This is a genomic window from Devosia sp. A369 (genome assembly GCF_054489345.1).
Genome location: NZ_JBTMWV010000001.1, coordinates 224,577 through 333,964, shown reverse-complemented (window position 1 = coordinate 333,964; position 109,388 = coordinate 224,577). Strand labels below are relative to the sequence as shown.

At 61.9% G+C, this 109,388-nt stretch carries 121 protein-coding genes, 3 tRNA genes and 1 pseudogene (2 of these 125 cut by a window edge); 91 read left to right on the top strand and 34 right to left on the bottom strand.

All coding sequences use genetic code 11. The features are described 5' to 3' along the window. From thrS to ACX3OZ_RS01670, 5 genes are all read left to right on the top strand, one after another. Nucleotides 1-547: the 3' portion of a threonine--tRNA ligase gene (thrS, locus tag ACX3OZ_RS01690; RefSeq protein ID WP_459103685.1), read on the top strand. 1,433 nt of this gene lie to the left of the window's left edge; the window shows 547 of its 1,980 coding nt (coding positions 1,434-1,980); its start codon lies off the left edge, out of view; its stop codon occupies nt 545-547. Nucleotides 548-550: 3 nt separating this feature from the next. Continuing rightward, nucleotides 551-781 carry a hypothetical protein gene (locus ACX3OZ_RS01685; RefSeq protein WP_459095137.1) on the top strand — a complete coding sequence of 77 codons (231 nt, stop codon included), beginning with the start codon at nt 551-553 and terminating at the stop codon, nt 779-781. 12 nt (nt 782-793) lie between these two features. Continuing rightward, on the top strand, nt 794-1,225 hold the full coding sequence (gene arfB, locus ACX3OZ_RS01680) for an alternative ribosome rescue aminoacyl-tRNA hydrolase ArfB (RefSeq protein ID WP_459095138.1): 432 nt from the start codon (nt 794-796) through the stop codon (nt 1,223-1,225). A 127-nt stretch (nt 1,226-1,352) separates the two neighbouring features. Continuing rightward, entirely contained in the window at nt 1,353-2,699 is a 1,347-nt protein-coding gene (locus tag ACX3OZ_RS01675) for a UDP-glucose dehydrogenase family protein (RefSeq protein WP_459095139.1), read from the top strand. 8 nt (nt 2,700-2,707) lie between these two features. Then, a complete protein-coding gene (locus ACX3OZ_RS01670; RefSeq protein WP_459095140.1) occupies nt 2,708-3,712 on the top strand; it encodes an NAD-dependent epimerase/dehydratase family protein in 1,005 nt (334 codons plus the stop codon). Nucleotides 3,713-3,753: 41 nt separating this feature from the next. Here the strand turns inward: ACX3OZ_RS01670 and ACX3OZ_RS01665 are convergent, their stop codons facing one another. Continuing rightward, nucleotides 3,754-5,559 (bottom strand): hypothetical protein, encoded by a 1,806-nt coding sequence (locus tag ACX3OZ_RS01665; RefSeq protein ID WP_459095141.1) that lies wholly within the window; start codon nt 5,557-5,559, stop codon nt 3,754-3,756. 85 nt (nt 5,560-5,644) lie between these two features. After that, complete coding sequence (locus tag ACX3OZ_RS01660) at nt 5,645-6,622, bottom strand: hypothetical protein (RefSeq protein WP_459095142.1); 978 nt, start codon at nt 6,620-6,622, stop codon at nt 5,645-5,647. A gap of 173 nt (nt 6,623-6,795) precedes the next feature. Here ACX3OZ_RS01660 and ACX3OZ_RS01655 point away from each other — a divergent pair, with 173 nt between their 5' ends. The 4 genes from ACX3OZ_RS01655 to ACX3OZ_RS01640 all read left to right on the top strand — a co-directional run bounded on the left by ACX3OZ_RS01655 (nt 6,796) and on the right by ACX3OZ_RS01640 (nt 9,818). Beyond that, nucleotides 6,796-7,374, top strand: a complete 579-nt coding sequence (locus tag ACX3OZ_RS01655; protein ID WP_459095143.1) for a nitroreductase family protein — start codon at nt 6,796-6,798, stop codon at nt 7,372-7,374. 118 nt (nt 7,375-7,492) lie between these two features. Then, nucleotides 7,493-8,260 (top strand): transglycosylase SLT domain-containing protein, encoded by a 768-nt coding sequence (locus ACX3OZ_RS01650; RefSeq protein ID WP_459103684.1) that lies wholly within the window; start codon nt 7,493-7,495, stop codon nt 8,258-8,260. 124 nt (nt 8,261-8,384) lie between these two features. After that, a complete protein-coding gene (locus ACX3OZ_RS01645) occupies nt 8,385-8,540 on the top strand; it encodes a hypothetical protein (RefSeq protein ID WP_459095145.1) in 156 nt (51 codons plus the stop codon). 75 nt (nt 8,541-8,615) lie between these two features. Next, nucleotides 8,616-9,818: a DUF2336 domain-containing protein gene (locus ACX3OZ_RS01640; protein WP_459095146.1), complete on the top strand. Its 1,203-nt coding sequence runs from the start codon at nt 8,616-8,618 to the stop codon at nt 9,816-9,818. On the opposite strand, the gene ACX3OZ_RS01635 is transcribed toward ACX3OZ_RS01640, so the two are convergent. After that, the gene (locus ACX3OZ_RS01635) at nt 9,815-10,366 is read right to left on the bottom strand and encodes an NAD kinase (RefSeq protein WP_459095147.1); all 552 of its coding nucleotides are present in this window, start codon (nt 10,364-10,366) and stop codon (nt 9,815-9,817) included. The two genes, ACX3OZ_RS01640 and ACX3OZ_RS01635, sit on opposite strands and share 4 nt — an antisense overlap. A 353-nt stretch (nt 10,367-10,719) precedes the next feature. Between ACX3OZ_RS01635 and ACX3OZ_RS01630 the strand changes: the two genes are divergently transcribed. The 3 genes from ACX3OZ_RS01630 (at nt 10,720) to cysN (ending at nt 14,619) form a co-directional block, all read left to right on the top strand. Continuing rightward, entirely contained in the window at nt 10,720-11,595 is an 876-nt protein-coding gene (locus ACX3OZ_RS01630; RefSeq protein ID WP_459095148.1) for a WecB/TagA/CpsF family glycosyltransferase, read from the top strand. 211 nt (nt 11,596-11,806) lie between these two features. After that, nucleotides 11,807-12,730, top strand: coding sequence for a sulfate adenylyltransferase subunit CysD (gene cysD, locus ACX3OZ_RS01625; RefSeq protein WP_459095149.1), 924 nt, complete (start codon nt 11,807-11,809; stop codon nt 12,728-12,730). A gap of 2 nt (nt 12,731-12,732) precedes the next feature. Continuing rightward, nucleotides 12,733-14,619, top strand: coding sequence for a sulfate adenylyltransferase subunit CysN (gene cysN, locus ACX3OZ_RS01620; protein ID WP_459095150.1), 1,887 nt, complete (start codon nt 12,733-12,735; stop codon nt 14,617-14,619). Between the two features lie 143 nt (nt 14,620-14,762). On the opposite strand, the gene ACX3OZ_RS01615 is transcribed toward cysN, so the two are convergent. Then, the gene (locus ACX3OZ_RS01615; RefSeq protein ID WP_459095151.1) at nt 14,763-15,980 is read right to left on the bottom strand and encodes an ROK family transcriptional regulator; all 1,218 of its coding nucleotides are present in this window, start codon (nt 15,978-15,980) and stop codon (nt 14,763-14,765) included. 226 nt (nt 15,981-16,206) lie between these two features. On the opposite strand from ACX3OZ_RS01615, the gene xylF reads away from it, so the two are divergent. The 9 genes from xylF (at nt 16,207) to ACX3OZ_RS01570 (ending at nt 23,874) form a co-directional block, all read left to right on the top strand. Continuing rightward, nucleotides 16,207-17,250 carry a D-xylose ABC transporter substrate-binding protein gene (gene xylF, locus ACX3OZ_RS01610; protein WP_459095152.1) on the top strand — a complete coding sequence of 348 codons (1,044 nt, stop codon included), beginning with the start codon at nt 16,207-16,209 and terminating at the stop codon, nt 17,248-17,250. A 108-nt stretch (nt 17,251-17,358) separates the two neighbouring features. Beyond that, nucleotides 17,359-18,678: a sugar ABC transporter permease gene (locus ACX3OZ_RS01605; RefSeq protein WP_459095153.1), complete on the top strand. Its 1,320-nt coding sequence runs from the start codon at nt 17,359-17,361 to the stop codon at nt 18,676-18,678. A 12-nt stretch (nt 18,679-18,690) separates the two neighbouring features. Beyond that, on the top strand, nt 18,691-19,473 hold the full coding sequence (locus ACX3OZ_RS01600; RefSeq protein ID WP_459095154.1) for an ATP-binding cassette domain-containing protein: 783 nt from the start codon (nt 18,691-18,693) through the stop codon (nt 19,471-19,473). Between the two features lie 63 nt (nt 19,474-19,536). Further along, nucleotides 19,537-20,184, top strand: a complete 648-nt coding sequence (locus ACX3OZ_RS01595) for a DUF1345 domain-containing protein (protein ID WP_459095155.1) — start codon at nt 19,537-19,539, stop codon at nt 20,182-20,184. 71 nt (nt 20,185-20,255) lie between these two features. Next, the gene (locus ACX3OZ_RS01590) at nt 20,256-21,383 is read left to right on the top strand and encodes an S-(hydroxymethyl)glutathione dehydrogenase/class III alcohol dehydrogenase (RefSeq protein WP_459103683.1); all 1,128 of its coding nucleotides are present in this window, start codon (nt 20,256-20,258) and stop codon (nt 21,381-21,383) included. Nucleotides 21,384-21,449: 66 nt separating this feature from the next. Then, entirely contained in the window at nt 21,450-21,929 is a 480-nt protein-coding gene (gene parS, locus ACX3OZ_RS01585) for a type II RES/Xre toxin-antitoxin system antitoxin (RefSeq protein ID WP_459095157.1), read from the top strand. Beyond that, nucleotides 21,926-22,435, top strand: coding sequence for an RES family NAD+ phosphorylase (locus tag ACX3OZ_RS01580; protein ID WP_459095158.1), 510 nt, complete (start codon nt 21,926-21,928; stop codon nt 22,433-22,435). The genes parS and ACX3OZ_RS01580 overlap by 4 nt, the downstream gene beginning before the upstream one ends. A gap of 11 nt (nt 22,436-22,446) precedes the next feature. After that, nucleotides 22,447-22,911 carry a YaiI/YqxD family protein gene (locus ACX3OZ_RS01575; protein WP_459095159.1) on the top strand — a complete coding sequence of 155 codons (465 nt, stop codon included), beginning with the start codon at nt 22,447-22,449 and terminating at the stop codon, nt 22,909-22,911. A gap of 78 nt (nt 22,912-22,989) precedes the next feature. Next, a complete protein-coding gene (locus ACX3OZ_RS01570) occupies nt 22,990-23,874 on the top strand; it encodes a polysaccharide deacetylase family protein (protein WP_459103682.1) in 885 nt (294 codons plus the stop codon). Nucleotides 23,875-23,879: 5 nt separating this feature from the next. On the opposite strand, the gene ACX3OZ_RS01565 is transcribed toward ACX3OZ_RS01570, so the two are convergent. The 3 genes from ACX3OZ_RS01565 to ACX3OZ_RS01555 all read right to left on the bottom strand — a co-directional run bounded on the left by ACX3OZ_RS01565 (nt 23,880) and on the right by ACX3OZ_RS01555 (nt 25,298). Further along, nucleotides 23,880-24,272 (bottom strand): hypothetical protein, encoded by a 393-nt coding sequence (locus tag ACX3OZ_RS01565; RefSeq protein WP_459103681.1) that lies wholly within the window; start codon nt 24,270-24,272, stop codon nt 23,880-23,882. Further along, entirely contained in the window at nt 24,272-25,024 is a 753-nt protein-coding gene (gene rlmB, locus ACX3OZ_RS01560) for a 23S rRNA (guanosine(2251)-2'-O)-methyltransferase RlmB (RefSeq protein ID WP_459095162.1), read from the bottom strand. Before rlmB ends, ACX3OZ_RS01565 begins: the two co-directional genes overlap by 1 nt. A gap of 189 nt (nt 25,025-25,213) precedes the next feature. Beyond that, nucleotides 25,214-25,298, bottom strand: a tRNA-Tyr gene (locus ACX3OZ_RS01555). A gap of 285 nt (nt 25,299-25,583) precedes the next feature. On the opposite strand from ACX3OZ_RS01555, the gene ACX3OZ_RS01550 reads away from it, so the two are divergent. The 6 genes from ACX3OZ_RS01550 to arsH all read left to right on the top strand — a co-directional run bounded on the left by ACX3OZ_RS01550 (nt 25,584) and on the right by arsH (nt 30,174). Then, nucleotides 25,584-25,657, top strand: a tRNA-Gly gene (locus tag ACX3OZ_RS01550). A 299-nt stretch (nt 25,658-25,956) separates the two neighbouring features. After that, nucleotides 25,957-27,366, top strand: a complete 1,410-nt coding sequence (locus ACX3OZ_RS01545; protein ID WP_459103680.1) for a pyridoxal phosphate-dependent decarboxylase family protein — start codon at nt 25,957-25,959, stop codon at nt 27,364-27,366. A gap of 103 nt (nt 27,367-27,469) precedes the next feature. Next, on the top strand, nt 27,470-27,826 hold the full coding sequence (locus ACX3OZ_RS01540) for an ArsR/SmtB family transcription factor (protein WP_459095471.1): 357 nt from the start codon (nt 27,470-27,472) through the stop codon (nt 27,824-27,826). Between the two features lie 167 nt (nt 27,827-27,993). Further along, nucleotides 27,994-29,055: an ACR3 family arsenite efflux transporter gene (gene arsB / locus ACX3OZ_RS01535; RefSeq protein WP_459103679.1), complete on the top strand. Its 1,062-nt coding sequence runs from the start codon at nt 27,994-27,996 to the stop codon at nt 29,053-29,055. Further along, entirely contained in the window at nt 29,052-29,474 is a 423-nt protein-coding gene (gene arsC / locus ACX3OZ_RS01530; protein WP_459095178.1) for an arsenate reductase (glutaredoxin), read from the top strand. The genes arsB and arsC overlap by 4 nt, the downstream gene beginning before the upstream one ends. Continuing rightward, nucleotides 29,431-30,174 carry an arsenical resistance protein ArsH gene (gene arsH / locus ACX3OZ_RS01525; protein WP_459103830.1) on the top strand — a complete coding sequence of 248 codons (744 nt, stop codon included), beginning with the start codon at nt 29,431-29,433 and terminating at the stop codon, nt 30,172-30,174. The genes arsC and arsH overlap by 44 nt, the downstream gene beginning before the upstream one ends. A gap of 30 nt (nt 30,175-30,204) precedes the next feature. On the opposite strand, the gene ACX3OZ_RS01520 is transcribed toward arsH, so the two are convergent. From ACX3OZ_RS01520 to ACX3OZ_RS01505, 4 genes are read right to left on the bottom strand one after another with little or no spacing between them, the layout of a single operon-like run. Next, complete coding sequence (locus ACX3OZ_RS01520; protein ID WP_459095179.1) at nt 30,205-30,423, bottom strand: hypothetical protein; 219 nt, start codon at nt 30,421-30,423, stop codon at nt 30,205-30,207. Between the two features lie 50 nt (nt 30,424-30,473). Beyond that, complete coding sequence (locus ACX3OZ_RS01515; protein ID WP_459103678.1) at nt 30,474-31,454, bottom strand: aldo/keto reductase; 981 nt, start codon at nt 31,452-31,454, stop codon at nt 30,474-30,476. Nucleotides 31,455-31,465: 11 nt separating this feature from the next. Beyond that, the gene (locus ACX3OZ_RS01510) at nt 31,466-32,350 is read right to left on the bottom strand and encodes an aldo/keto reductase (protein WP_459095181.1); all 885 of its coding nucleotides are present in this window, start codon (nt 32,348-32,350) and stop codon (nt 31,466-31,468) included. A gap of 40 nt (nt 32,351-32,390) precedes the next feature. Beyond that, nucleotides 32,391-32,786 carry a (R)-mandelonitrile lyase gene (locus ACX3OZ_RS01505; RefSeq protein WP_459095182.1) on the bottom strand — a complete coding sequence of 132 codons (396 nt, stop codon included), beginning with the start codon at nt 32,784-32,786 and terminating at the stop codon, nt 32,391-32,393. A 232-nt stretch (nt 32,787-33,018) separates the two neighbouring features. Between ACX3OZ_RS01505 and ACX3OZ_RS01500 the strand changes: the two are divergent. The 3 genes and pseudogenes from ACX3OZ_RS01500 (at nt 33,019) to ACX3OZ_RS01490 (ending at nt 36,477) form a co-directional block, all read left to right on the top strand. Next, a pseudogene (locus ACX3OZ_RS01500) lies at nt 33,019-33,912 on the top strand (LysR family transcriptional regulator). A 249-nt stretch (nt 33,913-34,161) separates the two neighbouring features. Next, nucleotides 34,162-35,466 carry a replication-associated recombination protein A gene (locus ACX3OZ_RS01495; protein WP_459103677.1) on the top strand — a complete coding sequence of 435 codons (1,305 nt, stop codon included), beginning with the start codon at nt 34,162-34,164 and terminating at the stop codon, nt 35,464-35,466. 144 nt (nt 35,467-35,610) lie between these two features. After that, on the top strand, nt 35,611-36,477 hold the full coding sequence (locus ACX3OZ_RS01490) for a DMT family transporter (RefSeq protein ID WP_459095185.1): 867 nt from the start codon (nt 35,611-35,613) through the stop codon (nt 36,475-36,477). A gap of 20 nt (nt 36,478-36,497) precedes the next feature. Here ACX3OZ_RS01490 and ACX3OZ_RS01485 read toward each other — a convergent pair whose 3' ends face one another. Continuing rightward, nucleotides 36,498-37,484 (bottom strand): AraC family transcriptional regulator, encoded by a 987-nt coding sequence (locus ACX3OZ_RS01485; protein ID WP_459095186.1) that lies wholly within the window; start codon nt 37,482-37,484, stop codon nt 36,498-36,500. A 216-nt stretch (nt 37,485-37,700) separates the two neighbouring features. On the opposite strand from ACX3OZ_RS01485, the gene ACX3OZ_RS01480 reads away from it, so the two are divergent. Continuing rightward, nucleotides 37,701-39,071, top strand: coding sequence for an FAD-binding oxidoreductase (locus tag ACX3OZ_RS01480; RefSeq protein WP_459103676.1), 1,371 nt, complete (start codon nt 37,701-37,703; stop codon nt 39,069-39,071). Between the two features lie 55 nt (nt 39,072-39,126). Here ACX3OZ_RS01480 and ACX3OZ_RS01475 read toward each other — a convergent pair whose 3' ends face one another. From ACX3OZ_RS01475 to ACX3OZ_RS01460, 4 genes are read right to left on the bottom strand one after another with little or no spacing between them, the layout of a single operon-like run. Next, the gene (locus ACX3OZ_RS01475; RefSeq protein ID WP_459095188.1) at nt 39,127-39,861 is read right to left on the bottom strand and encodes a GntR family transcriptional regulator; all 735 of its coding nucleotides are present in this window, start codon (nt 39,859-39,861) and stop codon (nt 39,127-39,129) included. Between the two features lie 10 nt (nt 39,862-39,871). Next, nucleotides 39,872-40,735, bottom strand: coding sequence for an ABC transporter permease (locus ACX3OZ_RS01470; RefSeq protein ID WP_459095189.1), 864 nt, complete (start codon nt 40,733-40,735; stop codon nt 39,872-39,874). After that, complete coding sequence (locus tag ACX3OZ_RS01465) at nt 40,732-41,541, bottom strand: ABC transporter ATP-binding protein (protein ID WP_459095190.1); 810 nt, start codon at nt 41,539-41,541, stop codon at nt 40,732-40,734. The genes ACX3OZ_RS01470 and ACX3OZ_RS01465 overlap by 4 nt, the downstream gene beginning before the upstream one ends. Beyond that, on the bottom strand, nt 41,538-42,572 hold the full coding sequence (locus ACX3OZ_RS01460; RefSeq protein WP_459103675.1) for an ABC transporter substrate-binding protein: 1,035 nt from the start codon (nt 42,570-42,572) through the stop codon (nt 41,538-41,540). The genes ACX3OZ_RS01465 and ACX3OZ_RS01460 overlap by 4 nt, the downstream gene beginning before the upstream one ends. 360 nt (nt 42,573-42,932) lie before the next feature. Here ACX3OZ_RS01460 and ACX3OZ_RS01455 point away from each other — a divergent pair, with 360 nt between their 5' ends. Beyond that, complete coding sequence (locus ACX3OZ_RS01455) at nt 42,933-43,628, top strand: fumarylacetoacetate hydrolase family protein (protein WP_459095192.1); 696 nt, start codon at nt 42,933-42,935, stop codon at nt 43,626-43,628. Between the two features lie 56 nt (nt 43,629-43,684). Beyond that, the gene (locus tag ACX3OZ_RS01450; RefSeq protein ID WP_459095193.1) at nt 43,685-44,371 is read left to right on the top strand and encodes a 4-carboxy-4-hydroxy-2-oxoadipate aldolase/oxaloacetate decarboxylase; all 687 of its coding nucleotides are present in this window, start codon (nt 43,685-43,687) and stop codon (nt 44,369-44,371) included. A 13-nt stretch (nt 44,372-44,384) separates the two neighbouring features. Here the strand turns inward: ACX3OZ_RS01450 and ACX3OZ_RS01445 are convergent, their stop codons facing one another. Together ACX3OZ_RS01445 and ACX3OZ_RS01440 are read right to left on the bottom strand one after the other, a co-directional pair. Next, nucleotides 44,385-46,025: an ABC transporter permease gene (locus tag ACX3OZ_RS01445; protein WP_459095194.1), complete on the bottom strand. Its 1,641-nt coding sequence runs from the start codon at nt 46,023-46,025 to the stop codon at nt 44,385-44,387. A gap of 5 nt (nt 46,026-46,030) precedes the next feature. Further along, a complete protein-coding gene (locus ACX3OZ_RS01440) occupies nt 46,031-47,092 on the bottom strand; it encodes an ABC transporter ATP-binding protein (protein ID WP_459095195.1) in 1,062 nt (353 codons plus the stop codon). 130 nt (nt 47,093-47,222) lie between these two features. Between ACX3OZ_RS01440 and ACX3OZ_RS01435 the strand changes: the two genes are divergently transcribed. From ACX3OZ_RS01435 to ACX3OZ_RS01425, 3 genes are read left to right on the top strand one after another with little or no spacing between them, the layout of a single operon-like run. Next, the gene (locus ACX3OZ_RS01435) at nt 47,223-48,212 is read left to right on the top strand and encodes an extracellular solute-binding protein (RefSeq protein ID WP_459103674.1); all 990 of its coding nucleotides are present in this window, start codon (nt 47,223-47,225) and stop codon (nt 48,210-48,212) included. 45 nt (nt 48,213-48,257) lie between these two features. Continuing rightward, on the top strand, nt 48,258-49,274 hold the full coding sequence (locus tag ACX3OZ_RS01430) for a hypothetical protein (RefSeq protein WP_459095197.1): 1,017 nt from the start codon (nt 48,258-48,260) through the stop codon (nt 49,272-49,274). After that, entirely contained in the window at nt 49,271-50,086 is an 816-nt protein-coding gene (locus ACX3OZ_RS01425) for a DeoR/GlpR family DNA-binding transcription regulator (RefSeq protein WP_459095198.1), read from the top strand. Before ACX3OZ_RS01430 ends, ACX3OZ_RS01425 begins: the two co-directional genes overlap by 4 nt. Here ACX3OZ_RS01425 and ACX3OZ_RS01420 read toward each other — a convergent pair. Continuing rightward, entirely contained in the window at nt 50,070-51,065 is a 996-nt protein-coding gene (locus ACX3OZ_RS01420; RefSeq protein WP_459095199.1) for an LLM class flavin-dependent oxidoreductase, read from the bottom strand. The genes ACX3OZ_RS01425 and ACX3OZ_RS01420 overlap by 17 nt on opposite strands. 117 nt (nt 51,066-51,182) lie before the next feature. Here ACX3OZ_RS01420 and ACX3OZ_RS01415 point away from each other — a divergent pair, with 117 nt between their 5' ends. Beyond that, on the top strand, nt 51,183-51,764 hold the full coding sequence (locus tag ACX3OZ_RS01415) for a TetR/AcrR family transcriptional regulator (protein ID WP_459095200.1): 582 nt from the start codon (nt 51,183-51,185) through the stop codon (nt 51,762-51,764). Nucleotides 51,765-51,803: 39 nt separating this feature from the next. On the opposite strand, the gene ACX3OZ_RS01410 is transcribed toward ACX3OZ_RS01415, so the two are convergent. From ACX3OZ_RS01410 to ACX3OZ_RS01380, 7 genes are all read right to left on the bottom strand, one after another. Beyond that, nucleotides 51,804-53,456, bottom strand: coding sequence for an ABC transporter permease (locus tag ACX3OZ_RS01410; RefSeq protein WP_459095201.1), 1,653 nt, complete (start codon nt 53,454-53,456; stop codon nt 51,804-51,806). Beyond that, entirely contained in the window at nt 53,453-54,538 is a 1,086-nt protein-coding gene (locus ACX3OZ_RS01405) for an ABC transporter ATP-binding protein (protein ID WP_459095202.1), read from the bottom strand. The genes ACX3OZ_RS01410 and ACX3OZ_RS01405 overlap by 4 nt, the downstream gene beginning before the upstream one ends. A gap of 31 nt (nt 54,539-54,569) precedes the next feature. Then, complete coding sequence (locus ACX3OZ_RS01400) at nt 54,570-55,604, bottom strand: extracellular solute-binding protein (RefSeq protein ID WP_459095203.1); 1,035 nt, start codon at nt 55,602-55,604, stop codon at nt 54,570-54,572. A 187-nt stretch (nt 55,605-55,791) separates the two neighbouring features. Further along, a complete protein-coding gene (locus ACX3OZ_RS01395; RefSeq protein ID WP_459095204.1) occupies nt 55,792-56,715 on the bottom strand; it encodes an NAD-dependent epimerase/dehydratase family protein in 924 nt (307 codons plus the stop codon). A gap of 35 nt (nt 56,716-56,750) precedes the next feature. Further along, a complete protein-coding gene (locus tag ACX3OZ_RS01390; RefSeq protein WP_459095205.1) occupies nt 56,751-57,746 on the bottom strand; it encodes a glycosyl transferase family 90 in 996 nt (331 codons plus the stop codon). 107 nt (nt 57,747-57,853) lie between these two features. Beyond that, on the bottom strand, nt 57,854-58,621 hold the full coding sequence (locus ACX3OZ_RS01385) for an SDR family NAD(P)-dependent oxidoreductase (protein ID WP_459095206.1): 768 nt from the start codon (nt 58,619-58,621) through the stop codon (nt 57,854-57,856). 31 nt (nt 58,622-58,652) lie between these two features. After that, nucleotides 58,653-59,336: a GntR family transcriptional regulator gene (locus ACX3OZ_RS01380; protein WP_459095207.1), complete on the bottom strand. Its 684-nt coding sequence runs from the start codon at nt 59,334-59,336 to the stop codon at nt 58,653-58,655. Between the two features lie 126 nt (nt 59,337-59,462). Here ACX3OZ_RS01380 and ACX3OZ_RS01375 point away from each other — a divergent pair, with 126 nt between their 5' ends. The 4 genes from ACX3OZ_RS01375 to ACX3OZ_RS01360 all read left to right on the top strand — a co-directional run bounded on the left by ACX3OZ_RS01375 (nt 59,463) and on the right by ACX3OZ_RS01360 (nt 63,941). Beyond that, complete coding sequence (locus tag ACX3OZ_RS01375) at nt 59,463-60,998, top strand: aldehyde dehydrogenase family protein (protein WP_459095208.1); 1,536 nt, start codon at nt 59,463-59,465, stop codon at nt 60,996-60,998. Between the two features lie 180 nt (nt 60,999-61,178). After that, complete coding sequence (locus ACX3OZ_RS01370) at nt 61,179-62,138, top strand: sugar ABC transporter substrate-binding protein (RefSeq protein ID WP_459095209.1); 960 nt, start codon at nt 61,179-61,181, stop codon at nt 62,136-62,138. A gap of 133 nt (nt 62,139-62,271) precedes the next feature. Then, on the top strand, nt 62,272-63,216 hold the full coding sequence (locus ACX3OZ_RS01365; RefSeq protein ID WP_459103829.1) for an ABC transporter permease: 945 nt from the start codon (nt 62,272-62,274) through the stop codon (nt 63,214-63,216). Next, a complete protein-coding gene (locus ACX3OZ_RS01360) occupies nt 63,213-63,941 on the top strand; it encodes an ATP-binding cassette domain-containing protein (RefSeq protein ID WP_459095210.1) in 729 nt (242 codons plus the stop codon). The genes ACX3OZ_RS01365 and ACX3OZ_RS01360 overlap by 4 nt, the downstream gene beginning before the upstream one ends. A 9-nt stretch (nt 63,942-63,950) precedes the next feature. Here the strand turns inward: ACX3OZ_RS01360 and ACX3OZ_RS01355 are convergent, their stop codons facing one another. Then, nucleotides 63,951-64,841, bottom strand: a complete 891-nt coding sequence (locus ACX3OZ_RS01355) for a LysR family transcriptional regulator (RefSeq protein ID WP_459095211.1) — start codon at nt 64,839-64,841, stop codon at nt 63,951-63,953. Between the two features lie 99 nt (nt 64,842-64,940). Between ACX3OZ_RS01355 and ACX3OZ_RS01350 the strand changes: the two genes are divergently transcribed. From ACX3OZ_RS01350 to ACX3OZ_RS01340, 3 genes are all read left to right on the top strand, one after another. Continuing rightward, nucleotides 64,941-65,921, top strand: coding sequence for an NAD(P)-dependent alcohol dehydrogenase (locus tag ACX3OZ_RS01350; RefSeq protein ID WP_459095212.1), 981 nt, complete (start codon nt 64,941-64,943; stop codon nt 65,919-65,921). Nucleotides 65,922-66,011: 90 nt separating this feature from the next. Then, on the top strand, nt 66,012-66,857 hold the full coding sequence (locus ACX3OZ_RS01345; protein ID WP_459095213.1) for a division plane positioning ATPase MipZ: 846 nt from the start codon (nt 66,012-66,014) through the stop codon (nt 66,855-66,857). Nucleotides 66,858-66,932: 75 nt separating this feature from the next. Then, nucleotides 66,933-67,856, top strand: coding sequence for an MYG1 family protein (locus ACX3OZ_RS01340; protein WP_459095214.1), 924 nt, complete (start codon nt 66,933-66,935; stop codon nt 67,854-67,856). 1 nt (nt 67,857) lies between these two features. Here ACX3OZ_RS01340 and ACX3OZ_RS01335 read toward each other — a convergent pair whose 3' ends face one another. Then, nucleotides 67,858-68,505 carry a glutathione S-transferase family protein gene (locus ACX3OZ_RS01335; protein WP_459103673.1) on the bottom strand — a complete coding sequence of 216 codons (648 nt, stop codon included), beginning with the start codon at nt 68,503-68,505 and terminating at the stop codon, nt 67,858-67,860. A 152-nt stretch (nt 68,506-68,657) separates the two neighbouring features. Between ACX3OZ_RS01335 and ACX3OZ_RS01330 the strand changes: the two genes are divergently transcribed. From ACX3OZ_RS01330 to ACX3OZ_RS01320, 3 genes are all read left to right on the top strand, one after another. Next, nucleotides 68,658-69,041: an MAPEG family protein gene (locus tag ACX3OZ_RS01330; RefSeq protein ID WP_459095474.1), complete on the top strand. Its 384-nt coding sequence runs from the start codon at nt 68,658-68,660 to the stop codon at nt 69,039-69,041. A gap of 53 nt (nt 69,042-69,094) precedes the next feature. After that, a tRNA-Trp gene (locus ACX3OZ_RS01325) sits at nt 69,095-69,170 on the top strand. A gap of 143 nt (nt 69,171-69,313) precedes the next feature. Next, complete coding sequence (locus tag ACX3OZ_RS01320) at nt 69,314-69,997, top strand: GGDEF domain-containing protein (protein WP_459095216.1); 684 nt, start codon at nt 69,314-69,316, stop codon at nt 69,995-69,997. Here the strand turns inward: ACX3OZ_RS01320 and ACX3OZ_RS01315 are convergent. Further along, nucleotides 69,994-71,151, bottom strand: coding sequence for a GGDEF domain-containing protein (locus ACX3OZ_RS01315; RefSeq protein ID WP_459095217.1), 1,158 nt, complete (start codon nt 71,149-71,151; stop codon nt 69,994-69,996). The two genes, ACX3OZ_RS01320 and ACX3OZ_RS01315, sit on opposite strands and share 4 nt — an antisense overlap. Before the next feature lie 232 nt (nt 71,152-71,383). On the opposite strand from ACX3OZ_RS01315, the gene ACX3OZ_RS01310 reads away from it, so the two are divergent. Beyond that, the gene (locus tag ACX3OZ_RS01310) at nt 71,384-72,025 is read left to right on the top strand and encodes a hypothetical protein (RefSeq protein ID WP_459095218.1); all 642 of its coding nucleotides are present in this window, start codon (nt 71,384-71,386) and stop codon (nt 72,023-72,025) included. A gap of 62 nt (nt 72,026-72,087) precedes the next feature. On the opposite strand, the gene ACX3OZ_RS01305 is transcribed toward ACX3OZ_RS01310, so the two are convergent. Beyond that, nucleotides 72,088-73,023, bottom strand: coding sequence for a DUF2971 domain-containing protein (locus tag ACX3OZ_RS01305; RefSeq protein WP_459095219.1), 936 nt, complete (start codon nt 73,021-73,023; stop codon nt 72,088-72,090). 115 nt (nt 73,024-73,138) lie between these two features. Between ACX3OZ_RS01305 and ACX3OZ_RS01300 the strand changes: the two genes are divergently transcribed. Continuing rightward, nucleotides 73,139-73,834: an NUDIX domain-containing protein gene (locus tag ACX3OZ_RS01300; protein ID WP_459095220.1), complete on the top strand. Its 696-nt coding sequence runs from the start codon at nt 73,139-73,141 to the stop codon at nt 73,832-73,834. Nucleotides 73,835-73,971: 137 nt separating this feature from the next. Then, entirely contained in the window at nt 73,972-74,445 is a 474-nt protein-coding gene (locus ACX3OZ_RS01295) for a YciE/YciF ferroxidase family protein (RefSeq protein WP_459095221.1), read from the top strand. A 79-nt stretch (nt 74,446-74,524) separates the two neighbouring features. On the opposite strand, the gene ACX3OZ_RS01290 is transcribed toward ACX3OZ_RS01295, so the two are convergent. Beyond that, entirely contained in the window at nt 74,525-74,908 is a 384-nt protein-coding gene (locus ACX3OZ_RS01290) for a rhodanese-like domain-containing protein (protein ID WP_459103672.1), read from the bottom strand. A gap of 67 nt (nt 74,909-74,975) precedes the next feature. Next, nucleotides 74,976-75,257 (bottom strand): hypothetical protein, encoded by a 282-nt coding sequence (locus tag ACX3OZ_RS01285; RefSeq protein ID WP_459095223.1) that lies wholly within the window; start codon nt 75,255-75,257, stop codon nt 74,976-74,978. 257 nt (nt 75,258-75,514) lie between these two features. Here ACX3OZ_RS01285 and secE point away from each other — a divergent pair, with 257 nt between their 5' ends. The 40 genes from secE to ACX3OZ_RS01085 all read left to right on the top strand — a co-directional run bounded on the left by secE (nt 75,515) and on the right by ACX3OZ_RS01085 (nt 107,145). Further along, nucleotides 75,515-75,709 carry a preprotein translocase subunit SecE gene (gene secE / locus ACX3OZ_RS01280; protein ID WP_459095224.1) on the top strand — a complete coding sequence of 65 codons (195 nt, stop codon included), beginning with the start codon at nt 75,515-75,517 and terminating at the stop codon, nt 75,707-75,709. 41 nt (nt 75,710-75,750) lie between these two features. Next, on the top strand, nt 75,751-76,281 hold the full coding sequence (gene nusG / locus ACX3OZ_RS01275; protein ID WP_459095225.1) for a transcription termination/antitermination protein NusG: 531 nt from the start codon (nt 75,751-75,753) through the stop codon (nt 76,279-76,281). Nucleotides 76,282-76,457: 176 nt separating this feature from the next. Then, the gene (gene rplK, locus ACX3OZ_RS01270) at nt 76,458-76,886 is read left to right on the top strand and encodes a 50S ribosomal protein L11 (protein WP_459095226.1); all 429 of its coding nucleotides are present in this window, start codon (nt 76,458-76,460) and stop codon (nt 76,884-76,886) included. Nucleotides 76,887-76,890: 4 nt separating this feature from the next. After that, on the top strand, nt 76,891-77,583 hold the full coding sequence (gene rplA / locus ACX3OZ_RS01265; RefSeq protein ID WP_459095227.1) for a 50S ribosomal protein L1: 693 nt from the start codon (nt 76,891-76,893) through the stop codon (nt 77,581-77,583). A gap of 314 nt (nt 77,584-77,897) precedes the next feature. After that, nucleotides 77,898-78,419 carry a 50S ribosomal protein L10 gene (gene rplJ / locus ACX3OZ_RS01260; protein ID WP_459095228.1) on the top strand — a complete coding sequence of 174 codons (522 nt, stop codon included), beginning with the start codon at nt 77,898-77,900 and terminating at the stop codon, nt 78,417-78,419. Nucleotides 78,420-78,485: 66 nt separating this feature from the next. Further along, nucleotides 78,486-78,854: a 50S ribosomal protein L7/L12 gene (rplL, locus tag ACX3OZ_RS01255; protein WP_459095229.1), complete on the top strand. Its 369-nt coding sequence runs from the start codon at nt 78,486-78,488 to the stop codon at nt 78,852-78,854. Between the two features lie 347 nt (nt 78,855-79,201). Continuing rightward, the gene (gene rpoB / locus ACX3OZ_RS01250) at nt 79,202-83,341 is read left to right on the top strand and encodes a DNA-directed RNA polymerase subunit beta (RefSeq protein ID WP_459095230.1); all 4,140 of its coding nucleotides are present in this window, start codon (nt 79,202-79,204) and stop codon (nt 83,339-83,341) included. Nucleotides 83,342-83,419: 78 nt separating this feature from the next. Next, complete coding sequence (rpoC, locus tag ACX3OZ_RS01245; RefSeq protein WP_459095231.1) at nt 83,420-87,604, top strand: DNA-directed RNA polymerase subunit beta'; 4,185 nt, start codon at nt 83,420-83,422, stop codon at nt 87,602-87,604. 545 nt (nt 87,605-88,149) lie between these two features. Further along, nucleotides 88,150-88,521, top strand: a complete 372-nt coding sequence (gene rpsL / locus ACX3OZ_RS01240; RefSeq protein ID WP_286018378.1) for a 30S ribosomal protein S12 — start codon at nt 88,150-88,152, stop codon at nt 88,519-88,521. 12 nt (nt 88,522-88,533) lie between these two features. Then, nucleotides 88,534-89,004, top strand: coding sequence for a 30S ribosomal protein S7 (gene rpsG, locus ACX3OZ_RS01235; protein WP_459095232.1), 471 nt, complete (start codon nt 88,534-88,536; stop codon nt 89,002-89,004). Between the two features lie 11 nt (nt 89,005-89,015). Continuing rightward, nucleotides 89,016-91,106: an elongation factor G gene (gene fusA / locus ACX3OZ_RS01230; protein WP_459095233.1), complete on the top strand. Its 2,091-nt coding sequence runs from the start codon at nt 89,016-89,018 to the stop codon at nt 91,104-91,106. Nucleotides 91,107-91,162: 56 nt separating this feature from the next. After that, nucleotides 91,163-92,353: an elongation factor Tu gene (gene tuf, locus ACX3OZ_RS01225; RefSeq protein ID WP_459095234.1), complete on the top strand. Its 1,191-nt coding sequence runs from the start codon at nt 91,163-91,165 to the stop codon at nt 92,351-92,353. A 64-nt stretch (nt 92,354-92,417) separates the two neighbouring features. Next, nucleotides 92,418-92,726: a 30S ribosomal protein S10 gene (gene rpsJ / locus ACX3OZ_RS01220; protein ID WP_046136738.1), complete on the top strand. Its 309-nt coding sequence runs from the start codon at nt 92,418-92,420 to the stop codon at nt 92,724-92,726. An 85-nt stretch (nt 92,727-92,811) separates the two neighbouring features. Further along, entirely contained in the window at nt 92,812-93,513 is a 702-nt protein-coding gene (gene rplC / locus ACX3OZ_RS01215; RefSeq protein WP_459103671.1) for a 50S ribosomal protein L3, read from the top strand. Continuing rightward, nucleotides 93,514-94,134, top strand: a complete 621-nt coding sequence (gene rplD / locus ACX3OZ_RS01210) for a 50S ribosomal protein L4 (protein ID WP_459095236.1) — start codon at nt 93,514-93,516, stop codon at nt 94,132-94,134. Further along, entirely contained in the window at nt 94,131-94,424 is a 294-nt protein-coding gene (locus tag ACX3OZ_RS01205; protein WP_459095237.1) for a 50S ribosomal protein L23, read from the top strand. Before rplD ends, ACX3OZ_RS01205 begins: the two co-directional genes overlap by 4 nt. 17 nt (nt 94,425-94,441) lie before the next feature. Beyond that, nucleotides 94,442-95,281 carry a 50S ribosomal protein L2 gene (gene rplB / locus ACX3OZ_RS01200; RefSeq protein ID WP_459095238.1) on the top strand — a complete coding sequence of 280 codons (840 nt, stop codon included), beginning with the start codon at nt 94,442-94,444 and terminating at the stop codon, nt 95,279-95,281. A gap of 3 nt (nt 95,282-95,284) precedes the next feature. Then, nucleotides 95,285-95,563: a 30S ribosomal protein S19 gene (rpsS, locus tag ACX3OZ_RS01195; RefSeq protein ID WP_459095239.1), complete on the top strand. Its 279-nt coding sequence runs from the start codon at nt 95,285-95,287 to the stop codon at nt 95,561-95,563. Nucleotide 95,564: 1 nt separating this feature from the next. Further along, nucleotides 95,565-95,945 carry a 50S ribosomal protein L22 gene (gene rplV / locus ACX3OZ_RS01190; protein WP_459095240.1) on the top strand — a complete coding sequence of 127 codons (381 nt, stop codon included), beginning with the start codon at nt 95,565-95,567 and terminating at the stop codon, nt 95,943-95,945. Next, a complete protein-coding gene (rpsC, locus tag ACX3OZ_RS01185; RefSeq protein WP_459095241.1) occupies nt 95,945-96,676 on the top strand; it encodes a 30S ribosomal protein S3 in 732 nt (243 codons plus the stop codon). Before rplV ends, rpsC begins: the two co-directional genes overlap by 1 nt. Nucleotides 96,677-96,690: 14 nt before the next feature. Beyond that, a complete protein-coding gene (gene rplP, locus ACX3OZ_RS01180) occupies nt 96,691-97,104 on the top strand; it encodes a 50S ribosomal protein L16 (protein WP_459095242.1) in 414 nt (137 codons plus the stop codon). Between the two features lie 11 nt (nt 97,105-97,115). Further along, on the top strand, nt 97,116-97,310 hold the full coding sequence (rpmC, locus tag ACX3OZ_RS01175; RefSeq protein ID WP_108459098.1) for a 50S ribosomal protein L29: 195 nt from the start codon (nt 97,116-97,118) through the stop codon (nt 97,308-97,310). Nucleotides 97,311-97,322: 12 nt separating this feature from the next. Next, nucleotides 97,323-97,571: a 30S ribosomal protein S17 gene (rpsQ, locus tag ACX3OZ_RS01170; RefSeq protein WP_459095243.1), complete on the top strand. Its 249-nt coding sequence runs from the start codon at nt 97,323-97,325 to the stop codon at nt 97,569-97,571. Nucleotides 97,572-97,638: 67 nt separating this feature from the next. Then, complete coding sequence (rplN, locus tag ACX3OZ_RS01165; RefSeq protein WP_056251235.1) at nt 97,639-98,007, top strand: 50S ribosomal protein L14; 369 nt, start codon at nt 97,639-97,641, stop codon at nt 98,005-98,007. Further along, complete coding sequence (gene rplX, locus ACX3OZ_RS01160) at nt 98,007-98,318, top strand: 50S ribosomal protein L24 (protein WP_459095244.1); 312 nt, start codon at nt 98,007-98,009, stop codon at nt 98,316-98,318. Before rplN ends, rplX begins: the two co-directional genes overlap by 1 nt. After that, the gene (gene rplE, locus ACX3OZ_RS01155; protein ID WP_459095245.1) at nt 98,311-98,868 is read left to right on the top strand and encodes a 50S ribosomal protein L5; all 558 of its coding nucleotides are present in this window, start codon (nt 98,311-98,313) and stop codon (nt 98,866-98,868) included. The genes rplX and rplE overlap by 8 nt, the downstream gene beginning before the upstream one ends. 30 nt (nt 98,869-98,898) lie before the next feature. After that, the gene (gene rpsN / locus ACX3OZ_RS01150) at nt 98,899-99,204 is read left to right on the top strand and encodes a 30S ribosomal protein S14 (protein WP_459095246.1); all 306 of its coding nucleotides are present in this window, start codon (nt 98,899-98,901) and stop codon (nt 99,202-99,204) included. Nucleotides 99,205-99,216: 12 nt separating this feature from the next. Continuing rightward, nucleotides 99,217-99,615: a 30S ribosomal protein S8 gene (gene rpsH, locus ACX3OZ_RS01145; RefSeq protein ID WP_201653384.1), complete on the top strand. Its 399-nt coding sequence runs from the start codon at nt 99,217-99,219 to the stop codon at nt 99,613-99,615. Nucleotides 99,616-99,666: 51 nt separating this feature from the next. Continuing rightward, a complete protein-coding gene (gene rplF / locus ACX3OZ_RS01140) occupies nt 99,667-100,200 on the top strand; it encodes a 50S ribosomal protein L6 (protein ID WP_459095247.1) in 534 nt (177 codons plus the stop codon). Nucleotides 100,201-100,212: 12 nt separating this feature from the next. Then, nucleotides 100,213-100,575, top strand: coding sequence for a 50S ribosomal protein L18 (gene rplR / locus ACX3OZ_RS01135; RefSeq protein ID WP_459095248.1), 363 nt, complete (start codon nt 100,213-100,215; stop codon nt 100,573-100,575). A gap of 23 nt (nt 100,576-100,598) precedes the next feature. Further along, nucleotides 100,599-101,132, top strand: coding sequence for a 30S ribosomal protein S5 (rpsE, locus tag ACX3OZ_RS01130; protein WP_459095249.1), 534 nt, complete (start codon nt 100,599-100,601; stop codon nt 101,130-101,132). Nucleotides 101,133-101,153: 21 nt separating this feature from the next. Next, nucleotides 101,154-101,342 carry a 50S ribosomal protein L30 gene (gene rpmD, locus ACX3OZ_RS01125; protein ID WP_459095250.1) on the top strand — a complete coding sequence of 63 codons (189 nt, stop codon included), beginning with the start codon at nt 101,154-101,156 and terminating at the stop codon, nt 101,340-101,342. Nucleotides 101,343-101,359: 17 nt separating this feature from the next. Further along, nucleotides 101,360-101,860 carry a 50S ribosomal protein L15 gene (gene rplO, locus ACX3OZ_RS01120; protein WP_459095251.1) on the top strand — a complete coding sequence of 167 codons (501 nt, stop codon included), beginning with the start codon at nt 101,360-101,362 and terminating at the stop codon, nt 101,858-101,860. Nucleotides 101,861-101,990: 130 nt separating this feature from the next. Further along, nucleotides 101,991-103,331: a preprotein translocase subunit SecY gene (secY, locus tag ACX3OZ_RS01115; RefSeq protein WP_459095252.1), complete on the top strand. Its 1,341-nt coding sequence runs from the start codon at nt 101,991-101,993 to the stop codon at nt 103,329-103,331. Next, nucleotides 103,328-103,897: an adenylate kinase gene (locus ACX3OZ_RS01110; protein WP_459095253.1), complete on the top strand. Its 570-nt coding sequence runs from the start codon at nt 103,328-103,330 to the stop codon at nt 103,895-103,897. The genes secY and ACX3OZ_RS01110 overlap by 4 nt, the downstream gene beginning before the upstream one ends. Nucleotides 103,898-104,073: 176 nt before the next feature. Continuing rightward, a complete protein-coding gene (gene rpsM / locus ACX3OZ_RS01105) occupies nt 104,074-104,442 on the top strand; it encodes a 30S ribosomal protein S13 (protein WP_459095254.1) in 369 nt (122 codons plus the stop codon). Nucleotides 104,443-104,522: 80 nt separating this feature from the next. Next, a complete protein-coding gene (gene rpsK / locus ACX3OZ_RS01100) occupies nt 104,523-104,915 on the top strand; it encodes a 30S ribosomal protein S11 (protein WP_108459110.1) in 393 nt (130 codons plus the stop codon). 98 nt (nt 104,916-105,013) lie between these two features. Next, nucleotides 105,014-106,039, top strand: a complete 1,026-nt coding sequence (locus ACX3OZ_RS01095; RefSeq protein ID WP_459095475.1) for a DNA-directed RNA polymerase subunit alpha — start codon at nt 105,014-105,016, stop codon at nt 106,037-106,039. A gap of 32 nt (nt 106,040-106,071) precedes the next feature. After that, a complete protein-coding gene (gene rplQ, locus ACX3OZ_RS01090) occupies nt 106,072-106,497 on the top strand; it encodes a 50S ribosomal protein L17 (RefSeq protein WP_459095255.1) in 426 nt (141 codons plus the stop codon). 123 nt (nt 106,498-106,620) lie between these two features. Further along, a complete protein-coding gene (locus tag ACX3OZ_RS01085) occupies nt 106,621-107,145 on the top strand; it encodes a hypothetical protein (protein ID WP_459103670.1) in 525 nt (174 codons plus the stop codon). On the opposite strand, the gene ACX3OZ_RS01080 is transcribed toward ACX3OZ_RS01085, so the two are convergent. Both ACX3OZ_RS01080 and ACX3OZ_RS01075 read right to left on the bottom strand, forming a co-directional pair. Then, complete coding sequence (locus ACX3OZ_RS01080) at nt 107,142-107,681, bottom strand: P-loop NTPase family protein (protein WP_459095257.1); 540 nt, start codon at nt 107,679-107,681, stop codon at nt 107,142-107,144. The two genes, ACX3OZ_RS01085 and ACX3OZ_RS01080, sit on opposite strands and share 4 nt — an antisense overlap. An 85-nt stretch (nt 107,682-107,766) precedes the next feature. Beyond that, the gene (locus tag ACX3OZ_RS01075; protein ID WP_459095258.1) at nt 107,767-108,948 is read right to left on the bottom strand and encodes a type III PLP-dependent enzyme domain-containing protein; all 1,182 of its coding nucleotides are present in this window, start codon (nt 108,946-108,948) and stop codon (nt 107,767-107,769) included. Nucleotides 108,949-109,199: 251 nt separating this feature from the next. Here ACX3OZ_RS01075 and ACX3OZ_RS01070 point away from each other — a divergent pair, with 251 nt between their 5' ends. Further along, nucleotides 109,200-109,388, top strand: the beginning of a protein-coding gene (locus tag ACX3OZ_RS01070; protein WP_459103669.1) for a Do family serine endopeptidase. It continues 1,278 nt past the right edge of the window; the window shows 189 of its 1,467 coding nt (coding positions 1-189); it begins with the start codon at nt 109,200-109,202; the stop codon falls past the right edge of the window.

Sequence of the window (109,388 nt, the reverse complement as noted above, 5' to 3'; positions counted from 1 at the left end):
CTATGCACCCAAGCTGGAATTCCACCTCAAGGACGCCATTGGCCGTTCCTGGCAGGTGGGAACGCTGCAGCTCGACTACGTGCTGCCCGAGCGGCTGGATGCGACCTATGTCGCGGAAGACGGCTCGCGCCAGTATGCGGTGATGCTGCACCGGGCGATCCTGGGGTCGCTGGAACGCTTCATCGGCATGATGATTGAGAACTATGCCGGCAAGATGCCGATGTGGCTGGCCCCGACCCAGGTCGTGGTCGCGACCATCGTCTCCGAGGCGGATGACTATGCCGGCAAGCTGGTCGCCCAGCTCAAGGCGGCCGGTATCCGCGCCGAACTCGACATGCGCAACGAGAAGATCAACTACAAGGTGCGCGAGCATTCGGTCGGCAAGACGCCGCTGATGTTCGTCGTCGGCAAGCGCGAGGCCGAGGAGGGCACCGTGTCGGTGCGCCGTCTTGGCACCGAGGGGCAGAAGGTCGAGCCGTTCATGGATGCCCTGGTGGCGCTCATGGCCGAAGCGACCCCGCCCGACCTCAAGGCCAAGGTGGCCTGAGCCGTGCCGCAACGTCCTTCCAATCGCGAAATCAAAGCCCTCACCCATCTGGGTGAGGACAATGCCATGGGCCCCGGCGACTTCAAGGATATCGGCGAAAAGGTGTTCGCCGGTATGCTCAAGAAGGGCTGGGTCGTGCCCGCCGAAGGTCTGCCGGGCAAATACCGGGCAACCATCAAGGGCCTGACCATCCACGAAGGTGAGATTATCTTCGCCGGACGTCTCAGAAGCTAGCAGGAGCGGGGCATGGCTGACCCAATCGTCATTACCCCGCGCATTTCCATTGACGTGTCCGAGCTGGAGGAAACGTTCGTGCGCTCGGCCGGGCCGGGCGGGCAGAATGTCAACAAGGTGTCGAGCGCGGTGCAACTGCGCTTCGACCTGGTCAATTCCCCCAATATTCCCGAGGCGATGAAGCGGCGCGTCGCCGCGCTGGCCGGCAAGCGGCTGAGCAAGGCCGGCGTGCTGGTGATCACCGCCAATTCGCACCGCGACCAGCCAATGAACCGGGCCGATGCGCAGGCGCGGCTGGTGGCGCTGTTGCAGGAGGGGGCGGTGGTGCCCAAATTCCGCGTCGCCACCCGCCCGACGCTGGCCTCCAAACGCCGGCGGCTGGTGGCCAAATCGGTGCGGTCGGACGTCAAGAAAATGCGCGGTACGCCATCTGACAGCGAGTGACGGCAGCGGGACTGCTGCTCGACGGGCAATTCATCATGCCGATAGATCTGCGGTCGACGAGCAAAGTCGGGAGCGACTTCTGCGCTGAGCGTTGTTATCCTGTCGACTGTATTGGGAGGTCGTCGCCATGAAGATTGCCATCATTGGGTCAGGCTATGTTGGACTGGTGACAGGCGTCTGTCTCGCCGATTTTGGCCATGACGTGGTGTGCGTCGACAAGGATCAAAGCAAGATCGATGCCCTGGGGCGTGGCGAAATCCCGATTTATGAGCCCGGCCTTGGAGAATTGGTGAAGGCCAATATCGATGCGGGGCGGTTGTCGTTCACGACCGAGATGCAGCGGGCCGTGCCCGGGGCGGAAGTGGTGTTCATCGCCGTCGGCACCCCCTCGCGACGCGGCGATGGCCATGCCGATTTGAGCTATGTTTACGCGGTGGCGCGGGAGCTTGCCGTGACGGTCGAGGGCTTTACCGTGGTGGCGACCAAATCCACGGTGCCGGTGGGCACCGGCGACGAGGTGGCGCGCATCATTGCCACGACCAATCCCGCTGCCGATGTTGCGGTGGTTTCCAATCCGGAATTTTTGCGCGAGGGCGCGGCCATCGAGGACTTCAAGCGTCCCGACCGCATCGTGATCGGGCTGGAGGACGAACGGGCGCGCGCCGTGATGGCGGAGGTCTATCGCCCGCTCTATCTCAATCAGGCGCCGCTGCTGTTCACCGACCGGCGGACGGCGGAACTGACCAAATATGCGGCCAATGCGTTTCTGGCGATGAAGATCACCTTCATCAACGAAATTGCCGATTTGTGCGAGGCCACCGGCGCCGACGTGCAGCAGGTGGCGCGCGGCATGGGGCTGGATAACCGGATCGGCGCCAAGTTCCTGCATGCCGGGCCGGGCTATGGGGGCTCGTGCTTTCCCAAGGACACCTCGGCGCTGGTCAAGATCGGCCAGGATTTCGACAGCCCGTTGCGGCTGGTGGAAACCACGGTGGCGATCAATTCGCAGCGCAAGCGCGCCATGTCGCGCAAGATCATCGCGGCCTGTGGCGGCGATGTGCGGGGCAAGACCATCGGGGTGCTCGGCCTGACGTTTAAGCCCAATACCGATGACATGCGCGAGGCGCCGTCGATCGATATCATCACCGGGCTGGCTGATCGGGGGGCGCGCATTGTGGCCTATGATCCACAAGGTATGCAGGCAGCGCGGCAAATCCTGGAGCATGTCGAATTCGGCGAGAGTGCCTATGACGTTGCGGTCGGTGCCGCTGCGCTGGTGCTGATCACCGAGTGGAACGAGTTCCGCTCGCTCGATCTGGCGCGGCTGAAGGAGTTGATGAAGTCGCCCGTGCTCATTGATCTGCGCAATATCTATCGGCATGACGAAGTCGCCAAACACGGCTTCGCCTATACCAGCATCGGCCGGCCCAATGGCGGGGCGGGCCAAGGCGTCATCGCTGACGCCGCCGAGTGAGGCGCAGCATGAACATATTCGTGACCGGCACGGCCGGCTTTATCGGCTTTCATCTGGCGCGGCATTTGCTGGCGGCGGGGCATTCTGTGACCGGTTATGACGGGGTCACGAATTACTACGATCCGGCGCTGAAGCGGGCGCGGCTGGCGTTGCTGGCCGAGGCGCCGGGCTTTACCGCCGTCGAGGCGATGCTGGAGGATGCGGCGCGGCTAAAGCAGGCGGTGGCGGCCAGCGAGGCCGAGATCGTGGTGCATCTGGCGGCACAGCCGGGGGTGCGCTACAGCCTCGAGCATCCGCAGAGCTATATCCAGTCCAATGTGGTGGGCACGGCCAATCTGCTGGAGGCGCTGCGCGCGCATCAGCCCAGGCATCTGATCTTTGCCTCGACCAGTTCGGTCTATGGGGGCAATACCAAGCTGCCGTTTGCCGAAACTGACCGGGCCGACGCGCCGATGTCGCTCTATGCGGCGACCAAGAAATCGGGCGAGGCGATGGTGCATTCCTATGCCCATCTGTTCGGTATTCCAGCCACTTGCGTGCGCTTCTTCACAGTGTATGGGCCATGGGGACGCCCCGATATGGCGGCGATCAAGTTTGCCTCGGCGATCATGGCGGGGCGGCCGATCGATGTTTATGGCTTTGGCCAGATGCGGCGGGATTTCACCTATGTCGATGATCTGGTCGCGGCCATCGGCAAGCTGATGGAGCTGCCGCCCGAACTGGGCAAGCCGGTGGCGCATGACAGTCTGTCGGCGGTGGCGCCGTTTCGCAGCGTCAATATTGCCGGTGGGCGGCCGACCGAACTGATCGATTTCATCGGGGCGATGGAGCGGGCGGCGGGGCGCAAGGCGCAGCTCAATATGCTGCCGATGCAGCCGGGCGATGTGGTGGCGACACAGTCCGATACGCGGCTGCTGCGGGCGCTGATCGGCGAGATGCCGGAAACCTCGGTCGAGACGGGCGTGGCGCGCTTTTTCGACTGGTTCCAAAGCCATTATGGCGCTGATCGCTAGCCGGGAAGAATAAGGGCCGCTGTGAAGCGGCCCTTGCAAGATTATTTGGCAGTGGCGTCGATGGTGACCTTGCCGATCAGCGCGGTTGGATCGTCTTCGGCGGCAATGAAGTCCATCAGACCCAGCCCCGGCGCCTGTTTGGCAGTCATTTCGATGCTGAGATATTTGGCGGTGCCGCTGACGAAGCTATTGAGCGCGGCGCCCACCTTCTGGGCTTCGGCAGCGCCGGCCAGCAGGCTGATCACCGTGCCCTGAGCCAGACCGGCGAAGACCGGGCGCATGGCGGCGGGGTCGCTCCCCTGTTCGGCGGCGACGCTGGCCATGATGATGTCGGAGAGACCGGTATCGGTGATGTCGAGCTTGAGATGGCTGATGGCCAGGCCCATGGCAGCGGCCAGCGCCGCATCCTCGTCCAGATCGAACAGCGCCGCGGTCGCGTTGGTGAGCGTGCCGGCCAGGTTGATCGTGGCCAGGTCAACGCCGCTGACGGAGAACTCATTGAGGGCGATGGTGTCGTCGGCGGCGTTCCAGGCGGTATCGATCTTGAAGCCGGCGTCGACGCTGGTGACGCCCAGCGCGATCAGCTGCTGGATCTGCTCATCGTCGGTATCGGTCGGCAGTTCGGCGATGATGTTGCTGGCGCTCAGCACCATGGCGGTGGGAACGCCATTGAAATAGTCGCTCAAGGACAGGTCGAAAGCGCCGATGCTGGCCTTGATCCGGGCGCCGATGTCCTCGCTATCGGGAACGTCGACGAGGACGTCGCTGAAGGAGAAGCCGCCAAAGGCGGGGACGAGGGCGCGGGCATTGGCGGTGAACCAGGCTTCATCAAGCGCGGCGGGCGCCGCTTCGATGGTGGCGATCGGGCCAGTGAGGTCCATTTCCTTGATGGTCATATTGCCGACCTGCACGGTGCCGTCGTCTTCGACGGTGATGTCCAGGCCATCCATGCTGATTGCCGGATAGATGCCGGGGCTCATGCCGCCCATGGTCATGCCGGCGATGGCAAATTTCATTGGCTGCCCGGCGTCGTCGGTGCCCGCGCAGTCGATGCCGCCAAACTTGGCCGGCGAGGATTCAAAGGCGGTGAAAATATCGACATACATGCGCAGGGCGGTGCCGATCGTTTCGGGCGAGGGGTCGTCGTCCTGGGCTTCCAGCGTTTCGGCCAGCGCCATGATTTCGGCAAGCGAGTAGTTCAGGGGCCGGGCCTTGAACTCGCCAACGGACATCGGACCGATGCTGCACTTGATCTCGGGGGCTTCGAAGCTGCCGCCGGCGAAATTGAAGTCGGTGTAAATGGTTTCGATTTCAGTGGAGCCATCGGCTTCCACCAGACCGTAAAGGCTGAGTACGCCGGCGATGTTGAAGCTGGATGCGGTAAGCGGGCCGAAGCTGGCGGTGGCGTCTTCCATGCCCGCCACACTCATGCCGGCCAGGCTGACCGAGGCGGCCATGCCATCGGTGATGTCGGACAGCACCAGATCGGAAAAGGTGACGCTGGCCTCATTGGCTTGGCCATCGATGGTGGTGGTGGATTGGAGGGTGATTTCGGGAATGGTGATGCTGGTTGCCGTCAGCCCGGCCAGGGCGTCGGCGTTGTCGACCAGATTACCGCTGAAAATGGCGCGCAAAGTCGCCTCATCGACATTGGAGCCGACGGCGTCGATGCTGGGAATATCGACGGCAATCTCGGCTGGGGCCGGAGCGGTGGTGGCTTCTACGGCCGGAGGCGATTTGGTCTTGGTCTTTTGCGCCAGTGCCGTTCCGGCTGGCAGGACGACGCTGGACAGGCACGCAAAGGCCAGAAGGCCCAGGCGTCGCCGGGACGTGGTGCTGAACGACATTGTTGGTTCTCTCCCGCTGGTATGAAGCGGGCAATCTGAGGCATCCCCGGCCTTGCTTCAATAGGCAAGGAGCGATCTGTGATCGTCAGTAAACCGTTGTCAGCACTTCGATCTCGCGGGGCGAGCCGGGCTGGACCTGGAACTCACGGTTGAATACCTGGGTGCCCTGCTTGGCGAGCACCAGATATTCGCCCTCGGACAGCACGGTCGAGGGGAAGGCACCGAGTTCGGAGAAGACCGTGGCGCCATCGGTGGTCTTGACGGTCCATTCGACGTCGGCAATGGCCTCGCCGCCGGCTTCGGAGACCAGCTTGAAGGCGATCTGGCTGGCGTGGTGATACAGCGTGGCATCGGTCAACTGGCCGGCCTCGACCCGCAGATCGGCGCGGACCACGGCATTCACCGTGCCGAAATAGGAGACGATGTGGTAGGTGCCGGCATTGAGCGTGACAATGTCGTTGGGGGCCAGGCCCTCGGCGATCAGGGTGCGGTCGCCGCCTTCGCCGCTGGTGAAGATGTCGAATTTCGACAGGCCAGCAGGAATGGCAATGTCGCCGGTGACCGCCGAATTGAGGCGGAGTGCGCCAGCGTCGAGCACGAAGGTTTTTTCGTTGGCGCCGGGCGCCACCGCGAGCGGCTCGCTGGTCTGGGCCCGGCCATAGGCGACGTGAACCACATAGTCGCCGGGCGGCAGCTCAAGCGTTGGGGCGCCGAGATCGGATTTAGCGACCAGCGCCAGCTCGCCGCTAGCATCGGGCTTGGTGTCGAAAACGCGCCAGACCAGGCCATCAGGGATTGGTGCACCCTCGGGGGTGATCCGGGCGCTGAGGGTTACCGGCTGGGGCACGGAGGTCAGCGCAGCGATGGCATCGGTCGCGGGGGTGGCGACGCCCGGCTCGGCAGCGGATGTGGCGGGCAGGCTGTCGCGGTCGGGCCGGGGCCGCGGCATCGGCGGCATCTCGGTGGCGGCGTCCTGCGCGCTGACGGGCAGGGCTAGCAGCGGGAGGGCAGGCAGAGCGGCGGCCAGCACGAGCAGGATGGCTAGTATCGGTCGCAAACGCATCTGGTCTCCCCGGTCGCTGAATCGGTCATGTCGTCATAGGCCGCGATTGGGGAAAAGCTGTGTCACAGACCCGGCGCGATGAAAACACCGAATGGCCAGGATCACTGTTTTTGTTGCAGGTTCTGGCCTTGAGCGGCGGATATGGCTATTGCTGACGCCGAATGGAGCCCGCCATGCCTGCCAATACTGCTTTGCGTGACTATCTGCTGACCCGTCGCTCGGTGGGGATGGCCTTTCTCAAGGAGCCGGGGCCGAACCCGGATGAGCTTGAGCAAATCCTCACTATCGGGATGCGGGTGCCGGATCACGGCAAGATCGCGCCGTGGCGGCTGATCGTCATCGAGGGCGAGGCGCGTCGGCAGGCTGGAGACAAGCTGGCCGAGATCGCGCAGCGCAATAATCCGGCCATGGATGAGGCCGGGCTTGAGGTGGAGCGGCAGCGCTTCCTGCCGGCACCGCTGACGATTGGGGTGATCTCGTCACCCAAGGCGCATCCCAAGGTTCCCGAATTCGAGCAGTTGCTGTCGGCCGGCAATGTGGCGCTCAATCTGATCCACGGCGCGCATGCGCTGGGCTTTGGCGCGTCATGGATCACCCGCTGGTATGCGTTCGATGTGGCGGCTGCCGCCATGCTGGGCGCGCGGGACGGGGAGCGCTTTGTGGGCTTCGTGCAGATCGGCACGCCGACCACCAAGATCGAGGATCGCGAGCGCCCGGCGCTGACCGATATCGCGACGCGCTGGCAGGCGTGAGCCAGCCGGCAACGCCTTGGGCGAATTGGTTAACAAGCTGTTAATGATTGGCGTGGTCATAATAGGCCATTAACGATTCTTCGGGACCAGTCGTCGGATGGGCGTGCAGCCAATATCGGTGCCACAGAGCCTGGCTTATGTGCTGACCGCGGCGGGTGACCGGAACGGCGTGGATTTCGACTATCTGCTGCAGACCGCGATGCGCGAAAGCAGCCTCAATCCGCAGGCCAAGGCACAGACCTCATCGGCGGTAGGGCTGTTTCAGTTTCTTGAAGGCACTTGGCTGCAGGTGATGAAGGAAGAGGGCCCCCGGCTGGGCTATGGCGAGATTGCCAGCAGCATTCGCCGGACGGCCGATGGCGATTATGTGGTCAGCGATCCGGCGGCCAAGGCCGAAATCCTCAAACTGCGCGAAGATCCGAAAATCGCCGCCGATCTGGCGGCTGCCTTTACCAAATCCAATGGCGATTATCTGAGCGGGCGGTTTGGCCGGCGGCCGAGCGCGGGCGAACTCTATATTGCCCATTTCCTCGGGGCGCAGGGGGCCGAGCGGATGTTCACGGCCGGGCTGCAGGACCCCGACCAGATCGCCGCCAATCTGTTTCCCAAGCAGGCTGCCGCCAATCGGGCGATCTTTTATGCCGATGGCCAGCCGCGCACGATCCGCGAGGTCTATCGCGTGCTGGTGGCCAAGCATGAGGGCGGCGGCGTCAATGCGCCTTTCGCGGCCCAGCAAATGGCCAGCCAGCCGGCACCACCGCCGCTGCCGTCGCGGTTTTCACCGGACAACATGTCGTTTACCGGCCTGTTCAAGAATGAAATCGAAGACCTGCCGGCAACTGCAACCGAGGGTGGGGCGTTTTTCACCCAGCTTTACGCCCGCTAGGGCCGGTTTGTTGCCGCGCCATGCAAATGCCATGGACAGGCGGCAGGATGCGTTAACAAAGACCACGTCTAATCTTGGGGCGTGACTTGAGCCGAGGGCTCGTTGCTCACGCCGGGAGGCCGATATGCGCCGGACAACGATCAGTAATCAGTCCTTGTGGGGCCGGGGTTTGCCGCGTGGCTGGATCGTGCTCGCCATGGCGCTGGCCAGCTGGATCGTGCTTGCCGCCCTGCTGGCGGGGCTGAACCAGTTGTTCCTGCTGGTGCAGTCGGCGCTGTAATTTCCGTGTCGTTATGGTGAACCGTTCCTTAAAACTTCGCTTCTAGAGTGAAGTCCGCCGAGTGCGGAGAGTGGAATGGTTGCCTATCAGGACTTCGTATCGCTATCCCAATCGCCCGATAGCGAAGAACGCGGCAGCGCGGCGCATCTTTCGGCGCTGGCCTATCTCAGCCATGTCGGCCCGGCCGATGAGCAGGCGGCGCTCTATGCGGCCCTGATCGGCTTTCTCGATGATCCCTCGGTCAAGGTGCGCGCGGCGCTGGCTTATGGCCTGCTGCATGCGAGCGAAGCGCCGCGGCCACTGATGCTGGCGCTGCTGCATGACAGTGCCATCATTGCGCGCGCCGTGATCCAATATTCGCCAGTGCTGATTGATGCCGACCTGGTCGGCATGATCAAGACGCTGGATCTGTCGATGTTGCTGGCGGTCAGCCAGCGCGTGAATTTAAGCCCCCGGCTCGCCGCTGCCATTGTGGCGCGCGGGCAGGGGCAGGTGACGCTGCGGCTGCTGCGCCGGCACGAGATTGCGCTGGGCGCGGCATTGCTGGGTGAGCTGGCGACGACGCTGGCCGGGCAGGCGGAGATGCGTGGGGCGCTGCTGGCGCGGCCCGATCTGCCGGCCGGGGCGCGGCTGCTGCTGGTGCAGCAGGTGACCGAGGCGCTGCGCGGCGCGCGCATCGTCAAGGGGGCGCTGGCGGCGGAACGGCTGGAGCGGGTGTTGCGCGACAGTGGCGACACGGCGCTATCGGCCATCGGCGAGCGCGAAGCGGGGCGGGCTGGTGCTGGCTATGCGGCGGAACTGATCGTCACGGACCGGGTCAACACCCGCGTGCTGCTGCATGCAGTGGTGACGGGGCATGTGATGTTTTTTGCCGATTGCCTGGCCGAGTTGGCGCAGGCGCCGCGCGCCAAAGTGTTTGCCCTACTGGAAAATGGCAGCCGGGCGGCACTCAATGCGCTGCTGGCCCGGTGCGGGCTGGGCGAGGGCGTGCGCAATCTGCTGTGCCGGCTGGTGCTGCATGCGCGGGCCAGCGATCTGGCCGACGACGCGGCGGCACGCCATTATGTGGTGACGGCGCTGACCGAGGAATTGATCGCCGAGCATGGCGGGGTGATCCCGGCGGAGCTGGAAGAGGCGTTTGCCTATCTCAGCGAGCAGAATATCGTGCTGGCCCGCAAGGCGGCGCGCGGGGTGATGGCCGCCTTTGCCGCAGACGCCGCCATGCCGATGGCACTGCCGGCTGGCGACGTGCCGCGGCTGGCGCTGCCGGCGGCCTAAAAGCGAAACTGCTCGCTCAATACGCGTTCTTCGAGGCTGGTGCCCGGATCGAACAGCAGGGTGACGCCATGGGTGCGGTCTTCCTGAATGGTGACTTCAAGCACGTTCTGGAATTCGACATTGTCGGCCACGGCATTGACCGGGCGTTTGACGGACTCGCGGGTGATCAGCCGCACCACGGCCCGGTTGGACAGGATGGCGCCGCGCCAGCGCCGCGGGCGGAAGGGCGAAATCGGGGTCAGCGCCAGCAGCGGCGCTTCAATGGGCAGAATGGGGCCATGCGCCGATAGATTATAGGCGGTGGAACCGGCCGGGGTGGCCAGCAGTACGCCATCGCAGACCAACTCTTCGAGCCGGGTTTCGCCATCGATGATGATCTGGATCTTGGCGGCCTGATAGCTGGAGCGGAACAGCGAAACTTCATTGAGCGCCAGCGCCGTCTGGGTATGGCCGGTGGTATCGAGCACCTGCATCGACAGCGGAAAGATCTGGGTGCGCTGCACCGAGGCGAGACGTCCCACCAGGTCATCTTCGGAGAAGCTGTTCATCAGGTGCTCTACCAACTGAGCTATACCGGCAACAACGCGCCCTGTAGCATTGTGGGTCTCGCTCGACAAGCGCGCCGGTCGCTGCTTTGCACATATTGCGGTGGATGGTGGCGCAGCCATGCCGGCGTCGGTCGGGTGATGAACTTGCGGGATAACGGCCAGCAGCCGCACACCAGTTCGCGGTGATCCGCAACACCCCCGAGTATCTACCTAAGTATTTGATACTAAAGGTAACCTAAACATCCGAGTTGGTTTCAGTTTGGCGGAGATTTCCGTTAGCCCGGTGGGTAGATCGCCAAATCGGAGTTGGTCGTGAATGAGGTAAGCACCGCAATTGCCGGGAGGTCGTTGCCATGAGACGGCGGCGGCAGGATGGTTCGGTTCGGCGGCGCAGCGGTTCGGATATTTCCGTCCTGCCGCGGCGCGTCTATCCGCGCATCGATACGGTCAGCGTCGGTGGGCTGCCGGTGGCGCGGCTCGATCGCGCGGCAACGGCCGCCATGCTGGTGTCGCTGGCGACCAATTATCGGCGGCGTGACCGGCCGTGGATTGCCACCAGTGTCAACGGGCAGGTGCTGTCCGAGGCCGCGCGTCGGACCGGGTTGCGCGAAGCGATGCTGTTTGCCGATATCATCAGTTGCGATGGCCAGCCGCTGGTGTTGGCGAGTGCGAGCGTGGCCGGCGCCGCGCTGCCCGAACGCGTGGCGACGACGGACCTGTTCCACGACATTGCCGATCTGGCGCAGCACCAGCCGGCCAGCATGTATTTTCTGGGGGCATCGGTAGCCGAGAATGCCAAGGCGGTGGCCAATATCCGGGTGGCCTATCCGCATCTGCGCATCGTGGGGGCGGCACATGGCTATCGCGATCATGGTGGCTGGATCCGACAGGTGCGCGAAATCAACCGATTGGGTCCCGACATCGTCTGGCTGGCGCTGGGGGTGCCGCGCGAACAGGAGTTCTACATGCGGTTTGCCCACGCCATGCCGCGTGTCGGCCTGATCAAGACCAGCGGAGGGCTGTTCAACTTCCTCTCGGCATCGGCCAACCGGGCGCCGCAATGGATGCAGGACAAGGGGCTGGAGTGGGTTTATCGCCTGGGCCAGGACCCGAAACGGCTGATGTTGCGCTACCTGACGACCGGTCCTCATGCGGCCCTGCTGATGCTGACGCGGCGGAATAAACAGACCGCCAGCCGGCAATTGGGATGCGACCTCGACGACCGCTGACCACCCCCCGAAACTTTTTTTCTGTCGCGCGGGCCGTCGACCGCATTTTTTCGTCGCCGTCGGCCAATCGTTGGGCGAGCCGTGTTTGCCGGGGCGGCGAATGGCAGACGATTATGCCCAAGGCCCTTGTTCTGCGGGCTTTTGGGCTTGCTGCAAGGGGTGCTCCAGCCGTACCAAACAGGCTCGAAATGCGGCCGCCAGCGCGACGCAAATGGAGGATGAACCAGTGTCCAGCGGTTCCCTGACGCATCTGCAAAGCCTTGAGGCGGAGAGCATCGAAATCCTGCGCGAGGTGGCGGCGAGCTTCGAGCGGCCGGTGATGATGTATTCCATCGGCAAGGATTCAAGCGTGTTGCTGCATCTGGCGCGCAAGGCGTTTTTCCCGAGCAAAATCCCGTTTCCGCTGCTGCATGTGAACACGACCTGGAAGTTTCGCGAGATGATCGCCTTCCGCGACCGGATGGCCGGGGAATATGGTTTCGATCTGATCAGCCACACCAATCCGGACGGATTGCGGGACAATATCAATCCATTCGAGCATGGCTCGTCGCGCTACACCGACATCATGAAGACCGCCGCACTGCGCCAGGCGCTGGATGCCGGCCGTTACGATGCGGCGATTGGCGGGGCGCGGCGCGATGAGGAAAAGTCGCGGGCCAAGGAACGCATTTTCTCCCATCGCAATGGCAGTCATGCCTGGGACCCGAAGAACCAGCGGCCGGAGCTGTGGCGCTTGTTCAATACGCGGCTGCATCCCGGCGAGAGCATGCGGGTGTTTCCGCTGTCCAATTGGACCGAGCTGGATATCTGGACCTACATCTATGCCGAAGGCATTCCGATCGTGCCGCTGTATTTCGCCAAACGCCGCCCCGTGGTGGAGCGCTCCGGCACGCTGATTATGGTCGATGATGCGCGCTTGCCGCTGGGGCAAGGTGAGGTGCCGCGCGACGAGCTGGTGCGGTTCCGTACGCTGGGTTGCTACCCGCTGACTGGGGCGATGCGCTCGACGGCTACGACACTGCCGGAAATCATCATGGAAATGCAGGCCAGCCGCACCTCGGAGCGGGAAGGGCGGCTGATCGACAGCGACTCGGCCGGGTCGATGGAGAAGAAAAAGCAGGAAGGGTATTTCTGACCATGAGCCTGGCTCTCGCGACACCCGACACCGATATCGCCCTTTGGCTCAACCAGCAGACCGACAAATCGCTGCTCCGTTTTCTCACTTGCGGCAGCGTTGACGACGGCAAATCGACCCTGATCGGGCGGCTGCTTTATGACAGCCAGATGGTGCTCGACGATCAGCTGGCCAGCCTCAAGCAGGAGAGCCGCAACCGGGTGACTGGTGACGAAGGCATCGATTTTTCGCTGCTGGTCGACGGCCTGACTGCCGAGCGCGAGCAGGGCATCACCATCGATGTCGCCTATCGGTTTTTTTCCACCGACAAGCGCAAATTCATCGTCGCCGATACGCCGGGCCATGAGCAATATACCCGCAACATGGCCACCGGCGCTTCCAATGCCGATCTGGCGCTGGTGCTGATCGATGCGCGCAAGGGCGTGCTGACCCAGACGCGGCGGCACAGCTTCATCCTGTCGCTGATCGGGGTGAAGCATGTGGTGCTGGTGGTCAACAAGATCGACCTGGTGGATTACGACCAGGCGGTGTTCGACCGGATCGTTGCAGAATACCGCGCCTTTGCCCAGCCGCTGGGGTTTGCCACAGTGGCGGAAGTGCCGGTTTCGGCGCTGCGGGGCGACAATATTCTGACGCGCAGCGACAAGACGCCGTGGTTTGGCGGCACGCCGCTGGTGCCCTATCTCGAAACCGTCGCGGTGGCCGAGGATCACAGCGCTGAAAAGCTGCGGTTCCCGGTACAATGGGTCAACCGGCCGAACCTTGATTTCCGTGGCTTTTCCGGGACGTTAGCGTCTGGTTCTATCGCGGTGGGTGAGGAGGTGCTGATTGCCTCCTCTCGCAAGCCGGCGGTGGTCAAGCGCATCGTCACCATGGATGGAGAGCTGTCGCGCGCGGAGGCGGGGCAGGCAGTAACGCTGGTGCTGGACCGCGAGGTGGATATTTCGCGCGGGGATATGCTGAGCCATCCCGGTGAGACCCCAGAATTTTCCAATCAGTTCCAGGCGCGGCTGGTGTGGATGAATGAGGAGCCAGCCTATCCGGGCCGCTCCTATCTGCTGAAGCTGGGCACGCAGCTGGTGCCGGCGACGATCACCAATCTCCGGTTTCGCACCAATGTGAATACGCTGGAGCAGGCGGCGGCGACCAAGATCGATCTCAATGAAGTGGCGACGGTCACTATTGCCACCGACAAGCCAATTGCCTTCGACTCCTATGCGAGTAACGCATTGACGGGGGGCTTTATCCTGGTGGACCGGCTGTCCAATGCGACGCTGGGGGCCGGGACGATCGAGTTCGGGCTGCGCCGGGCGCAGAACCTGACTTATCAGTCATTCGATGTGAGCCGCGAGGTCCGCTCGCAGCTGAAGGGGCAGACGTCCCGCATTGTCTGGTTCACTGGGTTGTCCGGCTCGGGCAAGTCGTCCATCGCCAATTTGCTGGAAAAGCGCCTCACTGCCGAGGGTCGCCACGCCTATATTCTGGATGGCGACAATGTGCGGCACGGGCTCAACAAGGATCTGGGTTTTACCGAAGCGGCGCGGGTGGAGAATATCCGCCGCGTGGCCGAAGTGGCTCGGCTGATGGCGGATTCCGGGCTGATCGTGCTGGTGTCGTTCATTTCGCCGTTCGAGACCGAGCGGCGACTGGCGCGTGAAATTGCCGGCGATATCGACTTTGCCGAAATCTATGTCGATACGCCAATCGCCGTCTGCGAAGCCCGCGACCCCAAGGGGCTCTACAAGCGGGCGCGGGCTGGCGAGATCAAGAATTTTACCGGCATCGACTCCCCGTTTGAGCCGCCGACGACGCCGGAACTGGTGCTGCATGGGGCCGAGGCGGAGCCGCTGGCGCTGTCCGAGCAGTTGCATGCGTGGCTGGGGCTGTAGGATACGCTGGGTCGGCAGAGTTGACACTGTTACCGCTGGGGACGATTAGTTGGGCCGTCGTCGGCGTTTAATTTCGCTTGGATGTGCCTGGGTCCGGATGCCATTGAAGTCCCCGAGACGACCGGGATTGGTCGCCCTGAACGTCAAGCCAGACTGGCAAAATCTTCCTGATCGATCTCATGCAGCGTCTTCATCAGCAGGCCCATGAAAACTGGCTCTTTGTCGTCATGGAGAGCGATGACCTGGGGCAGGCCGTTGACGCGACAGACCAACGCGCTAGCCAGGGCGGAGGTAATTTCGGCCTGCATCAGGGCGAAGGCGCGGGCGCCGGGACCGACGATCAGGATGTGGGACGGATCAAACACCGCCATCATGCGGCTGAGCCCAAAACCCACGGCGCGCCCGGCGAGATTGAAGGCATAGGTGGCGTTGCGATCGCCGGCTTCGGCGCGGGCGATGAGGCCATCATATTCGTGTTGCGGCACGGCCGGGGCAGGGTGCGCTGACTCGGGAACGGAATAGGCGGTGCGCAGCACGCCATAGTCCGAGGCATAGGCTTCGATGCAGCCGCGCATGCCGCAGCGGCACAGCGCGCCGCTGGGCTGGTGGTTCATGTGACCAAATTCGGTGGCGCCCTCGTCGCCGCGGCCCAGAATCTGGCCACGAAAACTCATGCCCATGGCGACGGTCGAGCCGACGAATACCGTGGCTACGCTGGCGTCATGCAGGGACGGGTCGAGCCAGCGTGCGCCCTCGGCCAAAAGTCGCCCGCGCTTATGGAGCGTCACCGGCAGCTTGAGATCCTCGGCCAGCTCATGGGCAAATGGCTGATTGGCCAGATGGGCGATGGGCGACCATTTCAGACTCAACCCATCACGATCGAGAATGCCCTGCACAGAAACCGCGACGCGCCGCAGCGTTGCCGCTTCGACAGGATTGCGCGCCTGCAGCTGCCGGAGACGCTCGGCGAAGAAGGCCGTGGGGTCGGTCTCGATAAAACTGGTGGGCGTCACCGGGGTTTCGATGCGGTCGACCAGAACGCCGCCATAATCGACCAGCGATAGCCGGGCCCGGTTGACGTCGACCTCGAACAGCGCGGCAGCGCCGACGTGGCGATTGAACCCCACCAGCGTTGCCGGCCGGCCGCGTCGGCGGGTGTCAGGCGACGTGGTCGGCTCCAGGTCGATGATGACGCGCTGCTCGATGAGATCTTGGGTAATGGCGGTGATGCTGGCGTGGCTGAGCCCGGTCCCCGACGCTAGCGCCGTACGGGACAGCGGACCCTGCACGCGCAGCGTACCGAGCACCAGGCCCCGGTTCTGCCGCCGAACACTGTCGCTATCGCTGACCTTCCGCGCCAAGCAGCCTACTCCTCACCCAAACGCAGCACATCATTCCCCTGGCGCTTAGCGCAAACCTATTTATTTCGAGTTGCGAAATTGAAGTTGACTCGGTTGAGACGATTATGCCACTTCTTTTTTCGAGCAGTGAAATTAATGCTCAGGGCGCCGGTGGAGCGGGCCCGGCTGGGGTTATACCACCGGCACAGCTGTGGGCAGGAGGACTGGCCCACTCGGGAGGACAGACATGAACAAGTTTCTAGCGGTCTTGCTTTGCACGACCGTCATCTCCGGCACGGCCGGCGTTACCTATGCGCAGGACGGCGTAACCGTCGGCGTCTCGTGGAATAATTTTCAGGAAGAGCGCTGGAAGACCGACGAGGCGGCGATCAAGGCCGTTCTTGATGCTGCTGGCGCGACCTATATTTCGGCTGACGCCCAGTCATCGGCCGCCAAGCAGTTGACCGATATCGAAAGCCTGATTTCGCAGGGCGCCGATGCCATTATCGTGCTGGCGCAGGATAGCGATGCGGTCGGTCCGGCTGTGGCCGCCGCCGTCGCCGAAGGCATTCCGGTGGTCGGCTACGACCGGCTGATCGAGAACCCGGACGCCTTCTACCTCACCTTCGACAACAAGGAAGTCGGTCGCCTGCAGGCCGCCGGCGTCTATGCCGTGCAGCCAACCGGCAACTACGTCTTCATCAAGGGTAACTCGGCCGATCCCAATGCCGATTTCCTGTTTGAAGGCCAGATGGAAGTGCTCAAAGCGGCCATCGACAAGGGCGACATCAAGAATGTCGGCGAAGCCTATACCGACAACTGGAACCCTGAAGTCGCCCAGGCGAATATGGAACAGTTCCTGACCGCCAATAACAACGAGGTCGACGCCGTCGTCGCCTCCAATGACGGTACCGCTGGTGGCGCCATCGCGGCGCTGGCTGCTCAGGGACTGGCTGGCTCGGTGCCGGTTTCGGGTCAGGACGGCGACCACGCCGCCCTTAACCGCATCGCACTCGGTACGCAGACCGTTTCGGTCTGGAAGGACTCGCGCGAACTGGGCAAGAAGGCCGCTGAAGTGGCGCTGGAACTGGCCGGCGGCACGGCTCTCGATGCCGTCACCGGCGTGGTGCCCTTCTCGGGTGGCCCGAAGGGCGTCGCCATGAACGCCTTCTTTATCGCCCCCATCGCCATCACCAAGGACAACCTGAACGTCGTCATCGACGCCGGCTGGGTTGCCAAGGATGTGGTGTGCCAGGGCGTGGCGGCCGGTACGGTTGCTGCGTGTAACTAAGGCGCAGACGTAATAGTCTGAAACAGTGCCGCGGCGTTCGCGCTGCGGCACTGTTGTGACGGGACTGCGCTGCCACAAGGCCGCGCTGCCCAGCGGGGGAGAAATAACTTGGCAGCACAGCAAGCCAATCCGGCCAATAGCCATCCGAGCAGGTTCGTGCAGAATCCGCTGCAGCGCTTCCTGATCGCCACCGAGATCGACACCCGTCTGCTGGGCATGGTCGGCGCGCTGGTGATCATCTGGGTCGGTTTCAACATCTTTTCGGGCGGCTTGTTCCTGACGCCGCGCAATCTGTGGAATCTGTCGGTGCAGACCGCCTCGGTCGCGGTGATGGTTACCGGCATGGTGCTGGTCATCGTCACCCGCAACATCGATCTGTCGGTAGGGTCGATATTGGGTGTGCTGGGCATGGTGATGGGCGTAATGCAGACCCAGATCCTGCCCGTACAGTTCGGACTGGGGCTAGGCCATCCTCTCATCTGGGTGCTTTCGCTCGCCGCCGGGCTGGTGGTTGGCGTGGCCATCGGGGCGCTGCAGGGCGTCATCATCGCCTATCTGCGGGTGCCGGCTTTCATCGTCACGCTGGGCGGCTATCTCGTCTGGCGCGGCGCGGCCTGGTGGGTCACCACCGGGCGTACCGTGGCGCCGATGGACCCGACGTTCCAATTGATGGGGGGCGGTCCGGCTGGCGCAGTCGGGGCATTGTGGAGCTGGGTGGTCGCGGTCGTCGCCTGTGCCGCCATTCTGCTCGGGCTGTATTTTGGCCGGCGGCAGCGCCTGCGCTTCAATTTTCCGCTACGCCCGCTCTGGGCCGAGGCCGCACTGGCCATCATCGGCTGTGGTGCCACCATCGCCGCGGTCTGGGTCGCCAATTCCTATCCCTGGCCGCGCCGCATTGCGGAAAACTACGCCGCCGCCAACAATCTGGTGGTGCCGGAAGGCGGGCTGTTCATCGCCCATGGCATTGCCATTCCCGTGCTGATCGCGCTGGGCGTCGGCGTGGTGATGGCCTTCATCTCTACCCGCACTCGGTTCGGCCGCTACATCTTCGCCATGGGCGGCAATCCAGAGGCCGCCGAACTGGCGGGCATCAATACCCGCTGGGTCACCGTCAAAATCTTCATGCTGATGGGAGCGCTCTGCGCCATCGCCGCCGCCATTGCCTCGGCTCGCCTCAATGCGGCGACCAACGCGCTGGGCACGCTGGATGAGCTCTATGTCATCGCGGCGGCAGTGATTGGCGGCACGTCGCTGGCCGGTGGCGTCGGCAGCATTGCCGGTGCACTGCTCGGGGCGCTGGTCATGCAATCGCTGCAATCGGGCATGGTCCTCATGGGCATGGATAGCCCGCTGCAGTCCATCGTCGTCGGTGTGGTCCTTGTCTTTGCGGTATGGCTCGACACGCTCTACCGCCGCAACAAAATCTAGAGAGTCCTTGTCATGCTGGACACCAGAACGCCTCTCGTCGAAATGAATGATATTTCGATTTCCTTCGGCGGCATTCGCGCCGTCGACCGCGCCTCGATCGATCTTTATCCCGGTGAAGTGGTGGGACTGCTCGGCCACAATGGGGCGGGCAAGTCGACGCTGATCAAGATCCTGTCGGGCGCCTATAAGCGGGACGCCGGCTCGATCCGTATCAATGGCGAGGACGCCACGATCAACAATCCGCGTGACGCCAAGGCCTATGGCATCGAGACGATCTACCAGCAGCTAGCCGTGGCCGATAATGTCGACGCCGCCGCCAATCTGTTTCTGGGGCGCGAGATCACAACCGCGCTGGGTACACTCGACGACGCGGCCATGGAATCGAAGGCCCGCGAGGTGATGGGGCGGCTCAACCCGAATTTCCGCCGCTTCAAGGAGCCGGTAAAGGCCCTGTCCGGCGGCCAGCGCCAATCGGTCGCCATTGCCCGGGCCATTCTGTTTGACGCCCGCATCCTGATCATGGACGAGCCCACCGCAGCGCTGGGACCACAGGAAACCGCGCAGGTGGGCGATCTGATCAAGCAGCTCAAATCCGATGGCATCGGCATCTTCCTCATCAGTCACGATATCCATGATGTGTTCGATCTCGCCGACCGCGTGGTGGTGATGAAAAACGGCCAAGTGGTGGGCAGCGCCCGGACTGAGGATGTGACCAAGGACGAAGTGCTGGGCATGATCATCCTCGGCAAGGTGCCTCCGGGCGCCACCGCCGGACCGGGCGCCATCGAGGTCTGATACACGGCGCTTGCGGTAGCGCAGTGAGCCGCTATCCTCCCGCCAGACCGGGAGGATAGCAGCGTGTTCCACAAATCGACGCGGTACCGATCGTTCTACTTGGCGGTAGCCGCCGGGTTGGCCGCCGCGATGGCCACCCTCTTGATCAGCCCGGCGCAGGCGGTGCTCTGGGGCTCCAACATTTTTTTCGCGCTCTATCTCGCCTTGAGTCTGACAATGTTTCCGCGTGCCAGTGCGGAGTTCCTGCAAAAGCACGCCGACCAGGAAGATGCGCCGCCCTGGATCATCTTTGTCGTCACCGTGGCGGTCATTGCCGCTTCGGTGGTGTCTCTGTTTCAATTGGTGGCCTCGGACTCGGCAGGGGCGTTGGAGCTGACCGCGACGGCGGTTTCGGTGCCGCTGGGCTGGCTGACGGTGCATTGCATGGCGGCGCACCATTACGCCTTTGAATATTACGCAGATCCAACTGCCAGTGAAAAACCCAAAGGCAAGCGGCAGGTTGCCGGTGGGTTGGAATTTCCGCTGAAGCAGCAGCCGGACGGTATGGGTTTCCTCTATTTTGCCTACGTAATCGGGATGACGGCGCAGGTCGCGGACGTCAATGTCAGCTCGCGCGAAATGCAGCGGCTGGTGCTGATGCACGGCATTTTTTCGTTCTTTTTCAATACCGTAATCGTCGCCGCCACGGTCAATGTGGTGGTGTCGCTGTAGGTTTGGTCACATTGCCCGTTGGCGGTCGGTATGCGAGGGTCCGCCAAATTTGATGAATCGGAGACCTGCAGATGAAGACCCGCGCCGCTGTAGCCTTTCAGGCTGGTAAGCCCCTCGAAATCGTCGAGGTCGATCTCGAAGCCCCCAAGGCCGGCGAAGTGCTGATCGAGATCAAGGCGACCGGCATCTGCCACACCGATGATTTCACCCTGTCGGGCGCCGACCCCGAAGGCATCTTTCCAGCCATTCTGGGTCATGAAGGCGCGGGCGTGGTGGTCGATGTGGGGCCGGGCGTTACCAGCCTCAAGAAGGGCGATCACGTTATTCCGCTCTACACGCCGGAATGCCGCGAGTGCTATTCCTGCCTCTCCGGCAAGACCAATCTCTGCACCGCCATCCGCAGTACGCAGGGGCAGGGGCTGATGCCCGATGGCACCTCGCGCTTCTCCTATCAGGGCAAACCGATTTTCCACTATATGGGCTGCTCGACCTTCGCCAACCACACGGTGCTGCCCGAAATCGCGGTGGCCAAAATCGATCCCGCCGCGGCCTTCGACAAGATCTGCTATGTCGGCTGCGGCGTCACCACCGGCATTGGCGCGGTGATCAACACGGCCAAGGTCGAGATCGGCTCCACCGCCGTGGTGTTCGGCCTGGGCGGCATTGGCCTCAACGTCATTCAGGGCCTGCGCCTTGCCGGCGCCGACATGATCATCGGCGTCGACATCAACAATGACAAGAAGGAGTGGGGCGAGCGCTTCGGCATGACCCATTTCGTCAACCCCAAGGAAATCGGGGAAGATGTGGTGCCCTATCTGGTCAATCTGACCAAGCGTCGGGGCGATCTGATCGGCGGCGCCGACTACACCTTCGATTGCACCGGTAACACCACGGTTATGCGTCAGGCGCTCGAATGCAGCCATCGCGGCTGGGGCAAATCGGTGGTGATCGGCGTGGCCGGAGCCGGGCAGGAGATCTCCACCCGCCCGTTCCAGCTGGTCACCGGTCGCACCTGGATGGGCACGGCCTTCGGAGGCGCCAAGGGCCGGACCGACGTGCCGAAGATCGTCGACTGGTATCTCGACGGCAAGATCGAGATCGATCCGATGATCACTCACACGCTGCGCCTGGAAGATATCAACAAGGGCTTTGAGATGATGCGGTCCGGCGAAAGCATCCGCAGCGTCGTCGTCTACTAACGTCCATCTCTTGCATTTCCTTCCGTCACGTGTCATGTATTTTGCGACACGTGACGGAGGTTTGCCATGCAGGGATTTGCCGAAGCCGTTCAAATGCCCTTTACGACTGAACAGACCCGCGTTTCTGCCCTGCTGGGCGGCAAGCGGGTGCTGAAGCAGGTCGTTCAGGATGGTCTTGATGCCCATCGGCTGATTGGGGCAGGTCTTCCGGGCGAGGCGCTGTCGCATCTTGAAGGCCAGTTGACTGTGCTGGACGTCGGCGCCTTCGAAAAGGCCATCGGCATGAGCCTGCGCACCCTGCAGCGTCGACGGGCTGATCCCGGCCAGCCGCTCAGTGTCGAGCAGAGTGGGCGGGTGTGGAAATTCGCCGAAATTCTGGCCAAGGCCAGCGAGGTCATGGGCAGCCAGCGCGATGCCGAGGAATGGCTCAATGAGCCGGCGATCGGCTTGAACGGCTATCGCCCCCTCGACCTGCTGACCACCTCGGCTGGTGCCGAACTGGTGGAAAACTTTCTCGGGCAGATCGAATATGGGGTCTATGTGTGACGGCACCGCTACCGGGCGCCCTGGGCGGAACCGAATTGGTCGCCTGGCGTCTTGATACCAGGCCGTTCGCCGCGACCTGGGATAGCGGGGAGGGCGCCTATCGCTTTGGCGGGCGCTGGAGCAGTGTGGGCACCCGGGCCGTCTATTGTGCGCTCGATGCGTCCACCACCATTCTCGAAGTGGCGGTGCATCGTGGCTTCAAGCGCATGGACACGGTTCCACACAGCCTGACCTCGTTTCGCATTGTCGATCCCGCCGATATCCATGTAGTGGAGGCCGCAATGCTGCCCAATCCCAACTGGCTGCGCTCCGGCCTGCCCAGCGCCGGCCAGCAGGAATTTGGCGATGCGCTGCTGCAGGCGCATAAGTTTGTGCTGGTGCCCAGTGTCGTCTCGCCCAACAGCTGGAACCTGCTGTTCATCGCCGCCCGGGCCACGGGTCGTTATGCGCTGCGCTCGCAGGAAGGCTTTGCCCTTGATACAAGGCTGCACCCACCGCAAGCATGATCGAGAAATCCTTGGCTGACCCCATTATCTTTGTTGATGCCGATGCCTGTCCGGTGAAGGACGAGGCGATGCGCGTGGCCGAGCGGCTGGGGCTGGTGGTGACGCTGGTCAGCAATGGCGGTGTGCGACCATCGCGCGACCCGATGATCCGGGTCGTGGTGGTGCCCTCGGGGGCTGATGCTGCCGATGACTGGATTGTCGAGCAGGCCCAGGCCAATGACATCGTGCTGACCGCCGATATCCCCCTGGCCAGCCGAGCCATCGACAAGGGCTGCCACGTGCTGGGCTTCACCGGCAAGCCGTTTACCCCGGCCTCTATCGGCATGGCGCTGGCGATGCGCGACCTCAACCAGCATCTGCGCGAGACCGGCGAAATCAAGGGCTACAATCCCGGTTTTCGCCCGGCGGATCGCTCCGCCTTTCTTAGCGCGCTGGATACCTTGGGACGAAAGGCGAAATCCCTTGCCGGTAAGTAGTTCTTAAGCATTCGCGAGGGGATTATTAACCATAATCGCCAAAAGTGAGCTCGGTTTTGATGGTGCCGAGTTCAGTCCGTGTCGCTTTCGCGTTTTGTTATTTCTCTTGTGATTGCCGGCGCCGTTCTCGGGGGCTGCGCCAAGCCGCCCAGTCAGCATGCTGACCTGCCGCAGCCCGCTGCAAGCCGGGCGACGCTGGTCACCAACAGCATCTTGCCGGCATCCCAGCCGATCACCCACCAGCCAATGCCTGAACGCATTTTTGCCACTGGCAGGCTCGGGGGTCGGACGCTGGCGGTGGCGTCGACGGCCGACATCATCCTGCGGCCGGGCGAAGTGGTGCTGACCTTCGACGATGGCCCGCGCCCGGGCAAGACCACCTCAATTCTGGCCACGTTGAATGATTTTGGCGCCAAGGCAACCTTTCTGATGCTTGGCTCGGCAGCGCAGGCCCATCCCGGCCTGGCCCAGAAAGTGGCTGCCAGTGGGCATAGCGTGGGCAGCCATACCTATAATCACGTTGATCTGAATGGCCTGAGCCGGCAAGCGGCACTGGACGAGATTGCCAAGGGCGAGCGGGCGGTGCAACGGGCACTGGCTGGCGGCGGGCAAACGGTCGCGCCGTTCTTTCGCTTTCCCTATCTGTCACAGACGGGCTTTCTCCGCACCAATTTGATGCAGGGCAGCATGGTGGTCCTCGACGTCGATATCGACAGCAAGGACTATTACAAAGACACGCCCGCCGTGGTGGCGGCGCGGACGCTGCAGCGGCTGGAGGCACGCGGCAGTGGCATCATCCTGTTCCACGATATCCACCAGCGCACCGTCGAGATGCTGCCGCTGTTTCTGGCCCAACTGCAGGAGCGCGGCTATTCGGTGGTTCGCCTCGTGCCCAAGGACACTGGCGTATTCGGTCGTGATGTGATCACCGCCGACGGGCCGATGCTGCGCGGCGCCCTCTAGGGGGCCTAGTCTTCGTCGTCTTCCTCGACATCGGTCAGATAGACCGACATTTCGATGTCGATGCCGTGGCTGGCGACCGCCGCGGCGACGTGGGCGGGCAGGCGGGCCGACATGGCTTCGCCATGCTCGGGATAGTCGAAGGCCAGGTCGAGCACGGCCTTGCCGATGCGGCGATCTTCCAGCATGGTGGCAATCGCCGGGCCGGAGCGTTCCGCCAGTTCCAGCAGTGCCCGCGCCGGATTGGTCACCGGCACATCCACCTGCGCATAAAAGCTCTGATCGGCGTCTTCCGGCTCATAGCGGCTGGTGAGTTGCTTGAGCGCACGGTCGAGTTCGTTTTGCGGCAGCGTCACGCCTGACAGGCGTAGCGCCATGGCAAAGGGGGCAAGCTGGCTCATCAGACCCGTCCGGCAGTGGCCGCAAACAGCGCGATGGCGGCGGCATTGGAGACGTTCAGCGACTTGATCGGCCCCGGCATGTCGAGCTTGACCATTTCGTCGCAGAGTTCGCGGGTGCGCTGGCGCAGGCCCTTGCCCTCGGCGCCCATGACGATAGCCAGCGGCTGATCGGCGTTGCGCGGCGTGAGCTGATGTTCTGATTCAGAATCAAAGCCCAGCACTAACATGCCGCGCTGCTTGAGCTTTTCCAGCGCGTCGCCCAGATTGCGAACCTCGATCATCGGCACCAGATCCAGTGCGCCCGAGGCCGCCTTGGCCATCACGCCGGTCTCGCGCGGCGAATGACGCGCCGTGGTGATGACGGCATCGGCGCCAAAGGCGCAGGCGGTGCGAAGGATGGCGCCAACATTATGCGGATCGGTGATCTGGTCGAGCACCACCACCAGCTTGAGCGGGTCGACCTCGTCGAGCCGGAAACGGCTCACGGGATCGACTTCCAGCGCGGCGCCCTGGTGCACGGCATCCTCGCCCAGCAGGCGGTCGAGTTCCTTGGGCGTGGTTTCCTTGACGGGCACCTTGCCGATTTCGCCGGTGTCCTTGAGTCGCATCAGCGCGTTGGGCGTCGCCAGCAACACCTTCTTGATGCGATTCTTGTTGTCCAGCGCGGCGCGCACCGTGTGCAGGCCATAGAGATACACTGGCCCGGTATCGGGATCATATTTTGGCTTGGGCGGAAATTTATTGAAGCTCATGGGGGAGGCGTATCGCCTTTGCGAGCAGGCAGCAAGCGGCTGCGCACACATGCCAGCGCTGCATCGCTAAAGTTGGCTTGCGTCGACGCAGTCGTGCGGATCGCACGAACACCAGAATGGCTAACCTCGAAATGAGTTAGCCAAAAATGTTAGAAAAATGATTGAGAATCCGTGCTCCCGAAGGAGCGATGGTGGAGGGGACTGGATTCGAACCAGTGTACGCTAAGCGGTCAGATTTACAGTCTGATGGATTTAACCACTCTCCCACCCCTCCACGATGTCGCTTGGGTAGGAAACGAAGCGCCGGAGCGCGTCGTCCGGGCGGTTTATGGTGGTCCGATGACAGTGTGTCAACACCCCTTTGGCAAACCCCCAGCAAAAAAGCCGCTGGCCTCGCGCTATGTGGATAAAACTGGGTCCGGATAGCCCATTACGAGCGCGGTATCGGCTTTGCGGTGCCGCAGCGCCGCGCCAATTTAATGTGCAGCGCGCGGCCGGGGAGGGGGTTGCCATAGGCGCCGCTGCCGGGCTATTGCCTTGCGGGTCGGTCACCGACCTTGCGGGTATAGCTCAGTGGTAGAGCAGCAGCCTTCCAAGCTGAATATGCGGGTTCGATTCCCGCTACCCGCTCCAAAATCCGACTTCTTAAATTACCTGCAAGCCTGAAAACGCCGCGTTTTCCGCCGCTCCGACATTTTCGGCCGTGTTGCACCCTTGGGTCCAGGATGGTCATCCTGCAGGGCCTTCGTAAAGGCTCAAGCCATACCAATCGCGCTGGCTTCTGTTGAGACCATCTACGCACCGCCCAGAAAAACCTCTCCCCCGAATAATTTTCGGGGCGCTACATCGCGAGCCTGGGCGACATGCTCAACGAGGCCATGCGCAAGGGTAAACGCTGAGACGTGAGAGCTCGATCCAAAGAGGAGAACGAAATGACCATTATTGCAACGCTCTTTGCATCCGCAGCCAGCCACGCCGCGCGGTTTCGCGATGGCGCAAGCACGCGTTTGCAACGGCCAGAGCAGGACTTTGCGGCATCCGCAAGGACCTTCGCCGAGCCGTTGCCCCTTTCCGGCACCGCGATGAATAGCGTGCTTGAAACGCTGGCCGAGCAGGCCGAGCCTGGCCTGCACCTCACTACCGGGCCGAGGTTTTTCGGTTGGGTGATCGGGGGCTCCCATCCGGTGGGCGTCGCGGCCGATTTCCTCACCAGCGCCTGGGGCCAGAATGCCGGCAACCACACCGCGTCCCCCGCCGCAGCGGCGGTTGAGACGGTGGCGGCGCAATGGCTGCTGGAATTGTTGGCCTTGCCCGCCGAGTGCTCGGTCGGGTTTGTGACCGGTGCCACCGTCGCCAATTTCACTTGTCTCGCCGCTGCACGCGGCGCGGTATTGAGCAAGGCCGGTTGGGACGCCGATGCCAACGGGCTGTTCGGTGCGCCGCCGATTACGGTGCTGATCGGAGCCGAAGCCCATGCGACGGTGTTTTCTGCGCTGCAGTTTTTGGGCCTTGGCCATGATCGGGTGGTGCGGGTCGCGACCGACGATCAGGGGCGAATGCTGCCGAACGCCTTTGCCAGCGCCATCGCGGCGGTCGAGGGGCCAGTGATCGTGATCCTTCAGGCCGGGCAGATCAATACCGGTGCGTTCGATCCGTTCGAGGCCATCGTGCCGCTCGCCCACCGGCACGGTGCCTGGGTGCATGTCGATGGCGCGTTCGGGCTCTGGGCACAGGCGACGCCGCATCGCCGGCACTTGAGCGCCGGCGTCGAGCTGGCCGATAGCTGGGCGACCGATGGGCACAAATGGCTTCAAACCCCGTTCGACAGCGGCTTTGCGATCGTTCGGGACGAGTTGGCACATCGCCGCGCCATGACGATTTCGGCAAGCTATCTGCCGCTGGTAGAAGCTGGCGAGCGCGACCCCTCGCACTACGTGCCCGAGCTGTCGCGCCGGGCGCGTGGTTTTCCGACCTGGGCGATAATCAAGCATCTTGGGCGCGACGGCATTGCCGCCATGGTCGAGCAATGCTGCCAATCAGCCCGGCTGATCGCCGATGCGATCTCGGATGAGGATGGCATTGCCGTCGTCAACGACGTGACGCTCAACCAGCTCATCGTGCAGTTCGGTAGCGACTTGGCGCCCGAATCCGGCGACGCGCTGACCCGAGCGACGATCGCGGCACTGCAACAAGACGGCACGATTTTTGTGGGCGGCGCGGTCTGGCGCGACCGGCAGGTAATGCGCCTCTCGGTCAGCAACTACCAAACGACCGCCCAAGAAGCGCAAATGGCGGCGGCCGCGATCCTCCGGGTCTATCGGAGTACGAGGACCGGGGCATAAGGGCGGTCTGCCGCCGCTCAATCCCAGTTATTGCAGGAATGGGCGGTAAAGGCGCGGGTCAGCTGAGTTGACGATTAGCCTGAATATCGATAAAACTCGATATATGGAATCAAAGCAAGCACTCGACGTATTCGCCGCTCTGTCCCAGGCCACTCGCCTCGACACGTTCCGTCTTCTGATGGAACACGAACCTGCAGGCCTGCCGGCTGGCGAAATCGCGCGGCGCCTGGAGGTGCCACAGAACACGATGTCCACGCATCTCGCCATCCTGACCCGTGCCGGGCTCATCGAGTCTGAGCGCTACAGCAGATCCATTGTTTACCGGGCTGTCGTTGATCGGGTGCGGGAGATCGCGAGCTTTTTGGTCCAAGACTGCTGCGGCGGTCGCCCGGAATTGTGCGAGCCTTTGATAGCCGAATTCACCCCGTGCTGTGCTCCGAAGGGACCGAGCCATGTCTGACGGTGTCGGCGAGCCGGTCCTCAACCACGTGGGCCAGGGCAGCTTCGAGCCTCTCGGTTTGGTGCACACAGACCGGGCCTCGGCGCCTTCTTCGATCCTTGGCACCCACCAAGCATCATCCATCTGCGCCACGGCGACCATGCTGTTGCGGGCCATCTAGGTTTCCCATGTCCATTTTCGAACGGTATCTGACCCTGTGGGTCGCGATCTGCATCGTTGTCGGTATTGCTGCTGGCCAAGTCTTTCCAGCATTCTTCCAGGGGCTCGGCTCCTTCGAGTACGCCCAGGTCAACATCCCCATGGCGGTGCTCATCTGGTTGATGGTCATTCCCATGCTGGTGCGGATCGATTTCATGAGCCTGGGCCAGGTCGGCGCCTATTGGCGGGGCATCGGCGTCACCGTCTTCATCAACTGGGCCATTAAGCCCTTCTCGATGGCGCTGCTGGGTTGGCTCTTCATTGGCTGGCTGTTCCGACCGCTGCTGCCGGAAGTGCAGATCGACAGCTATATCGCCGGTCTCATCATCCTGGCCGCGGCGCCATGCACCGCGATGGTGTTTGTCTGGTCGAACCTGGTGAAGGGGGAACCCCATTTCACCTTGAGCCAGGTGGCGCTCAACGATGCCATCATGGTCATCGCCTTCGCTCCCATCGTCGGTCTGTTGCTGGGCTTGTCGGCCATCACCGTGCCCTGGGATACGCTGCTGCTGTCGGTTGGACTCTACATTGTCGTTCCGGTGATCGTTGCACAGCTTTACCGGCGCTGGCTGCTCGCCAGTGGCGGCATCGATGCTATGAACCAGGTGCTGTCGATCCTGCAACCGATCTCGATCGCGTCCCTGCTGCTGACATTGGTGATGCTGTTCGGCCTCCAGGGTGAGCAGATCGTTGCCCAGCCCACGATCATCCTGCTTCTGGCCGTGCCGATCCTGATCCAGGTCTATTTCAACTCGGGACTGGCCTATGTCCTCAACCGCGTTTCCGGCGAACAGCATTGCGTTGCTGGACCGTCCGCATTGATCGGCGCTTCGAATTTCTTCGAACTCGCGGTCGCCGCCGCCATCGCCCTGTTCGGTTTCAATTCCGGCGCCGCCCTGGCCACGGTCGTGGGCGTGCTGGTCGAAGTGCCGGTGATGCTGTCGGTGGTCTGGATCGTGAACCGCAGCAAGGGCTGGTACGAAAACGGCGCCGCAGTGCGCTGCAACACCAAAGCAAGGACAGCGGAATGACCGTCACCATTTACCACAATCCCGACTGCGGCACCTCGCGGAACACCTTAGCGATGATCCGACAGTCAGGTGTTGAGCCCATCGTGATCGAATACCTCAAGTCGCCACCGTCACGGGCCAGGATCACCGAACTGGTCACCGCCGCAGGCATGTCGCTGCGTGAGGCGATCCGGCAGAAGGATACGCCATATGCCGAACTCGGTCTGGCCGACGTTTCCCTGTCGGACGAAGCGCTGCAAGACGCCATTGAGGCGCACCCCATCCTGCTCAACCGCCCATTTGTCGAAACGCCGATCGGCACCCGTCTGTGCAGACCTTCCGAGGCGGTGCTGGATATCCTTGAAAATCCTGACATCGGGCCGTTCACCAAAGAGGATGGCGAGGTCATCATCGACGCCGAGAGGAAGCGCATTGTCTGATCTCCCCAATGTCATTGGCGATGCCTTCCAGGTGCCTGATTTCGGCCAGCTGACCACCCCGGTCCTGCAACACAAGCCCCGCATCCTGATGCTTTACGGGTCGCTGCGCGAACGCTCCTACAGTCGTCTGCTGACCATCGAGGCGCAGCGCCTGCTGGAGGCGTTCGGTGCCGAGGTGCGCATATTCCACGCTAACGGATTGCCGCTGCCAGGGGATGCCCCCGATGATCACCCGAAGGTACAGGAGCTGCGGGCGGCCATGTTGTGGTCAGAGGGCCAAGTATGGACGAGCCCAGAGCGTCATGGTGCCATGAGTTCAGTGCTAAAGGCGCAGATAGACTGGATACCGCTGCCAGGCGGCGCCATCCGCCCGACCCAGGGGCGCACGCTCGCGGTCATGCAGGTCTCGGGCGGGTCGCAGTCGTTCAACGCGGTGAATCAGATGCGTATCCTGGGGCGCTGGATGCGGATGGTCACGATCCCGAACCAATCGTCGGTTGCAAAGGCGTTCCAGGAATTCGAGACGGACGGTCGCATGAAACCGTCATCGTATTACGATAGGGTCGTGGACGTCATGGAAGAGCTGGTGAAGTTCACACTGATCAATCGCGGCGTATCTGGCTATCTGACCTCCCGCTACAGCGAGCGCAAAGAAGCGGTCAGCAAACTTGAGGAGCGGGTCGGCCTCAAGTCGATCTAGGATACGAGCTGGACGGCTGCACTCAGGACGCTAGTTTTTGCCGTCGGACGCCGCGGCGTGACGTCGGGTGGCGCGCATGTGTTCGACGATGTGGCGGTCGGAACCGCTGATATGCCGGCTGACGGCCTCGGCAGCACCCGGAGCGTCGCCGGCTTTGCTGTGGGCCTGTCGCTTCATGTCTCCCGCGAGATTGGCATAGACCACATCCTGCCTCTGCATGGTGCCCTTGAGGGAGGCTGCATCGAGCACGTAGCCCTCGATAATCCGCACCTTTGGCGACGACGGATTGAGCCCTGCACTTATCGATCAATCCTGGCCTGGTTCTGCGGCGAGTAGCGATCGCCTTGGACCGTAATGCCGGAGACGGCTTCCTCGATGGCGGCAAGGTCTGCTACTGACAACTCGACGTCTACCGCGCCGATGTTTTCCTCGAGGCGGTGCAGCTTGGTTGTGCCGGGAATGGGTGCGATCCAAGGCTTCTGAGCCAGCACCCAGCCAAGCGCGAGTTGGGCTGGCGTGATCTGTTTTTCCCCGGCGATACGGGTAATCGTGTCCACCATGACTTGATTGGCTGCTCGGTTCTCCGCCGTGAAACGCGGCACAGTGTTGCGGAAGTCGTTTTTGGCAAAACGGGTGTTCGCATCGATCGTGCCGGTAAGAAAGCCCTTCCCGAGCGGGCTGAACGGAACGAAGCCAATGCCAAGCTCTTCCAGTGCTGGAAGAATCTGTTCTTCGGGTTCGCGCCAGAGCATCGAATATTCGCTCTGCAGCGCCGTGACCGGCTGGACCGCATGGGCGCGTCGAATGTTGGCGACACCAGCTTCCGACATGCCGAAAAACTTGACCTTGCCTTCGGCGATCAATGCCTTGACCGTTCCGGCGACATCCTCGATCGGCACGTTCTTGTCGACGCGGTGCTGATAGAGCAGATCGATCCGGTCCGTCCGCAAGCGTTTGAGCGACCCCTCGACCGCCGCCCGGATGCGTTCGGGCCGGCTGTCCGGTGCGCCGCCTCCATCGGTGTCAAAACCAAATTTGGTGGCGATGACCACGTGATCGCGGAACGGCTCCAGCGCTTCGCCGACCAGTTCTTCGTTCTTATAGGGACCATAAACCTCCGCCGTGTCGAAGAAGGTGACGCCGCGTTCGTAGGCCCCACGGATTAGCTTGATGCCGTCTTGAGTGGTTGTCTCCGGGCCATAACCGAAGCTCAGGCCCATGCAGCCAAGGCCGATGGCCGAAACTTCCAATCCGCTGGTGCCCAGTTGTCTTTTTTTCATGTCGTATCTCCTCATGCTTCCGGGATCGGTCGGCTGAAATTGTCGAGCGTGATGAAGTCGGGTTCCGGCCCGCCCCGCGCGCCAGTTTCCAAATTGTCGATGGCTGCCAGCTGATCCAGAGTCAGTTCGAAGTCGAAAACATCGAAATTCTCGGCAATGCGAGCGGGCTTGACCGATTTTGGGATCACCGAGCGGCCCTGCTGCAAGCCCCAGCGTAGCATGACCTGCGCGGCCGACTTGTCATGCGCCTCTGCGATGGCGACGATCGTGGGATCTTCCAGCGAGCTCTTGCCGTTGCCGCGATAGAAGGTAATGCCGCCAATGGGCGACCAGGCCTGAGTCAGGATGCCATGTCGCCGGTGCAGGCGTTGCAGTTCGGCTTGCTGGAAGTAAGGGTGCACTTCGATCTGGTTGACCGCCGGCACGATTTCAGTTTCGGCCAGCAAGCGCTCGATGTGCTCGGGCATGAAATTGCTGACGCCAATGGCGCGGACTTTGCCATCGGTCAGGAGCTTTTCGAGGGCGCGGTACGCCTCCAGGGTCTTGTCAAAAGCCGAAGGTAGCGCCTGGTGCAGGATCAGCAGATCGAGCTGCTCGATGCCCAGTTTCTTGCTGCTCTTTTCGAACCCGTGCAGCGTTTCGTCAAAACCATAATCATTGATCCAGATCTTGGTCTCGATGAAAATCTGGTCGCGCGGGATGCCCGAGCGACGAATGCCTTCGCCCACTTCACGCTCATTGCCATAGGCGGCCGCCGTGTCGATATGGCGATAGCCGACGCGCAGGGCCTCTTCGACCGCTGCTGTCGTCTCGTCTGGCGGCGTCTGGAACACGCCCAGACCAAGCGCGGGTATCTGAACGCCATTGTTGAGTTGCAAGTTCGGTACGCTTGTCATTAGGGAAACCGTCTGTTTGTGGTCAAAGCCTGGGGCCGGCTCAGCGGCCGTACTGTTGGTCGCTCACGTGCTCCATCCACTCGACGGCCCTGCCGTTCAGTTCTTCCTGGATGGCAATATGGGTCATCGCTGTTTCGGCACTGGCGCCGTGCCAGTGCTTTTCATTGGGCGCAAAACGCACCACGTCGCCGGGCAACACGGTTTCAATCGGGCCATCGGCTTTTTGAACAAGGCCGCGACCGGCGGTGATGATGAGAGTCTGCCCGAGCGGATGGGTGTGCCAAGCGGTGCGGGCACCGGGCTCGAAGGTGACGGTGTTGCCAGCCATGACGCTCGGCGCGTCGACCGCATAAAGTGGATCGATCCGAACTGCACCGGTAAACCAGTCGGCTGGCCCCTTGGCTGAGGGCTGGGAACCTGCGCGCTGAATTTTCATGACGGCTCTCCTTGTTGCGAAGCGTAGATAGGCCTGTTTCAATCATCTGATTAGTGGGGCCATCCTGCTTGAGCCTATGAATGAAATTCATGAGCGGTGATGGCGAAGATACGTGCGGAGCTTGGGAATGCGGCTGGGATCATCCTGCATTTGCTGCGGACATCAATTTCGCGCCCGGTGATCGCGCGCAGTGTTGATGACGAAATCAGCGCTTCATGGTAGCCGTTTATGAATGAACCGCGACAATGTAGCCGATCTTATAGTGTTTATTGCCGTCGCCCAGGACCGTAGCTTCACCCGCGCCGCGGCGCGCCTTGGCGTGTCTCAATCGGCGCTGAGTCACGCCCTGAGCCGGCTGGAGAAGCGTCTTGGTGTCCGGCTCCTGACGCGCACCACCCGCAGCGTGTCGCCGACCGACGCTGGCGAGCGGTTACTCGCAACGGTCTAGCCACGCTTTCGAGAGGTCGATGCGGCGCTCGCGATGGTCAGCGAATTCCGTGACAAACCGGCTGGCACGATCCGGCTGAGTGCTGGCGAACATGCCATCAATGCTGTGCTCTGGCCGAGGTTGCAGGGCTTCACGCAAGCCTATCCCGATATCCAGCTGGAGATCATCGCGGAGAACGGTTTTGTCGATATTGTAGCCCAGCGCTATGACGCCGGCGTGCGCCTGGGCGAACAGCTGGCTAAGGATATGGTGGCGGTGCGCATCGGGCCCGACTGGCGTATGGCCGTGGTCGCTTCACCGGTATATTTTGACGGCCGGCAGCGGCCGGAAACGCCGGATGATCTGACCGAGCAGGTTTGCATCAACCTTCGCCTGCCAACACACGGCGGCCATTACGCCTGGGAGTTTGAACAAGCGGGGCGGCGCATCAATGCCAGGGTGGAGGGTCAGCTGACGTTCAGCAGCAGTAGCCATATCCTGTCGGCAGCCCTCGCCGGAGCGGGCCTGGGGTGTGTTCCCGAGAACATTGCGGCGCCTTATCTCAAAACCGGCCAACTGGTTCAGGTGCTTGAGAACTGGATGCCGACATTTGACGGCTACCACCTCTATTATCCAAGCCGGCGCCAGACCTCGCCTGCCTTTGCCAGGCTAGTTGAAGCGCTGCGCTATCGCCCATAGAGGCCGCGGAGACACGCGTAGGCCACCTCGCAACGCTGCGCAATTGACCTTGATTGATGGTTTTTGCTCGTAGCGACATACGGTCGGAGGCGCAGCAGCAGGTGCGCGCCCGATCTGGCGGCCATCAGGGAAGCCGGGTATGAGCCGTAGCGGCACGGCCTAGATTGCCCCATCGACATGCGCGCTCAGTGGCCGGAACTGATCCATCAGGGTATCATCTCTAAGCAAAATTATGGTTCGAGGCACTGAATGAACGACCTCTTCGATAGCGGGGCGCGTCCCGGGCGGGCGCCACTTGCGGCGGCCTTGCGGCCTGCAACGCTGGATGATGTTGTTGGGCAGCCGGGAGTGGTGGCGCCGGGCTCGATCCTGCGCCGCCGGATCGTGGCGGGGGCGTTGGGCAGTGTCATCCTTTATGGCCCCCCGGGCATTGGGAAGACTTCCATTGCGCGCGCGGTGGGCAACATGCTGGGCAAGAGCTTTCGGCCGCTCAACGCCACGCGGGCGGGGGTGTCCGATATTCGGCGGCTGGCCGATGAAGCGCGGATGACCCCGCTGCTGATTTTCGTTGACGAGGTGCAGCGGTTTTCGGCGACGCAGACCGATGACCTGCTGGCGCTGTGCGAGGACGGCACCGCCGATTTCATCGGCGCGACCACCGGCAATCCCTATCACGTGCTGACGTCGGCGCTGGTTTCGCGCTCGACCATTCTCAAACTTGAGCCGCTCAGCATTGAGGACATGGAGCAGGTCGTTCGGCGCGGCATCGATTATTTGCGGGCCGAGGCCATGGCGATCGAGCTGACGCCGGCGCAGGTCCGTCTGATTGCCGGCCGCTCGGGCGGCGATGCCAGACGCGCCTTGACCGCGCTCGAAAGCTTGGCGGTTGGACATGATGCTGGGGCCGTTACGGTCACCGACGCCATGCTCGATGAGGTCTACGCGGCGGCGCCGATCAATCACGACCGGTCGGGCGATGCGCATTACGATGTGGTTTCGGCCTTCGTCAAATCCATGCGTGGGTCCGACCCGGACGCGACGCTGTACTGGCTGGCGCGGTTGATCCATGGCGGCGAGGATCCGCGCTATATCGCCCGACGGATCATGATCCACGCCTCCGAGGATGTCGGGCTCGCCGACAATACCGCACTGCAGACGGCCGTGGCGGCGGCGCAGGCGGTGGAGAAAATCGGCTATCCGGAGGCGCAGATCGTGCTGGCCCATGCCGCGCTGCATGTGGCGCGGGCACCCAAGTCGGCGTCGGCCTGCCGGGGCATCATGACCGCCTTGCAATTCGTTGCTGGTCAGCCGCCAGTCGCGGTGCCGATGCATTTGCGCGATACCCATTACAAGGGGGCAGAAGCGCTCGGCCATGTGGGATATCAGCTGCCGCATGATGACCCGCGCGGCTGGGTGGAACAGATCTATTCCCCGCTCCCGCGCGGGGCGCTGTATCAAAGCGACGCGCGCGGGGCCGCCACCTTCGAGAAACGTGCCGATGACTATTGGCAGAGCGTTACCGGCCAGGCGCAGCCCCAACGGGACGGGAAATGACGGCTTGGGGTTGGACCAACAAGCCTCGAGTCTACGATGATGGACACATCCTTGTCCAAACTCTGGAGCGGCTAGTGGTTGTCCTATAACGGGGCTATGCTCGATTTCCGATCCGGGACAAAGGATATTGCGTTGAGAGTCCCTGTGCTCGCGACGGTTGCGCTGCTCGCTTTTTCGGCCAATTCCGTGTTGGCAAGGCTGGCGCTGGGCGCGGGGGACATGAACGCCACCGGCTATACCGGTGTGCGGATCGTGTCGGGAGCCCTGACTTTGATCGCGATCCTCTATTTTCGCAGGCGCGGGAATGGCGGCGCCAGGATCGCAATCAGTGGCAGTTGGCGAGGGGCCGCGGCCTTGTTTGGCTACGCGCTGGCCTTCTCCATCGCTTACCTCATGCTGGGAGCCGGAACCGGTGCCCTCATCCTGTTCGCCAGCGTGCAGATCGGCATGCTGGCATGGGCCATCGTGAAAGGGGACCGGCCAGGGCTATTGGAGTGGCTCGGCTTCGGCGTTGCCTTTGCGGCGCTGGTATTTCTCGTGGCGCCGGGCCTGGTGGCGCCGCCACTGCTCGGCACGGCATTGATGGCCGCCGCAGGATTGTCCTGGGCGGCATATTCCTTGCTAGGGCAGGGATCGCGTGCGCCGCTAGCTGATACCGCCGGAAATTTCATCCGCTGCCTGCCGATTGCTCTGCTGCTGGTGGCAACTGCTGATCTTGCACACACCAGCAGCGCGCCAGGGCTGGCCTATGCGGTCGCTTCTGGGGCGATTGCCTCCGGCTTGGGCTATGCCATTTGGTACAGCGTGCTGCCGAGCATGACCCGCACCAGTGCTGCATTCATTCAGTTGACGGTTCCCGCCATTGCGGCGGCAGGGGGCGTGCTGTTCATCGGGGAACCGCTGACGGGTCGTCTGCTGGTTGCGTCGGCGGGTATTCTCGGCGGTGTCGCGCTGGCCCTGCTCGCTGCGAACTGGCGAAAATCCAAGACACCACAGACCGGCGCAGCATGATGCCGACCTACCGATGGCAGTCACAGCATCTGAATGGTTGCAGACGACGCTAGGCGCCCCTTGCGCCAGGCACCGGGCGGCAAGCCGACGACCTTCTTGAAGGCGCGATTGAAGGCAGCTTCTGACTCGTAGCCGACTTCGGCTCCGGCCTGCGCGATACTGATCCCGGCGCTCTCCAGCCGTCTTGCCGCCAGCTGCATGCGCCAGCGCCCCAGATACTGCATCGGCGAGACGCAGGAATAATGCGTGAAGCGGCTGGCAAAAACGGATCTGGACAGGCCGACGGCCCGCGCCAGACTTTCGAGTGACCAATCGTCAGCGGGCCGACCGTGGATCAGGCGTAAAGCCTGGCCAATTTGCGGGTCCCGTAGGCCCGAAAGCCAGCCCCGCGAGTCCATCGGCAGGGTATCGACATAGTCGCGCAAGACTTCCACGAAGAGCAATTCGGCCAGCTTGGCCAGCACCGTTTCACCACCCGGACGCTCGCTCTGGGTTTCGGAAACGGCATGGTGCACGAGCTGCGCCAGCCAGCCTTGCGCTGCGGTGCCTCGCCCGTGCAGCACGCGCGGCAGTGAGCTGATGAACGGGTTGTACGGATGGATATCGCAACCAAGATAGCCACAGATGAAGCGGCAGGTTCCGGCATTGGAGCCATCGTTGACGATATAGGGCAGCTGCCGGTCGACCGGGTTATGATAAACGGCGAGGTCCGGCTTGGCCCGCATCCCGATCGACGAGCAGAGCGCATGCGCGTCGTCCATGGGAAACGCCACAATATCGCCAGCGTGAAGCCGGATCGGCGCGAGGGAGCTGTCGGTCAGCTCGGCCCAGCACGAGCCTTCGATAAGCGTGTGAAAAAAGAACACATATTGCGAGATCGGCATGACCGCCGCCGCTATCGCCGATGCCTTGGGCGCCTCGGCCACCCAGGGTTCGTGGAACGTGTTGTCGAAAAAGATCGCACCGGTCAATCGAACCGCCGCGAGTACGTCGGAGAGAACATCCATTGGCCTGCACCTCCGGCTGATCCCTTCCTCCTGCAGGGCCCATCCTTTGATCCAGAATATGCCTCAACAGGCCCCGGAACAAGCGGCACACATAAGCGGGGTTGCGTCGCCGGCGGCAAGACGCCTGAGCAACAAAACCGGACGATCGGCCATTTGCCGATGCCTGGACCCGGCTTAGCATCCGCCGCCAAGCGATACGCTTGCGGGAGGACAGCCATGAACACCGAAACCATCAGCAATTTTGCGGCGAGCCAGCGCGGCGCGGTGCTGGACGCCGGACATCCCGATTACGAGCAAACGCGCAAGCTCTACAACGCCATGATCGACAAGCGACCCTTGGTCATTGCCCGCTGCTCCGATGTCGGGGACGTCATATCGGCGGTGAATTTTGGCCGCGAGAACAAGCTCGCCATCGCGATCCGGGGCGGGGGGCACAATGGCCCCGGCTTTGGCAGTGTCGATGAAGGTCTGGTGATCGATATGTCGACGATGAAAGGCGTCCGCGTGGATCCGGCTGGCCACACCGTCAGGGTCGGCCCCGGCTGCACCACCGGCGACGTCGATCATGCCACCCACGCTTTCGGCCAGGCCGTGCCTTTCGGCATCATTTCCACCACCGGCGTTGCCGGGCTGACATTGAATGGCGGGCATGGCTATCTCAGCCGGCAATACGGCCTGACCATCGACAGCCTTCTCGAAGCCGATGTGGTGCTGGCTGATGGCCGCTTTGTCACCGCCAGCGAAAAGGAAAATCCCGATCTTTTATGGGCGCTGCGCGGCGGCGGCGGCAATTTCGGCGTGGTGACCAGTTTTCTGTTCCGCACCCATAAGGCCAAGGATGTCTATGGTGGGCCGATTGTTTTCGATCTCTCCGAAGCGGCCACCGTGATGCGCTGGTATCGCGAGTTCCAGGCCACTGCGCCCAATGATTTCTGCGTCTGGCTGGGCCTGCAAACCATCCCGAGCGGCGAGCCGTTCCCGCAGGAGCATTGGGGCAAGCGGATGTGCATCCTGCTGGTCGCGCATAGTGGCGCGGGCGCCAAGGCGGCGGTTGATGCCATCCGCCAGCAATTGCCGACACCGCTGTTCGACTGGGCCGGCGACATGCCATACCCGGCGCTACAGGCGATGTTCGATGCGCTCTATCCCACGGGGATGCAGTGGTACTGGAAGGGCGACTTCGTCAAATCGCTGCCCGACGCAGCGATCGATGCCCATATCGCGCATGCATCCAAGGCCCCCAGCGACCAGTCGCTGATGCATCTTTACCCGATCGACGGCGCGGTGCATCGGCTCGGCTCGAGCGACGCCGCCTGGAACTGCCGCGACGCTACCTGGTCGATGGTGATCGCCGGGGTCGACCCTGATCCCAAGCAGGCAGGGGCCATCAAAAGCTGGGCCAAGGGCTATTGGGAAGCCGTGCATCCGTACAATCTGGCGGGCGCCTATCCAAATTTCATGATGGATGACGAAGGCGAAGCCCGGCTGCGCGCAACCGATAACTATCCCAAGCTCGCTGCGCTGAAGGAAAAGTTCGACCCGACGAACTTGTTCCACGTCAACCAAAACGTCCGGCCCGCCCATTAGCCGCGGTATGAGCCTGCGCCGCCTCGCCGGGGGGGCGGCGCGGGTGATGGTTCGCCTATACCGCCGGCAGGCCCATCAGGGCGGCGCCTTGGCCGTCGGGGCCAGCGATCTGTTCTTCGATAAGGCGGAGCGTCAGTTCGTATTGGGCGATGAGGCGCTGCTTGGCCAGTTCGGCGTCGCCGTCCAGGGCGGCGTCCATCATCAGGCGGTGTTCCTGGTCGGTGTCGCGCCGGGGATAGCTGACCATGACGATGTAGCGGTAGCGCTCGGCGTGATCCATCATGTCGTTGCAGAACCGAATGAGCCAGGACGAGCCGCAGGCAGCAATCAGCGCGTTATGGAAAGCCCGGTGCTTGATTTCCCATTCGGTGTTGTCGCCATCCTCCTCGGGCAGGCGCACGCGCGTGCGGGCGAGGTGGTGGTGGGCCAGGATCAGATTGTCTTCCCAGGCCGGGGTCCGGTTGGCGATTGACTGTTCCAGTGCCATGCCTTCGAGCCAGCAGCGAGTTTTGACCAGCTCGCGCAGGCTGTCGATGGACAGTTGCGGCACGAAGAAGCCGCGCTGGTCGAAGCGGTCCACCAGACGTTCGGAGGACAGCCGGTTCAGCGCTTCGCGCACCGGATTGGCCCCGACGCCATAGCGGGCGCCGACAAATTCGATCTGCAGCTTCTGGCCGGGATTCAGCTCGCCGCGCAGGATATCCTGGCGGAGCTTGCGATAAACGATGGTTGCCGCCGTGGCATTATCCACGACGGCAGTGTGCTCTTTGGCAGTGGATTCAAGGCTCATTGATGCACTTTCATTGGCCGGAAAGGCCTTCGCCAAGGCTGGAGCGACGCCAGAACACAAGTTTGCGTTCGAGCCAGACCACACCCCAGAACAGGGAGAGCCCGAGCAGGCTCAGATAGGTAATCAGCGAGAAGACGCGCGGCGTATTCAACTGGGCGGCGGCGACACGGATAAGTTCGCCAAAGCCCTTGCCGCCACCGATGAATTCACCGGTGATGGCGCCGGCCATGACGCCCACGGCAGCCAGCTTGAGGCCGGTGAAAATCTGCGGCAGGGCCATGGGCAGCTTCATCTTGATCAAGGTCTGTAGGCGGGTAGCGCCCATGGTCTTGAACAGCATGCGGGCATTTTCCTCGGCGGCATGCAGGCCGGCGGCTGTGCCGACAACGATGGAAAAGGTGGCGATGAAGGCGGCCAGGGCGACCTTGGAGGAGATGCCGAAGCCCAGCCAACCCAGGAACAAGGGCGCGAAGGCGATCTTGGGCATGGTGTCGATGGCGACCAGATAGGGCATGACCGCGCGCTCGCCGAACTTGGTCTCACCCACCAGCACGCCGAGCGAAAAGCCGATGGTCAGCGCGATGGCGAAGCCGAGGACGACCTCGGCCGCGGTGATGCCGAGAGCGGGCAGCATATAGCCGCCAGTGATCAGGTTCTGCCCCACGAACAGGATGTCCATGAAGGTGGACCAGGGGGAGGGCAGAATGATGGGGGAAACGATGCTGAACCCGTGCACGGCCTGCCACAGCGCAATGAAGATAATGAAGAGCCCCAGCATTGCGACGGAACGCGGCACGCTGTCAATAAAGGAGACCGGCTCGGTCCATACGGTGTCGGCGACGGGAGGCTGCTGTTCGTGCGCAATGTCGGTCATATGAACGCTCCTTGGTCGAGCCGGGCCCTTATGCGCTGAACATAGGCGCCAAAGCGGGGCTCGCTCATCATATCGAGGGTTCGCGGGCGGGGCAGGTCGATGGTGACCGCTTCGACGAACCGGCCGGGGCGTGGCGACATGACATAGACCACGTCCGACAGGATCACCGCTTCCTGGATGGAATGGGTCACCAGGAAGGCGGTGGCATTGCGGGCCATGCAGATGCGCTGCAATTCCATATTCATGAAGTCGCGCGCCAATTCATCAAGCGCGCTGAAGGGTTCATCGAGCAGCAGAACCGCCGGCTCGGTGACCAGCATCCGGCAGATCGCCGCGCGCTGGGCCATGCCGCCGGAAAGTTCGTTCGGATAGGCATTTTCGAAGCCCTTGAGCCCGACGAGGTCGAGCAAGTCGCTCGCTGCTTCGTGCTTGCGGGCCGCGGCCGCCTTGCCATCGCGAATTTCGATCGGCAGCACGACGTTTTGCAGCGTGGTGCGCCAGGGAAACAACGTGGCCTGCTGGAACATCATGCCGATATCGCTGCGCGGACCGGTCACCGGCGTGCCTTCGAGCACGACGCTGCCCTGCGAAGGAGGCACCAGGCCCGACATGATCTTGAGCAAGGTGGACTTGCCGCAGCCCGAGGGGCCGATGACGGAGGAGAAACTGCCCTCGGTCAGCGTCAGGTCGACCGTGTCAAGCGCGTGCAGCTTGCGGCGGATGTAGCTCTTGGCCACGTTGCGCAACTGGTAGACAGGTCGGCCCAAAGGGCCAACCTGCGCATTATTTGTTGTCGCCGCAATCATTCGGCTGCGTTCCAGACTTCGACGAAGTCGTTGGTATAGACGGCGTTCAGGTCAGGCAGGGGTGCGGTCAGTTCACCGGTATCAAGCAGGCTCTGATGCCACAGTGCCCAATGCTCGGGCGGCTGGTAACCCCACAGCGCTGCCGGATCATCAAGCGTCGTGCGACCCATGATGGCGGTCAGCAGGTTGTCGGCGAAGGCCTTGTCTTCGCCTTCCTGGGGGTTGCCGGCAGCGGCACGGGCCAGGACGGCATCGCGATTGGCGGGATCGAGGGCGAACTTGTTAGCCCGGACATAGGCCTTGCCGAAGCCTTCGATCACGGCGGGGCTCTGCTCGATAAAGGCGTGCGTAGCGGCCCAGCCATTGCCGAAATAGGCGAGGTAGGCTTCGGGGGTGATTTCGCGCAGGTCAATGCCGCGCGACTCGATGATGGCCACGTCGCTGACAGCGGCAGCATAGGCGACCACTTCGTCATTGAGCAGCGCAGCCGCGGCGGTGCCGCCGTCGCCGATGGTGAGGAATTCGTAGTCAGTGCCTTCGGTAAAGCCGGATCCGGCCATGATGGCGCGGGTGAAACCCACTTCGGCGCCATCAGCGGTGCCGACGCCGATGACCGCACCCTTCAGATCGGCGGGGCCGGTGATGGCGGCTTCTTCCTTGACGACGAGGCCGAACACCGACTTGGCGAAGTTGTTGTAGATGAAGACGATGTCCTCACCACGGGCACGGGCATTGAGCACCGGACCAGCGCCGGGATTGCCGATCTGGGCCTGACCGGCCGCCATCATCTGCAGCACCGAGGCGGAGCCGTTCACCGTCTCGACGGTGACGTTGAGGCCTTCATCTTCAAAATAGCCTTCGCCGAGAGCCGTGTAGAGGGCGAAGTTGTTGATGGCCGATGGGTTGGGAATAACGATGGTGACATCGGTCAGGTCCTGCGCCTGGGCGGTGACGCCCGCCCCGGCGAGATGAGGCAAGGTTAGCAGCAGCGCCGCTCCGACTGCTGCCCGAAAATCCGTACGCATCTTCATTGAGTCTTCCTCCCTAATTGGACGGGACGTTGCCCGCCAGCCGTAGCTGAGCAACAATCTACATTATTGGAGGGGTCTGTCAAAAATATATATCATTCTCGCGTGTTTTGTTGGCGCGAAAGATTCACGCCGTATCAAAATGCCTTGAAATTGCGCATAAAATGGCCGGTCTTAGGGAGATTTTGTAGGCGAGTTGCAGCCAGCCCGCGTTTCTTGGCTTGCAATCCGCGCGCAGATCGCATCCATATCTTTTCGAATGAGGCTGGATAATAGATTTTCTGGCTGGTTCATCGCGATGATCTAGCATCGATATCCGAGAAAAGGACTTTCAAAGTCCGAAACCGAGCAGGAGGTTTGCCCATGGCAAAAAATGGATTTGTGATCGACGCTCCCGAACAGGTGAGCATTCCCGTGGCCGGCAGCAGCGACCGGTTTCCGGTGCGCCGCGTCTATTGCGTCGGGCGGAACTACGTGGCCCATGTGCGCGAAATGGGTGGCAGCGAGGACCGCGATCCGCCGATCTTCTTCCAGAAGCCAACTGACTCGGTGGTGCTGGACGGCGCGACCGTCGCCTACCCGACGATGACGGGCGATTATCACCATGAGATGGAGATGGTCGTGGCGCTGAAATCGGGCGGTTACAACATCCCCGCCGCCGAAGCGCTCGACCATATCTACGGCTATGGCGTAGGCCTCGACATGACGCGCCGCGATATCCAGGGCGGCGGCCTCCCCTGGGAAGTGGCCAAATCGTTTGATGAATCCTGCCCGGTGGGCGCGCTCTCGACCGTCGAAAGCGTCGGCCATATCGCCAGCGGCAATATCAAGCTGACGGTCAACGGCAAGGCGACCCAGGATTCGGACCTGAACCTGCTGATCTGGACCGTGCCCGAGATCATCGCCAACCTCTCGAACTATTTTGAGCTGAAGGCCGGCGACATCATCCTGACCGGCACGCCGCACGGCGTCGGCCCGGTCAAGACTGGCGACGTGCTGGTCGGCACCATCGACAAACTGGCGCCGCTGACGATCCATATCGGCGAAAACGCCGCCTAAGCGGGCAGGGCGGGTCGCTGCCCAGCGGCGATCCGCTCGATTGAGGGCGCTGGCATATGGTGAGCTTTGACTTCGGCTTTGAGCGTCCGGCACGCGATGCGCTGGCGGAACTGGGGCAATTTTCCTCGGCCACCATTCATGAAGCGATCGGGCAGCGCGGCGCGCTGCCCGGATCTATCAAGCCGATCGACGCCGCGATGCGGCTATGTGGGCCGGCGCTGACAGTGTTTTGTCCGCGCGGCGATAATCTGATGCTGCATGTGGCGATCGCCGAGGCGCAGCCGGGCGATATCCTGGTGGTCGACCACGAGGGCTCGATGGATGATGGCCCCTTCGGCGATGTGCTGGCCACCGCCTGTCTCGCCAAGGGCATTGCCGGTCTGGTGATCGATGGCTGCGTGCGCGACTTGAGCGCGATCAAGGCGCTGGGGTTTCCGGTATTTGCCCGCGGCGCCTCCATTGTGGGCACCGAAAAGGCGCAGCTGGGCTCGATTGGCCAAGTGCTGCGGTTCGGCGCTGTGCTGGTCGCGGCGGGTGACGCAATATTGGGCGACGAGGACGGCCTGGTCGTCGTCCCACGCCGCGAGATTGCCAGCGCGGCGGCGGCGTGCGCGGCGCGCGAGGCCAAGGAGGCTGACCTGCGGCAGGCGTTGCGGGACGGCGCGACGACGCTGGATCTGCTGAACCTGCGGGCGGGACTGCAGGCGCTGATCGACAAGGATCGCGACCGCAGCCCGGATTAGCGGCCAGCCGCTCTCAGAGCAATGCCTGCTCATTTCTCCCCATGAAGCGGAAGGCGATATAGACGGCCAGCCCGCTCATCGCCAACAACACCGTCGATAGCGCGGCGGCCGTACCGAAATCGCCGTCCAGAATCAGCAGGTAGATGCGCACCGGCATGGTCATGGTGCTGCCGACATAGAGCACCAGCGACGACGATAGCTCGTTGATCGCGGTGACGAAGCTCAGCATGCCGCCGGCGATGATGCCCGGAATGATCAGCGGTACGGTGATCTTGAGGAAGGCCTGGAACGGGCTGTAGCCCAGCGACACCGCCGCTTCCTCCATGCTGGGCGAAATCTGCCGCAGTGAGGAAGCCGTGGTCCGCACCGTATAAGGCAGCCGGCGGATGAAGATCGACAGCACGATGATCGCCGCCGTGCCGGTCAGCACGATGGGGCCGGTATTGAAGGCGGCGATGAAGGCGATGCCGATGACGATGCCGGGCATCACATAGGGGATCATGAAGGCGCCATCGAGCACCGAAGTGTTCAGATTGGTGCGCCGCGACACCAGCACGCCGATCAGCGTGCCGGCGATGACGATCAGCACCACCGCGCTGATCGAAAATGTCAGCGAGTTGCGGATCACGTCACCCAGATTGAACAGGATGCGCTCATAGCTCTGCAGCGCGAAGCCGGGCTGAAACACCGGGCCATTTGTCTTGCGGAACGAATAGATCACCGAGACGATCACCGGCGTCGCTCCGCACAGCCCGATCAGATAGACCGCGACATGGGCGAGCACATTGCGCCAGCCCTTGAGCTTGATGCGGATCGGCTTGTTGATCATGTTGCCATGATAGACATTGCGCCGCGACATGTAGCGCTGCAGCAGCACGAACACCATCGACACCAGGATCAGCACCACCGAGATGGTGGTGGCCATCGACATGTTGGAGCCGACTTCGGCAGAATAAAGCGTATAGGCCTCCGTCGCCAGCACGTTATAGCCACGGCCCAGCAGACGCGGTGTGCCGAAATCGGCGATGGCATGGATCAGCGCCAAAAGCCCGCCTGCCGACAGGGCCGGGAACACCATGGGGAAGGAAATCTTGAGCGTGCGCTGCCACGGCGTCAGCCCCAGCCCCTCGGCCGCTTCCTCCAGCGAGCGGTTGACGTTGCTCAGCGCCCCCGAGACCATCAGGTAGACGTAAGGGTAAAACTTGAGCGAAAACACCATCAGGATGCCGCCCACGCCATAGACCGGTGGCATATTGATGCCGATGTCGCGCAAGGCCCCGCGCACCACCCCGCCCGCGCCGAACAGCACGATCCAGGAATAGGCCCCGATAAAGGGCGGCGACACCAGCGCCAGAATCGCCAGCAGCGAGACGAATTTGCCGCCGCGAATTTCGAAGCGCGACACGCAAAAGCCCATGATCGAGCCGAGCAGCAGCGCGCCGATCAAGCCGCCAAAGCCCACCACCAGCGTATTGATGAAGGCATTGTGGAACCGGGATTCCCCCAGAAATTTCAGATAATTGGCAAAGGTGAAATTGCCTGACTGGTCGAACAGGCTCGACAGCAGCACATTGCCCACCGGCACGAACAGCAGCCCGATCAGCAGCAACCAGGTGCAGATCATGACGCCGGTCCAGAAATTGAAACGCGGCATGAGGCTCACTCCCCGGTCGCGAGGCGTTTGCCGGCGGCGTCGAACGCCATCGGCGCGCTGCGCTCGATCAACACGCTGACCGGCTCGCCCGCGCCACGTGTCGCCTCGATCCCCGGATTGGAGACATGCACCACCAGATCGCCAATCTCGGTCTTGACCAGCACATGCGCCTCGCGTCCGAGATAGGTGTATTTCTCCACCGTGCCGGGCACCGCCGCCACGCCGTCCGTGCTGCCGGCACCGGCCTCTCCCAACCCCAGCCGCTCCGGCCGCGCGGCCCATGACGCATTTGGTGCCGAGAGCTTGAGCTGGTCCAGCACCGCCTTGAAGATATCATTGTCGGAAAAACTATTGAGCGTGCCGACGAATTCGGCCACGAACCGCGTCTGCGGATCGCCGTAAATCTGCTGCGGCGTGCCGATCTGCTCGATCTTGCCGGCGCTCATCACGCAGATGCGGTCGGAGATCGCTAGCGCCTCTTCCTGGTCGTGCGTCACATAGATGGTGGCGATATCGACCTGTTTCTGGATGTCGCGGATTTCCTCGCGCAGTTCGATACGCAGCTTGGCGTCCAGATTGGATAGCGGCTCATCCATCAGCAGCAGTTGCGGATTGATCACCATGGCGCGGGCCAGCCCGATGCGCTGCTGCTGGCCGCCCGACATGGCCGCCGGCAGGCGCTCGGCCATGGCGCCCAGCCGCACCGCCGCCAGCGCCTCGGTCACCCTTGTCTGGATTTCGGCCGGCGGCACTTTGCGCGGCTTCAGCCCGAAGGCGACATTGTCGAAGACGCTGAGATGGGGAAACACCGCATAGTCCTGAAACACCATGCCGATGTCGCGCTTATGCGGTGGCACCTGGCGCAGATTCGCCCCGTCGAGCGTGATTTCGCCCGAGGTCAGATCGTTAAAGCCGGCAATCGAGCGCAGCAGCGTGGTCTTGCCGCAACCGCTCGGCCCCAGCAGCGTAAAGAACTCGCCGCGTTCGACCGCAATCGACACCCCGCCCAGTGCCATGAAGTCGGCGCCGAACTGCTTGATGGCATTGGTGACGGTCAGATAGCTCATGCAACGCTCCCCCGGGCAGTTTGCCTCTGCCGCCAGAGAACAGGCATAGTTTTCGTATTGCAACATTTTTCTGCGCGGTTCAGGATCGCGGTGATCTCAAAATGATCCAAAACGAACGGGAGGACGTGCCTTGAACATTCGCAAACGTACATTTCTCACCCTGTCCGCGGCGCTAATTGCCTCGACCAGCCTGACTGGGCTGGCGCTGGCGCAGTCCGGCTCGGTGGTGATCTATACCGCCCATAAATCCTCGATCGTCGACACTCTGTTGCCGATTTTCGAGCAGGAAACCGGGCTCAAGGCCGAAGTGGTCAAGCTCGGCTCCGGCGATATCGCCAAGCGCACCAATGCCGAAGCCGGCGCCCCCGCCGCCGACGTGATCTGGTCGATTTCGGGCAGCTCGCTGACCGAACTGGCCGACAAGCTCGAACCCTATACCCCGGCCGATTTCGACAAGATTGATCCGCAGTTCATCAGCGACCCGTCCTGGACACCTTACACCGCCGTGGTTTACGTGCTGGCGGTCAACACCGATCTGCAGCCGCTCGACACCGCGCCCAAGACGTGGGCCGAACTGGCTGATCCCAAATGGCACGGCCAGATCGCCTCGGCCCGCGCCGATGGTTCGGGCTCGGCCATGCAGCAGCTGACCACCGTGCTGACGGTGTTCGGCGACAAGGGCTGGGATGAATATGCCGCCATCGCCAAGAACTTCGTCTTCGCCGACAGCTCGGGCGCCGTGCCGCGCTTCGTGGCCGATGGCGAAGCCTCGATGGGCCTGACACTGGAAGACAATGCGCTGGAATATGTCCAGGGCGGTGCGCCGATGGCCATCGTACACCTGACCGATGGCACTGCCGCAACGCCCGATGGCGTCGCGCTGGTCAAGGGCGGCCCCAATCCCGAAGGCGGCAAGGCCTTCATCGATTGGGCCATGTCAAAATCGACCCAGGAAAAGCTGGCCATGGATATCGGCCGCCGTTCGGTGCGTCTCGATGTGGCCGGCCCGGCCGGTACGCCAAACCTGGCTGACCTGACGCTGGTCGACGTCAAGCCGCTCTCCGATTTCGGCGGGGCCGAAGCGGTGCTGGCCAAATGGCGGACGGCTATCGGCGAATAATCGCCAGCCATCCTCGACTAAACGAATGACGACAAGAAGGTTGGTATGAGGCAGCTCGAAGCGTTCACGCTAGGCAAGAAAATTGGCCACCCAGAAGCCAATGAAGACAGCCTCGTTATCATGCCTGACCTCGGTTACGCCGTTATCGACGGCGTAACCGACCGCAACGGCACCCGTTATGGCGGCATGCTGTCCGGCCGCTACGCCTCGCGCACCGTGCGGCGGGCGCTGGAAAAATTCATCCTGGCGCAGGGCCAGCCCGATCGGCCCGACCTGCAATTTCAGGGCGGCGAGCATCTGATCGCCTATCTCAGCGCCGCCATCCACCAAGGCTATGTCGATCACGGCGCGCTCGACGCGGTCACCGCCGACTGGAAGCTGCGCGCCGGTTGCACCGTCATGGCTGCGTTCCAGCTGGGCGAGCGGCTCGAGATCGTCGCGGTCGGTGATAGCGGCATCCGCATCAATGGTGATGACGTGTTGCAGGTGCTGAAGCCCCTCGACGATGTCACCGCCATTCTGCGCCGCGAGACCTGGCACTATTTTGAGGCATTGGGTCGCTCCCTTGCCGAAGCCGACCGGCAGGCCGCCGCCATGACTTGGCAGGGCACCCGCAATCAAACCGCCGGCACACCGACCGCCGATCCCACCGTGATCGCCGCCATCGAGCAGCGAGCCCTGGCCGCCTGCCGGGCGCACCTTCCCGCTGTACCCGACGTCGAACTGCTCAAGCTGATCCAGCACGGCATCTCGCATGGCCAAGGCGATTTTCAGAACCTCACCGAACCGGCTTTGGGCTATGGCGGGCTTGACGGCTTTGCCGTGCCGTCGCGCTTCATCGAAACCCGCAGCTACGCACTGGCCGATATCGACACCATCGAATTGTTCTCGGATGGCTATTTCAAGCTGGGAGAGGGCTTTGGCGTTGCCGCCTGGGAGGCCGGATTTGCCGAAGTGGAGGCCGAAGATCCGCACAAGATCGGCCGCTATATGAGCACCAAGGGCACCACTGCCACCATGCTGACCGACGACCGCAGCTATCTCGGTATTCGCCTGAAATGAGTGGTCATCCGTCCCCCGAAAATGCCAGTCCGACACCGGCGCGCGGTGGCGGCACGCGCTTGGGGGAGCGGCAGAGCGCCATTCTCGAAGCCGTGCGCACCAATGGCGCCGCCTCGGTGGCCGATCTGGCGGTTCGGTTTGAGGTGACCAGCCAGACGATCCGCCGCGATTTGCGCCTGCTCGAAACCAAGGGCCTGCTGGTCAAGGGCTTTGGCGGCGCCTTTGCCTCGCCCGGCGTCGCCCATCATTCCTACAATGAGCGGCAGACGGTGCAGGTCGCGGTCAAGCAGCGGCTGGTGGCGGCGCTGGAGGAATTCCTGGTGCCAAATGCCACGGTATTTGTCGGGCTGGGCACCACGTTTCACGCCCTGCACGAAATCCTGGCTCGCCATCCCGGCGTGTTGATCGCCACGCCCAATCTGGAAGTGGCCTATTCCTGCGCGCTCAAGACCGACGCCACCGTCTATGTCTATGGCGGCTATGTGCGCAACAAGGATTCCTCAGTGCTGACGCTGGCCGATTCCAACCGCCAGCGCTTCAAATTCGATATTGCCATCATCGGCGCCAGCGCCATTGATCGCGATGGCGCGGTGCTGGAATTCGATCCGATGGAGGTCGATCTGGTGCGCGATATTCTGCCCCAGTCCCGCCGGGTCATTCTGGTGGCGCACCAAGACAAGTTCAACCGCCAGGCGCCGCATCAGGTGACCAGGCTGGCCGATATTGACGTGCTGATCACCAATGGCGATCCGACCGACCGCTTCGATGATCCTGCCGTGCTGTCCCACCTGCGCGTTATCGCCCTGCCGTGATGCCGGCCGCTTCGGCAATGAGCTGCAACGACTGCAGTCTTTGCGCATGGTCGTACACGTCCGAAACGACGATCAGCTCGTCGGCTGCGGTTTCCTTGACCAGCGCCTCAATACCCGCGCCAACGGTCTGCGGCGATCCGATGATGGAGCGGGCCAGCATGCGTGAGGCCTGCGCCTTTTCCGCCGGCGACCAATAGCTTTCGATATCCTCGATCGGCGGCTGGCTCAGGCCGCGCGTGCCGCGCAGCATGCTGGCGAAGGACATTTGCTGGGTGGTCGCCAGCCGGCGCGCTTCCGCGTCGGTTTCGGCGGCAATGATATTGACGCCAACCATGGCATAGGGGCGTTCGAGCTGTTCCGAGGGCTTGAACCGGCTGCGATAGATCTCCAGCGCCGGCAGCAGCAGTTCGGGGGCAAAATGGGAAGCGAAGGCGTAGGGCAGGCCGAGTTCGGCCGCCAGCATGGCGCCGAAATTGCTCGATCCGAGAATCCAGAGCGGGACATTGCTGCCCGCAGCCGGAACCGCCTCGATGCGCTGCCCGGGTCCTGCCGGCGCCAGGAATGCCTGCAATTCGAGCACATCCTGGGGGAAACGTTCGGCGCTTTGGGGATCGCGGCGCAAGGCTCTGACCGTGAGCTGGTCCGTGCCCGGCGCGCGGCCGAGCCCGAGATCGATGCGACCCGGAAACAGCCGCTCCAGCGTGCCGAACTGCTCGGCAATGATGTAGGGGGCGTGATTGGGCAGCATGATGCCGCCCGCACCCACACGGATGGTTTTTGAGCCGGCCGCGATATGGGCCAGCACGATCGAGGTGGCCGCGCTAGCGATGCCGGGCATGTTGTGATGCTCGGCGACCCAGATGCGGTTATAGCCCCATTGTTCGGCATGGGCCGCCAGGTCGCGGGCATTGTCCAGCGCGCCCTTGGCGTCGGTCTCTTCGGTCACGCGGACGAGCTCGAGAATGGATAGTGGCGTCATGGATCGCTCCTTGCTGATCTGGTCAGTCGGCTCCGGCCAAGCGGAGGCGTCCTCCATTTGTCTTGACGCTATATGGAGGCTGCCTCCATATTGTGTCAATCCAGCAGGGGGACCCGCATGACAATCGAGCCAGTGAATGATGAGACCCCCGGGCTGCGTGCCGACGCAAGGCGCAACCGCGATCGCGTTCTCAAGATTGCCATGCAGCATTTCGCGTCGCATGGGGTCAATGCCTCGCTGGAGGAGATCGCCAAGGCCGCCGGCGTGGGGGCAGGGACGCTGTACCGGCATTTCCCCTCGCGCGAAGCCTTGCTCGCTGCGGCATTGCAGGACCGGCAGGCGGAGCTACGCGAGCAGGCCCGGATTGCGCATGAGATCGCCGACGCCGACGATGCCCTGTCCGCCTGGTTGGATGCGCTGCAGCATTATCTGCGCAGCTTTAACGGGTTGCCCGAGCCGGTGCTCACGGCGGTCAAGGAGCGCGCCTCGCCCCTGACGCTGTCCTGCGACGCTCTGGTCCGGATCACTGGCGAGTTCCTGGCGCGGGCGCAACAGCATGGCCGCGCGCGCGCTTCGGTGACGGCCAATGATTTGTTTTTGAGCACGCTTGGCGTCGCCTGGGTGCTCAATCGGCCTGAAACCCATGGCGCTACCGCGCATGGGCTGAACGCGATTTTTGCGCATGGCTATCGGAACTGAGCCGGTAATCGCCGTCTCAGTTCCGCACCGTCTTCCGCGTCAAACCCGCAATTCCTTCTGGCCCCCGGGCAGCCGCATCAGCAGGATCAGCGACAGCATGGTGAGCCCGAGCAATAGCGTCGAGAGGGCCGCCGCAGTGCCGAGCTGGCCACGGATCACCTCGGCATAGATGCCGAGCGACAGGGTCTGGGTCGAGGTGTTGTAGAGGAACAGCGTCGTACTCAGCTCGGTGATGATGGTGACCCAACTCAAGATCGCCCCGGAAAGGATTCCGGGCGCGAGGGCGGGGACGATGATCCGCATCAGCGTGCGGAATTTGGATGCACCCAGACTCACCGCCGCCTCTTCGATGCTAGGGTTGAGCTGGTACATCAGGGCGGTCGTCGAGCGCACCGAGTAGGGAAGACGCCGGATCGTCAGCGCGATCACCATGATGGCGAAGGTCCCGGTCAGGATCAGTGGCCCCTGGCTGAAGGCCGTCACCAGCGCGATGCCGATCACAAGGCCAGGCACCACATAGGGCACCATCGTCATGGTATCGAGCGTGCCGCTGAGCATGCCTTTGCGCCGCACGGTGAGGTAGGCAACCAGCACGGCAATGGCCACCAGGATCACCAGCGCGGTAATCCCGATGCCGAAGGTGTTGCCGACATAGCGCAGGATGTCGCGCTGGGAATCCAGATAGTTCTCGAACGAGAAGCCATCAACGAACTGGCCATAGCGCGTGTTGCGGAAGGAACTTATGACCACGACCACCAGCGGCGCCAGCGCCAGCGTCAGGAAGCCATAGACATAGAGATGGGCCGCAACGCCGCGCCAGCCGGGCAGCCGGCGTGGTTCGATCGAGCGCAGCGCCGTCATGGAGAATTTCTGCCGGTCGACCAGATATTTCTGCACCAGGAACACGCCCAGCGTCACCACGATGACAATCACCGATACGGCGGCGGCAAAGCTCCTATCGGTGCTCACCTCACCCACGAAGGAGCTGTAGATGAGCACTGGAACGGTGCGGAAACCCTGACCGATCAGCATCGGCGTACCGAAATCGGCAAAGGCGCGCACGAAGACCAGCAGACTACCCGCCAGCACGGTGGGCCACAGCAAAGGCGAGATGACCTGCACCGCGCGCCGCCACCCGGTGACGCCCATGCTCTCCGAGGCTTCCAGCAAGGACACGTCGATCGTGCGCCAGGCCCCCATCAGATAGGTGAAGATCAGCGGCACCAGCTGCAGGGTCAGCACCAGAACGATACCGGCAAAACCGTAAATGCTGGGCGGCTTGACCCCGAATATGCTCTGAAACAGCTGGGTGATCATGCCGTTATTGCCCAGCAGCAGGATCCACGAATAGGCGCCGATGAAGGGCGGCGACATCATCGACGCCAGGATCAGCATCTGCACGGTACGGTTGCCGCTGATGCGGAACATCGTCATGAAATAGGCCAGCGGGAACGCCACGACGAGCGCCAGCACGGTCACGCAGACGGTGACCAGCATGCTGTTGATCAAGGTTCCGTAATACAGGCGCGACGAGAAGAACTTCTCGAACCCGGCGAGCGAAAACTCGCCGCCGCCAGCGAAACTGCTGATCATGACCATGATCAGCGGCCAGATCACCATCAGCAGATAGCCACCGGTAAGCGCGACCGCCACCGTGGTCCAGCCGTCAAAGCGGTCGCCGGGGCCCTTCATTTGCCTGCTGCCCGCATGATCGACACGCCGGTTTCGGCATCGAAATAGGTCAACATCGCGGTGTCGAGCAGCAGAGAGACCTTTTCACCACGCTCCCAGAGGGCGGCGCGACGAGAGAATTCAAGGAATTCCACGGTTTCGCCCGAGCTCAATCGCGCCCGTATTTGCGAGTGCGAGCCAAGGAAAGTCTCGTCCATCACCTCGGCATTGAGGCCACCGTCGCCCACCCGCACAGCTTCGGGACGTACCGAAATCTGCACCCGGCCGGTTGCCCCTGGGTCGATGGTCGCGGTCACGTCGATCACAACGCCATCGCCCAGATCAAGCACTGTCGCGCCGTCGCGATGCTGGAGTTCGCGCTCGATCAAATTGGTCTTGCCGATGAACTCGGCGACGAAGCGGTTGGCCGGATTGCGGTAGATCTCCGCCGGCGAGCCGACCTGTTGCACCACGCCCAGATTCATCACCGCGATCCGGTCAGAAACCGCCATCGCCTCTTCCTGGTCGTGGGTCACGTAAACCGTGGTGATCTTGGACTCGCGCTGGGCTTCGCGGATGGTGTCGCGCATTTCGACACGCAGTTTGGCGTCGAGATTGGACAGCGGCTCATCCATCAGCAGCACGGCCGGTTTGATCACCAGGGCACGCGCCAGCGCCACGCGCTGTTGCTGCCCACCCGACATTTCGCCGGGGAGGCGATCCTTGAGATGCGCCATGTGCACCTGATCAAGCGCCACGCCCACCCGTCGGGCGCTTTCCGCCCGCTCGACATTGCGGGTCTGCAAGCCGAAGGCGACGTTTTTTCCGGCGCTCATCTGCGGGAACAGCGCATAGCTTTGGAACACCATGCCTATATTGCGCGCGGCGGGTGAGTGATCATTGATCACCACATCGTCGAACGAGATGGTGCCGGATTCAATCGAATTGAATCCGGCGATCATGCGCAGCAAAGTGGTCTTCCCGCAGCCTGATGGTCCAAGCAGCGTGAAGAATTCGCCGTTGCGGATGTCCAGGTCGAGACTGGGGATCGCGACCTGGCCGTTATATTCTTTGCGCAGGGAGCGCATCGCGATGCTGGTCACCGGAGCGCTCCCGCATTGATCCCGTTAAGCGTCAAAACTGCGCCTCAAGAATAGCGCGATACTTTGCCACAAGGTCATCGCGATGGGCGGACACATAGGCACCGTCTTCCTGGACGGTTGGGATGTCGGCCAGGGCCGGCAGGCCGGGCTTGGTCACGCCATCGCGCAGCGGACGACCGGCGGTCTTTTCAGCGATGATGGTCTGGCCTTCTTCGGAGATCACGAAGTCAATGAAAGCGTGCGCGGCGGCAGGATTGGGGCCGTCCTTGATCACCTGAATGGTGGCCGGGAGGAACGCAGCGCCTTCCTTGGGATAGACGATTTCGACCGGAGCGCCGCTCAGGACGAAGTTCAGCGACAGCGGCTCGTAGGTGAGGCCAACGATATATTCGCCGGCAGCCACGTCCTTGGCCACCTGGCTCGACGACCCGATGGAGATGCCGTCGAGCTGGGTTACCAGCGCCGTCACATAATCCCAGCCGGCCGCGGATTCGTAATCACCACCGACGGCCTTGAGCATGTTGGTGAGCTGGGCAAAGGCCGACGACGACGCCGTCGGGTCGCCAAAGGCAATCTTGCCCTTCAGCTCGGGTGCCAGCAGATCGGCATAGCTGGTGATTTCGAGGCCTGCCGCCGCGGCGGCTTCGGTGTTGACGAGCAGGTTGGAGCCGTCAGCCTGATAGGGCGTGAAGAAGCCTGTGGTGTTCTTGCCGGCCTCGACCATGGAGGCGTCCTGCGGCGAGACATATTCGCCCCACAGCTCGAGATTGGCATTGGCCTGCGCTGCGCCACCGCCGAACATGACGTCGCCTTGCGGGCGGCCGGCCTCGCTGCGCACACGCTGGTACAGCTCGCCGGTACCGGCGGTGATCAGCTCGACCGAAACGCCGGTCTCGGCTTCAAAGACCGGAATGAGGCTGTCCAGCATGCCTTCTTCGTTGGGCGTGTAAACCACCAGCGTCGACCCCGAAATGGCCCCGTCCTGAGCCTGCGCGCCAATAACGGTCGGCAGCGCGAGCGCGATGACGGCAAGAGCTGTCGCGCTGAAGAAATTAGTACGGGGCATTGAGGTTCCTCCCATTGGGCAATTGTGACCAAACTGTCACAAACATTGCATCCTTTACGGGGGCTTGCCACCTCATAAACATGGCTTTCCCCGTTCTGGCGCAACAGCCGTCGGCCGTCCCGCATGGCGCGGTAACGGGGCCCAACTCGGCAAATGAGAAACCTTGATGTGGCTCCGGGATTTACGCCTAGCGGAGCAGGTCGTCCCGGTAATGCGCTATGGTGCGGCGCAAGCCCTCCGCCAAAGCGATTTCGGGTTGCCAGCCGAGGCGAGCCCGGGCGCGGCCGATATCGGGGCAGCGCTGCATCGGGTCATCGACCGGCAGGTCGCGGTGGACCATGGCGGATCGAGAATCGCAGGCCTGCCGAATCGCGTCGGCCAGTTCGGCGATGCTGACTTCGTGCGGATTGCCGATATTGATCGGCTCGGGCCCCAGGCCGGGCAACGCATAAAGCCGCATTAAAGCGGCCACCGTGTCCGCGACATAGCAGAGCGAGCGGGTCTGCGTGCCATCGCCGTAGATGGTCATGGGCAGGCCCGCCAAAGCCTGGGTGACGAAATTGGAGATGACGCGGCCATCGTCCGGCGCCATGCCGGGGCCATAGGTATTGAAGATGCGGGCGATGCGGACATCCATCCCATATTGCCGCGCATAGTCTGTGCACAGCGTTTCGGCGGCGCGCTTGCCTTCGTCGTAGCAGGCGCGGGGGCCGATCGGGTTGACGTGGCCGAGGTAGTCCTCGCGCTGCGGATGCACCTTGGGATCGCCATAGACCTCGCTGGTCGACGTCTGCACCAGCCGGGCGCCGAGAACACGGGCCCTGGTCAGCAGATTGTCGGTGCCGATGACGTTGATCCGCAGCGTATTGATCGGATCGCGCTGATAGGCCGGCGGGGATGCCGGGCAGGCCAGGTTGAAAATACCATCGGCCAGGAAGTCGGGCAGCGCCAGAATATCGGCTTCGATCAGGTCGAAGCCATCTCGCTTTAGCAGCGGCGCCAGACGGTGGCGTGAACTGGTCTGGAAGTTGTCGATGCACAGCACGCTGGCGCCGGCATCGAGCAGCGCGGTGCAGAGGTGCCGGCCGATAAATCCGGCGCCGCCAGCCACGGCAATGCGCTGGCCGGCGAAATGATCATCTAGGCTCAGTTGGTGTTCCAGTTCTGCTCTACGCTCTGCACGGCGATGGCCGTTTCGGCTTGCAGGGTCATGCTGCGCGCCAGTTGCTGGCCCCGGGCGGCGATGGCCTGCGCCTCGCGATCATGGCTGCGGACCCAATCGATTTTTTCGAGCAGGTCAGTCATGTCGGCCCGGACCGGGACGAAATGTTGCCACGGCAGTAGCCGGTCGTACCACCATTGGCGGTAGCCGTCGGCGCTTGCCACCTTGAGCACGCAGCAGCCGAAATGCAGGCGGGTGATGAGATTGGACCACGCATTGGTCCAGCCATCGATGTCGATGGCGAATTTGTCGCCCAGCCACTGTGACTCAGGGCGTTGGGCGCCGACAATGCCGAGGGGAGCAAAACCGGACAGCCTCCGCCCTGCGCCTTGCCCCGAGATCAGCTTGGCGTCGATGCCCGACGCCGCTTTGGCCAGCAGGCAGAGGCGGGCACGCTGGATGACGCGGGGATTGGCTGCATCCTCGGCGACCTGGGGATGGATGCCATCGCCATTGGCGCCGCCGCGCCAGACGATGATGTCGCTGCGCCGCGCCCATGCGAGGCCGGCAGTCTCGGCGAGCGCGCGTTCGGCGCTGAAGCCATGGCGCAGAATGAAATAGCGATCCGGCACGGGAATAGTGTGCTGGGTTCGGCTCGATGGAGTGAAGCGGGCGTCGCTAGCCTCATGGCCATCGCTGCAGGCGCAGCTCATGGCCATCACGGCGGGCGGGCAATGGGACAGCAGATAAAGATAGGCGGTGATGCTCTCGCGCTGCATGAACACGACATGGGTCGGGTCGGCGGGCAGGGCGATTTCGATCCGGCCATTGTCCCGCAGCAGGGTCACGTCGGCGCGGTGACTGGTGGGCGGCAGGGATTTTCGGCCCAGCGAGTGGGATAGACCCAGGCGCGCCATTGAGCGCCAAAGCTGGTAGCGCAGCAGGCGGTGCAGGGCGGCACGGCGGAGATCTGCTGACAAGATGGCTCGAAGGTAACTGAGAGGCGGGGCGCATCTCTATCTGGCCCACAGGCGCGGCTGTCAACGCATTGGGCGTCGATTTATTCAGTCGCTTCAATCATTTCGCGCTAGCTGGCCCAGCCGCCATCGACCAGAAATTGCTGCGCCGAGATCATGGCGCTATCTTCGGCGGCGAGGAACAGGGCCATGCCTGCCACATCCTCGGGATAGACCCGGCCGGTGAGCGCCTGGCTGTCGTCGATGAGCTTTTCCGTCGCGTCGTCGAGCCAGTGGGTCAGTTGGCGCTCGGTCATGACCCAGCCCGGAACCAGCGTATTGACGCGGATGCCATGCTGGCCCAGTTCGCGGGCCATCGACCGCGTCAGGCCATGCGCGGCGGCCTTGGCCGTCTCGTAGAGCGGCAGCAGCGGCGCCATGATCATCCAGCTGATCGAGCCGGTATTGATGATCGAGCCACGCCCGGCGGCGATCATGCCCGGAGCGACCGCCTGCATGGCAAAGAAGCTGTGCTTGAGATTGACCGCCATGCGCTCGTCCCAATAGGCGGGCGTGACCTCGGCCCATTCGTGCCGCTCGTCATGCGCGGCATTATTGATCAGCACCAGCGCGTCGCCATGTTCGGCGGCCAGCGTGGCAATGGCGGCCTGATAGGCTGGCGTGTCGGTGATATCGCAGCCCACGAAGCGGGCGCTCTGGCCGGCTGCTACCAGTTCCGCCGCCAGCTGCGCCCCGCGTTCAGCCTGGATATCGACGAAGCCGACCTTGGCCCCCTGGGCCGCAAAGCTGCGCACCAGCGCTTCGCCGATGCCCGAGGCGCCGCCCGAAATGACGACGGGGGTGCCAACAAGGCTCGGGTAGCGGGCGGTGTTGGTCATGGGCAGGCTCCGATCAGTGATAAGGCGCGGGCTAGATGAACAGGCTGGCGTGCCGGGTTTCAAGCTCGGGCAGGTCGTCAAGGATGCTGCCCAGATGCAGGGCCATGGCACTTTGCGCCGCCTCCACATCATGGGCATCGATGGCGGCCATGATGGCCTGATGCTCGCGCACCCGGCGCTGCATGTCGGCTTCGCTCTGCAACGTCATGTTACAGACCCGGTCCATATGCGTCTTCATGTCGGCAATGGCGATCCACGCGATGCCGACGCCGGCCCCGGTGGCGATGGCGATGTGGAAGGCCTCGTCATGCTCGCGGAAGGCGGCGTGATTGAGCGTGCTGGCCGCCTCCTCCTGCTTGAGCATCAGGCTGGCGATGCGCTTGCGCTGCCAGGCGTCGAAAGACTGCGCCGCCTTGGCCACCACGGCGATTTCCACCGATTGGCGCACAAACAGCGCTTCGGTCATTTCCTTGGCCGAAATCCGCGCCACCACCGTGCCGCGATACGGCCGAATCTCGATGAGCCGCGAATTGGCGAGCCGGATCAACGCCTCGCGCACCGGCTGGCGCGAGACGCCCAGCCTGGTCGCGATATCCTGTTCGGAAAGGCGTGAGCCGGGCTTCAGCTCCAGCTCGATAATGGCGCGGCGCAGATCCTTTTCGATCGATGCCGCAGCGCTTTCACCGCTCTCTGCCGTCTGTAATTCCAGAGTCATACTACATCTCACCCGGGTCATTGACAGGGTTGTCAATGCACCATACGATACCATACAATTCCATACAAGGCGCGGTTCAACCGGCCTGACAGTCTCGGGGAGGGCGGGTTTCAACCCGCCATTGCGATGGTCATACAGTCACGCTTTCAGGACAATTTCGTCGTGCCGAACCTTAGTGACCCGCGACTGGCGAGTAAACACGCCTATCGCATGCTGATCGACGGCAAGTCGGTCGCGGCGCAGTCCGGCAAGACCATGGAGCGCGAGAGCCCCGGCCACCGCGGCAAGGTCGTCAGTGAATGGCCGGAGGGCGGTGCCGCCGATACGGCGCTTGCCATCGGCGCGGCGCGGCGCGCCTTCGACACTGGTCCCTGGCCGCGCATGAGCGGGGCGGAGCGTTCGACCATCCTGCATGCGGTCGCCGCCGGCATTTTGCAGCATATCGACGAGCTGGCGCTGGTCGAATGCCTCGAAACCGGCAAGCCGCTGAGCCAGGCGCGGGGCGAGATCGGCTATTGCGCCGATCTGTGGACCTATGCCGCCGGCCAGTCCCGCGGGTTGGAGGGGGACACGCATAACGCCATCGGCGCCAATCGGCTCGGTCTGGTACTGCGTGAACCGGCCGGTGTCGTCGGCATTATCACACCGTGGAATTTCCCCTTCGTCATCGTGTCCGAGCGGGTGCCGTGGGCGCTGGGCGCTGGCTGTACCGTCGTGGTCAAGCCCAGCGAAGCCACCTCGGGCACCACTATCCGCCTCGCCGAAATCGCGCTTGAAGCCGGGCTGCCGGCCGGGGTGTTCAATGTCATCACTGGCTATGGCCCCGAGGTTGGCCAGGTGCTGGCCGAAGACCCGCGCGTCGATGTTCTGGCCTTTACCGGCTCGGTGCGCGTTGGCACCCATCTCGCGGGTCTGGCGGCCAAGGGGGTCAAGCGCGTCGGGCTCGAACTGGGCGGCAAGGGGCCGCAGATCGTGTTCGCCGATGCCGATCTCGAAGCGGCGGCCGATGGCATTGCCTATGGCGTCTATCACAATGCCGGCCAGTGCTGCATTTCCGGCAGCCGGCTGATCGTCGAAAATTCCATCCGCCCGGCGCTGCTGGAGCGGCTGCTCGATCTGTCGCGGCGTCTGCCCTTCGGTGATCCGCTGGGACCCACCACCCGCTTTGGCGCCATGGTCTCCCAGGCTCACACCGAAAAAGTCGCCAGCTACGTGGCCGCCGGCATCAAGGAAGGCGCCGAATTGCTGTTGGGCGGCGATATGGTGGCGGCATCGTCCGGCAATTTCTTTGCCCCGACGGTTTTCGACAATGTGCGGCCCGAAATGCGGATCGCCCAGGAGGAAATCTTCGGGCCGGTACTGGCGACCATTGGCTTTGATACGCCCGAGGAGGCCGTGGCGCTTGCCAATGGCACCCCCTTCGGTCTGTCCGCCAGTGTCTGGTCGCGCGACCTCGAGACCGCCATTCAGACCACCCGCAAATTGCGCGTCGGCCGCTGCTGGATCAACTCGGTCATCGACGGCACGCCGGAATTGCCCATCGGCGGCTACAAAAAAAGCGGCACCGGCCGCGAACTCGGCCGCTACGGCTTTGATGAATATTCCCAGTTCAAGGGTCTGCATATGACGCTTGGGCGGGGAGAGCCCTGGTTCCAGCACTGAGGAGGGCTGTCAGGAAAAGTGGACACCACTTTTCCGGTTCGACAGCGCGACCAAACGAAAAAGTTTGGCGGGCCGGAGCCAGGGAAGACGGATTCGGACGGCGTAATCTTTGGTCGGAGCACGCCAGCCGAAGCGGGAACCGAGGAGGGACCCGCAGCGATCCAAAGGGAGGATTAAGCGATGAAATTGACCAAGTCAAAGGCCGCTCTACTGGCCGGATGCACCCTGTTTGCCAGTGCCTGTGGCGCTATCGCGCAGGATCAGACGCCGGTCTCGGCGACCATGATCATCTATCTCGACCCCAGCGTGCAGTTCTTCAATCCCGTGGTCAAAGGCGCGCAGGACGCCGCGGCGGCCTTCGGCGTCGATCTCGACGTGCAATATGCCAATAATGATCCGGTCCGGCAGAATGATCTGATCGAAAGCGCCGTCGCCGCCGGTGTCCAGGGCATCGCCGTGGCCATCTCCAGCTCGGATGCCTTCGACGAAAGCATCTGCGCTGCCGTCGAGTCCGGGGTCATCGTCATCGGCTTCAACAATGACGATCTCGAAGGCGCCCAGGGCAATTGCCGCCAGGCCTATGTCGGCATGGACGAATTCGCCTCCGGCTACGAACTCGGCATCCGCATGATCGAAGCCTTCGATCTCAAGGAAGGCGACACCGTCTTCAACCCGCGTGAAATCCCCGAGGCGAGCTTCGCCGTGGCGCGCGGCGGCGGCATCGAAAAGGCAATGGCTGAGCATGGCATCAAGGTGGAGACGGTTCGCTCCGGTCTCGACCCCGCCGAAGCCCAGAACATCATGGCCCAGGTGCTGATCGCCAACCCGAACATCAAGGCGCTGTTCGGCACCGGTTCGGTGACCTCCACCGTGGGGGCCGGCGCGATCAAGGATGCGGGTGTCGACATTCCGTTCGGCGGCTTCGACCTGGCGGTCGAGATCGTCAACGCCGTCGAGTCCGGCGCCATGTTCGCCACCATGGACCAGCAACCCTATTTGCAGGGCTATTATCCGATCGCCCAGATCGCCATGGCGGCGCGCTACGGCCTGACGCCGACTGACGTCGATACCGGCCAGGGCGCCTTCCTCAATCAGGAACGCATTGGCGTCGTCAAGCCGTTCATCGGCACCTATCGCTGATCCATTGGCCCCGGCCATTCGCCGGTCGGGGCCAACTTCTCGAACCAGGACATAACCCGTGACCGCCATGATCAATGATCGCGCCGCCACGCCCGGACTGACGGCCGCCGCATGGCTTCACCGCCTGCTGAGCATGCCCGCGGGCGCCATCCTGCTGGTCTTTTTGGCCGTGCAGATTGCCTGCATCACCGCCGGACTGCTCTTCCCCGACGACTTCCGCTATTTGTCGTCGCAGAATATGGGCATTCTCATGCGCTCGGTGCCCGTGCTGGGGTGTCTTGCCCTCGGCGTCGGGGTGCTGATGATCGCCGGCGAGTTCGATCTGTCGATCGGCTCGGTTTACACCTTCACCGCCATCGTCATGGCCATGCTGGTCAGCAATGGCGTCGACGCCTTCCTTGCGGCACCGGCCGGCCTGCTGATCGGCGCCGCCATCGGCCTGCTCAATGGCGCGCTCACCCTGCGCTTCAACCTGCCCAGCTTCATCGTCACCCTGGGCGGGCTGCTGTTCTGGCGCGGCGCGGTGCTGCTGATCAATGGTGCTGTTCAGGTGCGCTTCGATCCCAATCCGCTGTTCAACGAGCTGTTCTCCGGCACGCTATTGGGCATCAACGCCGCCTTCATCTGGTTCATCGCCCTTTGCCTGGTGTTCTGGGCGCTGCTGCATCGCCACCGCTTCGGCAACCACGTCTTTGCCACCGGCGGCAATCGTTCGGCGGCCACCGCCATCGGCGTCAACACCAATCGCATCAAGCTGATCGCCTTTGCCATTGCCGGCTTCATGGCGGCCTTTGCCGGCATTCTGGCCACCACCCGCGTCGGCAGCGTGCAGCCGCGGCAGGGCGCGGGCCTCGAACTGCAGGCCATCGCCGCCTGCGTCATCGGCGGCCTGTCATTGCGCGGTGGCCGCGGTTCGATCCTGGGCGTGTTTCTCGGCGTGATGCTGATTTTTACCATCACCGACGTGCTGCTGCTGATGCGGGCGCCCGGCTTCTATCTCGACATGTTCATCGCGACGCTGATCGTGGTGGCTTCGATCTTCAATCACGGCCTCGACCGCCGGGGAGCCTCGTCATGAGCCTGCTTGCGCTGCACAATATCAATAAATCCTTCGGCCCCCTCAAGGCGCTGACCGATCTCAGCTTCGAAGTCGGGCATAGTGAAGTGGTCGGGTTGCTGGGCGACAACGGCGCCGGCAAGTCGACCACGGTCAACATGCTCTCGGGCATCCATCAGCCCAGTTCGGGGCATATCAGCGTCGAGGGCGTGCAGCAGGATTTCACCTGCCGCCGCGATTCCGCCGAGGCCGGCATCGAGACGATCTACCAGAACACCGCATTGGTCGATTGCCTCTCCATCTCGCGCAATATCTTCCTGGGGCGCGAGATCACCGACCGCTTCGGCTTTCTCGACCTCAAGCAGATGCGCGACATCGCCATGCAGGTGCTTGAAAGCGCTGTGCATATTTCGGGCATCGACTCGCCTGACAAGCTGGTGGGCGATCTGTCCGGCGGCCAGAAACAGGCCGTCGCCATCGCGCGGGCGGTGTTCTTCAAGCGACGGGTGCTGCTGCTCGACGAACCCACCTCAGCCCTATCGGTGCGCGAAACCGAGGCCCTGCTGCATCAGGTGCTCAAGCTCAAGGCCGAGGGCGTGTCGAGCGTGCTGGTGACGCATAATCTCTACCACGCCTACCAGGTCTGCGACCGCTTCGTCATCATGAGCCACGGCACCAAAGTCTTCGACGTCGCCAAGGCCGACACCACCATTGAGGAACTGACGCAACACGTCGTGCTGACGTAACCGCGCCGGCTAGGGGTGGGCCAGTTCCGTGGCCAACAGGTCGAACACCACCCGGACGCGGCGGCTGGTGTTGAGTTCGCGATGCGCCACCAGCCAGATGGGAAATAGCAGCGGCTCAAGGTCCGGCAGCACCCGCCGCACCAGCGGCTCGGCGTCGCCAACATTGCCGTCCTGAATGCCGATGGCGATGCCGTGCTTCACATATTCCCACATCACCAGATAGTTCTCGGTGAGGATGGGAAAATTGCGCTCGGTCAGATTGAGCCCCATGGCGTTGAGCCCCTTGAGGAACATGCCCGAGCTGTCGATGCTGATGAAATCGGCGTTCCGTAGCTCATAAGGCAGCTTCGGATTGCCTATGCGGTCGAGATAGGCCGGCGTGGCGTAGAGCCGGGCCGGGATGTCGCGGATTTTCCGGGCGATCAGATCGGGCTCGGTCGGGGCGAAGTTGCGCAGCGCGATATCCGCCTCCCGCCGCCGCAGATTGCTGGCGCGCGACGAGGCGACGATCTCGATATGGATGCCCGGATGGGTGATGCGCAGCTTGGCGATCACCGGCGGCAGCAGCAGCGCTGCATGGGTCTCGCTCGCCGCAATGCAGATCGTTCCTTCGATCGACTGCGATTGCCCGGCGGCGGCTAGTGACACCAAGCCCGCCGCGTCGCCCATGGCGCGCACATGCTCAAGCAGGTCGAGCCCGCTCGGAGTGAGGATAAAGCCGCGCCCGACCCGTTCAAACAGGATGACGCCGAGTTCCTCCTCAAGCGCATCCACCTGCCGCCCGAGCGTGGGCTGGGTCATGCCCAGCGCCCGCGCCGCTGCCGAGAGCGAGCCCTCTTCGGCCGTGACGAGAAACGCCCGAGCCCGGTTCCAGTCGAATTTTACCGCCCGCCAATCCATGCATAAATGCATATCAAACGGACCGAGTTCGTCAATTTTTCTATGGGCTGGATCGGCGTAAAAGATTTTCAGGCGCTGTGGAGCGCAGGAGAGAAAAACATGAAAGCCATGGTCTACCACCGCTACGGCGGCCCCGAAGTGCTCACGCTCGTTGACCTGCCCAAGCCTGTGCCACGCGACGACGAGGTGCTGATCCGCATCCGGGCGACGACCGTCACCACCGGCGACTGGCGGGCACGGAGCCTCAACCTGCCGCGGGGTTTTGGTATCCTTGGCCGGCTGGTGTTCGGGATCTTCGGACCGCGTCAGCCCATCCTCGGCACTGAGCTTGCCGGCGTCGTGGAAGCGGTCGGCCGGAGCGTGACGCGCTTCAAGGCGGGTGATGCAGTCTTCGCCTTTCCCGGTGCGCAATTTGGCAGCCATGCCGAATACCGGACGATGCGGGAAACTGGCCTGATCGCGCTGAAACCGGCCAATATCTCGTTCGAAGAGGCGGCCGCGCTCAGCTTCGGCGGCACCACGGTGCTCGGGCCGCTCAAGGACAAGCTCGGGGTCAAGCCGGGCGACCGGGTTCTGGTGGTCGGGGCCTCGGGGGGCGTGGGCACGGCGGCGGTACAGATCGCCAAGCATCTCGGCGCCGATGTCACCGGCGTTTGCAGCACCGCCAATCTCGAACTGGTCCGCTCGATCGGCGCCGATAGCGTCATCGACTACACCGTGACCGACTTCGCCAAATCCGGCGCCAGCTGGGATGTCATCGTCGACACCACCGGCACGGCGCCATTTTCCCGCTGCGAGCCAGTGCTGGCGCCGGGCGGGCGCCTGCTGGTGATCCTGGGCTCGCTGGCCCAGGTGGTCGGGATCGGTCGGCCATCCAAGGCGAGCGGCAAGAAGGTCATTGCCGGGGTGGTAAAGATCGAAACAGCGCATCTGGATTATCTCGCGCAGCTGGCGGCAACGGGGGCCTATCGCCCGGTCATTGATCGTAGCTATCCGCTGGAACATGCGGCGGAAGCCCATGCCTATGTCGATACCGGCCGGAAGCGCGGCAATGTCGTCCTCACTATTGCGGCCGAGTAAGCCTGCGTCGCGGTCGCTCGTTAGGGCTTTGTTAACCGTGTGGCGACTTGATGGGCCAAAGGGATCGGTCCCTGATTTGGAGAGTCGGACATGGCGCAAAACGGCGCGCACATCATTGCAGTGGGCAATGAAAAAGGTGGCTCGGGCAAGTCGACCACGGCGCTGCATTTGGCCGTCTATCTGCTGCATCAGGGCCACCGCGTCGCCACCATCGACGTGGACAGCCGCCAGCAGACCCTGACGCGCTATGTCCGCAATCGCCGCGCCACCATGGATACCACCGGTCGACAGGTGCCGATGCCCAAGCATGTGCACCTGCCCACCGCCTGGGGCGACTCGATCCGCGAGAACCAGCGCGCCGAGCTCGACATTTTCACCAAGGCCATCGCCGGCCTGCGCGACGAGGTCGATTTCATCGTTATCGACACGCCCGGCTTCGATGGCAATCTGGCCCGTCTGGCGCATGGCTTTGCCGATACGCTGGTCACGCCGATCAATGACAGCATGATCGATCTGGACGTGTTGGCCCGGATCGACACCGTCAGCGGCGAGCCGATTGAAACCAGCCCCTATTCGCGCAATGTGCAGCGTGCCCGGGCCGAACGTCAGGCCGAGACCGGCACGGGCATCGATTGGGTTCTGGTGCGCAACCGCATTTCCAATCTGGGCTCGCGCAATGCCAGCCAGGTGCAGGACAGCGTCGAGCGCATCGCCGCGCGCCTCGGCTGCCGTGTCGCCGACGGCATTGCCGAGCGGGTGATTTTCCGCTCGCTGTTTTCCATCGGCATGACAGTCTTCGATCCGCTGGAAGCCGATATTCTGGGTAGCGCGCCATCGATGTCGCATGTCAACGCGCGCCAGGAGTATCGCAGCCTCGTGGCCGCACTGCGCCTGCCGGTGCCAGCCAAGCGCGAGGCGGCGCGGCTTTCGGCCTGACCGCACAACGGTTGAGCTACCGGCCGGCAATCGCTATGGGGTGCGCACCCAGTCCACAACAAGGCGCATTCCGGCATGACCCCAGATTACCTCGTCACCCATTCGGGTGGCTTCCATGCCGACGAGCTGCTGTCGAGCGTCATCCTGACCCGGCTGTTCCCGCAGGCCAGGATCGTCCGCAGCCGGGCCCGCGACTGGATCACCCCCGCCGCTGATCGCATCATCTACGATGTCGGCGGCGCCTATGATGCAGACGCGCGGATCTATGACCACCATCAGCGCGGCGCGCCGCTGCGCGACGATGACCAGCCTTACAGCTCGTTCGGCCTGATCTGGAAGCATTATGGGCGCGACTATCTGGCCGCCGCTGGCGTTCCCGAGGCGCATGTCGAGATCGTGCATGCCAAGTTTGATGCCAGCTTCGTGCTGCCGATCGATCTGGTCGACAATGGGGCGCTCAGCCCCGCCATTGCCGGGCCACTGGCCGGGCTGACGCTGTCGGCTTTGCTGGAAACCTTGAAGCCCGTCTTCGACGAGACCGACCCCGAGGCCGAAGATCGGGGCTTCCACACCGCGCTGGCCATCGCCCGCAGCTTTGTCGAGGCCAGCATTGCCCGCAGCGCCGCAAAATTGCGCGCCGAGGGCCTGGTGCAGCAGGCTATCGAGCAGGCAGGCGCGGGCAAGGTTCTGGAATTGCCGATGGGCATGCCGTTCCGTCCGGCCATCGTCAAGGCCGGCGCCGATCATCTGCTGTTCGTCGTCCATCCCCGGGGGCAGGACTGGTGCCTGACCACCATCCGCCGCGCCGATGAGGGCTTTGAAACCCGCGCCGACCTGCCCGCTGCCTGGGCCGGCCTGACCGATGCGGATCTGGAAGCCGTCTCCGGCGTTGCCGGCGCCAGCTTCTGCCATAATGGCCGCTTCATTGCCGCCGCGAAATCGCGCGAAGCCGCTCTCGCCATGGCCGAGCTGGCCGTGCAGGAGGCCGTCGGCAGCTGATCTAGGCCAATGTGGCGGTGTTGACCGCCAATTGCGCGGCGAACGCCCGTTGATAGGCCGGCCGGGCTTCGCCGCGCGCCACATAGGCGGCAAGGTTCGGCCGTTCGTCCAGCATGCCCGACGATTTCAGCCGGAGCAGCACCGACACCATCATCAGGTCGCCGGCGCTGAACGCGCCATCGAGCCAGTCCGCCGCCCCAAGGCGGTTGGACAGCTCGCCCAGTCGGTGGCGGAGGCGGCCTTCAAGCAGCGGCAGCCGTTGCGCGTGCCAGGGTTCGTTGCGCTCTACTAGTCTCGCGGCTTCGCGCTCGAGGATGGGCGGCTCCATGGTGCCGAGCGCGGCAAACATCCAACTGATGGCGCGCGCCCGGGCCGTCGCATCCTGCGGCAGCAGGCCGGCATGCTGCTCGGCAATATGCAACACGATCGCCCCGGTCTCGAACAGGACGAGGTCGCCTTCCTCATAGGTCGGAATCTGCCCGAACGGATGCAGCGCGCGATGGGCGGGTTCCTTCATCGCCGGGAACGACACCAGACGAACCGCGTAAGCCTGCCCGACTTCCTCCAGCGCCCAGCGCACCCGCGTATCGCGCGCCAGCCCCTTGCCGCCATCGGGGGAGTGTTCAAAGGCCGTGATGGTGGGAATCATGGGACGGCTCCGGTGAGAGCGGGCATTTTAGTCACTGATCTGGGCATGACGAAGATGCCCCTCAGAATTTGATCTTCTTGGCATCCTCATGCGTTCGGTGGCAGGAGTGTGCGTCCGGTTGGCGGGCGCCGAGGAGATATATTGTGCTGTTGATGATTTTGCTGGTGCTGCTGCTGTTGCTGGTTCAGGTCGTGTTGCCGGGCCGTTACCTGACCGAGCAGGTGGGGAACGATGCGCAGATCGGGCCGCGGGACGATCTGCCCAAGCCGACTCGGATGCTGGCCCGGTCGCGCCGCGCTTTGGCCAATCTGCAGGAGACGCTGCCGATCTTTCTCAGTCTGGCGGTCTTGTCCATCGTGCTGGGCGAACAGGGCTGGTTGTCGCTGGCCGGGGCAGGGCTCTATCTGGTGGCCCGCATCGGCCATTGCTACTGCTATCTGCGCGGCCTGACGCCCTGGCGCTCGATCTGTTTTCTGGCCAGCCTGATCGGCATGGTGCTGTTGCTGCTGCCGCTCTTGCCCCATCTCTGGAACTAGGCCGAAAGGGTCTTGCGAAGCGCGGGCTTTGCCATTAGACAGACCTCGCCTGAAGGGGTTTAGCTCAGTTGGTAGAGCATCGGTCTCCAAAACCGAGGGTCGTGGGTTCGAGTCCCCCAGCCCCTGCCAGGCATCTCATTGATATTGTTGCGCCTTGTCGCCTCTGATTCCCGCGCTGGATCAGAGGCTCGCTGGTTTGGACTTCCGCTGGACTGGGTCGAGTGATGGGTTGGGTTAAGTGGCCGTCGCCGTTCGTTTTAAAGCGTACGGTCATGGTGACGTTGATTGCAGCGACGGTGTCGATTTCGATTTCGACGGGCGTAAGGGTGATTTTGGGCATCCACGCCGATACGGTCACCGTCGCGGTCCGCATCCTGCTGCCTTTCGTGATCGCGATCCCCTTCGCGCTCTTATGGTTCAGCCGCCTGGAACAGCTGGAAATAGCCTATCGGGATTTGCTCAAGCAAACCGCCGAACTCATCGAGTGCGCCAGCACCGACCCGCTGACCGGGGTGCTCAACCGGCGCAGCTTTGTCGAGCATTTCGACCTCGCCCAGGCCCGCGGCGCCGCTGGCTTCCTGCTGATCGTGGATGTCGACTACCTCAAGGCGGTCAATGACCGCTTTGGCCATCTGGTGGGCGACGCGGCGATCATGGCCACCGCGACCGCCTTGCGCGAAGCGCTGGGCTCGGGGGCCTTCATTGCCCGGATCGGCGGCGACGAATTTTGTGCGTTTCTGCCGACCGAGATTGCGCCGGACCTGACCGGGCTCACAAGCCAGATGAATGCGATCTCGACGCGCGAGTTTCGCGCCCGGACCGGGCTTGATGAGGATTTGACGGTGTCGCTCGGCTATCATTCCTGCGGCCGGGGCCAGAGCTTTGAGGCCACCATGTCGCGGGCCGATCAGATGCTGTTCGGCTCGAAGCACGCCCGCAGACTTGGCGGTCTTTAGGCAATCCGCCGGCCGGCCGCGCCATTGCGGCGGCTTTTCTCCGCCTTGTCCTGATACAGCGCCTTGTCGGCCTCGCGCAGCACGTCGAAATCAACCGCTGTCGACGCGGCGAAGGTCGAAACGCCGAAGCTGACCGACAGCTTGAGCTGCGTGTCGGCCACCGCCAGTGGCGCGGCGGCAATGGTGGCGCGCAGGCGCTCGGCGATGCTCTGGGCTTCCTCAAACCCGGTATCGGCCAGCAACAGGCAAAATTCGTCGCCGCCCAGCCGCGCCACGAAATCGGTGGGGCGGGTCAGCGACGCCAGCAACTGCCCCAGATGCGCCAGCGCCTGATCTCCGGCCGCGTGCCCATATTGGTCATTCAGCGATTTGAAGTCGTCCAGATCGAACAGGGCGACGGAATAGGTCTGGCCGGACTGGAGCGCCAGGCGATGCGCCCGATCCAGATTGGGCTGCAGCCCGCGCCGATTGGCCACCCCGGTCAGCTCATCGGTCTCGGACAGCCGCGCCAGAGTGCTCTGCAACCGGTCGATGGTCATCAGGGCAAAGCCCAGATTCCACACCGCGCCGCTAAACACCGTACACAGCAAGGCATAAGAGGCGAGGGCGTAGTAGATCGGGTATTCCAGCACCTCCAGCAGCACGCCGGCATTGGTGCCGATCACCATCAGCTGGCCCAGCACGGCCACGGCGAAGGCCACTGCCGCGATGATCGACCCCAGCCCCGGCTGGCGGTAGCGCAGCAGGTGAAAGATGCACAGCCCCATCACCGTGGCCTGGCCGGCGGCATAGACCATGGCGCGCCCGCGATCAAAATCGTGAAAGGCGATCATCACGCAGGCGGCGAGCAGGGCGAAGCCGATGGCGAAGCTTTGCCCGCCCGTCTGTCCCTGAAAGCGCCGCGAGCCGATCCAGAACTGGGCGAAGCCAACAATGATGATGGTGTTGCCGACAATGGCCGGGACCAGCGAGCCTGCATTGCCCTGCAGCGCCAGCACCGCGCCACCGACCATCGTCAACGCCATCCCCGCCAGCCAGTACAGGGCGGCCGGATTGGGCCGGTAGCGGATGGCCAGCGCCGCCCACACCACGCAGGCGGTCAGGGAATGGAGAAAAACGACAATATACAGCGTCAGGAAATCAAGACTGGGCATCGGCTCACCTATTTGGGGCTACCGATACAGGGCCCGGCCCTAAGTCGCCGTAAATTGACTTGGTGAACCCGGGTTAACAAACTCAGATTGGGATTTTCCGGGGCCTGCATGTAGCGCGCAACTCTCCGGCGCCGCCGCGCTCGTTGTCACAACCGACAATACAGATGCGGCCTGCCGCTTTATTTCAGCTACGCAAATATACCGAACTGTTTATTAATGTTGTGAGCGGACCATGCTGGTGATGCTCAAGGAAAGGTGCCCTGTCGTGCCCGAGGCTGCGAATGCAGCGAGCTTAGGCGGCTGCGCTGCAATAATTATCGCTCCAGATGATGTGGGGAGAGCCACATTATTGAAATTGGGGCAAAGCGTTGGCTTTGGAGCGGTCGCTGACCACTCCCAGTCCAGTCATTTGCTGCCGCAATTCCTGCCGTTCTTTCTGGTCCACCATCAGCTGCGGGATTCGATGAAGCTCCGGCTGATCTGGAATATTCGGCGCTCCGATATATTGATGATCAAGTTTTCTCCGATCATCCTGTTCATGCCGGACGGCCCGGCGCATCTGACGATCCAGTTTATCGAAATGGGCTTTGACGACGTCATCTGCCTGCCGGAAAAAAGCGCCGTCCTGGCGGCGCGGCTGGCCGGGCAAGTCGGCCAGGAGCGGCTGTTTATCGAGGCGGATCACTATATCGGCCCGGACCGCCGTCGCATGGAACTGATCGAACGCGACACCGTCAGGCGCAAGCATGGCGGCTCGAGCCACGACAAGATCACCATCATCCGCCACCCCGGCAAAGGCATCGAAATCGTCAGCCGGCAGCACGTGGTTGTCACCGCGGCCAAACACGGGACGCACGAAGCCGTGGAGTTGTGAGCGGGGAAATCGACGCCGATGCGGACGCTCGGGGGCGCAGGCTGAAATCCAACAGCGGCCATTCACCGTCGCTGACGTTGCAACTTCCGGTCGAAGTACATTTTTTCGTAGACCTTACGGCCGTTTCGCAGCTTATGCGTCACCCATAGATAGATGTACTGGCCATCTGACCCGGCGATATCAATCCCACCAAATTCGTCAAAGTTTGGTCTTGCCGCGATGCGCTCGCATTCGGCCACAAGATCTTCGAACGGGACGCTCAAGAATTCGCGCAGCTCCTTTTCTGCGTATAGGGCCCCGGCACGATCAAAACCTTGATCGCCGACGCGTTCACACTGATCGATCGGCGTTGCCTCCTTCACAGTGCGGAAGCGCAATTCGAAGCCAGATATTTCTCCCTGCAAGATTTCTACCGGACGACTTCTCAGTGTTTCGACCACAGCATCGGCGTGCGTCTTCGATATTCTAGGGCCAAGATACACGCGCTTCAGCGCATCATCGACGTAATGCTTGGGGCCGACGGAACCCGTAACGTATCTCCACTCTTTTTCGTGCTGCCATTCAGTCCGCTTGCGTGTGATGCGTGCCAGCACGGCCTCTTGCATTTTATCCTGTCCCAAATCAGCAAGACTGATCGGCGGAAGGGCGTTTCGCGCGTATTTGACGGGAAAGAGTTTCTCGCCCTGAAAATCACTGATCGTTAGTGCTGCGCTATCGAATTCCAGACAGACGCCAGCGAAGTTCCCAGCGTAGTAAGCCCATAGAGGCAAATCGTCCGGCGAACTCGAAAAGGACACCAAGGCGAACTTCGCGATCATGTCGTCCAGTAACTTATAAAGTTGGCGGGAGGCATTTCCGGCGTGGCCAAGCATGGCGTCGACAATGCGATCACCCGGCCCGCCAGTCTCATAAAAGGCCTCCATGGGATCGTTCATTGATCCGAAGGCTGGCGCATAGAGATAGCTGTTCTTCAGCGTATCGAGTTCGCGCTTGAGCAATTTGTCATCGGCGAGTGAACGATAGCGGTAGAGTAAAGATGGAGGGGGCAATGAAGAACTCAGCTGTCAGACAGAGAAACCACATCGAACGTGACCTTGGGGAGCCGCAGGAAGCTTGAACATACTTTCCGTGAAACGCAAACACTTGTGTGCCTTCCTAGTCTCGCTCCTGAAGTCCCGCTTGTCTGCTCACTACCCCAAGTTTGGCACGGCTATTTTAGAATCAGACAGTCCGCTTGCCACCCCAACGGGCCATCGTATTGACCAATGGCTCTGGCTGAAAAGCCCATGGCCGCTGGCCGAGAGCTGGAAACATCGCGAACAAGCCCATACGCTACCCGAACCCGTCTATTGGGTCATCAAAGGGAATTGCGGCCCAATGAACAAAATTAGTCCGGGCACGATCGGCGTTATTTTCAATGGCGACCGGACAGAGGTCGTTCTGCACTTACGCGACGATCAAGCCATGTGGAGCTTGCCGGGAGGAATTCCTGACTTCGGGGAAACCTTCGAGGCAGCGGCGATCCGCGAAATCAAGGAGGAAACCGGGCTTGAAACGGCGGTGTCACGATTTGTGGGCGCTTATTCTGATCCGGAATTGTTCGTGTTTAGCTATGCAGATGGCAACCGCGTCCAGGCGTTTGCGGTTGCCGTTGAGTGTCGGATTCTGAGCGGTGAACTGATGCCCAACGGGACTGACAGTTTGGACGTCAGGTGGTTTCCAATAAATGCCCTGCCGACCAACCTGATGCGGATGCACTCAGTCGTGATCCAAGACGCTCTGGCGGGCGGGCCTCCCGTCCTTCGGTAGAGCAGCCTGCGTCGGAATTTTTACCGGCACCAAATTTTTCAGACAAACGGTGCATCTCCGCGCTTGCTTCTGCCGCCTAGGAACTTTCTTCTGCATCTTCAGTTTTACTCCTGCAATTTTGCACGGAGCCGGCACCGATGAAATCTCTGGAAGAACTGTTCAAACACACGCTGCGCGATATCTATTACGCGGAGAACGCCATCACCAAGGCGCTGCCCAAGATGTCAAAGGCCGTCAAAAGCGCCGAGTTGAAGGCCGCCTTTGATAGCCATCTCAAGGAAACCAAGGGCCAGATCGAAACCATGAAGAAGGTCTTCGCCTCGGTCGGCGAGAAGGCCGAAGGCGAAAAATGCGATGCGATCGAGGGCCTGCTCAAAGAGGGCGACGGGCTGATGGAAGAGGCGACCGGCGTGGCGCTGGACGCCGGCCTGCTGGCCTGCGCCCAGGCGGTCGAGCATTACGAGATAGCCCGCTATGGCTCGCTGCGCGAATGGGCCAAGGAACTTGGCCATGACGAAGCCCACAAGCTGCTGAGCGAAATTCTCGACGAGGAGAAGGCCGCCAACAGCAAGCTGACCAATCTCGCCGTCTCCAGCGTCAATAAGAAGTAACCCAAAGGCTACCGATCAGCGGGCAGGGGAGCGCCAATGCTCTGCTGCCCGCTGATCGTGTTGCTATGGCTGGGGTGGCCTATTTCACCTTTTCGACAGCGCCGCCGTCATCGACCCAGTCCTTGAAGCTGCCCAGGTTGAAGACCTTCTCATAGCCCATCTCCTTGAGCGTCTTGCCGCTGAGGGCCGAACGGCCGCCCGAGGCGCAGTGCAGGATGACGGGGCGGTCCAGCGTCAGATTGGCATCGTGATAGGGTGTGGCCGCGTCGGCGCGGAATTCCAGCATGCCGCGCGGGATATGCACCGAGCCGGGAATTTTGCCGGTGGCCTGCAATTCGGGCAGGTCGCGGACATCGATGATCACGGCATTCTGCTCTGCGACCATCCGGCGGGCTTCGGCAGGCGAGATTTTCGGCACTGCCGCATTCGCGGCCGACAGCATGTCTTTCACGTTGGACGTCATGGGCTCCTCCTGTGTCGGGCGGAGTTTACGCCCGGCTACAGGCGTTGCCAATGCAAAGGCAGCGCGCCTACTCGGCTGCCATCGGCAGACTGTCGGTGTGGCGGGATTTCAGGCGATTGAGCTGATGGGCGGCATGGGTCAGCAGGGCGGTGCGCACTTCGGGCGTCGACACGGCGCCGACATCGGCCTTGACCTTGAGGTCGAGGTGATAGCGCGAGACATTGCCCATGAAGCATTCCTCGATGCGAACGCGGACCACGCCCGTCACCCGGCCGGCAATGGCGCGATGCGGGCCGTAATAACGGACCTCGCAGCCTTTGACTTCGAAATTCGCGCTCCCCAGCGACATGGTCCAGCCTCCCGCTGCCATTTTTTCGTCTTAATTCGATCAAATGCCAATGTGAGGCGGCGCACAAGCCAGATTCTGCGTGTTCTTAACGTGTCGTTAACAAATGTGATCGGGGTGGAGTGGGCGGCTCCGGCAGATTGTGGCGGCGGCCTGTTGCATTTGGCGGCGGTTTTCTCTAGATACCCACATTCCAGCCGTGCGGGATTCCTGCGCGGCCTTTGGTTTTGCACCAAAAACACCAAAGAGTAGATTCGCCTATGGCCCGTCCGAACCCAATCCAGTTTCTGCAGCAAGTTCGGCAGGAGACCAATAAAGTCGTCTGGCCGGGGCGGAATGAAGTCCTGGTTTCGACCATTATGGTGATCGTGCTGGTGGTGTTTGCGAGCCTGTTCTTTCTCCTGTCGGACCAGCTCATTTCCTGGGTCGTCGGGCTGATGCTTTCGATCCGCTGAGCGGGTCACGGACACAATAATACTGGGAGCGGCGACGCTTAATGGCCAAGCGCTGGTACATCGTTCAGGCTTATAGCAATTTCGAGCGCAAGGTGGCGGACGACATTCGCCAGAAGGTTGCGCAGAAAAAGCTTGAGCATCTGTTTGAAGACGTGATCGTTCCGACCGAAAAGGTCGTCGAGATCCGTCGCGGCCGCAAGGTCGACGCTGAACGCAAATTCTTCCCGGGCTATGTGCTGGTGAAGATGGATATGACCGACGAGGCGTTCCATCTGATCAAGAACACGCCCAAGGTTACCGGCTTCCTCGGTTCGGACAATCGCCCGATGCCGATTTCGGAAAAGGAAGCCCAGGCCATTCTGCAGCAGGTGCAGGAAGGCGTGGAGCATCCCAAGCCTTCCGTGTCGTTCGAAGTGGGCGAAAACGTCCGCGTCTCGGACGGTCCCTTCGCCAGCTTCAATGGCGTGGTGGAAGAAGTCGACGAAGAGCGCGCCCGCCTCAAGGTGGAAGTGTCGATCTTCGGTCGTCCCACTCCGGTGGAACTCGAATATGGTCAGGTCGAGAAGGTCTGATCGCAAGAAATCTGCCAGAATGCTGGCAGAAAACTGCAGGAAAACTGGCAGCATGCTGCCGGCAAACTGGCAGGAAATCTGTGGAAGAGGGCGGTTGCTGCCAAGCAATCGGACACGCCTCGGACCACAGCGTCAAACGGTCCGCGTGACAGCGGGCGCATTTAGATAGGACGATTATGGCAAAGAAAATCGTTGGCTACGTAAAGCTGCAGGTGCCCGCCGCCTCCGCAACGCCGTCCCCGCCGATCGGGCCGGCTCTCGGTCAGCGCGGTCTGAACATCATGGAATTCTGCAAGGCATTCAATGCTGCCACGCAGGAAATGGAAAAGGGTTCGCCCATTCCAGTCGTGATCACCGCCTATGCCGACAAGAGCTTCACCTTCGAGATGAAGTCTCCGCCGGTCACCTACTTCATCAAGAAGGCCGTCAACCTCAAGTCGGGCAGCAAGCTGCCGGGCACCGAGTCGGTTGGCACCATCACCGTGGCTCAGCTGCGTGATATCGCCGAGAAGAAGATGAAGGATCTTAACGCCGACAATATCGACGCTGCTGTGTCGATGATCGCCGGCTCTGCCCGTTCCATGGGCATTCAGGTCGAGGGCTGATTCAATGGCACACGCTGGTAAGAAGATCACGAAGGCCCGTGAGGGCATCGACCGCAACAAGCTGTACAAGCTCGAAGAAGCCATCAAGATGGTGAAGTCGCGCGCCTCGGCCAAGTTCGACGAAACCATTGAACTTGCTATCAATCTTGGCGTTGACCCGCGCCACGCTGACCAGATGGTCCGTGGTGTGGTGACCCTGCCCAACGGCACCGGCAAGACCGTGCGCGTTGCGGTGTTCGCCAAGGATGCCAAGGCTGACGAAGCCCGCAAGGCTGGTGCCGACATCGTTGGTGCCGAAGACCTGATGGAAGCCATCCAGGCTGGCAAGATCGATTTCGATCGTTGCATTGCCACCCCGGACATGATGCCGCTGGTCGGTCGCCTGGGTAAGATCCTGGGCCCGCGCAACCTGATGCCGAACCCCAAGGTTGGCACGGTTACCCCCGATGTCGCCGGCGCCGTCAAGGCTGCCAAGGGTGGCGCCGTGGAATACCGCGTCGAAAAGGCCGGTATCCTGCATGCTGGCATTGGCAAGGTTTCCTTCTCGGAAGAAGCCCTGCTGCAGAACATCAAGGCGTTCACCGACGCCGTGCAGCGCTCCAAGCCTGCCGGTGCCAAGGGCACCTATGTGAAGCGCGTCGCCGTGTCTTCGACCATGGGCCCTGGCGTTCACGTCGAGCCGGCTTCGGCTCTGTAAGAAATTCCGGGCGGCTTCGGTCGCCCGGTTTTGTCTCTCGCAAGGGAGACATAAAGTCCTGTCCGAGACTGCCGGTGCTGACCAATCTGGGTCAGCTTAATGTCCACCGACGCCAGCATAGATGGGGTGAGGCCACAATTTTCCTGCTCCAACCGGGGCAGGGTGATCGCGGTTCGAACCAGGCCAGTTGCCCTTTCGGGCAGCACGGTTGACAGGCGTTTAACCGTTGCTCCTCTCCTCCTTTATGGAGATCGGAGGGCAGCAATTGGCAATGGCCCGGCACGACTATGCCGGGCTCAATGTGGAGACTAGCAGTGGAAAGAGCGGAAAAGCGTGAGCTTGTCGCATCGCTCCAGGCGGCCCTTACGGGCGCTGGGTCGATCGTCCTTGCGCAGAATTCCGGTCTGACCGTAGCCAATCTGGAAGTGCTTCGCCGTGAGGTGAAGGCTGCCGGTGGTTACGTCAAGATCGCTAAAAACCGTCTTGCCAAGCTTGCTCTTAAAGAAACCGACAATGCGGACATGTCGGCCCTGTTTACCGGGCCGATCGTCATCGCTTATGCGGCTGACCCAATGACGACGCCGAAGATTGCGGCGAAGTTTGCTGAAAAGAACGCGAAATACGTCGTTCTTGGTGGCGCTATGGGCCAGACCGCTCTTGACGCGAATAGCGTCAAGGCGTTGGCGACCATGCCTTCGCTCAACGAGCTGCGCGCAACGCTGGCCGGGATGCTCAAGCAGCCCGCTACGCGTATCGCGTCGGTTATCGTGGCGCCGGCAGGTGGCATCGCTCGTGTGTTGGCCGCTCACGCGGAAAAGAGCAACGAAGCAGCGTAACCCCATAGGTCCTTTCGTGGGACCATTCTGGTTTGAACTGAACACCTAAAAAGAGAGATTTATCAAATGGCCGATCTCGCCAAGATTGTAGACGACCTGTCTGCCCTGACCGTTCTGGAAGCTTCGGAACTGTCCAAGATGCTCGAAGAGAAGTGGGGCGTTTCCGCCGCTGCTCCGGCTGCTGCTGCTGCTGCCGCCGCTCCGGCTGCTGCCGTTGAAGAGCAGACCGAATTTGACGTGATCCTCGCCTCCTTCGGCGAAAACAAGATCAACGTCATCAAGGAAGTCCGCGCCATCACCGGCCTGGGTCTCGGCGAAGCCAAGGCTCTGGTTGAGGCCGCTCCGAAGGCCGTCAAGGAAGGTGTCAACAAGGCTGAAGCCGAAGACATCAAGAAGAAGCTGGAAGCTGCCGGCGCCAAGGTCGAATTCAAGTAATTTCGACTCTTGCCTTGAATATTGCGAGATGGCGCGCTATGTGCCATTTCGCTACTTCGTCTCTACGAGATGATTCGCCGGGCCGATTGGATGGGTTCCAGGCGCCAATTTGCGGAATATATGACGATTTTGATGTCTGAGGCACGCTGACGTCCACGTGGCCCTATGGTTTATCGACCATGGGGTGTTTGGCGTTTTCGGGTCTGCTTTCTCTGGCTGGGGAAGTTTGCAGGCGTCACTGAGCCTAATTTACTGCCTATCAAAGGCATATACCCCGATGCCCGACGGCTGATTGTCGGGTCTTTGGATATGTGCCTCCGAGACAATCGCTAGACAAAGGAGCCCTCATGGCTACCACGTTCAACGGCCGCCGCAAGGTTCGCAAGTCCTTCGGATCCATTCGCGAAGTCACGGAGATGCCCAACCTGATCGAGGTCCAGAAGGCCTCTTATGATCAGTTTCTGTTGGTTGACGAGCCCAAGGGTGGCCGTCCCGACGAAGGGCTTCAGTCCGTCTTCCGTTCGGTTTTCCCGATCACTGACTTTTCCAATACGGCCTCTCTCGAATTCGTGAAGTACGAGTTCGAGCAGCCCAAATACGACATCGACGAGTGCCGTGCGCGCGACATCACCTTCGCTGCCCCGCTCAAGGTGACGCTGCGGCTGATCGTGTTCGAAGTCGATGAGGAAACCGGCGCTCGCTCGGTCAAGGACATCAAGGAGCAGGACGTCTATATGGGCGACATGCCCTTCATGACGTCGAACGGCACCTTCATCGTCAACGGCACCGAGCGCGTTATCGTCTCGCAGATGCACCGGTCGCCCGGCGTGTTCTTCGACCACGACAAGGGCAAGACCCACTCGTCCGGCAAGCTGCTGTTTGCCGCGCGTATCATCCCGTATCGCGGTTCGTGGCTCGATATCGAGTTCGACGCCAAGGACGTGGTGTTCGCCCGTATCGACCGTCGCCGCAAGATTCCGGTAACGTCGCTGCTCAAGGCCCTTGGTATGGATACCGAGGAAATCCTGGCGACCTATTACAACACCCTCACCTTCGAAAAGACCGCGACCGGCTGGCAGAAGCCGTATGACGCGGAGAAGATGAAGAATGCCAAGCCGTCGCAGGACCTGATCGACGCCAAGACCGGCGACGTGGTCCACGAAGCTGGCAAGAAGCTCTCGGCCCGCCAGGCCAAGAAGCTGGCCGAAAATGGCCTGACGCACCTGCTGGCGGTCGATGAAGACCTCTATGGCATGTATGTCGCCGAAGACCTGATCAACCTGCAGACCGGCGAGGTCTACATGGAGGCAGGTGACGAGCTCGACGAAAAGACCCTGACCCAGATGGTCGAACTGGGCTTCACCGAGCTGCCGATCCTGGACATCGATCACATCTCGATCGGTGGCTATATCCGCAACACGCTGGCCGTGGACAAGAACGAGACGCGTGAAGACGCGCTGTTCGACATCTATCGCGTCATGCGCCCGGGCGAGCCGCCGACCGTCGACACCGCCGAAGCCATGTTCCAGTCGCTGTTCTTCGACAGCGAGCGCTATGACCTGTCCGCCGTTGGCCGCGTCAAGATGAACATGCGCCTTGAGCTGGATGCGCCCGACACCATGCGCACCCTGCGCAAGGATGACATCGTGGAAGTCGTCCGCACGCTGGTCGACCTGCGCGATGGTCGTGGCGAAATCGACGACATCGACAACCTCGGCAACCGCCGCGTTCGCTCCGTCGGCGAACTCATGGAAAACTCCTATCGCCTTGGTCTGCTCCGCATGGAACGCGCCATCAAGGAGCGCATGAGCTCGGTCGAAATCGACACGGTGATGCCGCAGGACCTGATCAACGCCAAGCCGGCTGCTGCCGCTGTGCGTGAATTCTTCGGGTCGTCGCAGCTGTCCCAGTTCATGGATCAGACCAATCCGCTCTCGGAAATCACCCATAAGCGTCGCCTGTCGGCGCTTGGGCCTGGTGGTCTGACCCGCGAGCGTGCCGGCTTCGAAGTCCGTGACGTGCACCCGACCCATTACGGCCGTATCTGCCCGATTGAGACCCCGGAAGGTCCCAATATTGGTCTGATCAACTCGCTGTCGACCTTCGCTCGCGTCAACAAGTACGGTTTCATCGAGACCCCGTACCGCAAGATCGTGGACGGTGTGCTGACCGAGGACGTGGTCTATCTCTCCGCCATGGAAGAGGCCAAGCACTACGTCGCCCAGGCCAACGTGCAGTTCAACAAGGACGGCACGCTGCAGGACGATCTGGTGGTGGCTCGCCACGCCGGTGACAACGGCCTGACGCCCAAGGAAAACGTCGACTTGATGGACGTTTCCCCCAAGCAGATGGTGTCGGTTGCCGCCTCGCTGATCCCGTTCCTTGAGAATGACGACGCCAACCGGGCTCTGATGGGCTCGAACATGCAGCGTCAGGCTGTGCCGCTGCTGCGCGCCGAAGCTCCTTTTGTCGGTACCGGCATGGAAGCGATCGTGGCGCGTGACTCCGGCGCCGCCATCGTCGCCAAGCGCAAGGGCATCGTCGACCAGGTGGACGCCACCCGTATCGTTATTCGCGCAACGGAAGAAACCGATGCGTCGAAGTCGGGCGTCGACATCTACAATCTGATGAAGTTCCAGCGTTCCAACCAGTCCACCTGCATCAACCAGCGTCCGCTGGTCGTCGTGGGCGATCACGTGAACCAGGGCGACATCATCGCCGACGGTCCGTCGACCGAGCTGGGCGATCTGGCTCTGGGCCGCAACGTGCTCGTCGCGTTCATGCCCTGGAATGGCTACAACTTCGAAGACTCCATCCTGCTCAGCGAAAAGATCGCCATGCAGGACGTCTTCACCTCGATCCATATCGAGGAATATGAAGTGATGGCGCGCGATACCAAGCTGGGGCCTGAGGAAATCACCCGCGACATTCCGAACGTGTCGGAAGAAGCGCTGAAGAACCTCGACGAAGCCGGCATCGTGCATATCGGCGCCGAAGTCATGCCGGGCGACATCCTGGTCGGCAAGATCACCCCCAAGGGTGAATCGCCGATGACCCCGGAAGAGAAGCTGCTTCGCGCCATCTTCGGCGAAAAGGCTTCGGACGTTCGTGACACCTCCCTGCGCGTGCCGCCGGGCGATGCTGGTACTGTTGTTGAAGTGCGCGTGTTCAATCGCCACGGCATCGACAAGGACGAGCGCGCCATGGCCATCGAGCGCGAGGAAATCGAGCGTCTCGCCAAGGACCGTGACGACGAACAGTCGATCCTCGACCGTAACGTCTATGCGCGTCTCAAGGAGATGCTGTTCGGCAAGGCAGCAACGGCTGGCCCGAAGGGCTATGTCGTCGGCACCAAGCTCAACGACCAGATGTTCGAGGCTCAGCCCCGTTCGAAGTGGTGGCAGTTCGCGGTTGATGACGACAAGGTCATGACCGAGATGGAAGCTCTTCATGCTCAGTATGAAGAGAGCCGCCGTCTGCTCGAACAGCGCTTCATCGACAAGGTCGACAAGCTGCAGCGCGGTGACGAACTGCCGCCGGGCGTGATGAAGATGGTCAAGGTCTTCATCGCCACCAAGCGCAAGATCCAGCCGGGCGACAAGATGGCCGGCCGTCACGGTAACAAGGGCGTTGTCTCGCGTATCGTGCCGATCGAAGACATGCCGTATCTGGAAGATGGTACGTCGGTCGACATCGTGCTGAACCCGCTGGGCGTGCCATCGCGCATGAACGTCGGCCAGATCCTCGAAACTCACCTGGGCTGGGCTTGCGCCGGCATGGGCAAGAAGATCGACGAGATGGTCCGTGCGTATCATCGCAATGGCGACCTGAAGCCGCTGCGCCTCGAAGTGCAGGATCTGTTTGCCGGTGATGAAGCCATCACCGACCTCGACGACGACGGCATGGTCCGCCTCGGCGAGCACCTCTCCAAGGGTGTCTCGATCGCGACGCCCGTGTTCGACGGCGCCAAGGAAGCCGACATCGTCGTGATGCTTGAGCGGGCAGGGCTCAAGGCCTCCGGCCAGTCGACCGTCTATGACGGCCGTAGCGGCGAGCAGTTCGATCGTCAGGTGACGGTTGGGTATATTTATATGCTCAAGCTCGACCACTTGGTGGACAACAAGATCCACGCCCGTTCGATCGGTCCTTACTCGCTGGTCACCCAGCAGCCGCTCGGCGGCAAGGCCCAGTTCGGCGGTCAGCGCTTCGGCGAGATGGAAGTGTGGGCTCTCGAGGCCTATGGCGCGGCTTATACGCTCCAGGAAATGCTCACCATCAAGTCGGACGACGTGGCTGGTCGTACCAAGGTCTACGAGTCCATCGTGCGCGGCGACGATACATTCGAGCCGGGCATCCCCGAGAGCTTCAACGTTCTGGTCAAGGAAATCCGTTCGCTCGGTCTCAATGTCGAACTCGACATGCGTGAGATTGAGGATGGCTCCAGCCACGAAGCGGAGCTCGCACCTCCTCAGGAAGCGGCGGAATAATCCGGCGCATCCTACCCCCATTCACTTCCTGAGGGAGCCGGGCGTCAGCCCGCTCCCGACGGAAAGAGGAGAGAATTGATGAATCATCATTCCCACGTCATGGACCCGTTCAACCCGGCCGTCCCGGTGCAGACCTTCGATCAGATGAAAATCTCGATCGCGTCGCCCGAGAAAATCCTGAGCTGGTCGTACGGCGAGATCAAGAAGCCCGAGACCATCAACTACCGCACGTTCAAGCCTGAGCGTGACGGCCTGTTCTGCGCGCGCATCTTTGGCCCCGTGAAGGACTATGAGTGCCTGTGCGGCAAGTACAAGCGCATGAAGTTCAAGGGCGTCATCTGCGAAAAGTGCGGTGTGGAAGTCACCCTGAGCCGCGTTCGTCGCGAGCGCATGGGCCATATCGAACTGGCCGCTCCGGTCGCTCACATCTGGTTCCTGAAGTCGCTTCCGTCGCGTATCGCGCTGCTGCTCGATATGACGCTGAAGGACATCGAGCGCATCCTGTACTTCGAAAACTACGTCGTTCTCGATGCGGGCCTGACGCCCTTCACCCAGCACGAGCTGCTGACTGAAGAGCAGTTCCTCGACGCCCAGGACGAATATGGTGCCGACAGCTTCACCGCCAAGATTGGCGCCGAAGCCATCCGCGATATCCTGCTGGCCCTCGATCTCGAGAAGATCGCGGCCGACCTGCGCGTGGAAATTGCTGAGTCCACCACTGAACTTAAGCCCAAGAAGCTCGCCAAGCGCTTGAAGATCGTCGAGCAGTTCATCGTCTCGGGCAATAAGCCTGAGTGGATGATCATGACCGTCATTCCGGTCATCCCGCCCGAACTGCGTCCGCTGGTGCCGCTGGATGGCGGTCGCTTTGCGACCTCCGACCTGAACGACCTCTATCGCCGCGTGATCAACCGCAACAACCGGTTGAAGCGCCTGATCGAGCTGCGCGCTCCGGACATCATCATCCGCAACGAAAAGCGCATGCTGCAGGAAGCTGTGGACGCGCTGTTCGACAACGGCCGCCGTGGCCGCACCATCACCGGTGCCAACAAGCGTCCGCTGAAGTCGCTGTCCGATATGCTCAAGGGCAAGCAGGGCCGCTTCCGTCAGAACCTGCTCGGCAAGCGCGTCGACTATTCGGGTCGTTCGGTCATCACCGTGGGTCCGAACCTCAAGCTGCACCAGTGCGGCCTGCCCAAGAAGATGGCGCTCGAGCTGTTCAAGCCGTTCATCTACTCGCGCCTCGAAGCCAAGGGTTTCTCGTCCACTGTCAAGCAGGCGAAGAAGCTGGTCGAGAAGGAAAAGCCCGAGGTTTGGGATATCCTGGACGAAGTGATCCGCGAGCACCCAGTTCTGCTGAACCGCGCTCCGACCCTTCACCGTCTGGGCATCCAGGCGTTCGAGCCGATCCTGATCGAAGGCAAGGCCATCCGTCTGCACCCGCTCGTCTGCTCGGCCTTCAACGCCGACTTCGACGGTGACCAGATGGCTGTGCACGTTCCGCTGTCGCTCGAAGCGCAGCTGGAAGCGCGCGTGCTGATGATGTCGACCAACAACATCCTGCACCCTGCCAACGGCCAGCCGATCATCGTGCCGTCGCAGGATATCGTCCTGGGTCTCTACTATCTCTCGCTCATGAACGAGAAAGAGCCCGGCGAAGGCATGGCGTTCGGTTCCTATGCCGAACTCGAGCATGCGCTCGACAACAAGATCGTCACGCTGCACAGCAAGATCAAAGGCCGCGTGGCCGCGTTCGACGAGAACGGCAACGAGACCACCGAGATCGTGGAAACGACCCCGGGCCGCATGCTGATCGGGCAGATCCTGCCCAAGCACGCTGCGGTGCCATTCTCGACGGCAAACCAGCTGATGACCAAGAAGATGATCTCCAAGATGATCGACACGGTTTACCGTGGCTGCGGTCAGAAGGAGACTGTGATCTTCTGCGACCGCGTCATGCAGCTCGGTTTCAAGAATGCATGTGATGCGGGCATTTCGTTCGGTAAGGACGACATGGTTATCCCGGCTTCCAAGTACACCATCGTGGAAGCGGCTCGTAAGCAGGTCGAAGAGTTCGAACAGCAGTACAATGACGGCCTGATCACTCAGGGCGAAAAGTACAACAAGGTGGTCGACGCTTGGGCCAAGTGCGGTGACAAGGTCGCCGAAGAGATGATGGACGCGATCCGCAAGGTGCAGATCGACGAGGAAACCGGCCGTCAGAAGCCGATCAACTCGGTCTATATGATGAGCCACTCCGGCGCCCGCGGTTCGCCGGCGCAGATGAAGCAGCTCGCCGGTATGCGCGGCCTGATGGCCCGCCCCGACGGCTCGATCATCGAGACCCCGATCACGGCCAACTTCAAGGAAGGCCTGAACGTTCTTGAGTACTTCAACTCCACCCACGGTGCCCGTAAGGGTCTCGCGGATACGGCGCTGAAGACCGCGAACTCGGGTTACCTGACCCGTCGTCTCGTCGACGTGGCGCAGGATGCGATCATCGTGTCGACCGATTGCGGCACCGAACGCGGCCTGACCATGGAGCCGATCGTCGATGCCGGCCAGGTTGTGGCTTCGATCGGCCAGCGCGTGCTGGGCCGTACCGCTGCCGACGACATCTTCCACCCGCTGACCGGCGATCTGATCGCCGCCAAGGGCACGCTGCTGGAAGAGAAGGATGTCGATGTCATCGAGGACGCCCGGATCCAGTCGATCCGTATCCGTTCGCCGCTGACCTGCGACATGCGCCAGGGCACCTGCGCGGCCTGCTATGGCCGTGACCTTGCTCGCGGTACTCCCGTGAACATGGGTGAAGCTGTGGGCGTCATCGCCGCACAGTCGATCGGTGAACCCGGTACCCAGCTCACCATGCGTACGTTCCACATCGGTGGCACGGCACAGGTGGTCGACAGCTCGTTCCTCGAATCCGGCGCGGAAGGCACGATTGCCATCCGCAATCCGAACGTGGTGCTGGTTGAAGGCGGCAAGCTGGTCGTCATGGCCCGTAACGTGTCGCTCGCCATTCTCGATACCGACGGCAAGGAACGCGCCACCCACAAGGTGACCTATGGTTCCAAGCTGCTGGTCAAGGAAGGCGACAGCGTTCGCCGTGGCCAGCGTCTGGCCGAATGGGACCCCTACACCCGTCCGGTTCTCGCCGAAGTCGAGGGCGAGGTCGTGTTCGAGGATCTGGTCGACGGTGCTTCCGTTGCGGAAAATACCGACGAAGCGACCGGCTTCACCAAGCGCGTTGTCATCGACTGGCGCACCAATCAGCGTGGCGAGGGCCTCAAGCCGGCTCTTGCCGTGGCGCGTGATGGTCTGGTCCAGAAGGTGGAACGTGGTGGCGAAGCCCGTTACCTGCTCTCCGTCGACGCGGTCATCGCGGTCGAGCCGGGCGAGAAGGTATCGCCGGGTGACGTGCTGGCGCGTATTCCGCTGGAAAGCGCCAAGACCAAGGACATCACGGGCGGTCTGCCGCGCGTGGCTGAATTGTTCGAGGCTCGTCGTCCCAAGGATCACGCCATCATCGCCGAGATCGATGGCACCATCCGCTTTGGTCGCGACTACAAGAACAAGCGTCGCATCATCATCGAGCCCCATGAAGAGGGTGCTGATCCGGTCGAGTATCTGATCCCCAAGGGCAAGCCGTTCCACCTCCAGGAAGGCGACGCCATTGAAAAGGGTGAATACATCCTCGACGGCAACCCGGCGCCGCACGACATTCTGGCCATCAAGGGCGTGGAAGAGCTTGCTCGTTACCTCGTCAATGAAATCCAGGAGGTCTATCGTCTGCAGGGCGTGTTGATCAACGACAAGCACATCGAGGTGATCGTTCGCCAGATGCTGCAGAAGGTCGAGATCGTGGATCCAGGTGATACCGGCCTGCTCAAGGACGAGCAGCTCGACAAGCTGGACTTCGACGAGCTCAACGACGCGCTGGTCGCCGACGGCAAGAAGCCGGCAACGGCCAACCCCGTGCTGCTCGGCATCACCAAGGCGTCGCTGCAGACCCGCTCGTTCGTGTCGGCCGCTTCGTTCCAGGAAACCACCCGCGTCCTCACGGAAGCGGCGGTTTCCGGCAAGGCCGATCTGCTCGAAGGCCTCAAGGAAAACGTCATCGTCGGTCGGCTGATCCCGGCCGGTACCGGTGCCGGCATTTCCTCGGCCAAGCTGATCGCCACCAAGCGCGACGATCTGATCTTGGACGAGCGTCGCCGTCAGGCGGCCACCGTGCAGATCGCAGCACCCGCCGCCGAGTAAGCGTCCGCTATTATGGAATGCGTGAAAGGGGCCTCAGGGCCCCTTTCTTTTTGCCGGTCCGGAATTGAATTTGACGCGACCGCGCAAGCGCCTGTTAACCTCTTGCGTCATTGCGGGACGGATATCGGCGTCGCTGAGCCGACACAGGTGCGAAGGGCAGGGGGCGGGTCCCGCTGCGAGCCCAGGATAGGCCTGACGTTGCTGCAGGCACCGAAGCAAACGGATGGCAAGCCCCTGCATGGCTCCCCCTCCGTTTTTTCACGAAAGAATCCTTGACGGCTGGGCGAGTCGGTTCTAAACAGCGGCTACCTAAGCGGTCGGTCGTGAATGTCACACCGGGTTCCTGCCATCTTGTGCGGGCATCCAGGACACTCAAACACACTGCCGGGTAACTAGACGAAGCAAATCCTTGTGCGCAAGACTGCCCATTTATGTGGGTGGTCCGCTGCAATTAGGGCGCCGCCGTACCTTTTGGGTTCGGATGAGCGCCGTTTTGGTTTGGTTTTTCTAGACCGCAATGAATTTTGGACGATGGAAAGAGCGCAATGCCCACCATTAATCAGCTGATCCGCAAACCACGCGCCAGCAAGCCAAAGCGGAACAAGGTTCCGGCCATGGAAGCAAATCCGCAGAAGCGCGGCGTTTGCTCTCGCGTTTATACGACGACCCCGAAGAAGCCGAACTCGGCTCTGCGTAAGGTCGCCAAGGTTCGCCTGACCAATCAGCGCGAAGTCATCTCGTATATCCCGGGCGAAGGCCACAACCTGCAGGAACACTCCGTGGTCCTGATCCGTGGTGGCCGCGTGCGCGACCTCCCTGGCGTTCGTTATCACATCCTGCGCGGCGTTCTTGATACGCAGAGCGTCAAGGACCGCAAGCAGCGCCGTTCGCATTATGGCGCGAAGCGTCCGAAGTAAGGAGATCGAGATATGTCCCGTCGTCACCGCGCAGAAAAACGCGATGTTATCCCGGATGCTAAGTTCGGCGATCTGATTTTGACCAAGTTCATGAACTCGCTCATGAAGGACGGCAAGAAGTCGACTGCTGAAAGCATCGTCTATGGTGCCTTCGACATCGTCGAAGCCAAGGTCAAGCAGGACCCGATCGAGGTCTTCCACACTGCGCTCGAAAACATCCGCCCGTCGGTTGAAGTTCGTTCGCGTCGTGTCGGCGGTGCCACCTATCAGGTCCCAGTCGAAGTTCGCACCGAGCGTCAGCAGGCCCTGGCCATTCGCTGGCTGATCGAATCTGCCCGCAAGCGCGGCGAGAACACCATGCGCGAGCGCCTTTCCGGCGAGCTCATGGACGCTCTCAATGGTCGCGGCCAGGCCGTCAAGAAGCGCGAAGACACGCACCGTATGGCTGATGCCAACCGCGCCTTCTCGCACTACCGCTGGTAGTAGGAGCCAATATGACCCGTCAGCACCCGATCGATCATTACCGTAACTTCGGCATCATGGCTCACATTGATGCTGGCAAGACGACAACGACCGAACGCATCCTGTATTACACCGGCAAGAACCATAAAATGGGCGAGACGCACGATGGTGCCTCGACCATGGACTGGATGGAGCAGGAACAGGAACGCGGCATCACCATCAGCTCCGCTGCCACCACGACCTTCTGGAAGGGCCGCGACGGCACGCAGTTCCGCTTCAACATCATCGACACCCCCGGCCACGTGGACTTCACCATTGAAGTCGAACGTTCGCTGCGTGTGCTTGACGGTGCCGTTGCACTGCTGGACGCCAATGCCGGTGTTGAGCCGCAGACGGAAACCGTCTGGCGCCAGGCCGACAAGTACAATGTTCCGCGTCTCATCTTCGTCAACAAGATGGACAAGGTCGGCGCCGATTTTTATCGCTGCCTCGAGATGATTGGCTCCCGTCTGGGCGCCAAGGCCGTTGCTGTGCAGCTGCCGATCGGTGCTGAGACCGAATTCAAGGGCGTCGTCGATCTGATCGAGATGAACGCTCTGATCTGGCACAACGAAGAGCTGGGCGCTGCCTGGGACGTCGTTGAGATCCCCGAGGACCTCAAGGCCAAGGCCGCTGAGTACCGCGAGAAGATGATCGAAGCCGCCGTCGAACTCGACGACGACGCGATGGAAGCCTATTTGAACGGCGATATGCCGAACAATGACACCATCCGTCGCCTGCTGCGTCGTGGCGTCATCGACACCAAGTTCTTCCTCGTCTATGCCGGCTCGGCCTTCAAGAACAAGGGCGTGCAGCCTCTGCTGGACGGCGTTGTGGCCTTCCTGCCGTCGCCTGCCGATATCCCGGCTATCCAGGGTATCGATGCGCGCACCGAGCTGCCGATCGAGCGTCATGCCGACGATAACGAGCCGCTGTCGATGCTGGCCTTCAAGGTCGCCAACGATCCGCATATGGGTTCGCTGACCTTCGCACGCATCTACTCGGGCAAGCTCGAGCAGGGCACGATGGTTGAGAACACCGTCAAGGAAAAGCGCGAGCGTATCGGTCGTCTGTTCCAGATGCACTCGAACAGCCGCGAGCAGATCACGGAAGCCTATGCTGGCGACATCGTCGCTATCGTTGGCCTCAAGGACACCACCACGGGCGATACGCTGTGCGCATCGAACGCGCAGGTTATCCTTGAGCGGATGATCTTTCCTGAGCCGGTTATCGACATTTCGGTGGAACCCAAGTCCAAGGCCGACCAGGAGAAGATGGGCCTCGCCCTGAACCGCCTGGCAGCTGAAGACCCGTCCTTCCGCGTCAAGACCGACGAAGAATCCGGCCAGACCATCATTTCGGGCATGGGTGAACTTCACCTCGACATTCTCGTCGACCGCATGCGCCGTGAATTCAAGGTCGAGGCCAATATCGGTCAGCCCCAGGTGGCTTACCGCGAGACGATCACCAAGTCGGCCAATGTGGACTATACCCACAAGAAGCAGTCGGGTGGTTCGGGCCAGTTTGCTCGTGTCAAGCTGACCGTGGAGCCGGGTGAACTCGGCAAGGGTCTCGAATTCGTTAACGCCGTCGTTGGCGGCTCGGTGCCCAAGGAATACATCCCGGGCGTCGAAAAGGGCGTGAAGTCGGTCATGCCGGCCGGTCCGCTGATCGGGTTCCCGATCGTGGACGTCAAGGTGACGTTGACCGAAGGCGCTTACCACGACGTGGACTCCTCGGTTCTGGCCTTCGAAATCGCCGGTCGTGCGGGCTTCAATGAAGCTCTGCGCAAGGCGTCGCCGAAGATCCTCGAGCCGATCATGAAGGTTGAAGTTGTGACGCCCGACGATTACATGGGTGACGTCATCGGCGACCTGAACTCCCGTCGAGGTCAGATCCATGGCACTGAAAGCCGTGGTGTTCTCCAGGTCGTGAATGCCTATGTGCCGCTCGCGAACATGTTCGGCTACGTGAACTCGCTGCGCTCGATGAGCCAGGGACGTGCACAGTACTCGATGACGTTCGATCACTACGAGCAAGTGCCGCAGGCAGTCGCCGACGAAGTCCAGGCCAAGTACGCCTAAAACAAGAAACTCAAACTCAAGGTTGGCCCGAGGGCTAACGAATACGGAGAGAAGCGATGGGCAAGGAAAAGTTTTCCCGCAATAAGCCTCACTGCAACATCGGCACCATCGGTCACGTTGACCATGGCAAGACCTCGTTGACTGCAGCGATCACCAAGGTGCTGGCTGAAACCGGCGGCGCCGCGTTCCGGGATTATTCGCAGATCGACAACGCGCCCGAAGAAAAGGCGCGTGGCATCACCATCAATACCTCGCATGTCGAGTATGAGACGGCTAACCGTCACTACGCTCACGTCGATTGCCCGGGCCACGCTGACTATGTGAAGAACATGATCACCGGTGCTGCCCAGATGGACGGCGCGATCCTGGTCGTGTCGGCCGCTGACGGCCCGATGCCCCAGACGCGTGAGCACATCCTGCTCGCTCGCCAGGTTGGCGTGCCGGCGCTGGTGGTGTTCCTGAACAAGTGCGACATGGTCGACGACGCCGAACTGCTCGAACTCGTTGAGCTGGAAGTGCGCGAGCTGCTGTCCTCCTATGAATTCCCGGGCGACGATATCCCGGTGATCAAGGGTTCGGCTCTGGCTGCTCTCGAAGACAGCGACCGCAAGCTCGGCCACGACGCCGTTCTCGAGCTGATGGCTGCCGTTGACGCCTACATCCCGCAGCCCGAGCGTCCGGTTGACCTGCCGTTCCTGCTGCCGATCGAAGACGTGTTCTCGATCTCGGGCCGTGGCACCGTGGTGACCGGTCGCGTTGAACGCGGCATCGTCAAGGTTGGTGAAGAAGTCGAAATCGTCGGCATGAAGCCGACGCAGAAGACCACCGTCACCGGTGTTGAAATGTTCCGCAAGCTGCTCGACTCGGGCCAGGCTGGCGACAACGTTGGTGCGCTGATCCGTGGTATCGACCGTACGCAGGTCGAGCGCGGCCAGGTGCTCTGCAAGCCCGGCTCCGTGACCCCGCACACCGACTTCGTTGCTGAGGCCTATATCCTCACCAAGGAAGAAGGCGGCCGTCACACTCCGTTCTTCGGCAACTACCGTCCCCAGTTCTACTTCCGTACCACGGACGTGACGGGCATCGTGACCCTGCCGGAAGGCACGGAAATGGTTATGCCGGGCGACAACATCAACATGAACGTTCAGCTCATCGTTCCGATCGCCATGGAAGAGAAGCTCCGCTTCGCTATCCGTGAAGGTGGCCGCACTGTCGGCGCCGGCGTCGTTGCGAAGATCCTGAAGTAAGCCCATAAGACATTCGCGGCGCGCGAATAGCGCGCCGCGATCCATTTTCGTCAGGATTTACAAGATGAACGGTCAGAATATTCGCATTCGCCTCAAGGCGTTTGACCATCGCGTTCTCGACGCGTCTACGCGCGAGATCGTTTCGACGGCCAAGCGCACTGGCGCGCAGGTTCGCGGCCCGATTCCGCTGCCGACGCGAATCGAAAAGTTTACCGTGAACCGCTCGCCCCATATCGATAAGAAGGCGCGTGAGCAGTTTGAGATTCGGACCCACAAGCGTCTTCTGGACATTGTGGACCCGACCCCGCAGACGGTTGACGCTCTGATGAAGCTCGATCTCGCCGCCGGCGTCGACGTCGAAATCAAGCTCTAAGCAAAAAGAAGTTTCCGCGCGTATCAGACAAAGGGTCCTCTGAAGTCATGACCCGATACAGCGCCAAGAGAGAAGGTAATAACCGATGCGTTCTGGATTGATCGCACAGAAGCTGGGCATGACCCGCATTTTCGCCGAGGACGGCTCGCACGTTCCGGTGACCGTGCTGGAATTGCAGAACTGCCAGGTGGTGGGCCAGCGTACGGCTGAAAAAGACGGCTACGTCGCGCTGCAGCTTGGCGCAGGCCAGGCTAAGGCCAAGAACACCACCAAGGCAGAGCGCGGCCAGTTCGCCGTTGCCAAGGTCGAGCCCAAGCGTCATGTCGCCGAATTCCGCGTTGACGTAGCCAACCTCATCGAGGTCGGTGCAACGCTTCAGGCAGACCACTTCCTCGAAGGCCAGCTGGTGGACGTCACCGGTACTTCGATCGGTAAGGGCTTCGCCGGCGGTATGAAGCGCTGGAACTTCGGTGGTCTGCGCGCCACTCACGGCGTGTCGGTTTCGCACCGCTCGATCGGTTCGACCGGTCAGCGCCAGGATCCGGGCAAGACCTTCAAAGGCAAGAAGATGCCGGGCCACATGGGCGATCGTCGCATCACCACGCAGAACGTCAAGGTCGTCAAGACCGACGTGGAACGTGGCCTGATCATGATCCAAGGTTCGGTTCCGGGCTCCAAGGGCGCCTGGATCATGATCAAGGACGCGGTGAAGAAGCCGGCCCCGCAGGGCGCCGCCTTCCCGGGGTCGTTCAAGGCCGCCGCAGAAGTCGCGGGGGAAGGTAACTAAATGGAACTCAAGGTCACAACCCTCGACGGCAAGGCCGCTGGCACGATCCAGCTCGCCGACGACGTCTTCGGTCTGGAAGTCCGCCAGGACATCCTGCACCGCATGGTTCGCTACCAGCAGCTTAAGGCTATGGCCGGTACGCATGACGTCAAGAACCGCTCGGAAGGTGCTCGCACCGGCCGGAAGTTCGTGAAGCAGAAGGGCTCGGGCGGCGCTCGCCATGGCGATCGCAAGGCTCCGCAGTTCCGTGGCGGCGGCCGTGCATTCGGTCCGACCCCGCGCAGCCATGCCATCGACCTTCCCAAGAAGGTTCGCGCCCTGGCGCTGAAGCATGCTCTGTCGTCCAAGATCAAGTCCGGCTCGCTGATCGTCATCGACAGCATTGTCCAGAAGGAAGCCAAGACCGCTGGTCTGCTGGCCACTTTCGGCAAGCTGGAATGGACCAACGCGCTGATTATCGATGGTGCAGTGGTGGATGAGAACTTCGCTCTGTCCGCTCGCAACATCCCGCATATCGACGTGCTGCCGGTGCAGGGGATCAACGTTGTTTCGATCCTGAAGCGCGACAAGCTCGTCCTGACCAAGGCAGCGCTGGAAGCGCTGGAAGCGAGGTTCGCATGAACAAGCTCAGCGCTTACGACATCATCCGTAACCCCGTCGTGACTGAAAAGTCGACGATGGCTTCGGAAGTAAACCAGGTCGTTTTCGACGTGGCGATTGATGCCAACAAGACCGACATCAAGGCTGCTGTCGAGCAGCTCTTCTCGGTCAAGGTCAAGGCAGTGAACACCCTGGTCCGCAAGGGCAAGGTGAAGCGCTTCCGCGGCCGGATTGGTACGCGCAACGACGTCAAGAAGGCGATCGTGACCCTCGTCGACGGCCAGTCGATCGATATTTCGACCGGCCTGTAAGGGGATAGAGACAAAAAATGGCTCTTAGGCACTATAATCCCACCTCCGAAGGTCATCGCCATCTGGTGACTACTGATCGTTCGGAACTGTGGAAGGGCAAGCCGGTCAAGGTTTTGACCGAAGGTCTGTCCAAGTCCGGTGGTCGCAACAATCGCGGTCGCATCACCTCGTTCCATCGGGGTGGCGGTCACAAGCGCACCTATCGTCTGATCGACTTCAAGCGCGTCAAGTTTGACGTGGTTGGGACGATCGAGCGTCTGGAATATGATCCGAACCGTACGGCCTGGATCGCTCTGGTTAACTACGAAGACGGCGACGTCGCCTACATCGTGGCACCCCAGCGCGTATCGGCTGGCGACAAGGTCATCTCGTCGATGAACGCTGTCGACGTGAAGCCGGGCAACGCGATGCCGCTGGAACGCATGCCGGTCGGTACGATCGTGCATAACATCGAGCTGAAGCCCCGCAAGGGTGGCCAGGTCGCCCGTTCGGCTGGTGCGTATGCCCAGTATGTCGGTCGTGACCAAGGTTGGGCGATCCTTCGCCTGAACTCGGGCGAACAGCGCCGCGTGCATGGCACTTGCCTTGCTACCGTTGGCGCCGTGTCGAACCAGGACCACTCCAACACCTCGCTCGGCAAGGCCGGTCGTGCACGTTGGTTGGGCCGCAAGCCCGTCACGCGCGGTGTGGCAATGAACCCGATCGATCACCCGCATGGTGGTGGTGAAGGTCGTACCTCTGGTGGCCGTCACCCGGTTACCCCATGGGGTAAGCCGACCAAGGGCAAGAAGACCCGCAGCAACAAGGCGACGGACCAGTTCATCGTTCGCTCGCGTCACGTGAAGAAGGGCAGGTAAGCCATGACCCGTTCAATCTGGAAGGGGCCGTTCGTCGACGGCTACATGCTCAAGAAGGCCGAGAAGGCCCTCGCGTCTGGCCGCAACGATGTGGTCAAGATCTGGAGCCGCCGCTCGACCGTCCTGCCGCAGTTCGTGGGTGTTACCTTCGGCGTGCATAACGGCCACAAGCACATTCCGGTCAATGTCACCGAAGACATGATCGGCCACAAGTTTGGCGAGTTCGCACCGACCCGTACCTACTACGGTCACGCGGCCGACAAGAAGGCCAAGAGGAAGTAAGATGGGCAAGCCAAAAACCCAGCGCGCGCTCAAGGACAACGAAGCCAAGGCTGTGCTGCGCATGCTGCGCGTCAGCCCGCAGAAGCTCAATCTTCTGGCTCAGTTGATCCGCGGCAAGAAGGTCGAGAAGGCCCTGGCCGAACTCGAGTTCAGCCACAAGCGCATCTCCGGTCAGGTCAAGAAGGTGCTGGAAAGCGCCATCGCGAACGCCGAGAATAACCATGGCCTCGATACCGACGCTCTCGTCGTTGCCGAAGCCTTTGTGGGCAACTCGCTCGTCATGAAGCGCTTCGTCGCTCGCGGTCGTGGCCGGTCTTCGCAGATCCAGAAGCCATTCGCGCATCTGACGATCATCGTCCGGCAAGTTGAGGAGGCCGCATAATGGGCCAGAAGATCAATCCAATCGGCTTCCGCCTCGGTATTAACCGGACGTGGGACAGCCGCTGGTACGCCAACAAGGGCGATTTCGGGAACCTGCTGCAGGAAGACCTGAAGATCCGTACGATGCTGCTCAACGACCTCAAGGCCGCTGCAGTGTCCAAGATCGTCATTGAGCGTCCGCACCGCAAGTGCCGCGTGTCGATCCACACTGCCCGTCCGGGCATCGTGATCGGCAAGAAGGGCGCTGACATCGACAAGATCCGTGCCAAGGTGAAGCAGTTCACCGACAGCGAAGTGCACATCAACATCGTTGAAGTGCGCAAGCCGGAGACCGATGCGACGCTGGTTGCCCAGGGCATTGCCCAGCAGCTGGAACGCCGTGTGGCCTTCCGTCGTGCCATGAAGCGTTCGGTGCAGACCGCAATGCGCATGGGCGCTGGTGGCATCCGCGTCAACGTTGGTGGCCGTCTTGGCGGTGCCGACATTGCTCGTAGCGAGTGGTACCGCGAAGGTCGCGTCCCGCTGCACACACTGCGTGCTGACATCGACTATGGTACTGCTGAAGCCGCGACGACCTACGGCATCATCGGCATCAAGGTTTGGGTGTTCAAGGGCGAAGTGCTTGAGCATGATCCCACCGCGCATGAGCGCCGCGCTACCGAAGGTAACGATGGCGGGCAGCGTAGTGAGCGTGAACCGCGCCGTGAGCGCGGCGACCGCGAACGCGCATAAGAGGTTAGTTCATTATGCTGCAACCTAAGAAGACCAAGTTCCGCAAGGCACACAAGGGCCGCATTCACGGCGCTGCCAAGGGCGGCACCGAGCTGGCTTTTGGCCAGTACGCCCTGAAGGCAACCGAGCCAGAGCGCGTCACCGCTCGCCAGATCGAAGCGGCTCGCCGTGCGATCACCCGCGAGATGAAGCGCCAGGGCCGCGTTTGGATCCGTATTTTCCCGGATCTGCCGGTGTCCAAGAAGCCGACCGAAGTTCGTATGGGTAAGGGTAAGGGTTCGGTTGAATTCTGGGCCGCCCGTGTTCACCCCGGTCGTATCGTATTTGAGATCGATGGCGTCCCCGAGGACGTTGCTAAGGAAGCTCTGCGCCTCGGCGCGATGAAGCTCCCGATCATGACGCGGGTTGTCACCCGCATTGCCGACTAAGGACAACGAGCATGAAAGCCAGTGATGTGCGGAGCAAGACCGCAGACGAACTGAAGGATCAGCTCGTCGGCCTGAAAAAAGAACAGTTCAATCTGCGTTTCCAGCGTGCTACCCAGCAGCTCGAAAAGCCGACCGAGGTCAAGAAGGTCCGCCGCGATATCGCGCGGATCAAGACGATCTTGGCCGAAAAGAACGCAGCGAAGTAAGGAGCCGCGACCATGCCAAAGCGCGTTTTGCAGGGGACTGTGGTCTCCGACGCCAATGAGAAGACGGTTGTGGTGCGCGTCGAGCGCCGCTTCACGCACCCGGTGATGAAGAAGGTGGTTCGTCGTTCCAAGAAGTACCACGCGCACGACGAGGCCAACGTGGCCAAGATCGGGCAGATCGTGTGGATCGAGGAATGTGCTCCGATCTCCAAGAACAAGCGCTGGACGCTGGTTCAAGAGGCTTCTGCGCCATCCGCGTAAGAGAATTTAGTTTTAGGTCGGCGAGCCGGATGACGGCCAAGCCGGTTCAACAAGAAGGCATCCAGTCATGATTCAGATGCAATCAAATCTCGACGTCGCGGATAATTCCGGCGCGCGTCGCGTCATGTGCATCAAGGTGCTGGGCGGCTCGCATCGCAAGTATGCGTCTATCGGCGACATCATTGTCGTTTCGGTCAAGGACGCTATTCCGCGCGGCCGCGTTAAGAAGGGTCAGGTCATGAAGGCCGTGGTGGTTCGCACCGCGTACGACATTCGCCGCCCCGATGGCACCGTCATCCGTTTCGACAAGAACGCCGCGGTTCTGATCAACAATCAGAAAGAACCGATCGGCACTCGTATCTTCGGGCCGGTTCCGCGCGAGCTCCGCGCCAAGAACCACATGAAGATCATTTCGCTCGCACCCGAGGTGCTGTAATGGCTGCCAAGATCAAGAAGGGCGATAAGGTCGTCGTCCTGGCTGGCAAGGACAAGGGCAAAACTGGCCAGGTCCTCCAGGTTTTCCCGACCGAGAACCGTGCGACTGTCCAGGGTATCAACCTGGTCAAGCGCCACACCAAGCAGACCGCGTCGACCGATGCCGGCATCTTCACTAAGGAAGCGCCGATCCACCTGTCCAATCTCTCGATCGCCGACAAGGATGGCAAGGCCAGCCGCGTTGGTTTCCAGATCACGGATGGCGTGAAGACGCGTATCGCCAAGACGACCGGAGAGACGATCGATGGCTGAGACAGCTTACGTCCCACGTCTTCGTACTGAATACGAAGACAACATCCGCAAGATCATGCAGGAGCAGTTCTCCTACACGAACATCATGCAGATGCCCAAGCTCGATAAGGTCGTCCTGAACATGGGCGTTGGCGAAGCTGTCGCCGACTCCAAGAAGGTCAAGATCGCCGCTTCAGAGATGGAACGCATTGCTGGCCAGAAGGCCGTGATCACTTACGCTCGTAAGTCGATCGCTGGCTTCAAGGTCCGCGAAGACATGCCGCTGGGCGTGAAGGTCACGCTGCGCAAGACGCGCATGTACGAGTTTATTGACCGCCTGGTGACCGTCGCGCTGCCGCGCGTTCGTGACTTCCGCGGGCTGAACCCGAACTCCTTTGACGGCCGTGGCAACTACGCTATGGGCATCAAGGAACACATCATTTTCCCCGAAATCAACTATGATCAGATCGATCAGGTTTGGGGCATGGACATCGTGATCACCACGACGGCCAAGACCGATGATGAAGCGCGCGCGCTGCTCAAGGCATTCAACTTCCCCTTCCGCACGTAAGCGGACAGGGAAGGGATAAAGGATCAGGATATGGCAAAGACCAGCTCCATCGTTAAGAACAACAAGCGCGCTGCGCTCGCCAAGCAGTATGCTGGCAAGCGTGCCGCCCTCAAGGCGCAGACCAAGGATCAGTCGATCCCGATGGATCAGCGTTTTGCCGCCCAGCTGAAGCTGGCCGAGCTGCCGCGCAATTCCGCCAAGGTGCGCGTCCGCAATCGCTGTGAAGTTTCGGGTCGTCCCCGTGGCTTCTACCGCAAGCTGAAGCTGAGCCGTATCGCTCTGCGTCAGCTGGGTAACCTGGGGCTGATCCCGGGCCTCGTGAAGTCGAGCTGGTAAGGAGAAACCGAGATGAGCTTTTCCGATCCTATCGGCGACATGCTGACCCGTATCCGCAACGCCCAGATGCGTCGCAAGAATTCCGTTTCGACGCCGGCTTCGACCCTTCGCGGTCGTGTGCTGGACGTTCTCCAGTCCGAGGGTTTTATCCGCGGCTATTCGGAGACGAAGTTCGAGAACGGTGCTTCCGAGTACGAAATCGAACTGAAGTACTCGGACAATGAAGGCGTCATCCGCACGATCGAACGCGTTTCGCGTCCCGGCCGTCGGGTCTATGCCTCGGTTAAGAATATTCCGCAGGTTGCCAATGGCCTGGGTGTTTCGATCCTCTCCACCCCCAAGGGTGTGATGGCCGATCACGAAGCCAAGGCTGCCAATGTGGGTGGCGAGGTACTCTGCCGCGTGTTCTAAGGCTCAGCCTTAGAATTCGCGGTAAGACGATTACTCAAGGATAGAACGAGAATGTCACGTACTGGCAAGAAACCGGTTGCACCGGTAAGCGGCGTTGCAGTTACGATCAATGGTCGTACCGTCACCGCCAAGGGCCCGAAGGGCGAGTTGAGCATCAATCTCATGGACGTCGTGAACGTCCAGGAGACTGCTGAAGGTCTGGTGGTTACGCCCACCAATGACACCAAGTTTGCTCGCTCGGCCTGGGGTACGACCCGCACTCTGCTGCAGAACATCGTCATTGGTGTTTCGGCTGGCTTCGAAAAGAAGCTCGCCATCCAGGGCGTTGGTTATCGCGCAGCGCTGCAGGGCAAGGATGTCAAGCTGCAGCTTGGTTTCAGCCACGAAGTGATTTACGAAGCCCCCAAGGGAATCACGCTCACTGTCCCGGTGCCGACGGAAATCGTCGTCTCCGGTATCGACAAGCAGCAGGTTGGCCAGGTGGCAGCGGAAATTCGCGCGTGGCGCAAGCCAGAGCCCTACAAGGGCAAGGGCGTTCGCTATGCTGGCGAGTTCGTCTTCCGCAAAGAAGGCAAGAAGAAGTAAGGAGCGCCTGCAATGGCTATCAGTGCAAAAGGTGTGGAACGCCGCAAGGCTCGTGTCCGCAAGGCGCTCAAGGCTCGTGCCTTCGGTCGTCCCCGTCTGTCGGTTTTCCGTTCGGACAAGAATATCTACGCTCAGATCATCGACGACGCGACCGGCCGTACGCTGGCTGCCGCTTCGACGCTCGACAAGGACATCAAGTCCGAGGTCAAGAACGGCGCAACTGCCGCCGCCGCTGCTACGATCGGCAAGCTGATCGCCGAGCGCGGTACCAAGGCCGGTGTGGCCGAGGTGATCTTTGATCGTGGGTCGTACATCTATCATGGCCGTGTGAAGGCCCTTGCAGACGCTGCCCGTGAGGGCGGTCTGCAGTTCTAGGCACGGACAAGGAAAGAAACATTATGAGCAGAGACGTTCAAGAACGCGAAAGCGAATTCGTCGATCGCCTGGTCCACATCAACCGCGTGGCCAAGGTGGTCAAGGGTGGCCGTCGCTTTGGCTTCGCCGCACTCGTCGTTGTCGGTGACCAGAAGGGTCGCGTTGGTTTCGGTCACGGTAAGGCCCGTGAAGTGCCGGAAGCGATCCGCAAGGCAACCGAGCAGGCCAAGCGCCAGATGATCCGCGTGCCGCTGCGCGACGCCCGTACGCTGCACCACGACGTGGCCGGCCGTCACGGCGCGGGCAAGGTTTTCCTGCGCGCCGCCGTTCCGGGTACTGGCATCATTGCCGGTGGTCCGATGCGCGCTGTGTTCGAGACCCTTGGCATCAACGACATCGTTGCCAAGTCGCAGGGCACCGCTAACCCCTACAACATGATCCGGGCCACCTTTGACGCGCTGAAGCGTGTTGACAGCCCGCGCTCGGTTGCTTCCCGCCGTGGCCTCAAGGTTTCGGAACTTCAGGCTCGCCGCGGCGAGACTGCGGTCGAAGCTTGATCGAGCTGACGGAGAGACACCATGGCTGACAAGAAGATGATTACCGTCAAGCAGGTCGGTTCGCCGATCCGCCGCGACAAGGTGCAGCGCGCGACCCTGATCGGTCTCGGGCTCAACAAGATGAACAGGCAGCGCGAGCTGATCGATACGCCCGAAGTTCGGGGTATGATCAACAAGCTCCCGCACCTCGTCCGCGTCGTCGGCGAATAAGAGAGAAGGTCGGTCAGATGACCCGTTTGAATGAACTTCGCGACAATCCCGGCGCCAATAAAGTTCGCGTCCGTGTTGGTCGTGGTATTGGCTCCGGCGTTGGCAAGACCGGTGGTCGCGGCGGCAAGGGCCAGACGGCACGCTCCGGCGTGGCGATCAACGGCTTCGAAGGCGGCCAGATGCCCCTTCACATGCGTATGCCGAAGCGTGGCTTCAATGCTTGGAATCCCAAGGATTGGAACGAAGTCCGCGTCGACCGCATCCAGGCCTATATCGACTCCGGCAAGCTTGATGCCAAGGCTGTCATTGACGCCGAAGCCCTCATCGCTGCCCGCGTGATCCGTCGCGCCAAGGACGGCATCCGCCTCATCGGCACTGCCGGCTTCACCTCCAAGAAGGTGACCTTCAAGGTCGATTATGCGACCAAGGGTGCGCTGGCTGCTATTGAAGCGGGTGGTGGCAAGGTCGACATCATCCCGGCGAAGCAGCCGTGGAAGAAAGCCCCACGCGCCGAGTAATCCACTTGGTTGGGTGCATCCGGCCGTATGGCCGGGTGCGCTCTTTTGGTTTGTTGCGTTAGGGATGTAGATGCATATGCTCCCGAAGCGCTCCGAGCGCACCTGGCCTTGAAGCCATAGGGAACGATACATGGCGTCCGCAGCCGAACAGCTGGCACGTAATCTCAATTTTTCGACCTTTTCCAAGGCGAAGGCTCTGCAGCAGCGCATCTGGTTCACACTGGGCGCGCTGCTCGTCTATCGTCTGGGAACGTTCATTCCTGTTCCGGGCATTGACCCCGATGCCTTCCGCGCGACGTTCGAACAGAGCCAGCAGGGCATTGTCGGCATGTTCAACATGTTCTCCGGCGGTGCCGTGGAACGTATGGCGATTCTCGCCCTGAACCTGATTCCGTACATCACCGCCTCCATCGTCATCCAGGTTGTGTCGACTGCGTCGCCGCGGCTTGAGGCGATGAAGAAGGAAGGTGGCGAAGCTGGCCGTCGCAAGATGAACCAGTACACCCGCTACCTGACCGTGGTGTTCTGCGCTGTGCAGGCCTATGGCATTGCCGTCGGGCTGGAAGCCAGCCAGGGCGTCGTGCTCAATCCGGGCTGGTTCTTCCGCATGTCCACGGTGGTTACCCTGGTCGGCGGCACCATGTTCCTGATGTGGCTGGGCGAACAGATCACTTCGCGCGGTGTCGGTAACGGCATTTCGCTGATCATTTTCGCCGGTATCGTGGCCAATCTGCCCAGCACCATTGCGCAGACTCTCGAGCTCAGCCGCACCGGTGCTATTCCGGGCGTGGCGGGTCTCGGCATGATTGTGCTGGCCCTGGTGGTCATCGCCATCATCGTGTTCTTCGAACGTGCCCAGCGCCGGCTGCTGATTCAGTATCCAAAGCGCCAGGTCGGCAACAAGATGTTCCAGGGCGACAGCTCGCATCTGCCGCTCAAGCTGAACACCTCGGGCGTGATCCCGGTGATCTTTGCTTCGTCGCTGCTGCTGCTGCCTGCCACCATTGCGTCGTTCACGGCGCAGAGCAGTGGGTTGGGCTGGTTGCAGACGGTGACGGCGCTGCTCGGTCGTGGCCAGCCGCTCTATCTGCTGGTCTATGGCGGGTTGACCATCTTCTTCACGTTCTTCTACACGGCCATCGTGTTCAACCCGATGGAAACCGCGGACAATCTGAAGCGCTCGGGCGGCTTCATTCCGGGCATTCGTCCGGGTGAGCGCACCGCTGCGCACATTGACTACGTGTTGACGCGTATCACGGTTCTCGGTGCGATCTACCTGACCGTCGTGGCGTTGATTCCCGAAGTGCTGTTCAGCCAGTTGGCCGTCAGCCAGTTCATCGGTGGCACCTCGCTGCTGATCATGGTGACCGTTACCCTGGATACCATTAGCCAGGTGCAGAGCCACCTGATCGCTCAGCAATATGAGGGACTGGTCAAGAAGTCCCGTCTTGGAGGAGGCAAGCGCCGATGAGGTTGATACTGCTTGGACCGCCAGGAGCGGGGAAGGGGACCCAGGCCAAGATTCTGGTCGACGCCTATGGCATCCCCCAGCTCTCTACTGGCGACATTCTGCGCTCGGCCATTGCCGCCAAGACCCCGCTGGGGCTCGAAGCCAAGGCAATCGTCGACCGGGGTGACCTGGTGTCTGATGTCATCGTCAATGGTATTGTCTCGGAGCGTCTTGACGCCGAGGACTGCCAGCCGGGTTTCATCCTCGACGGCTTTCCGCGCACCATTGCGCAGGCCGAAGCGCTGGACCAGATGCTGATCGACAAGGGCGTCAAGCTCGATGCGGTCATCGAAATTAAAGCCGATGCTGACGAGCTGGTGCGCCGGGTTATCCAGCGTGCCAAGGAATCGGGCGGTGCTCGTGCTGACGACAATGAGGAAGTGCTGCGCAAGCGCCTCGGCGTCTATCAGGAGCAAACTGCGCCCCTGGTCGCCTACTATGCTGATGAGGGTCTGCTCAGGACCGTTGATGGCATGGAGCCGGTCGACCAGGTGACTACTGCCATCAAGGCAGCTATCGAACACTGATTACGGATTGGGTTTCACAGTTGACTCTGTGGGTCCGAATCCTTAAAGAACCGCGTCAGTCTCATGGATTATTGGGCTGGATTCGGTTCTCCACATGGTTGGGGGTCGAAGTCCGGTCCCTTGTTGTTATAAGGGCGCCAGCCGTGATGGTTCGCGCTGAATGAAGGAGAGCAGACGTGGCACGTATTGCTGGCGTCAATATCCCGACGAATAAACGCGTAATCATCGCGCTGCAGTATATCCACGGGATCGGCGACAAGTTCGCCGAGGATATCTGCACCAAGGTTGGCATTCCGGCGGAGCGCCGTGTAAACGAGCTCACCGACGCCGAAGTGATCCTGATCCGTGAGACCATCGACCGCGACTATGTCGTGGAAGGTGACCTTCGCCGCAACGTGGCGATGAACATCAAGCGGTTGATGGACTTGGGCAACTATCGTGGCCTGCGTCATCGTCGTGGCCTTCCGGTCCGCGGCCAGCGCACCCATACCAACGCTCGTACCCGCAAGGGCCCGGCGAAGGCGATTGCCGGCAAGAAGAAGTAAGAACCCGTGTTACGGGTTCTTCGATGTAGCTGCCGGGGCATGTTGCTAACGGCAGCGCTGATATCGAATAGAGGATTTACATGGCTAAGACTGAGACGGCGCGCGTTAAGCGCAAGGAACGCAAGAACATCACTTCGGGCGTTGCCCACGTGAATGCTTCGTTCAACAACACCATGGTCACCATTGCTGACATGCAGGGCAACACGATCTCGTGGTCCTCGTCGGGTGTCATGGGTTTCAAGGGCTCGCGCAAGTCGACCCCTTATGCAGCCCAGGTTGCTGCTGAAGATGCTGCCAAGAAGGCGCAGGAACATGGCATGAAGACCCTTGAGGTCGAGGTGCGCGGTCCTGGTTCGGGGCGTGAGTCCGCTCTCCGTGCCCTGCAGGCCGCCGGCTTCAACGTCACCTCGATCCGCGACGTGACTTCGATCCCGCACAATGGCTGCCGCCCGCGCAAGCGGCGCCGCGTCTAAGTTAGACCGATTGAAGAGCTCCCGGCCGTCTTTTGGCCGGGAGTCTTATTGCGTTTGCGGCGGTGCGGCTCGGGCTGGAGCCGCGATTTTGAAAGGACATAACCGTGACGATCCAGAGGAACTGGCAAGAACTGATCAAGCCGACCAAGCTGGAGATTGTTTCGGGCAGCGACAGCGCGCGCGTGGCCTCGGTGATTGCCGAGCCGCTTGAGCGCGGTTACGGGCTTACCCTTGGTAATGCTCTTCGTCGCGTGCTGCTGTCGTCGCTTCAGGGCGCGGCAGTAACCGCAATCCAGATTGACGGTATCCTGCATGAATTCTCCTCGCTTCCGGGCGTGCGGGAAGACATTACCGACCTCGTCCTCAACGTGAAGGAAATCGCGTTGAAGATGGGTGGCGAAGGTCCGAAGCGTCTCGCTCTGTCCCGTCAGGGGCCGGGTGCTGTGACGGCTGGCGACATCAAGGTCACCGGTGATATCGAAGTGCTGAACCCCGAGCTGGTGATCTGCCACCTCGACGACGGCGCCGAGATCAACATCGAGTTCACGGTTGATACTGGCAAGGGCTACGTCCCGGCTGACAAGAATCGCCCGGAAGACGCACCGATCGGCTATATCCCGGTCGATTCGCTGTTCTCCCCGGTGCGTCGCGTCAGCTACAAGGTCGATGCGACCCGTGCGGGCGAAAGCCTCGACAAGGACAAGCTGACCCTGCAGGTCGAAACCAACGGCGCCATCTCGCCGGAAGACGCGCTGGCTTTCGCTGCGCGGATTCTGCAGGACCAGCTGTCGGTATTCGTGAACTTCGAAGAGCCCAGCAAGGAAAAGGCACAGGATGCCGTTCCCGAACTGGCCTTCAACCCGGCTCTGCTCAAGAAGGTCGACGAACTCGAACTTTCTGTCCGCTCGGCCAACTGCCTCAAGAACGACAACATCGTCTATATCGGCGACCTGATCCAGAAGACGGAAGCCGAGATGCTGCGGACGCCGAACTTCGGCCGCAAGTCGCTCAACGAAATCAAAGAAGTCCTGGCACAGATGGGGCTTCACCTCGGAATGGACGTTGCCAACTGGCCACCCGAGAATATCGATGACCTCGCCAAGCGTTATGAAGATCACTATTGATCCCGCGCTGCCAAGATTTTTAGGAGACTCCCATGCGCCACGGTAATTCAGGTCGCAAATTCAGCCGGACTGCCAGCCACCGCAAGGCCATGTTCGCAAATATGTCCGCCGCGCTGATCAAGCACGAGCAGATCATCACCACGCTGCCCAAGGCGAAGGACCTGCGTCCGATCGTCGAAAAGCTGATCACCCTCGGCAAGCGCGGCGATCTGCATGCCCGCCGCCAGGCGATCGCGCAGATCCGCGACGAAGGCCAGGTTGCCAAGCTGTTCGCAGTGCTTGGCCCGCGCTACAAGGAACGCCAGGGCGGCTACATCCGCATCATGAAGGCTGGCTTCCGCTTCGGCGACAATGCGCCGATGGCCGTCATCGAGTTCGTTGACCGCGACGTCAACGCCAAGGGCCTCGATAGCGGTCCGGTGCAGGTGCGCGAAGATGACGAGTACGAAGCAGCGTAAGCTTCGACCTCACGTCGACAATTTTAGGGCGGCTGCGATATTCGCGGCCGCCCTTTTTGTTTTCAGCCTTCATTGAGAAACGGCCCGCTAAAGTGCCCGCCATGGGGCAGGGGCCAGCAGACCATGCGATGGTACAACGACAGCGGTGAGTCACTCATCAGTGCACACGCTCTGTTGCTGCTACTAGGTTTCGACGCGCTGATTGTCGCCGCGGTGATGTTCCAGCTGGGAACCAACCGTAGCTCCTGGCCCACCGCGTCGGCGCAGATCCTATCGGTCGAAGTTCGCTGCCGGATGACGCCGATGGGATGGCGCTATCGCCATTCCTACCGCCCGGTGATTATCGGCTGCGAGCAGGTGGACCGGTTCAGAGCCGACAATACCAACAGGAGCTGGTCTTCAAGCCGTGTCTATAGCGGCGAGGTGGCGGTGACACGCGACGGCCAAACGGTGCGCTTTGTCAGGCCGCTCTCGGTCGCGGACGTGGGCATGGTGCCGGCGGTCGGCGGCGTGTTCGAGGTGGTGCAGAACCCGCGTGTGCCCACCGATGTCAGCCGCCCGAACTGGAGCCTTAGCGAATTGATGATCGGCGGCAGCTTGGCCGGGCTCGGTGCGTTCCTGCTGGCGATCGCCTTCTTCTGGGTTTAGCTCCGCTCCAGCCCCCACGCTTCATAGAGCGCGTTGATTTCGTCCAGCGAGCTGCAAAACACATAGGGCAGGCCGGATTGCTCAGCCGCACGCCGGTATTTGGCCGTGTTGTGGCGGGTCTTCCAGATCCAGTGGATCATCAGCCATTTGATGCTGTCGCGCTGGCCCACCAGGCCGCCCGGGCGGTTGGGCTCGAACAAGCTGCGTCGGAAGTAGCGGCCGAGCCGCCAGAGATAGAAGTCGTCAACGACGAGGATCGCGGTAGCGCGAGCGAAGCGTTGCGGCGTCAGGCTGGAATAATTGCCATCCATCACCCATTCGTCCGTCAGGATGGCCTGATCATGCAATGCCTGGAATTCGGCCGGATCGCGCTTTACCCAGTCGCTGTCCGGCAGATGATGCAACTGGTCGAGATGCACCGCCGGGATCGCTAGTCGGCGTGATAGCGCTTCGGCCAGCGTCGATTTGCCGGCATTGCTGGGTCCCAGCAGGCAGATGCGGCGGCCCAGTGCGGGCAGGGGAAGCAGGTCAGGCATTTGCATTTCCCACGGACCGGACGGCAAAACGGCCACTCCGGTAACGCCGAAGTGGCCGTTTTGCAAGCTGTGCTAGGGCCGCCGCTTATTCCGGCTGCTGGTCCTTGCCGGTATAGGCTTCGTCGACCCAGAACTGGTCACGGCGGTCAAAGCCGTTGAACGGGGTCAGCGAGGCCTGGGTATAGGCGCCCATCAGGCCGAATTCGATCCAGTCGTCTTCATCGATATCGGACGGCAGGGTGAACACCTGGGGCAGCACGTCATAGCTGTCGCAGGTCGGGCCCCAGATGGTGAATTCGGAGAATTCCTGGTCATTGTCATGCACGCGGGCGCCGCGCCAGACGCGAACCGGCGGGGTGAAGTGCATGAACTTGACTTCCATCAGGCTGCCATAAGCCCCGTCATTGACATAGACTGACTGCCCGCCGCGCTGATGTTTTACGCGCAGCAGCAGCGATGTGGATGACGTCACCAACGACCGCCCCGGCTCGATGATCAGCTCGGGCTTGTTCTTGTCGCCGAAATGCTCGGTGACTGCGGCCGAGATGGTGTCGAAATAGGTTTCCATCGGCGGCGCTTCGCTGGTCGGGTAGGGGGCCGGATAGCCACCGCCGATATTGAGGCGCTTCAGTTCTATCCCGGATTCCGCAACGATGCGGGCGGCGGCGGCGATATGACGCTCATAGGCATAAGCGTCTTCGCACTGGCTGCCGACATGGAAGCACAGGCTGGGCGTGTAGCCCATCTGCTCGACCATGGTGGCGATTTCGGCCGCGCCCTGTTCCATGACGCCGAACTTGATGCCGAAGTCATAGGACTTGAGCGCCTTGCCGGCCTTGAAGCGGGTGGTCACTTCCACGTCGCGGCTCGGCGACACCACGGCCGCCAGCTGGTCGAGCTGCTGGGGATGGTCGATGGTGAAGCTGCGCACGCCGAACTCTTCATAAGCGCGGGCAATCTCGCGCTTGTTCTTGATCGGGTTATTGTAGTGCATCACCGCGCCCGGCGCATGGTCGCGCACCAGTTCCATCTCGGTGTTGGACGCGACGTCGAATGCCTTCAGCCCCTCATTGTGCAGCTGGGCGATGACATGGGGCGACGGGTTGCACTTGACCGCATAGGTCAGCAATCCGTCAAAGCCCTTCTTGAACACCTTTGTGGCCTTACGAAGCTCACGTTCGGAGAACAGGAAGGCCGGAAAGTCCGGCGCCTCCGCCGCGATCAGGGCAGAGGTGTTCGGGTAAACGTGCTTCGGCTCGGTGGTCATCGACGACTGGCCTTTCGGGGCTGGGGATGCGTGAAATTGAGCGCTGCATATAGGACTAGGAAACCCCCGGTGCAATTGATTATTTGGACACAGTTTGCGACCGTTCGATAACAGCATTTTCACGAAGAAATCCGGGCGTTTCACAAGGGGAACGAACGGGGCGCCAGACGGTTGCGCCCGCGCCTGCAGTGCGACGCCTTGGTGATGCCAAATTCGAGGCGTTCGCCTCATCTGCTGTGTGGAGACCAATCATGACGCTGCGCCCGCTATTATTCGCCGGAATTGCCATCCTTGCCCTGGCCATTGGCGGCACGCTGGTGTTTGCGCCCTGGAACGGTCCCAGCATCGCACAGGTCGAAGCGCCAGCAGTTCCAGCCGCAGCGCCGCGCCAGGTTCCGACCAGCGATGGCCAAGTCAAGCTCAGCTTCGCGCCGGTGGTG

Excerpts from the sequence above, each read along its gene's own strand:
- ACX3OZ_RS01315 (WP_459095217.1), bottom strand. The coding sequence starts at position 71,151 with ATGCCCAGTCTTGATTTCCTGACGCTGTATATTGTCGTTTTTCTCCAT.
- nusG (WP_459095225.1), top strand. The coding sequence starts at position 75,751 with ATGGCCAAGCGCTGGTACATCGTTCAGGCTTATAGCAATTTCGAGCGC.
- ACX3OZ_RS01495 (WP_459103677.1), top strand. The coding sequence starts at position 34,162 with ATGAACGACCTCTTCGATAGCGGGGCGCGTCCCGGGCGGGCGCCACTT.
- rpsE (WP_459095249.1), top strand. The coding sequence starts at position 100,599 with ATGAGCAGAGACGTTCAAGAACGCGAAAGCGAATTCGTCGATCGCCTG.
- ACX3OZ_RS01630 (WP_459095148.1), top strand. The coding sequence starts at position 10,720 with ATGAGACGGCGGCGGCAGGATGGTTCGGTTCGGCGGCGCAGCGGTTCG.
- ACX3OZ_RS01540 (WP_459095471.1), top strand. The coding sequence starts at position 27,470 with ATGGAATCAAAGCAAGCACTCGACGTATTCGCCGCTCTGTCCCAGGCC.
- ACX3OZ_RS01080 (WP_459095257.1), bottom strand. The coding sequence starts at position 107,681 with ATGCCTGACCTGCTTCCCCTGCCCGCACTGGGCCGCCGCATCTGCCTG.
- rpsN (WP_459095246.1), top strand. The coding sequence starts at position 98,899 with ATGGCAAAGACCAGCTCCATCGTTAAGAACAACAAGCGCGCTGCGCTC.
- rplN (WP_056251235.1), top strand. The coding sequence starts at position 97,639 with ATGATTCAGATGCAATCAAATCTCGACGTCGCGGATAATTCCGGCGCG.
- ACX3OZ_RS01415 (WP_459095200.1), top strand. The coding sequence starts at position 51,183 with ATGACAATCGAGCCAGTGAATGATGAGACCCCCGGGCTGCGTGCCGAC.
- rpsK (WP_108459110.1), top strand. The coding sequence starts at position 104,523 with ATGGCTAAGACTGAGACGGCGCGCGTTAAGCGCAAGGAACGCAAGAAC.
- rpoB (WP_459095230.1), top strand. The coding sequence starts at position 79,202 with ATGGCTACCACGTTCAACGGCCGCCGCAAGGTTCGCAAGTCCTTCGGA.
- ACX3OZ_RS01385 (WP_459095206.1), bottom strand. The coding sequence starts at position 58,621 with ATGACCAACACCGCCCGCTACCCGAGCCTTGTTGGCACCCCCGTCGTC.
- ACX3OZ_RS01450 (WP_459095193.1), top strand. The coding sequence starts at position 43,685 with ATGGTGAGCTTTGACTTCGGCTTTGAGCGTCCGGCACGCGATGCGCTG.
- ACX3OZ_RS01590 (WP_459103683.1), top strand. The coding sequence starts at position 20,256 with ATGAAGACCCGCGCCGCTGTAGCCTTTCAGGCTGGTAAGCCCCTCGAA.
- ACX3OZ_RS01320 (WP_459095216.1), top strand. The coding sequence starts at position 69,314 with ATGGTGACGTTGATTGCAGCGACGGTGTCGATTTCGATTTCGACGGGC.
- tuf (WP_459095234.1), top strand. The coding sequence starts at position 91,163 with ATGGGCAAGGAAAAGTTTTCCCGCAATAAGCCTCACTGCAACATCGGC.
- ACX3OZ_RS01545 (WP_459103680.1), top strand. The coding sequence starts at position 25,957 with ATGACCATTATTGCAACGCTCTTTGCATCCGCAGCCAGCCACGCCGCG.
- rpmC (WP_108459098.1), top strand. The coding sequence starts at position 97,116 with ATGAAAGCCAGTGATGTGCGGAGCAAGACCGCAGACGAACTGAAGGAT.
- ACX3OZ_RS01440 (WP_459095195.1), bottom strand. The coding sequence starts at position 47,092 with ATGAGCTATCTGACCGTCACCAATGCCATCAAGCAGTTCGGCGCCGAC.
- rpsH (WP_201653384.1), top strand. The coding sequence starts at position 99,217 with ATGAGCTTTTCCGATCCTATCGGCGACATGCTGACCCGTATCCGCAAC.
- ACX3OZ_RS01635 (WP_459095147.1), bottom strand. The coding sequence starts at position 10,366 with ATGAACAGCTTCTCCGAAGATGACCTGGTGGGACGTCTCGCCTCGGTG.
- rplK (WP_459095226.1), top strand. The coding sequence starts at position 76,458 with ATGGCAAAGAAAATCGTTGGCTACGTAAAGCTGCAGGTGCCCGCCGCC.
- rplP (WP_459095242.1), top strand. The coding sequence starts at position 96,691 with ATGCTGCAACCTAAGAAGACCAAGTTCCGCAAGGCACACAAGGGCCGC.
- ACX3OZ_RS01365 (WP_459103829.1), top strand. The coding sequence starts at position 62,272 with ATGCCCGCGGGCGCCATCCTGCTGGTCTTTTTGGCCGTGCAGATTGCC.
- ACX3OZ_RS01655 (WP_459095143.1), top strand. The coding sequence starts at position 6,796 with ATGCCTGCCAATACTGCTTTGCGTGACTATCTGCTGACCCGTCGCTCG.
- ACX3OZ_RS01475 (WP_459095188.1), bottom strand. The coding sequence starts at position 39,861 with ATGAGCCTTGAATCCACTGCCAAAGAGCACACTGCCGTCGTGGATAAT.
- ACX3OZ_RS01285 (WP_459095223.1), bottom strand. The coding sequence starts at position 75,257 with ATGTCGCTGGGGAGCGCGAATTTCGAAGTCAAAGGCTGCGAGGTCCGT.
- ACX3OZ_RS01205 (WP_459095237.1), top strand. The coding sequence starts at position 94,131 with ATGAACAAGCTCAGCGCTTACGACATCATCCGTAACCCCGTCGTGACT.
- ACX3OZ_RS01665 (WP_459095141.1), bottom strand. The coding sequence starts at position 5,559 with ATGTCGTTCAGCACCACGTCCCGGCGACGCCTGGGCCTTCTGGCCTTT.
- ACX3OZ_RS01445 (WP_459095194.1), bottom strand. The coding sequence starts at position 46,025 with ATGCCGCGTTTCAATTTCTGGACCGGCGTCATGATCTGCACCTGGTTG.
- arsH (WP_459103830.1), top strand. The coding sequence starts at position 29,431 with ATGGCGAGGTCATCATCGACGCCGAGAGGAAGCGCATTGTCTGATCTC.
- ACX3OZ_RS01380 (WP_459095207.1), bottom strand. The coding sequence starts at position 59,336 with ATGACTCTGGAATTACAGACGGCAGAGAGCGGTGAAAGCGCTGCGGCA.
- rplE (WP_459095245.1), top strand. The coding sequence starts at position 98,311 with ATGGCTGAGACAGCTTACGTCCCACGTCTTCGTACTGAATACGAAGAC.
- secE (WP_459095224.1), top strand. The coding sequence starts at position 75,515 with ATGGCCCGTCCGAACCCAATCCAGTTTCTGCAGCAAGTTCGGCAGGAG.
- ACX3OZ_RS01420 (WP_459095199.1), bottom strand. The coding sequence starts at position 51,065 with ATGACGCCACTATCCATTCTCGAGCTCGTCCGCGTGACCGAAGAGACC.
- ACX3OZ_RS01290 (WP_459103672.1), bottom strand. The coding sequence starts at position 74,908 with ATGACGTCCAACGTGAAAGACATGCTGTCGGCCGCGAATGCGGCAGTG.
- rpmD (WP_459095250.1), top strand. The coding sequence starts at position 101,154 with ATGGCTGACAAGAAGATGATTACCGTCAAGCAGGTCGGTTCGCCGATC.
- ACX3OZ_RS01600 (WP_459095154.1), top strand. The coding sequence starts at position 18,691 with ATGCTGGACACCAGAACGCCTCTCGTCGAAATGAATGATATTTCGATT.
- rplO (WP_459095251.1), top strand. The coding sequence starts at position 101,360 with ATGACCCGTTTGAATGAACTTCGCGACAATCCCGGCGCCAATAAAGTT.
- rplL (WP_459095229.1), top strand. The coding sequence starts at position 78,486 with ATGGCCGATCTCGCCAAGATTGTAGACGACCTGTCTGCCCTGACCGTT.
- ACX3OZ_RS01375 (WP_459095208.1), top strand. The coding sequence starts at position 59,463 with ATGGTCATACAGTCACGCTTTCAGGACAATTTCGTCGTGCCGAACCTT.
- ACX3OZ_RS01470 (WP_459095189.1), bottom strand. The coding sequence starts at position 40,735 with ATGACCGACATTGCGCACGAACAGCAGCCTCCCGTCGCCGACACCGTA.
- rpsQ (WP_459095243.1), top strand. The coding sequence starts at position 97,323 with ATGCCAAAGCGCGTTTTGCAGGGGACTGTGGTCTCCGACGCCAATGAG.
- rlmB (WP_459095162.1), bottom strand. The coding sequence starts at position 25,024 with ATGAGCTTCAATAAATTTCCGCCCAAGCCAAAATATGATCCCGATACC.
- ACX3OZ_RS01465 (WP_459095190.1), bottom strand. The coding sequence starts at position 41,541 with ATGATTGCGGCGACAACAAATAATGCGCAGGTTGGCCCTTTGGGCCGA.
- rplD (WP_459095236.1), top strand. The coding sequence starts at position 93,514 with ATGGAACTCAAGGTCACAACCCTCGACGGCAAGGCCGCTGGCACGATC.
- ACX3OZ_RS01355 (WP_459095211.1), bottom strand. The coding sequence starts at position 64,841 with ATGGATTGGCGGGCGGTAAAATTCGACTGGAACCGGGCTCGGGCGTTT.
- ACX3OZ_RS01340 (WP_459095214.1), top strand. The coding sequence starts at position 66,933 with ATGACCCCAGATTACCTCGTCACCCATTCGGGTGGCTTCCATGCCGAC.
- ACX3OZ_RS01430 (WP_459095197.1), top strand. The coding sequence starts at position 48,258 with ATGAGGCAGCTCGAAGCGTTCACGCTAGGCAAGAAAATTGGCCACCCA.
- ACX3OZ_RS01645 (WP_459095145.1), top strand. The coding sequence starts at position 8,385 with ATGCGCCGGACAACGATCAGTAATCAGTCCTTGTGGGGCCGGGGTTTG.
- ACX3OZ_RS01425 (WP_459095198.1), top strand. The coding sequence starts at position 49,271 with ATGAGTGGTCATCCGTCCCCCGAAAATGCCAGTCCGACACCGGCGCGC.
- arfB (WP_459095138.1), top strand. The coding sequence starts at position 794 with ATGGCTGACCCAATCGTCATTACCCCGCGCATTTCCATTGACGTGTCC.
- ACX3OZ_RS01075 (WP_459095258.1), bottom strand. The coding sequence starts at position 108,948 with ATGACCACCGAGCCGAAGCACGTTTACCCGAACACCTCTGCCCTGATC.
- rpsC (WP_459095241.1), top strand. The coding sequence starts at position 95,945 with ATGGGCCAGAAGATCAATCCAATCGGCTTCCGCCTCGGTATTAACCGG.
- ACX3OZ_RS01670 (WP_459095140.1), top strand. The coding sequence starts at position 2,708 with ATGAACATATTCGTGACCGGCACGGCCGGCTTTATCGGCTTTCATCTG.
- xylF (WP_459095152.1), top strand. The coding sequence starts at position 16,207 with ATGAACAAGTTTCTAGCGGTCTTGCTTTGCACGACCGTCATCTCCGGC.
- ACX3OZ_RS01565 (WP_459103681.1), bottom strand. The coding sequence starts at position 24,272 with ATGAGCCAGCTTGCCCCCTTTGCCATGGCGCTACGCCTGTCAGGCGTG.
- secY (WP_459095252.1), top strand. The coding sequence starts at position 101,991 with ATGGCGTCCGCAGCCGAACAGCTGGCACGTAATCTCAATTTTTCGACC.
- ACX3OZ_RS01400 (WP_459095203.1), bottom strand. The coding sequence starts at position 55,604 with ATGCCCCGTACTAATTTCTTCAGCGCGACAGCTCTTGCCGTCATCGCG.
- ACX3OZ_RS01350 (WP_459095212.1), top strand. The coding sequence starts at position 64,941 with ATGAAAGCCATGGTCTACCACCGCTACGGCGGCCCCGAAGTGCTCACG.
- rpsL (WP_286018378.1), top strand. The coding sequence starts at position 88,150 with ATGCCCACCATTAATCAGCTGATCCGCAAACCACGCGCCAGCAAGCCA.
- rplX (WP_459095244.1), top strand. The coding sequence starts at position 98,007 with ATGGCTGCCAAGATCAAGAAGGGCGATAAGGTCGTCGTCCTGGCTGGC.
- ACX3OZ_RS01295 (WP_459095221.1), top strand. The coding sequence starts at position 73,972 with ATGAAATCTCTGGAAGAACTGTTCAAACACACGCTGCGCGATATCTAT.
- ACX3OZ_RS01505 (WP_459095182.1), bottom strand. The coding sequence starts at position 32,786 with ATGAAAATTCAGCGCGCAGGTTCCCAGCCCTCAGCCAAGGGGCCAGCC.
- fusA (WP_459095233.1), top strand. The coding sequence starts at position 89,016 with ATGACCCGTCAGCACCCGATCGATCATTACCGTAACTTCGGCATCATG.
- rplR (WP_459095248.1), top strand. The coding sequence starts at position 100,213 with ATGGCTATCAGTGCAAAAGGTGTGGAACGCCGCAAGGCTCGTGTCCGC.
- rplF (WP_459095247.1), top strand. The coding sequence starts at position 99,667 with ATGTCACGTACTGGCAAGAAACCGGTTGCACCGGTAAGCGGCGTTGCA.
- ACX3OZ_RS01455 (WP_459095192.1), top strand. The coding sequence starts at position 42,933 with ATGGCAAAAAATGGATTTGTGATCGACGCTCCCGAACAGGTGAGCATT.
- rpoC (WP_459095231.1), top strand. The coding sequence starts at position 83,420 with ATGAATCATCATTCCCACGTCATGGACCCGTTCAACCCGGCCGTCCCG.
- rplC (WP_459103671.1), top strand. The coding sequence starts at position 92,812 with ATGCGTTCTGGATTGATCGCACAGAAGCTGGGCATGACCCGCATTTTC.
- ACX3OZ_RS01485 (WP_459095186.1), bottom strand. The coding sequence starts at position 37,484 with ATGGATGTTCTCTCCGACGTACTCGCGGCGGTTCGATTGACCGGTGCG.
- cysD (WP_459095149.1), top strand. The coding sequence starts at position 11,807 with ATGGAGGATGAACCAGTGTCCAGCGGTTCCCTGACGCATCTGCAAAGC.
- ACX3OZ_RS01640 (WP_459095146.1), top strand. The coding sequence starts at position 8,616 with ATGGTTGCCTATCAGGACTTCGTATCGCTATCCCAATCGCCCGATAGC.
- cysN (WP_459095150.1), top strand. The coding sequence starts at position 12,733 with ATGAGCCTGGCTCTCGCGACACCCGACACCGATATCGCCCTTTGGCTC.
- ACX3OZ_RS01360 (WP_459095210.1), top strand. The coding sequence starts at position 63,213 with ATGAGCCTGCTTGCGCTGCACAATATCAATAAATCCTTCGGCCCCCTC.
- rpsG (WP_459095232.1), top strand. The coding sequence starts at position 88,534 with ATGTCCCGTCGTCACCGCGCAGAAAAACGCGATGTTATCCCGGATGCT.
- parS (WP_459095157.1), top strand. The coding sequence starts at position 21,450 with ATGCAGGGATTTGCCGAAGCCGTTCAAATGCCCTTTACGACTGAACAG.
- ACX3OZ_RS01370 (WP_459095209.1), top strand. The coding sequence starts at position 61,179 with ATGAAATTGACCAAGTCAAAGGCCGCTCTACTGGCCGGATGCACCCTG.
- rpsS (WP_459095239.1), top strand. The coding sequence starts at position 95,285 with ATGACCCGTTCAATCTGGAAGGGGCCGTTCGTCGACGGCTACATGCTC.
- ACX3OZ_RS01460 (WP_459103675.1), bottom strand. The coding sequence starts at position 42,572 with ATGAAGATGCGTACGGATTTTCGGGCAGCAGTCGGAGCGGCGCTGCTG.
- rplB (WP_459095238.1), top strand. The coding sequence starts at position 94,442 with ATGGCTCTTAGGCACTATAATCCCACCTCCGAAGGTCATCGCCATCTG.
- ACX3OZ_RS01480 (WP_459103676.1), top strand. The coding sequence starts at position 37,701 with ATGAACACCGAAACCATCAGCAATTTTGCGGCGAGCCAGCGCGGCGCG.
- ACX3OZ_RS01085 (WP_459103670.1), top strand. The coding sequence starts at position 106,621 with ATGCGATGGTACAACGACAGCGGTGAGTCACTCATCAGTGCACACGCT.
- rpsJ (WP_046136738.1), top strand. The coding sequence starts at position 92,418 with ATGAACGGTCAGAATATTCGCATTCGCCTCAAGGCGTTTGACCATCGC.
- ACX3OZ_RS01330 (WP_459095474.1), top strand. The coding sequence starts at position 68,658 with ATGATTTTGCTGGTGCTGCTGCTGTTGCTGGTTCAGGTCGTGTTGCCG.
- arsC (WP_459095178.1), top strand. The coding sequence starts at position 29,052 with ATGACCGTCACCATTTACCACAATCCCGACTGCGGCACCTCGCGGAAC.
- ACX3OZ_RS01335 (WP_459103673.1), bottom strand. The coding sequence starts at position 68,505 with ATGATTCCCACCATCACGGCCTTTGAACACTCCCCCGATGGCGGCAAG.
- ACX3OZ_RS01410 (WP_459095201.1), bottom strand. The coding sequence starts at position 53,456 with ATGAAGGGCCCCGGCGACCGCTTTGACGGCTGGACCACGGTGGCGGTC.
- ACX3OZ_RS01515 (WP_459103678.1), bottom strand. The coding sequence starts at position 31,454 with ATGAAAAAAAGACAACTGGGCACCAGCGGATTGGAAGTTTCGGCCATC.
- rplV (WP_459095240.1), top strand. The coding sequence starts at position 95,565 with ATGGGCAAGCCAAAAACCCAGCGCGCGCTCAAGGACAACGAAGCCAAG.
- ACX3OZ_RS01675 (WP_459095139.1), top strand. The coding sequence starts at position 1,353 with ATGAAGATTGCCATCATTGGGTCAGGCTATGTTGGACTGGTGACAGGC.
- arsB (WP_459103679.1), top strand. The coding sequence starts at position 27,994 with ATGTCCATTTTCGAACGGTATCTGACCCTGTGGGTCGCGATCTGCATC.
- rplA (WP_459095227.1), top strand. The coding sequence starts at position 76,891 with ATGGCACACGCTGGTAAGAAGATCACGAAGGCCCGTGAGGGCATCGAC.
- ACX3OZ_RS01310 (WP_459095218.1), top strand. The coding sequence starts at position 71,384 with ATGCTGGTGATGCTCAAGGAAAGGTGCCCTGTCGTGCCCGAGGCTGCG.
- ACX3OZ_RS01345 (WP_459095213.1), top strand. The coding sequence starts at position 66,012 with ATGGCGCAAAACGGCGCGCACATCATTGCAGTGGGCAATGAAAAAGGT.
- ACX3OZ_RS01510 (WP_459095181.1), bottom strand. The coding sequence starts at position 32,350 with ATGACAAGCGTACCGAACTTGCAACTCAACAATGGCGTTCAGATACCC.
- ACX3OZ_RS01110 (WP_459095253.1), top strand. The coding sequence starts at position 103,328 with ATGAGGTTGATACTGCTTGGACCGCCAGGAGCGGGGAAGGGGACCCAG.
- ACX3OZ_RS01660 (WP_459095142.1), bottom strand. The coding sequence starts at position 6,622 with ATGCGTTTGCGACCGATACTAGCCATCCTGCTCGTGCTGGCCGCCGCT.
- rplQ (WP_459095255.1), top strand. The coding sequence starts at position 106,072 with ATGCGCCACGGTAATTCAGGTCGCAAATTCAGCCGGACTGCCAGCCAC.